Source organism: uncultured Brevundimonas sp., assembly GCF_963974615.1.
Taxonomy (GTDB): Bacteria; Pseudomonadota; Alphaproteobacteria; order Caulobacterales; family Caulobacteraceae; genus Brevundimonas.
On record NZ_CAXBDH010000003.1, the window covers coordinates 1 to 113,839 of the forward strand.

109 protein-coding genes and 2 tRNA genes are annotated in these 113,839 nt (G+C 65.5%); 59 read left to right on the forward strand and 52 right to left on the reverse strand.

Translation table 11 applies throughout. The annotated features are described in order from the left end of the window. Positions 1–47: 47 nt before the first annotated feature. Positions 48–896, reverse strand: a complete 849-nt coding sequence (locus tag AAC050_RS02345) for an NlpC/P60 family protein (protein WP_339913444.1) — start codon at positions 894–896, stop codon at positions 48–50. Positions 897–950: 54 nt separating this feature from the next. Further along, the gene (locus AAC050_RS02350; RefSeq protein WP_339913445.1) at positions 951–2,342 is read right to left on the reverse strand and encodes a leucyl aminopeptidase family protein; all 1,392 of its coding nucleotides are present in this window, start codon (positions 2,340–2,342) and stop codon (positions 951–953) included. Positions 2,343–2,440: 98 nt separating this feature from the next. Here AAC050_RS02350 and AAC050_RS02355 point away from each other — a divergent pair, with 98 nt between their 5' ends. The 4 genes from AAC050_RS02355 to thrS are packed head-to-tail and all read left to right on the forward strand — an operon-like array spanning position 2,441 to position 5,962. Further along, complete coding sequence (locus AAC050_RS02355; RefSeq protein ID WP_339913446.1) at positions 2,441–3,259, forward strand: tetratricopeptide repeat protein; 819 nt, start codon at positions 2,441–2,443, stop codon at positions 3,257–3,259. Between the two features lie 18 nt (positions 3,260–3,277). Then, positions 3,278–3,748 (forward strand): iron-sulfur cluster assembly scaffold protein, encoded by a 471-nt coding sequence (locus AAC050_RS02360; RefSeq protein ID WP_339913447.1) that lies wholly within the window; start codon positions 3,278–3,280, stop codon positions 3,746–3,748. Positions 3,749–3,793: 45 nt separating this feature from the next. Then, on the forward strand, positions 3,794–4,036 hold the full coding sequence (gene yidD / locus AAC050_RS02365) for a membrane protein insertion efficiency factor YidD (protein ID WP_339913448.1): 243 nt from the start codon (positions 3,794–3,796) through the stop codon (positions 4,034–4,036). A gap of 3 nt (positions 4,037–4,039) precedes the next feature. Then, positions 4,040–5,962 carry a threonine--tRNA ligase gene (thrS, locus tag AAC050_RS02370; protein ID WP_339913449.1) on the forward strand — a complete coding sequence of 641 codons (1,923 nt, stop codon included), beginning with the start codon at positions 4,040–4,042 and terminating at the stop codon, positions 5,960–5,962. 726 nt (positions 5,963–6,688) lie between these two features. Here the strand turns inward: thrS and AAC050_RS02375 are convergent. From AAC050_RS02375 to AAC050_RS02385, 3 genes are all read right to left on the reverse strand, one after another. Then, on the reverse strand, positions 6,689–7,810 hold the full coding sequence (locus tag AAC050_RS02375; RefSeq protein ID WP_339913450.1) for an acyl-CoA dehydrogenase: 1,122 nt from the start codon (positions 7,808–7,810) through the stop codon (positions 6,689–6,691). 198 nt (positions 7,811–8,008) lie between these two features. Beyond that, a complete protein-coding gene (locus AAC050_RS02380) occupies positions 8,009–9,193 on the reverse strand; it encodes an acyl-CoA dehydrogenase family protein (protein ID WP_339913451.1) in 1,185 nt (394 codons plus the stop codon). Between the two features lie 230 nt (positions 9,194–9,423). Next, positions 9,424–9,684: an Lrp/AsnC ligand binding domain-containing protein gene (locus AAC050_RS02385; protein ID WP_339913452.1), complete on the reverse strand. Its 261-nt coding sequence runs from the start codon at positions 9,682–9,684 to the stop codon at positions 9,424–9,426. A 142-nt stretch (positions 9,685–9,826) separates the two neighbouring features. Here AAC050_RS02385 and AAC050_RS02390 point away from each other — a divergent pair, with 142 nt between their 5' ends. Further along, complete coding sequence (locus tag AAC050_RS02390) at positions 9,827–10,639, forward strand: alpha/beta hydrolase (protein WP_339913453.1); 813 nt, start codon at positions 9,827–9,829, stop codon at positions 10,637–10,639. Positions 10,640–10,753: 114 nt separating this feature from the next. On the opposite strand, the gene AAC050_RS02395 is transcribed toward AAC050_RS02390, so the two are convergent. Next, the gene (locus AAC050_RS02395; protein ID WP_339913454.1) at positions 10,754–12,802 is read right to left on the reverse strand and encodes an ATP-binding protein; all 2,049 of its coding nucleotides are present in this window, start codon (positions 12,800–12,802) and stop codon (positions 10,754–10,756) included. A gap of 163 nt (positions 12,803–12,965) precedes the next feature. Here AAC050_RS02395 and AAC050_RS02400 point away from each other — a divergent pair, with 163 nt between their 5' ends. Continuing rightward, on the forward strand, positions 12,966–13,637 hold the full coding sequence (locus tag AAC050_RS02400) for a bifunctional 4-hydroxy-2-oxoglutarate aldolase/2-dehydro-3-deoxy-phosphogluconate aldolase (RefSeq protein ID WP_339913455.1): 672 nt from the start codon (positions 12,966–12,968) through the stop codon (positions 13,635–13,637). 102 nt (positions 13,638–13,739) lie between these two features. After that, entirely contained in the window at positions 13,740–14,951 is a 1,212-nt protein-coding gene (locus AAC050_RS02405; RefSeq protein ID WP_339913456.1) for a hypothetical protein, read from the forward strand. A gap of 22 nt (positions 14,952–14,973) precedes the next feature. Here AAC050_RS02405 and AAC050_RS02410 read toward each other — a convergent pair whose 3' ends face one another. Next, positions 14,974–15,729 (reverse strand): NYN domain-containing protein, encoded by a 756-nt coding sequence (locus AAC050_RS02410; protein WP_339913457.1) that lies wholly within the window; start codon positions 15,727–15,729, stop codon positions 14,974–14,976. An 83-nt stretch (positions 15,730–15,812) separates the two neighbouring features. Beyond that, entirely contained in the window at positions 15,813–16,442 is a 630-nt protein-coding gene (locus tag AAC050_RS02415; RefSeq protein WP_339913458.1) for a hypothetical protein, read from the reverse strand. Positions 16,443–16,633: 191 nt separating this feature from the next. Between AAC050_RS02415 and AAC050_RS02420 the strand changes: the two genes are divergently transcribed. Next, on the forward strand, positions 16,634–17,131 hold the full coding sequence (locus AAC050_RS02420) for a DUF1993 domain-containing protein (protein WP_339913459.1): 498 nt from the start codon (positions 16,634–16,636) through the stop codon (positions 17,129–17,131). Between the two features lie 16 nt (positions 17,132–17,147). Here AAC050_RS02420 and AAC050_RS02425 read toward each other — a convergent pair whose 3' ends face one another. The 7 genes from AAC050_RS02425 to AAC050_RS02455 all read right to left on the reverse strand — a co-directional run bounded on the left by AAC050_RS02425 (position 17,148) and on the right by AAC050_RS02455 (position 23,310). Next, on the reverse strand, positions 17,148–17,390 hold the full coding sequence (locus AAC050_RS02425) for a hypothetical protein (RefSeq protein ID WP_339913460.1): 243 nt from the start codon (positions 17,388–17,390) through the stop codon (positions 17,148–17,150). A gap of 43 nt (positions 17,391–17,433) precedes the next feature. Further along, positions 17,434–18,660 carry a type II restriction endonuclease gene (locus AAC050_RS02430; RefSeq protein ID WP_339913461.1) on the reverse strand — a complete coding sequence of 409 codons (1,227 nt, stop codon included), beginning with the start codon at positions 18,658–18,660 and terminating at the stop codon, positions 17,434–17,436. Next, positions 18,657–19,112: a very short patch repair endonuclease gene (locus AAC050_RS02435; protein WP_339913462.1), complete on the reverse strand. Its 456-nt coding sequence runs from the start codon at positions 19,110–19,112 to the stop codon at positions 18,657–18,659. The genes AAC050_RS02430 and AAC050_RS02435 overlap by 4 nt, the downstream gene beginning before the upstream one ends. After that, positions 19,105–20,439 carry a DNA (cytosine-5-)-methyltransferase gene (dcm, locus tag AAC050_RS02440; RefSeq protein WP_339913463.1) on the reverse strand — a complete coding sequence of 445 codons (1,335 nt, stop codon included), beginning with the start codon at positions 20,437–20,439 and terminating at the stop codon, positions 19,105–19,107. The genes AAC050_RS02435 and dcm overlap by 8 nt, the downstream gene beginning before the upstream one ends. A gap of 19 nt (positions 20,440–20,458) precedes the next feature. Then, positions 20,459–22,300 carry a hypothetical protein gene (locus AAC050_RS02445; protein WP_339913464.1) on the reverse strand — a complete coding sequence of 614 codons (1,842 nt, stop codon included), beginning with the start codon at positions 22,298–22,300 and terminating at the stop codon, positions 20,459–20,461. 22 nt (positions 22,301–22,322) lie between these two features. After that, positions 22,323–22,994, reverse strand: coding sequence for a DUF305 domain-containing protein (locus AAC050_RS02450; RefSeq protein ID WP_339913465.1), 672 nt, complete (start codon positions 22,992–22,994; stop codon positions 22,323–22,325). Between the two features lie 190 nt (positions 22,995–23,184). Continuing rightward, positions 23,185–23,310, reverse strand: coding sequence for a hypothetical protein (locus AAC050_RS02455; protein ID WP_339913466.1), 126 nt, complete (start codon positions 23,308–23,310; stop codon positions 23,185–23,187). 351 nt (positions 23,311–23,661) lie between these two features. On the opposite strand from AAC050_RS02455, the gene AAC050_RS02460 reads away from it, so the two are divergent. Further along, positions 23,662–23,877, forward strand: coding sequence for a hypothetical protein (locus AAC050_RS02460; RefSeq protein ID WP_339913467.1), 216 nt, complete (start codon positions 23,662–23,664; stop codon positions 23,875–23,877). Positions 23,878–23,921: 44 nt separating this feature from the next. On the opposite strand, the gene lepA is transcribed toward AAC050_RS02460, so the two are convergent. Beyond that, positions 23,922–25,730, reverse strand: coding sequence for a translation elongation factor 4 (lepA, locus tag AAC050_RS02465; protein WP_339913468.1), 1,809 nt, complete (start codon positions 25,728–25,730; stop codon positions 23,922–23,924). A 238-nt stretch (positions 25,731–25,968) separates the two neighbouring features. Between lepA and AAC050_RS02470 the strand changes: the two genes are divergently transcribed. Together AAC050_RS02470 and AAC050_RS02475 are read left to right on the forward strand one after the other, a co-directional pair. Then, entirely contained in the window at positions 25,969–27,096 is a 1,128-nt protein-coding gene (locus AAC050_RS02470; RefSeq protein WP_339913469.1) for an efflux RND transporter periplasmic adaptor subunit, read from the forward strand. A gap of 10 nt (positions 27,097–27,106) precedes the next feature. Then, on the forward strand, positions 27,107–30,223 hold the full coding sequence (locus AAC050_RS02475; RefSeq protein WP_339913470.1) for an efflux RND transporter permease subunit: 3,117 nt from the start codon (positions 27,107–27,109) through the stop codon (positions 30,221–30,223). A gap of 376 nt (positions 30,224–30,599) precedes the next feature. Here the strand turns inward: AAC050_RS02475 and AAC050_RS02480 are convergent, their stop codons facing one another. Next, a complete protein-coding gene (locus AAC050_RS02480; protein ID WP_339913471.1) occupies positions 30,600–33,206 on the reverse strand; it encodes a TonB-dependent receptor in 2,607 nt (868 codons plus the stop codon). 470 nt (positions 33,207–33,676) lie between these two features. Here AAC050_RS02480 and AAC050_RS02485 point away from each other — a divergent pair, with 470 nt between their 5' ends. Next, entirely contained in the window at positions 33,677–35,041 is a 1,365-nt protein-coding gene (locus AAC050_RS02485) for a hypothetical protein (RefSeq protein ID WP_339913472.1), read from the forward strand. Positions 35,042–35,054: 13 nt separating this feature from the next. Here the strand turns inward: AAC050_RS02485 and nhaA are convergent, their stop codons facing one another. Next, positions 35,055–36,257, reverse strand: a complete 1,203-nt coding sequence (nhaA, locus tag AAC050_RS02490; RefSeq protein WP_339913473.1) for a Na+/H+ antiporter NhaA — start codon at positions 36,255–36,257, stop codon at positions 35,055–35,057. A 197-nt stretch (positions 36,258–36,454) separates the two neighbouring features. Here nhaA and AAC050_RS02495 point away from each other — a divergent pair, with 197 nt between their 5' ends. The 13 genes from AAC050_RS02495 to AAC050_RS02555 all read left to right on the forward strand — a co-directional run bounded on the left by AAC050_RS02495 (position 36,455) and on the right by AAC050_RS02555 (position 49,378). Continuing rightward, on the forward strand, positions 36,455–37,918 hold the full coding sequence (locus AAC050_RS02495) for a YdiU family protein (protein ID WP_339913474.1): 1,464 nt from the start codon (positions 36,455–36,457) through the stop codon (positions 37,916–37,918). Positions 37,919–38,101: 183 nt separating this feature from the next. After that, positions 38,102–38,527, forward strand: a complete 426-nt coding sequence (locus tag AAC050_RS02500; protein ID WP_339913475.1) for a DoxX family protein — start codon at positions 38,102–38,104, stop codon at positions 38,525–38,527. A 68-nt stretch (positions 38,528–38,595) separates the two neighbouring features. Then, complete coding sequence (locus tag AAC050_RS02505; RefSeq protein WP_339913476.1) at positions 38,596–39,096, forward strand: MerR family DNA-binding transcriptional regulator; 501 nt, start codon at positions 38,596–38,598, stop codon at positions 39,094–39,096. Positions 39,097–39,100: 4 nt separating this feature from the next. Further along, positions 39,101–40,885, forward strand: a complete 1,785-nt coding sequence (locus AAC050_RS02510; protein WP_339913477.1) for an acyl-CoA dehydrogenase C-terminal domain-containing protein — start codon at positions 39,101–39,103, stop codon at positions 40,883–40,885. Between the two features lie 158 nt (positions 40,886–41,043). Further along, positions 41,044–42,207 (forward strand): acyl-CoA dehydrogenase family protein, encoded by a 1,164-nt coding sequence (locus AAC050_RS02515; RefSeq protein WP_339913478.1) that lies wholly within the window; start codon positions 41,044–41,046, stop codon positions 42,205–42,207. Positions 42,208–42,220: 13 nt separating this feature from the next. Next, positions 42,221–42,613, forward strand: coding sequence for a hypothetical protein (locus AAC050_RS02520; RefSeq protein WP_339913479.1), 393 nt, complete (start codon positions 42,221–42,223; stop codon positions 42,611–42,613). Positions 42,614–42,622: 9 nt separating this feature from the next. Then, positions 42,623–43,345, forward strand: coding sequence for a 16S rRNA (uracil(1498)-N(3))-methyltransferase (locus tag AAC050_RS02525; RefSeq protein WP_339913480.1), 723 nt, complete (start codon positions 42,623–42,625; stop codon positions 43,343–43,345). 124 nt (positions 43,346–43,469) lie between these two features. Then, a complete protein-coding gene (locus tag AAC050_RS02530) occupies positions 43,470–44,831 on the forward strand; it encodes a glutamate--cysteine ligase (RefSeq protein ID WP_339913481.1) in 1,362 nt (453 codons plus the stop codon). A gap of 7 nt (positions 44,832–44,838) precedes the next feature. Further along, positions 44,839–45,345 (forward strand): hypothetical protein, encoded by a 507-nt coding sequence (locus AAC050_RS02535; protein WP_339913482.1) that lies wholly within the window; start codon positions 44,839–44,841, stop codon positions 45,343–45,345. 27 nt (positions 45,346–45,372) lie between these two features. Continuing rightward, positions 45,373–46,137, forward strand: coding sequence for a DUF72 domain-containing protein (locus tag AAC050_RS02540; protein ID WP_339913483.1), 765 nt, complete (start codon positions 45,373–45,375; stop codon positions 46,135–46,137). A gap of 489 nt (positions 46,138–46,626) precedes the next feature. Then, complete coding sequence (locus AAC050_RS02545; RefSeq protein WP_339913484.1) at positions 46,627–47,685, forward strand: NAD(P)-dependent alcohol dehydrogenase; 1,059 nt, start codon at positions 46,627–46,629, stop codon at positions 47,683–47,685. A 132-nt stretch (positions 47,686–47,817) separates the two neighbouring features. Next, positions 47,818–48,543, forward strand: a complete 726-nt coding sequence (gene phbB / locus AAC050_RS02550) for an acetoacetyl-CoA reductase (RefSeq protein ID WP_339913485.1) — start codon at positions 47,818–47,820, stop codon at positions 48,541–48,543. A 49-nt stretch (positions 48,544–48,592) separates the two neighbouring features. Next, positions 48,593–49,378, forward strand: coding sequence for a DUF4908 domain-containing protein (locus AAC050_RS02555; RefSeq protein WP_339913486.1), 786 nt, complete (start codon positions 48,593–48,595; stop codon positions 49,376–49,378). A 2-nt stretch (positions 49,379–49,380) separates the two neighbouring features. Here AAC050_RS02555 and gloB read toward each other — a convergent pair whose 3' ends face one another. Then, positions 49,381–50,109: a hydroxyacylglutathione hydrolase gene (gene gloB / locus AAC050_RS02560; RefSeq protein ID WP_339913487.1), complete on the reverse strand. Its 729-nt coding sequence runs from the start codon at positions 50,107–50,109 to the stop codon at positions 49,381–49,383. Positions 50,110–50,167: 58 nt separating this feature from the next. Here gloB and AAC050_RS02565 point away from each other — a divergent pair, with 58 nt between their 5' ends. The 5 genes from AAC050_RS02565 to AAC050_RS02585 are packed head-to-tail and all read left to right on the forward strand — an operon-like array spanning position 50,168 to position 54,852. Continuing rightward, positions 50,168–50,938 carry a methyltransferase domain-containing protein gene (locus AAC050_RS02565; protein WP_339913488.1) on the forward strand — a complete coding sequence of 257 codons (771 nt, stop codon included), beginning with the start codon at positions 50,168–50,170 and terminating at the stop codon, positions 50,936–50,938. A gap of 9 nt (positions 50,939–50,947) precedes the next feature. Further along, the gene (locus AAC050_RS02570; RefSeq protein ID WP_339913489.1) at positions 50,948–51,454 is read left to right on the forward strand and encodes a histidine phosphatase family protein; all 507 of its coding nucleotides are present in this window, start codon (positions 50,948–50,950) and stop codon (positions 51,452–51,454) included. Next, positions 51,451–51,810, forward strand: a complete 360-nt coding sequence (locus tag AAC050_RS02575; RefSeq protein ID WP_339913490.1) for a DUF952 domain-containing protein — start codon at positions 51,451–51,453, stop codon at positions 51,808–51,810. Before AAC050_RS02570 ends, AAC050_RS02575 begins: the two co-directional genes overlap by 4 nt. Next, positions 51,810–52,859 carry a quinone-dependent dihydroorotate dehydrogenase gene (locus tag AAC050_RS02580; protein WP_339913491.1) on the forward strand — a complete coding sequence of 350 codons (1,050 nt, stop codon included), beginning with the start codon at positions 51,810–51,812 and terminating at the stop codon, positions 52,857–52,859. The genes AAC050_RS02575 and AAC050_RS02580 overlap by 1 nt, the downstream gene beginning before the upstream one ends. Positions 52,860–52,911: 52 nt before the next feature. Further along, complete coding sequence (locus tag AAC050_RS02585) at positions 52,912–54,852, forward strand: ATP-binding protein (RefSeq protein ID WP_339913492.1); 1,941 nt, start codon at positions 52,912–52,914, stop codon at positions 54,850–54,852. A 75-nt stretch (positions 54,853–54,927) separates the two neighbouring features. Here AAC050_RS02585 and AAC050_RS02590 read toward each other — a convergent pair whose 3' ends face one another. Beyond that, positions 54,928–55,413 carry a peroxiredoxin gene (locus tag AAC050_RS02590; protein ID WP_339913493.1) on the reverse strand — a complete coding sequence of 162 codons (486 nt, stop codon included), beginning with the start codon at positions 55,411–55,413 and terminating at the stop codon, positions 54,928–54,930. A 137-nt stretch (positions 55,414–55,550) separates the two neighbouring features. Between AAC050_RS02590 and AAC050_RS02595 the strand changes: the two genes are divergently transcribed. Next, on the forward strand, positions 55,551–56,120 hold the full coding sequence (locus AAC050_RS02595) for a YqgE/AlgH family protein (RefSeq protein WP_339913494.1): 570 nt from the start codon (positions 55,551–55,553) through the stop codon (positions 56,118–56,120). Positions 56,121–56,255: 135 nt separating this feature from the next. Here AAC050_RS02595 and AAC050_RS02600 read toward each other — a convergent pair whose 3' ends face one another. The 11 genes from AAC050_RS02600 to coxB form a co-directional block, all read right to left on the reverse strand. Next, entirely contained in the window at positions 56,256–57,923 is a 1,668-nt protein-coding gene (locus AAC050_RS02600) for a bifunctional diguanylate cyclase/phosphodiesterase (protein ID WP_339913495.1), read from the reverse strand. A 19-nt stretch (positions 57,924–57,942) separates the two neighbouring features. Then, positions 57,943–58,548 carry a GNAT family protein gene (locus tag AAC050_RS02605; protein WP_339913496.1) on the reverse strand — a complete coding sequence of 202 codons (606 nt, stop codon included), beginning with the start codon at positions 58,546–58,548 and terminating at the stop codon, positions 57,943–57,945. Between the two features lie 24 nt (positions 58,549–58,572). After that, positions 58,573–59,784, reverse strand: coding sequence for a pitrilysin family protein (locus AAC050_RS02610; RefSeq protein ID WP_339913626.1), 1,212 nt, complete (start codon positions 59,782–59,784; stop codon positions 58,573–58,575). A gap of 58 nt (positions 59,785–59,842) precedes the next feature. Then, complete coding sequence (locus AAC050_RS02615) at positions 59,843–60,580, reverse strand: SURF1 family protein (protein WP_339913497.1); 738 nt, start codon at positions 60,578–60,580, stop codon at positions 59,843–59,845. Continuing rightward, positions 60,567–60,920, reverse strand: coding sequence for a DUF983 domain-containing protein (locus tag AAC050_RS02620; RefSeq protein ID WP_339913627.1), 354 nt, complete (start codon positions 60,918–60,920; stop codon positions 60,567–60,569). The genes AAC050_RS02615 and AAC050_RS02620 overlap by 14 nt, the downstream gene beginning before the upstream one ends. A 38-nt stretch (positions 60,921–60,958) precedes the next feature. Then, a complete protein-coding gene (locus tag AAC050_RS02625; RefSeq protein WP_339913498.1) occupies positions 60,959–61,867 on the reverse strand; it encodes a cytochrome c oxidase subunit 3 in 909 nt (302 codons plus the stop codon). A gap of 48 nt (positions 61,868–61,915) precedes the next feature. Continuing rightward, entirely contained in the window at positions 61,916–62,476 is a 561-nt protein-coding gene (locus AAC050_RS02630) for a cytochrome c oxidase assembly protein (protein WP_339913499.1), read from the reverse strand. Next, positions 62,473–62,643, reverse strand: coding sequence for a hypothetical protein (locus tag AAC050_RS02635; RefSeq protein ID WP_339913500.1), 171 nt, complete (start codon positions 62,641–62,643; stop codon positions 62,473–62,475). The genes AAC050_RS02630 and AAC050_RS02635 overlap by 4 nt, the downstream gene beginning before the upstream one ends. Before the next feature lie 3 nt (positions 62,644–62,646). After that, entirely contained in the window at positions 62,647–63,612 is a 966-nt protein-coding gene (locus AAC050_RS02640; protein ID WP_339913501.1) for a heme o synthase, read from the reverse strand. Between the two features lie 75 nt (positions 63,613–63,687). Continuing rightward, on the reverse strand, positions 63,688–65,352 hold the full coding sequence (ctaD, locus tag AAC050_RS02645) for a cytochrome c oxidase subunit I (RefSeq protein ID WP_339913502.1): 1,665 nt from the start codon (positions 65,350–65,352) through the stop codon (positions 63,688–63,690). Between the two features lie 24 nt (positions 65,353–65,376). Continuing rightward, positions 65,377–66,276: a cytochrome c oxidase subunit II gene (coxB, locus tag AAC050_RS02650; RefSeq protein ID WP_339913503.1), complete on the reverse strand. Its 900-nt coding sequence runs from the start codon at positions 66,274–66,276 to the stop codon at positions 65,377–65,379. 287 nt (positions 66,277–66,563) lie between these two features. Between coxB and AAC050_RS02655 the strand changes: the two genes are divergently transcribed. The 6 genes from AAC050_RS02655 to AAC050_RS02680 all read left to right on the forward strand — a co-directional run bounded on the left by AAC050_RS02655 (position 66,564) and on the right by AAC050_RS02680 (position 74,261). Then, positions 66,564–66,935, forward strand: coding sequence for a PadR family transcriptional regulator (locus AAC050_RS02655; protein WP_339913504.1), 372 nt, complete (start codon positions 66,564–66,566; stop codon positions 66,933–66,935). Further along, on the forward strand, positions 66,932–67,522 hold the full coding sequence (locus AAC050_RS02660) for a DUF1700 domain-containing protein (RefSeq protein WP_339913505.1): 591 nt from the start codon (positions 66,932–66,934) through the stop codon (positions 67,520–67,522). The genes AAC050_RS02655 and AAC050_RS02660 overlap by 4 nt, the downstream gene beginning before the upstream one ends. Then, positions 67,519–68,286 (forward strand): DUF2807 domain-containing protein, encoded by a 768-nt coding sequence (locus AAC050_RS02665; RefSeq protein WP_339913506.1) that lies wholly within the window; start codon positions 67,519–67,521, stop codon positions 68,284–68,286. The genes AAC050_RS02660 and AAC050_RS02665 overlap by 4 nt, the downstream gene beginning before the upstream one ends. Positions 68,287–68,404: 118 nt before the next feature. Beyond that, positions 68,405–69,835, forward strand: coding sequence for a metalloprotease TldD (gene tldD / locus AAC050_RS02670; RefSeq protein ID WP_339913507.1), 1,431 nt, complete (start codon positions 68,405–68,407; stop codon positions 69,833–69,835). Between the two features lie 225 nt (positions 69,836–70,060). Beyond that, positions 70,061–72,112: a TonB-dependent receptor gene (locus AAC050_RS02675; protein ID WP_339913508.1), complete on the forward strand. Its 2,052-nt coding sequence runs from the start codon at positions 70,061–70,063 to the stop codon at positions 72,110–72,112. Positions 72,113–72,197: 85 nt separating this feature from the next. Continuing rightward, the gene (locus tag AAC050_RS02680) at positions 72,198–74,261 is read left to right on the forward strand and encodes a TonB-dependent receptor (protein WP_339913509.1); all 2,064 of its coding nucleotides are present in this window, start codon (positions 72,198–72,200) and stop codon (positions 74,259–74,261) included. A gap of 72 nt (positions 74,262–74,333) precedes the next feature. Here AAC050_RS02680 and AAC050_RS02685 read toward each other — a convergent pair whose 3' ends face one another. The 5 genes from AAC050_RS02685 to aroA form a co-directional block, all read right to left on the reverse strand. Continuing rightward, on the reverse strand, positions 74,334–76,355 hold the full coding sequence (locus AAC050_RS02685; protein WP_339913510.1) for an MFS transporter: 2,022 nt from the start codon (positions 76,353–76,355) through the stop codon (positions 74,334–74,336). 328 nt (positions 76,356–76,683) lie between these two features. Beyond that, a complete protein-coding gene (locus AAC050_RS02690; protein ID WP_339913511.1) occupies positions 76,684–76,974 on the reverse strand; it encodes an integration host factor subunit beta in 291 nt (96 codons plus the stop codon). A gap of 249 nt (positions 76,975–77,223) precedes the next feature. Beyond that, a complete protein-coding gene (gene rpsA, locus AAC050_RS02695; protein ID WP_339913512.1) occupies positions 77,224–78,933 on the reverse strand; it encodes a 30S ribosomal protein S1 in 1,710 nt (569 codons plus the stop codon). A 154-nt stretch (positions 78,934–79,087) separates the two neighbouring features. Beyond that, positions 79,088–79,738, reverse strand: a complete 651-nt coding sequence (gene cmk / locus AAC050_RS02700) for a (d)CMP kinase (protein ID WP_339913513.1) — start codon at positions 79,736–79,738, stop codon at positions 79,088–79,090. Continuing rightward, a complete protein-coding gene (gene aroA / locus AAC050_RS02705) occupies positions 79,735–81,033 on the reverse strand; it encodes a 3-phosphoshikimate 1-carboxyvinyltransferase (RefSeq protein ID WP_339913628.1) in 1,299 nt (432 codons plus the stop codon). The genes cmk and aroA overlap by 4 nt, the downstream gene beginning before the upstream one ends. A 143-nt stretch (positions 81,034–81,176) precedes the next feature. Here aroA and AAC050_RS02710 point away from each other — a divergent pair, with 143 nt between their 5' ends. From AAC050_RS02710 to AAC050_RS02725, 4 genes are all read left to right on the forward strand, one after another. Beyond that, positions 81,177–81,647, forward strand: coding sequence for a TIGR02300 family protein (locus AAC050_RS02710; RefSeq protein WP_339913514.1), 471 nt, complete (start codon positions 81,177–81,179; stop codon positions 81,645–81,647). Positions 81,648–81,798: 151 nt separating this feature from the next. Beyond that, positions 81,799–81,874: transfer RNA gene (locus AAC050_RS02715), tRNA-Ala, on the forward strand. 149 nt (positions 81,875–82,023) lie between these two features. Further along, positions 82,024–82,443, forward strand: a complete 420-nt coding sequence (locus tag AAC050_RS02720; protein WP_339913515.1) for an Hsp20 family protein — start codon at positions 82,024–82,026, stop codon at positions 82,441–82,443. A 79-nt stretch (positions 82,444–82,522) separates the two neighbouring features. Next, complete coding sequence (locus AAC050_RS02725; RefSeq protein WP_339913516.1) at positions 82,523–82,780, forward strand: DUF1150 family protein; 258 nt, start codon at positions 82,523–82,525, stop codon at positions 82,778–82,780. A 32-nt stretch (positions 82,781–82,812) separates the two neighbouring features. On the opposite strand, the gene AAC050_RS02730 is transcribed toward AAC050_RS02725, so the two are convergent. From AAC050_RS02730 to AAC050_RS02765, 8 genes are all read right to left on the reverse strand, one after another. Then, a complete protein-coding gene (locus AAC050_RS02730; RefSeq protein WP_339913517.1) occupies positions 82,813–83,277 on the reverse strand; it encodes a PTS sugar transporter subunit IIA in 465 nt (154 codons plus the stop codon). A 76-nt stretch (positions 83,278–83,353) separates the two neighbouring features. Next, on the reverse strand, positions 83,354–84,013 hold the full coding sequence (gene raiA, locus AAC050_RS02735; protein WP_339913518.1) for a ribosome-associated translation inhibitor RaiA: 660 nt from the start codon (positions 84,011–84,013) through the stop codon (positions 83,354–83,356). Between the two features lie 73 nt (positions 84,014–84,086). After that, complete coding sequence (gene rpoN / locus AAC050_RS02740) at positions 84,087–85,589, reverse strand: RNA polymerase factor sigma-54 (RefSeq protein WP_339913519.1); 1,503 nt, start codon at positions 85,587–85,589, stop codon at positions 84,087–84,089. Between the two features lie 98 nt (positions 85,590–85,687). Beyond that, positions 85,688–86,482 (reverse strand): LPS export ABC transporter ATP-binding protein, encoded by a 795-nt coding sequence (gene lptB / locus AAC050_RS02745; protein WP_339913520.1) that lies wholly within the window; start codon positions 86,480–86,482, stop codon positions 85,688–85,690. 26 nt (positions 86,483–86,508) lie between these two features. Continuing rightward, on the reverse strand, positions 86,509–87,009 hold the full coding sequence (locus tag AAC050_RS02750) for an LptA/OstA family protein (RefSeq protein WP_339913521.1): 501 nt from the start codon (positions 87,007–87,009) through the stop codon (positions 86,509–86,511). Then, entirely contained in the window at positions 87,006–87,680 is a 675-nt protein-coding gene (gene lptC, locus AAC050_RS02755; protein ID WP_339913522.1) for an LPS export ABC transporter periplasmic protein LptC, read from the reverse strand. The genes AAC050_RS02750 and lptC overlap by 4 nt, the downstream gene beginning before the upstream one ends. Positions 87,681–87,685: 5 nt before the next feature. After that, on the reverse strand, positions 87,686–88,300 hold the full coding sequence (locus AAC050_RS02760; protein WP_339913523.1) for a ribonuclease D: 615 nt from the start codon (positions 88,298–88,300) through the stop codon (positions 87,686–87,688). Between the two features lie 159 nt (positions 88,301–88,459). After that, positions 88,460–88,546 (reverse strand) — tRNA-Leu (locus tag AAC050_RS02765). Positions 88,547–88,706: 160 nt separating this feature from the next. Between AAC050_RS02765 and AAC050_RS02770 the strand changes: the two genes are divergently transcribed. Then, entirely contained in the window at positions 88,707–89,675 is a 969-nt protein-coding gene (locus AAC050_RS02770) for a complex I NDUFA9 subunit family protein (RefSeq protein ID WP_339913524.1), read from the forward strand. A gap of 13 nt (positions 89,676–89,688) precedes the next feature. Here AAC050_RS02770 and AAC050_RS02775 read toward each other — a convergent pair whose 3' ends face one another. Then, the gene (locus AAC050_RS02775) at positions 89,689–90,495 is read right to left on the reverse strand and encodes an undecaprenyl-diphosphate phosphatase (RefSeq protein WP_339913525.1); all 807 of its coding nucleotides are present in this window, start codon (positions 90,493–90,495) and stop codon (positions 89,689–89,691) included. A 26-nt stretch (positions 90,496–90,521) separates the two neighbouring features. Further along, on the reverse strand, positions 90,522–91,691 hold the full coding sequence (locus tag AAC050_RS02780; protein WP_339913526.1) for a citrate/2-methylcitrate synthase: 1,170 nt from the start codon (positions 91,689–91,691) through the stop codon (positions 90,522–90,524). Positions 91,692–91,837: 146 nt separating this feature from the next. On the opposite strand from AAC050_RS02780, the gene AAC050_RS02785 reads away from it, so the two are divergent. From AAC050_RS02785 to queG, 3 genes are all read left to right on the forward strand, one after another. Further along, positions 91,838–92,833 carry a cation diffusion facilitator family transporter gene (locus AAC050_RS02785; RefSeq protein ID WP_339913527.1) on the forward strand — a complete coding sequence of 332 codons (996 nt, stop codon included), beginning with the start codon at positions 91,838–91,840 and terminating at the stop codon, positions 92,831–92,833. Between the two features lie 61 nt (positions 92,834–92,894). Then, on the forward strand, positions 92,895–93,578 hold the full coding sequence (locus AAC050_RS02790; RefSeq protein ID WP_339913528.1) for a glutathione S-transferase family protein: 684 nt from the start codon (positions 92,895–92,897) through the stop codon (positions 93,576–93,578). A gap of 24 nt (positions 93,579–93,602) precedes the next feature. After that, the gene (queG, locus tag AAC050_RS02795) at positions 93,603–94,724 is read left to right on the forward strand and encodes a tRNA epoxyqueuosine(34) reductase QueG (RefSeq protein WP_339913529.1); all 1,122 of its coding nucleotides are present in this window, start codon (positions 93,603–93,605) and stop codon (positions 94,722–94,724) included. Between the two features lie 6 nt (positions 94,725–94,730). On the opposite strand, the gene AAC050_RS02800 is transcribed toward queG, so the two are convergent. Together AAC050_RS02800 and AAC050_RS02805 are read right to left on the reverse strand one after the other, a co-directional pair. Then, on the reverse strand, positions 94,731–95,258 hold the full coding sequence (locus tag AAC050_RS02800) for an FKBP-type peptidyl-prolyl cis-trans isomerase (RefSeq protein ID WP_339913530.1): 528 nt from the start codon (positions 95,256–95,258) through the stop codon (positions 94,731–94,733). Beyond that, positions 95,239–96,441 (reverse strand): threonine ammonia-lyase, encoded by a 1,203-nt coding sequence (locus AAC050_RS02805; protein WP_339913531.1) that lies wholly within the window; start codon positions 96,439–96,441, stop codon positions 95,239–95,241. Before AAC050_RS02805 ends, AAC050_RS02800 begins: the two co-directional genes overlap by 20 nt. Positions 96,442–96,593: 152 nt before the next feature. Between AAC050_RS02805 and AAC050_RS02810 the strand changes: the two genes are divergently transcribed. From AAC050_RS02810 to AAC050_RS02820, 3 genes are all read left to right on the forward strand, one after another. Beyond that, complete coding sequence (locus AAC050_RS02810) at positions 96,594–97,106, forward strand: hypothetical protein (protein WP_339913532.1); 513 nt, start codon at positions 96,594–96,596, stop codon at positions 97,104–97,106. A gap of 58 nt (positions 97,107–97,164) precedes the next feature. Then, entirely contained in the window at positions 97,165–97,722 is a 558-nt protein-coding gene (locus AAC050_RS02815; protein WP_339913533.1) for a BA14K family protein, read from the forward strand. Positions 97,723–97,867: 145 nt separating this feature from the next. Then, positions 97,868–98,062: a hypothetical protein gene (locus tag AAC050_RS02820; RefSeq protein ID WP_339913534.1), complete on the forward strand. Its 195-nt coding sequence runs from the start codon at positions 97,868–97,870 to the stop codon at positions 98,060–98,062. Positions 98,063–98,069: 7 nt separating this feature from the next. Here AAC050_RS02820 and AAC050_RS02825 read toward each other — a convergent pair whose 3' ends face one another. From AAC050_RS02825 to rplU, 3 genes are all read right to left on the reverse strand, one after another. Beyond that, entirely contained in the window at positions 98,070–98,603 is a 534-nt protein-coding gene (locus AAC050_RS02825) for a GNAT family N-acetyltransferase (protein WP_339913535.1), read from the reverse strand. Positions 98,604–98,774: 171 nt separating this feature from the next. Next, positions 98,775–99,056: a 50S ribosomal protein L27 gene (gene rpmA / locus AAC050_RS02830; RefSeq protein WP_339913536.1), complete on the reverse strand. Its 282-nt coding sequence runs from the start codon at positions 99,054–99,056 to the stop codon at positions 98,775–98,777. Between the two features lie 72 nt (positions 99,057–99,128). Beyond that, positions 99,129–99,710, reverse strand: a complete 582-nt coding sequence (gene rplU / locus AAC050_RS02835; protein ID WP_339913537.1) for a 50S ribosomal protein L21 — start codon at positions 99,708–99,710, stop codon at positions 99,129–99,131. Positions 99,711–99,915: 205 nt separating this feature from the next. Here rplU and AAC050_RS02840 point away from each other — a divergent pair, with 205 nt between their 5' ends. The 10 genes from AAC050_RS02840 (at position 99,916) to AAC050_RS02885 (ending at position 111,832) form a co-directional block, all read left to right on the forward strand. Continuing rightward, positions 99,916–101,229, forward strand: coding sequence for a cyclopropane-fatty-acyl-phospholipid synthase family protein (locus AAC050_RS02840; protein ID WP_339913538.1), 1,314 nt, complete (start codon positions 99,916–99,918; stop codon positions 101,227–101,229). Positions 101,230–101,276: 47 nt separating this feature from the next. After that, positions 101,277–101,939, forward strand: a complete 663-nt coding sequence (locus AAC050_RS02845; RefSeq protein ID WP_339913539.1) for a hypothetical protein — start codon at positions 101,277–101,279, stop codon at positions 101,937–101,939. A gap of 10 nt (positions 101,940–101,949) precedes the next feature. Beyond that, positions 101,950–102,888 carry a cation diffusion facilitator family transporter gene (locus AAC050_RS02850; RefSeq protein WP_339913540.1) on the forward strand — a complete coding sequence of 313 codons (939 nt, stop codon included), beginning with the start codon at positions 101,950–101,952 and terminating at the stop codon, positions 102,886–102,888. Positions 102,889–102,928: 40 nt separating this feature from the next. Then, a complete protein-coding gene (locus AAC050_RS02855; protein ID WP_339913541.1) occupies positions 102,929–103,990 on the forward strand; it encodes a GTP-binding protein in 1,062 nt (353 codons plus the stop codon). After that, a complete protein-coding gene (locus AAC050_RS02860; protein ID WP_339913542.1) occupies positions 103,987–104,442 on the forward strand; it encodes a DUF1330 domain-containing protein in 456 nt (151 codons plus the stop codon). Before AAC050_RS02855 ends, AAC050_RS02860 begins: the two co-directional genes overlap by 4 nt. After that, the gene (locus tag AAC050_RS02865; RefSeq protein ID WP_339913543.1) at positions 104,442–105,404 is read left to right on the forward strand and encodes a WD40 repeat domain-containing protein; all 963 of its coding nucleotides are present in this window, start codon (positions 104,442–104,444) and stop codon (positions 105,402–105,404) included. The genes AAC050_RS02860 and AAC050_RS02865 overlap by 1 nt, the downstream gene beginning before the upstream one ends. Before the next feature lie 39 nt (positions 105,405–105,443). Next, positions 105,444–106,139: a monofunctional biosynthetic peptidoglycan transglycosylase gene (gene mtgA, locus AAC050_RS02870; protein WP_339913629.1), complete on the forward strand. Its 696-nt coding sequence runs from the start codon at positions 105,444–105,446 to the stop codon at positions 106,137–106,139. Positions 106,140–106,230: 91 nt separating this feature from the next. Then, the gene (locus AAC050_RS02875; RefSeq protein ID WP_339913544.1) at positions 106,231–108,093 is read left to right on the forward strand and encodes a M2 family metallopeptidase; all 1,863 of its coding nucleotides are present in this window, start codon (positions 106,231–106,233) and stop codon (positions 108,091–108,093) included. 156 nt (positions 108,094–108,249) lie between these two features. Then, positions 108,250–109,830, forward strand: a complete 1,581-nt coding sequence (locus tag AAC050_RS02880; RefSeq protein ID WP_339913545.1) for a pilus assembly protein — start codon at positions 108,250–108,252, stop codon at positions 109,828–109,830. Positions 109,831–109,957: 127 nt separating this feature from the next. Further along, entirely contained in the window at positions 109,958–111,832 is a 1,875-nt protein-coding gene (locus AAC050_RS02885) for a ubiquitin-activating E1 FCCH domain-containing protein (RefSeq protein ID WP_339913546.1), read from the forward strand. A gap of 6 nt (positions 111,833–111,838) precedes the next feature. Here AAC050_RS02885 and AAC050_RS02890 read toward each other — a convergent pair whose 3' ends face one another. After that, positions 111,839–112,750: a 2-oxoglutarate and iron-dependent oxygenase domain-containing protein gene (locus AAC050_RS02890; protein WP_339913630.1), complete on the reverse strand. Its 912-nt coding sequence runs from the start codon at positions 112,748–112,750 to the stop codon at positions 111,839–111,841. A 230-nt stretch (positions 112,751–112,980) separates the two neighbouring features. Here AAC050_RS02890 and AAC050_RS02895 point away from each other — a divergent pair, with 230 nt between their 5' ends. Continuing rightward, entirely contained in the window at positions 112,981–113,655 is a 675-nt protein-coding gene (locus AAC050_RS02895) for an OmpA family protein (protein ID WP_339913547.1), read from the forward strand. Positions 113,656–113,839 lie beyond the last annotated feature (184 nt).

Genomic DNA, 113,839 nt, shown 5'->3' on the forward strand with positions numbered 1-113,839 from the left:
AGCTTCCCCGGCCTGGACCGGATGGACAACCTATTGAGAGCTCACACCTAGAGCGTGACGCGCCGGAATACCGGGGCTTCGGATCCGCCGGCCCGTTCGCGCTCATCGGCCTCGCCGAGGGCTTCCACGGCGACAGCGCCGTGATGGCTGCTGGCATGCACGACCCGTTCGGCGTCCAGCATGACGCCCGTATGATCGTTCCAGACCACCAGATCGCCGCGACGAACCGATTCGCTGCGGATCCCCCTGCCGAGGGCGGACTGTTCGTCACAGAATCGCGGGCCGCCCAGACCGCAGGCATAAAGCGCCTGCTGCACCAGTCCGGTGCAATTGGTGCCCAGCGCCGTGCGCCCCCCGGCCTGAAAGGGAACCCCGACGAATCGTTCGGCGGTTTCACCCGGGTCGGCATCGAACTGGTCCAGCGCCGCCAGATGTTCGACATCGACCCAACCCGCCCCGCCGACAAAGGCCCGGCCGTTCTCAAGGTCGCCGGCACTGACCAGGGCGTTCAGGGTCAACGTCATCACCACATTGGCTGAGGTCGCCGAGGCGTGGGCCGGCGCGCTCAGAACCGACACGCGGTGGGTCGGGGGCGTCACCGTCGCGGCCAGCGATTCGCTGGCGACCCAGCCGACGACGCCGTCGCGACGGGCCCGGCCCCAGACCTGACCGGCCCGCCGGTCCAGCACGTCAAAGCCTTCACCGAACACCAGCTGGTCGGTCTGTTCACTGACCGAATCCGGCCGAATCCGTATCGACGCGACCGGGGTCACGCACTGCATCGCAGTCACCTCGCGATAGACCTCGGCCCGCACGAGCCCTTCCAGCGCCTGCTCGGCGAGGTCGGGCCGGGCGAGGGTGGTGCGGGGATCGAAGGCGGCGGCAGTATGAGTCAAATCAGGGCCCGGACTGTTGAGCCGCCAGTTTCGCGCGCGAAGCCGAAAGTCCCGTTAACGCGCGACCGGAAAACGCGCCGCCAGCATCGCAAAACACGCCCTTATCGCCTGGGCCTCGCCGCCCTCGGGCCAGCCCGGCCGCGCCCGCGGGTTCCAGGCGAAGATATCCATATGGGCCCAGACCCCGGTTTCGGGAGCGAAGCGCTGCAGGAACAGGGCGGCGGTCACCGATCCGGCTTGGGCCCAGGCCGCCGAATCGTTGCGCACATCGGCCAGTTCGCTGTCGATCGCGGCGCGATAACCGGGCCACAGTGGCATGCGCCACAGCGGATCGGCGACCGCCCGGCCCGCCTCCAGCAAATCCGCCGCCAGGGCGTCATCGTCGGTGTAGAGCGGCGGCAGCTCCGGCCCCAGGGCGACCCGCGCCGCGCCGGTCAGGGTGGCGAAATCCAGGGTCAGGTCGGGCGTGTGCTCGCCGGCCCGGCACAGGGCGTCGGCCAGCACCAGTCGGCCTTCGGCGTCGGTATTGCCGATTTCGATGGTCAGGCCCTTGCGGCTGTTCAGCACATCCCCGGGCCGGAAGGCGTCGGCGGAGATGGCATTCTCGACCGCCGCCACCAGCACCACCAGCCGCACCGGCAGGTTCGACTGCATCACCAGCCGCCCCAGGGCCAGGGCATGGGCCGCCCCGCCCATGTCCTTCTTCATATTGCGCATACCGGCCCCGCCCTTGATGTTGAGGCCACCGGAATCGAACACCACACCCTTGCCGACCAGGGCCACCAGCGGCAGGTCGGTGCGGTCCAGCTGCCAGCCGATCTCGATGATCCGCGGCTGGCGCGCCGGCGCGGCGGCCCGGCCGACCGCGTGGATAGCCGGATAGTTGGCGTCCAGCAGGGCCTCGCCCTCGGTCACGGCGATGGTCGCCCTGCTCTCGCTGGCGATCTCGCGGGCGATGGTCTCGATCTGCAGCGGCCCCATGTCGGCGGCCGGGGTGTCGACCATTTCCCGCGCCAGCTCACAGGCCGCGACGATCCGCAGTGTCCCGGCGACATCCATCCCGTCCGGCGCGATCAGGCGCGGTCGAGCGGTATCGGACCGGGTCCGGTAACGGTCGAAACGGTACGCCCCCAGGGCGAAGGCCAGAGCCGCCGCCCCGGCTTCCGCAACGGGCAGACCCTCCAGCCGCCAGACCCCGGCGGGCAGGCGGGCGGCCAGTCCCCGGGCGCTGCCCGGATCGAAACTGTCCCCGGCCCCGAACAGGGCTCCGGCCAGCGTCCCTTTCGGGTCCGGCAGCACCAGCAACTGACCGGCCTTGCCGGTGAAATCATGAGCCCGGGCCCAGACCGCGACCGCCGGATCCAGCACTCCATCCTTGAGGATGACATGGACCGGCAGGGCCTGATCGGCACCGGCACTGAGCAGATCGGGATGAAGCACGGACATCAATGACGCCTTTCCGGCCGATCTTCGGGCCGATTAACCAAAGGTTGACGCGGACGCGCGACCCTTGCGGATTGCCGAATAGTCCCACGGATGACTCCATGTCGCCCACCCTCGCCAAGGCCGCAACCGTCTCCGCCGTTCTGGCGCTCCTGCTGGTCGCCGCACCGGCCGCCGCCGGTGACCCCGTGACCGCCGCCGCACCCGCCGCACCCGCCGTCCGCGTGCCCGCCACGGCCGAGGTCCGCGCCGCCTATGAGCGGATGGCCCCGCTGGCCCGGTCGCTGTTCTGGACCGGCGAGATGGAGATCAACCCGGCCGATCCCGTGGCCGGTCCCAGCGCCGCCCGGGCCCTGCGCGAACTGGGTCGCTATGACCAGGCCGCCGAGACCGCCGGCAAGACGCTGGTGGCCCAGCCGAACAATTATGAGGCCCTGCTGGAATTCGGCCGGGCCCATATCGCCCGCGGACAGGCCTTCTACGGCATCGCCGCCCTGGAACGGGCCCGCGCCGCCCGGCCCGACGACTGGCGGCCGCTGTCGTTGCTGGGGACCGCCTACCAGCAGGTGCGACGCCCCGACGATGCCCGCGCCGCCTGGAACGATGGCCTGCGTCTGGCACCGGACAATCCCGACATCCTCAACAATGTCGCCATCGGCTATCTGGCCGCGGGCGACGCCGCCGCCGCCGAAACCCTGTTGCGTCGCGCCGCCGCCCAGCCCGGAGCCAATCTCCAGGTCCGGCTGAATCTGGCCATGGCCTTGGGACTGCAGGGCAAGTCGGCCGAAGCCGAACAGATGTTGCGCCGCGATCTGCCGCCGGAACAGGCCGACAGCAACATCGAATGGCTGCGCAGCCGCAGCGGTGCCGACGGCCCGTCGGCCGGGGCCCGCACCTGGACCTCGCTCCAGGGCTCCTGATCGCCTATATTCGATCGCATGATCGACGAGCTCTACAGCGCCCACATCCTCAGGCTGGCGGCCAACCTGCCCCACGCCGGACGTTTGCCTGCGCCCGAGGGCACCGGTGAGCGGGTCGCCAAACTGTGCGGTTCGAAGGCCATCGTCGACGTGGTGCTGGACGATCAGGACCGGATCGCCGCCTTCGCCCAGGACATCAAGGCCTGCGCCCTCGGCCAGGCCGCAGCCGGGGTGCTGGGGGAATCGGTGATCGGGGCCACGGCCGCCGAGATCGAAACCGCCCGCGACGCCACGCTGGCCATGCTCAAGACCGGCGGCGAGGGCCCAAGCGGCCGGTTCGAGGGCCTGCGCGCCCTGAAACAGGTGGCCGGTTACCCGGCCCGACACGCCTCGACCCTGGTGGCGATCGAGGCCACGCTGGAGGCGGTTCACGCCGCCCTGACCCGCAAGGCCCTCGGCACCCGAACTCGTCGCGCCGGTGCGGCCTGACTCCCGGTTGCCCCATCCCCCCGCGCGGGGGATAAGCAGTCCGACATGGCCCCCGGCAGAACCCTTTACGAACGCGGCGTCCGCGCGGCCCATCGGGGCTACAAGCTGACGCTGTCCCCGCTGATCGGGCAATCCTGCCGCTTCATGCCGACCTGTTCGGACTATGCGGCCCAGGCCCTGATTGAACACGGACCTGCACGCGGCGGCTGGCTGACCGTCAAACGCCTGTGCAAATGCCACCCCTTCGGAAAGTCGGGTTACGACCCGGTTCCGCCTGTTAAAGACTGACCCATGATCGATCTGAAATTCCCCGACGGCGCCGTGCGCCAGTATCCCGACGACGCCACGGGCCGCGACGTCGCCACCTCGATTTCGCCGTCGCTGGCCAAGAAGGCCGCGCTGATCGAGCTGGACGGCAAATTGCTGGACCTCGACGCCCCGGTCGGCAAGTCCGGCGCGCTGCGCATCATCATGCGCGACGATCCGGCCGCGCTGGACACCCTGCGCCATGACGCCAGCCATGTGATGGCCGAGGCGGTCCAGGCCCTGTTCCCCGGCACCCAGGTCACTATCGGCCCGGCCATCGAGGACGGCTTCTATTACGACTTCGCCCGCGACGAGCCCTTCTCGACCGACGATTTCGCGCGGATCGAGAAAAAAATGGCCGAGATCGTCGACCGCGATCAGAAGATCCGCCGCGAGGTCTGGCCGCGCGACGAGGCGATCCAGCATTTCGAGTCGATCGGCGAGACCTACAAGGCCGAGATCATCCGCGACCTGCCCGAGGGCGAGGACATCAGCGTCTATTTCCAGGGCGACTGGAAGGACCTGTGTCGCGGGCCGCATTTCCCCTCGACCAAATTCGTCGGCAAGGCCTTCAAACTGACCAAGCTGGCCGGGGCCTACTGGCGCGGCGACCACCGCAATGCCCAGCTGCAGCGCATCTATGCGACGGCCTGGGCCTCGAAGGACGATCTCGACGCCTATCTGCTGCGCATCGAGGAGGCCGAAAAGCGCGATCACCGCAAGATCGGCCGGCAGATGGAACTGTTCCACATGCAGGAAGAGGGCCGCGGCATGGTGTTCTGGCATCCCAAGGGCTGGGTGCTGTGGCGGGTGCTTGAGGACTATATGCGCCGCCGTCTCGACGCCGCCGGCTATGTCGAGGTCAAGACGCCCCAGGTGCTGGACCGGACCTTCTGGGAGAAGTCGGGCCACTGGGAGAAATACCGGCCCAATATGTTCGTGTGCGAGACGGTCGAGGGCGAGACCCTGAGCCTGAAGCCGATGAACTGCCCGGGCCACGTGCAGATCTTCGACCAGGGCCAGCGGTCCTATCGCGAGCTGCCTCTGCGGATGGCCGAGTTCGGGGCCTGCCATCGCTATGAGCCGTCGGGGGCCCTGCACGGTCTGATGCGGGTGCGCGGCTTCACCCAGGACGACGCCCACATCTTCTGCCGCGAGGACCAGATCGTCGACGAGACGAAACGGTTCATCGATCTGGCCCGCTCGGTCCATTCGGACCTCGGCATGGAGACGGCCTACATCAGCCTGGGTACGCGGCCCGAGGTTCGCGCGGGGTCCGACGAATTCTGGGACAAGGCCGAGGCGCTGATGGCCGAGGCCGCCCGCGCCGCCGGGACCGAACCGGTCGTCACCGAAGGCGACGGGGCCTTCTACGCGCCCAAGCTCGACTTCGTGGTCAAGGACGCCATCGGTCGCGAATGGACCTGCGGCACCATCCAGCTGGACTATGTCCTGCCCGAACGTCTGGGCGCGGAATATATCGGCGAGGACGGCCAGAAGCACCGGCCGGTCATGCTGCACCGGGCCATCCTGGGGTCGTTCGAGCGCTTCATCGGCATCATGATCGAGAACTATGCCGGAGCCTTCCCGCTGTGGATCGCCCCGGTCCAGGCCGTGGTTGCCACCATCACCTCGGACGCTGACGACTATGCCCGCGAGGTCACCGCCAAATTCCGGGCGGCCGGTCTGCGCGTCGAGTCTGACCTGCGCAACGAGAAGGTCGGCTACAAGGTGCGCGAACATTCGGTCGGCAAGGTCCCGGTCATCGCCGTGGTCGGTCGCAACGAGGCCGAGGCCGGTCAGGTCGCCATCCGCCGCCTCGGCTCCCAGGCCCAGACCGTGGTCCCGGTCGAGGAGGCCATTCGCCTGCTGACCGAAGAGGCGACCCCGCCGGATCTGCGGGGGTAGGGTGGTCCTTCTCCCCTTGCGGGAGAAGGAATATGAACACGCGTCATCGTCCGCACGCTTTCGCTGCGATTATGGAAGGGCAGGCGGAGCGCCGGACCTTCGCCCGGTGTTCTGATGGATTACCGTTTCGACGAAGACCGACGCTCCGCGTGAGGATTTTCGACGAGCGTGCGGTCGGCAACGGTCTTACCGCCTAGCCGCACCGATCGCCGCGGGCGGGGCCGGGCCTGTGACCCGGTCCCGGAGCGGCCGGGGTATCCTCGCCCGACCCTGACCCCGCTCCCCCACTCCCGCCACACACCAGGTCGCAGGCCAGGCGGCCCTTCCTTGCGACGGGACCGGGGCAGGATGGCATGCGGCTGGAGGGGGGCGGGAGATTGGGCTGGAGAAACGGGCAAGGTGGTGCGGGGCAAGGGATTGGGGGGAGGAATTCGGATGGTTTTTCGCAAACACCGCGCATCCCTCTCCCGGCGGGAGAGGCCTTGAGCGCACGACGGCGACCGCCGTCGTTCTGGCGCGACCCGAAGGGCGGCGCGAAGCGTCAAAGGGTGAGGGGTTATGGTGCGATCATGGGGACACCGTACCCCCTCTCCCCAACCCCTCTCCCCACGGGAGAGGGGCTTGAAGCCGGGACCCTGCCTGAACAGATCGCGCTTCGCGCGCCGCTGGGTCCCGGGCTTCGCTGCGCGCCCCCGGGATGACGACAGCTTTGGGGGGCAGAAGGCGTTAGTACCCCTGGGCCCGGGCCAGGCGGTCGGCGTGGAAGCCGGCGTCGCCGAGCAGTTCGTTGAGGACCCGCACCCGCTTCATGAACAGGCCGACGTCGTATTCGTCGGTCATGCCGACGCCGCCGTGCATCTGCACCGCCTCCTGCACCGCCAGTTCGGCGACCTTGCCGGCCTTGGCCTTGGCCACCGAGACGGCGAGACCCGCATCCTCACGCCCGGCGTCGAGGCGTTGCAACGCCCCCATCACCGCGGCCCGGGCCAGTTCGATCTCGGTGAACAGATGGGCCGAGCGGTGCTGCAGGGCCTGGAACTCGCCGATCGCCTTGCCGAACTGTTTGCGGGTTTTCAGATAGGCCAGCGTGGTCTGGAAGGCCTGGTCCCCGGCCCCGGTCAGCGACGCCGCGGCACAGGCCCGGCCCAGATTCATTGCGCCCTCCAGCAGGGCCTCACCGCCGTCGACGGCCCCGATCACCGCATCGGCGTCGACCGCGACATCGGTCAGGGTGATCCGGGCGGCATTATGGGCGTCGACCATGACGGTGCGCTCGATCTCGACGCCCGCCGTCTTCGGATCGACCAGGAACAGGGTCAGGCCGTTTTCGGTCAGGGCGGCGACAATCAGGGCGTCGGCGACATGGCCGTCCAGCACGAAGCCCTTGGCCCCGTTCAGCTTGAAGCCATTGCCCGAACGTTGGGCCGTGGTCGTCCATTTCGACGGCGCGTGTTTGGCCCCCTCGTCGATCGCCAGCGCCAGCATGGCCTCGCCCGCGGCGATGCGCGGCAGCCATGCGGATTGCTGCTCGGCCGAGCCGCCGTCGATCAGCACCCGGGCCGACAGCACGCCCGATCCCATGAACGGCGACGGGGTCAGGGTCCGGCCCAGGGCCTCGGCCACCACCCCGGCCTCGACCGCGCCGAGGCCCGAGCCGCCGTGTTCCTCGGGGATGATGACGCCGGCAAAGCCCATCTCGCCAAAGGCCCGCCACAGGTCGCGCGACACGCCGTCGGCATCCTTCGAATCCCGCAGCTTGCGCAGATGGGCGATCGGCGCGTGTTCACTGAGGAAGCCGTCGGCGGCGTCCTTCAGCATGGTCTGCTCTTCGGTCAGGATCAGCGGCATTTTGTCTCCAATCTCCTTCCCCCCTTGCGGGGGAAGGTGGCGCGCGGCGCGCGACGGATGGGGGTGTTTGCAGGGTTGAAGAGGTCGGCGGCGCTCGCATTCCATCGGGAGGGGGCGGTCATCCAGCACCCCCATCCGACCGGCTCCGCCGGCACCTTCCCCCGTAAAGGGGGAAGGAAGGCGCGAGCGCCCCCGTCATCACGCCCCCGGCAGGTGCAGCAGGTGTTTGGCGATGATGTTGAGCTGCACCTCGCTGGTGCCGCCCTCGATGGAATTGGCCTTGGTGCGCAGCCAGTCGCGCGCCGCCTTGCCGTCCTTCGACCGCTCCCCCTCCCATTCCAGGGCGTCCGAACCGCCGGCGGCCATGGCCAGTTCGTGGCGGCGCTTGTTCAGTTCGGAGCCGTAGTATTTCAGCATCGAGGCGATGGCCGGGCTAACCTGTTTGGCCTTCACCTGATCCCCGACCCGCTCCATCGACAGATGGAAGGCGGCCAGATCGACCTCCAGCTCGGCGATGCGCGCGCGCAGCATCGGATCGTCCAGCCGACCCTCGTCGTCGGCCCCGATCGAGTCCGCCGCCACCTGACCCATCGGCCGGCCGCCGCCGATCGAGCCCATGGCCCCGATCATGGTCCGCTCATGCGCCAGCAGATGTTTGGCCACGTCCCAGCCGCGGTTCAGCGTGCCGACGAGGTTTTCCTTCTCGACCCGCACGTCGTCGAGGAAGGTCTCGCAGAAGGGGCTCTTGCCGCTGATCAATGTGATGGGTTTGGTCGAGACGCCCGGGGTGGCCATGTCGAACAGGACGAAGCTGATGCCCAGATGTTTGGGGGCCTCGGGGTCGGTGCGCACCAGACAGAAGATCCAGTCGGCCTTGTCGGCATAGGAGGTCCAGACCTTCTGGCCGTTGACGATCCAGTGGTCACCCTGATCCACGGCCCGGGCCTGCAGCCCGGCCAGGTCGGAGCCCGCGCCCGGCTCGGAATAGCCCTGGCACCAGCGAATCTCGCCGCGCACGATCTCGGGCAGGAAGCGCTTCTTCTGGGCCTCGGTGCCGAACTGCAGCAGGGCCGGGCCCAGCATCCAGACGCCGAAACTGGTCAGGGGCATCTGGGCGTCGATGCGGCGCATCTCCGAGGCCAGCACCTTGGCCTGTTCGCGCGACAGTCCGCCGCCGCCGTATTCGGCCGGCCATTCCGGCGCGGTCCAGCCACGCGCGCCCATCCGCTCCATCCAGAGCTTGTGCGCCGGGGTGCGGAAGACGGGGTTGCGGCCGCCCCAGACCCGGTCCTCGTCGCTCTCGACCGGCCCGCGGCATTCGGCCGGGCAGTTGGCCTCCAGCCAGACCCGCGTCTCGGCGCGGAAGGTCTCAAGATCGGTCATGCACTGTCTCCGGTTCGCGCAGCGACGTTAGCAGCGATTCACGGGTGACGCTGCGTCAGCCAACACGCCCTTCCCCCCTTGCGGGGGAAGGTGGCCCGCGGAGCGGGTCGGATGGGGGGCGAGGGTACCAGCCCGACCGGGCCTGGTTGGCACACCTCAACCGTCCAGCGACGTCAGCGCCCCCATCCGTCAGGCTCCGCCTGACACCTTCCCCCGTGAAGGGGGAAGGATCACTGTCCGCCCGTTGGCAAAAACGGCGAAAACGTAATGACGGTGAAGGTGTCGCGGATGTGGGGCCGGGTCTGCACCACCCTGGTGACGAAGGTGCCGATGTCCTCGTCCTTGTGCAGGTTGAACTTGGCCAGCAGGTCGTACTGGCCCGAGGTCGAATAGACCTCCGAGACCTTGGCGACATTGTCGACGATGTCGGCCGCCACGTCGTTGGCGTGGCCCAGCTCGCATTTGATGAAGACGAAGATGGCGGTCATCATGGCGGGGGCTCCGAAGGGGTAGGAAGTAGGGCTTAGGTCTTAGGGCTTAGTCCGCTCTCCGGCCAGAGGCCAAGCCCAACCCTGCTTCCTAAGCCCCAAGCCCTACTCACTACGCCCTGCTCACCAGCCCCAAAGCCCCACGATGTCCCTCGAAGCCCAGTACAACAATCGCGCGCTCGTCCCCGACCATCCGGCGGTGATGGCGCGCTGGCGCGAGTCCGCCGGGGCCGCGCGCGCCGCCACCCCGCCGCAAAAGATCGCCTACGGTCCGGGCGACCGCGAATATTTCGACCTGTTCGAGGCGGGGTCTGATGCGCTGGTCGTCGTCTTCCTGCACGGCGGCTACTGGCAGGCGCTGGACCCCGGCTGGTTTTCCGGCATCGCCCCGGCCTTTCTGGCCCACGGCGTCAGCCTGGCCATCCCGTCCTATGACCTGTGCCCGGACGTACGTCTGGGCCAGATCCTGCGTCAGGTCCGCGCCGCGGTCGAGGCGGTGCGTGAGCGCAGCGGCCGTCGCCCGGTGGTCTTCGGCCATTCGGCCGGCGGGCATATGGCCGCCTGTATGCTCAGCGAGGGCCGGGCCGGGGCCGCCGTGGCCATCTCGGGGGTGTTCGACCTGGCCCCCCTGATCCCGACCTCACTGAACGACGCCCTGCGGCTGGACGCGGCCGAGGCTGCCGCCCTGTCGCCGATCCACTGGCCGGTGCCCGACGGCTCGACCCCCGGCGGCACGGTGCTGGACTGTGTGGTGGGCGGCGAGGAGAGCGCGGAATTCCTGCGCCAGAGCCGGATGATGGCCGACCTGTGGGGCGGCAAGGGCGTGGAGACCCGCTACGACCCCCTGCCCGGTCTCAACCACTTCACCGTGCTGGACCCGCTGTTCGATACGGACAGTGCGTTGGTGAAGCGGATTATCGGGCTGGCCGGGGATCGTTCCCGGTCACACGCGGCCTAGACCATTTTTGTTTCAGGTCGACTCGACCTGAATCCAAAAAATGGTCCAGATTCAAACTGGAGCGAAATCTGAGCCGAGTTGGACTGCGTCCAACTCAACCGATTTCGCTCTAGATCACCCGGCGTCGGCATCTTCCGCCACGGTGACCGGGCCCGTCCACCGACTGATCTTGGCCGACAGATCCTCGGCGAAAACCGGTTTGGCGACCCGGTCGTCGAACAGGCTGGCCCAGCCCAGCTTGCCGCCGGCGTTCTCGGGTTCCGCCGTGAAGGCCAGAATCGGAATCGCGCCGTTCGGGCCGTCGCCCTCGCGGATCGCCCGTGTCGCCGTGGGACCGTCCAGGTCCGGCATGCGGATATCCATCAGGATCAGGTCGAAGGGCGTGGTCGCGGCCAGATCGATCGCCTCCTGACCCGAGCCGGCGTCGGTGACCTTGACCCCGTAGGGGGCCAGCATCAGGGCGACAATCTCCCGGTTCATGGCACTGTCGTCCACGACCAGCAGACGCACCCCCTCCAGACCGCTGACATCGCCGGCCGGGCGCTGGGGGCGCGGCGCGGCGGTACCGATGTCGCAGGGCAGGTCGAACCAGAAGGTACTGCCGTCGCCGGGCTGGCTGGTGGCCCCGATCTCGCCGCCCATGGCCTCGATCAATCCCTTGGAAATGGCCAGGCCCAGCCCCGTCCCGCCGTGATCGCGGGTGGTGGAGGCGTCGACCTGGGAAAATCGCTTGAACAGCCGGTCGAGCCGGTCGGGGGGGATACCGGGGCCGGTGTCGGTGACCTCACAGCGAAGCCGCGACGTCTGCCGATCATAGCGGGCCGTCAGGGTGACGGCTCCGGCAGGCGTGAATTTCACGGCATTGCCGATCAGGTTCAGCAGCACCTGCCGCACCCGCTCCGCATCCACCAGCAACGTCCCCGGAAGACGCGTCGTCTCGGCGAAGTGCAGGGATACGGACTTCTGGGCGGCCTGGGGTTCGAACAGACCCAGGGCTCCCTCCAGCAGGTTGTGCATATCGGCCGGGCGAACCTCGATCTCGACCTGGCCGGCCTCCAATTTGGTGAAGTCCAGAATGTCGTTGACGATAGTCAGCAGGGCCTGACTCGAACCGGCGATGCGGTCGACGGAACGCCGGGCCGCCGCCGACAGATCCGGTTCCTCGTCCAGCAGGGACGAAAAGCCGAGAATACTGGTCAGCGGCGTCCGCAGTTCGTGACTCATATTGGACAGGAATTCGGCCTTCACCACCGTCGCCGCCTCGGCCTCGGCCTTGGCCTCGGTCAGCCGCGCCTGGGCTTCATGCTGTTCGGTGATGTCCTGGAACACGCCGAACAGGGCGGTAATGCGCCCCTGTTCGTCACACATGCTCTCGACCTTGGCCGAGGTCTGTCGCACCGCCCCGTCCGGCCGACAGATCCGCATCCGGCATTCATAGCCTTCCCCGGTGATCAGGGCCGCTTCCAGAAGGGCGGTCAGATGGGCGCGATCGTCCTCATGGTAGAGCTTTCGCGCCTCGGCGAAGACCGGAGGCGGGTCGGTGATCGGCAGGCCGTGGATGCGAAACACCTCGTCCGACCATTCGACCCGGGCGCTGGCCACGTCATAACGCCAGTGGCCCACTCCTGACAGGATCTGCGCCATGTCCAGCAGGCGATGCTGTTCCGCCATGTTCTGCCGGGCCCGACCCAGCTCCAGCTGGTCGACGACCAGCTTGGCCAGCACCTTAAGGTGGTCGAAATCGGCCTCGGTCGCCTCGGGTCGAGCCACCGTGTCGATCACGCACAACGTACCCAGGTTGAAGCCCTGCGACGTCGTCAGTACGGCCCCGGCATAGAAGCGGATATGGGGTGGACCGGTGACGAGCGGATTGTTCTCGAACAACGGGTGGACGCTGGCGTCCCTGACCAGAAACACCGCGTCCTCGCCCAGCCGGATGGCATGGTCGCAGAACGCCAGTTCCCGCGGGGTCTCGCTGACATCGAGGCCGATACAGGATTTGAACCACTGGCGGTCGGTGTCGATCAGGGACACCAGGGCGATCGGCACCTGGAAATGGGTGGCTGCCATGGCCGTGATCCGGTCGAAGCGGATCTCGGGTGCGGTGTCCAGCACATGCTGCGCGCGCAAGGCCTGTATGCGCGCCTGTTCGGTATCTTGCACAGTGGTCTCCATGGCCGGACCGCACCTTCCATCGTAAACGAAAAATTCCTGTTACCAATGATATCTGTCCGGCGAACACCGCATGGGACACACGGATTGAACGTAGGTCCCTTGACGCCCCCGCCGTCCCGGTTGAATCAGGACGACGTTCACGGAGACCACCATGCGCCACGACCGCCTCACCGTCCTGACCGCTCTGCAAGCCCAGGGCGTGGTTCCGGTCTTCTATCATCCGGATCCCGAGGTCTGCCTCAACGTCATCCGCGCCTGCGCCCGCGGCGGGGCTCCGGCGGTGGAATTCACCAATCGCGGCGACTTCGCCTTTCAGCTGTTCACCGACCTGTCGCGCGAGTTCGCCGCCTCTGACCCCGACATCATCCTCGGCGTCGGCTCGATCGTCGACGCTCCGACCGCCGCCCTGTTCATCGCCTCGGCCGCCCGCTTCATCGTCAGCCCGACCCTGAACCCCGAGATCGCCCGGCTGTGCAACCGGCGCATGGTCCCCTATTCGCCCGGCTGCGGCTCGGTCACCGAGATCTCGACGGCCCAGGAACTGGGCTGTGAGATCGTCAAATTGTTCCCCGGGACCTCGGTCGGCGGTGCCGATTTCGTCAAGGCGGTGCTGGGGCCGATGCCGTGGAGCAAGATCATGCCGACCGGCGGCGTCGACCCGGACGAGGCCAGTATCGCCAAATGGTTCGGCAGCGGCATCGTCGCCGCCGGCATGGGCTCGAAACTGATCACCGAGGCGGCCATCAAGGCGAAGGACTGGGCCGGGATCGAGGCCCGGGTGCGCCAGACCGTCAACATCATCGCCGCCGTTCGGGCCGGTTAGAACCCGACACCACCCTGCAACATAATCCGGGCCCGGCCGTTGCGGTAAAGCTGGCGGCCCCGGACGGTTCCTGCCTCCCCCCTGCACGTGAGAGACGGACTGATGAACCTGACCAATGTCGCCCTGATCCTGGCGCTGATCGCCGGGGCGGCCTTCCTGTTCCGTCCCCGCCTGGTGGGGTCGGAAACCTGGCAGGCGACGGTCACACCGCTGGCCTCGATCATCGGCTCGGGCTTTCTGGTCGCAGGCCCCCTGCTGGCCGGACTGGCCGGCAACTGGGCCATCGCCGCCATGATGGTCCTGTGCGGCACCGGCTATCTGTTCGGGTCGGCGATCCGTCACAACATCATGCATGTCGAGCCCGAGATCGAGGCCGGGGCCTCGCGGACGGTGCGGATCATCGAACGGGCGTCGGAACTGGCGCTGGCCCTCGCCTACTTTGTCTCCGTTGCCTACTACCTCCATCTGTTCGCCGCCTTCGGCCTGCGCTTTGCGGGAGTCACGGACACTCTCTGGATTCGCATCGCCGCCACCGCCGTGATCGCCTCGGTCGGGGCGATCGGCGCGACCGGGGGGCTCGACGCGCTGGAGCGGGTGGCGGTCAATGCCGTCGGTCTCAAACTGACGCTGATCCTCGGCCTTCTGGCGGCCCTGCTCATCGCGGGCGGGGTGGCGATGGTCCGGGGCACGTTCGGCTGGGACGCGCCGGTGCCCGACTTTCAGATGCACGACGGCCGCGTGCTGCTGGGTCTGGTCATTCTGGTGCAGGGGTTCGAGACCTCGCGCTTTCTCGGGGCCGCCTACGACCGCGAGACCCGGGTCCGGACCATGCGCTATGCCCAGTGGATCGCGACCGCCGTCTATCTGCTCTTCTTCCTGTTCATCACCAGCTATTTCACCGGCGCGCCGATCGCCCACAGCGACGAGACCGCCATCATCGACCTGCTGCGTCCGGTGGGGGTGATGGTCGCGCCGGTCATCATCCTGACAGCGCTGGCGTCGCAGCTGTCGGCGGCGGTCGCCGACATGAACGGGGCGGGCGGCCTGCTGGCGGAATCCTCGGGCAAACGCATCAACGTCAAGCTCGGCAACCTCGCCACGGCGCTGGCGGCGATCGCCATCATCTGGGCCACCGACATCTTCGGCATCATCACCTGGGCGTCGCGGGCCTTCGTGGTCTTCTACGCGCTGCAGTCGTTGCAGGCCGCCCTGTCGGCATGGCGCGCGGACCAGCCGGCGCGGGCGGCGCTGTACGCCTTTGCCGTCCTGCTGGCCCTGGCCGTGATCGTGTTCGCCATCCCCGCCGCCGTCTGAGCCCCCGCGGTCAGGCCCCGTATCAGGCCTTGTCGCGGACCCGCATGGCCCCGCCGGCTCCGGGCTGGATCTCGAACCGGCCGGTGGCGCGGATCAGGTCCGACAGCTTGGCGCAGCCGTAGGTGCGCTGGTCGAAGTCGGGATAGGCGTTGCGCAGCCGGTTGCCGATGCCGCCGATCGACACCCAGCCGTCGCCGTCCTCGTCCATGTCGGCAAGGACCGAGGCGATCATCCGCGAGGCCTCGGACGGCTTGCGCTTGCCCGCCGCCGGGGCCGCCGCTGCCCGTCCGCCCGTGGTCGTCGCGGCCTCGCTGACGGGAACGTTCAGGTTCTCGGTATAGATGAAGCGGGTGCAGGCCTGACGGAAGCTCTCGGGCGTCTTCTGTTCGCCGAAGCCGTAGACGTCGACCCCCTCCTCGCGGATGCGCGACGCCAGCCGGGTGAAGTCGGCGTCCGACGACACGAGACAGAAACCGTCGAACCGGCCCGAATGCAGCAGGTCCATCGCATCGATAACCAGGGCGATGTCGCCCGAATTCTTGCCCTTGGTATTGGCGAAATTCTGCTGCGGCTGGATCGCATAGCGGGCCAGTACCTTGGTCCAGCCCTGGATCTGGGCGCTGGCGAAATCGCCATAGATGCGCCGGGCCGAAGCCTCGCCCAGGGTGGCGATCTCGGCGAACAGCGACTCGGCGATCCGGGACGAGGCGTTCTCGGCGTCGATCAGGACGGCCAGACGGGGGGCCTTCGCGTTCAGAAAGGCGGCATCGACGGACATGGGCGGGCTTTCGGACAGTTGCGGTGGCCAGACTCGGCCTGCCCGGCCACCGGGTCAACCGCCGTCAGCACGCCTGTGGCGCATCAGTGTCCGTGGTGGTCTCCAGACGCCTCGACATGGGCCGCACAGCTGACCGCCGGGTTGAACGGGCTGAACATGCCGTTCGGATTGGCACGATACAGCCAGACGTGCCGGTCATAGTGGGGCGCGAACATATGGGCCTCGTCGACCGGGGTGGCCGGATCGTCCGCCATCCGGTCGAAGGGCACGCCCTGAAAGCTGGGCGGGGCTGTATGGCCGGCGGCTTCCCAGGCGGCGATGAACACCAGATTCTCGACCGCGACCAGCTCCATCGCCCCGCCCGCCTGCGGCTCATAGATCAGCACGGCTGGGGTGTTGAAATCAGTGTGGGTGCCGTTGCCGTCCACCCGCGGGTTGGGCGGGGCGGTCACGCCCAGCAGATCCGGGCGGAAATAGTGCACCCCCATGGCCCCGTCGGCGGCGGGCAGACCCATCATCGCCGCGGTCTCGCAGCTGTTCATCGGGTCGCGGATATAGCCCTCGGCCAGGGCCACATTGACGTCGCGAAAGCGGTCGGTCGCGGCGCGGACGGCGTCCAGCGACGGGTCTTCGGCCAGCGCGGTCCCGGCGACCGTCAGGGCGGCCAGCCCCACGGCACCGGACAGAAGGGTATGGAAAAATGGGCGTTGCATCGTCAACTCTCCGTGCAATTTCAATCGGATATTGAGGCGGAGCCGCACAGACCCCCCCGTGACGGGCAAAACCATGCACTCACAGAACGGTGTTTTCAAATTCCGCCGCGCCGCGAAACGCGCCTGACGGAGTCATCGGTCGCCGCGCCGTCCCCCTCGACGCCGGTAGTGCGGGGGGCTAGACCGCTGCCATGGCCACAGAACTGTACGACCTCACCGTCCCCCTGTTCAGCAAACGGCTGGAAGCCCTGTCGGCCCTGCTGGACAAGGCGCGCGACCACGCCGGCCAGGACGCCGACGCCTTGCTGGAGCACCGGCTGATCGCCGACATGCATCCGCTGACACGGCAGGTGCAGATGGCCGCCGACAGCGCCAAGCTGTGCGTCGCCCGCCTGTCCGGACGCGATGCCCCGGTGATGGAAGACACCGAGACCACGATCGACCAGCTGCAGGCCCGTATCCGCGCCACCCTCGACTATCTGGCCTCGGTGCCGCGCGAGAGCGTCGACGGTCAGGAAGACCGGGAGGTGGTGCTGACCTTCCCCTCGGGCGAGATGCGCTTCATCGGCCGCGACTATGCGATCGGCTTCGCCCAGCCGAATTTCTATTTCCACCTGACCACCGCCTACGCTCTGTTACGGGCCCGGGGCGTGCCGATCGGCAAGCGCGACTTCTTCGGCGGAATGTAGGGGCGGGCGCCGCCCCTCAGTCGAACATTTCGGGCAGCTGCCCGGATTTGAAGAGGATGGTCGGGCGCTCGTCATAGTCGCCCAGTTCGGTGTCGGCCGAGACCGAAAACGCCACCACCCCCAGCCGCAGCGGGGCCAGCCGCTCGGCCTTGCGCCGCGCCTCTTCGGCATCCTTGCACCCGACCTGCGGCTCGGCCTTCAACGCCCCGCCCGGTCCGGCCACATAGGTCTGCAGGATATAGACGGTTTCACTGGCCATACGCCGGAGTGCGGCTGATGGGGGGCGGGGTCAAGGGGGGATGCTACGCCGCCCGGGCCTTGGTCATAGCCAGCAGGTCGGCAAGAGACATAAGCCAGGATAATTGTTCCGGCCGGTAGCTGGAATGAAGAGGGCCAGGCACAATCAGCTGCAGTCCAGCCGCCTGCATTTCATCAGTTTGGTTCACCGAAATCCCGGGCTCCAGGGTGACCAGATGCTTTTGGGGAACCCGCTCCCCTTCAGACAGGACCTGCCGCCAACGGTCCTTACAGCTCGACTTCGCTCCGAGAAGGGTAAGTGCGTTCACGGGAAAGGTGGGGTCGAGGTAGGCGCCCGTTCCGGGAAAGAGGAAGTCCGGCCTCTTGTTTCCTTCCGTCCTTCCGCCCCGATCGAAATCGAGTTTATGCGCCTCAAAAACGCTGGCGAGGTGATGCTCCAGCGAATGACCAGCCCTGGATTTTCTGCGATTCTGCACGCTCAGGGAAAACGACACGAAGCCGTCGACGTCCGCCTCGCCTTCGACCAGAAATCCGGCCCGAAGCCTTTGATCAACGATGTGCCGTTCGAGCGTGTAGAACAGCAACTCCTCCATCTCGAGCCATCGCAACAAGGTCCCGTCAGGGTCACCGATCACGTCAACACCTGCTGCTGTTGTTCGGGCGAAAGCAGAAAACACGGCGGTAGTCGGAAATTTGTTGCCAAATTTTCGCGTCAACCTGGCCAGCCAATCATCGTCTTCAATTCGGGCGTCGATGCCGATGAGGCCGAGGATATATCTTGCCGAGAGGCCGAGCTCGACATCCGCGCCGCCCCGAAAATCCTTCTCAACAATGTCCCCACCGCCGACCTGCAACCCGAACAGCCACAACAACTGCTTCTCGATCGTGGTGCCGACGCCGCAGAACAGGAAGGTGATCGTCTCGTCGCGACCGAGGCAGACAAACAGGGTGTCGCCGGGCTTTGCCCTGTAGACGATCGGCTCTGAAGCCTTGGGATAGTAGAGCCGCGGCTCAGGGACCCGATCGACCTTGCCTTTTCGGCTGTCGTACCAAGTGACGTCACCCTCGAAGGTCAGGGGATCTTCGTCGTCAGACAGCCAAAAATACCGGGCCTGAATGCGGCGCTTATCTACCGGCACTCCGAGAAACGCCTGAATAGCGTCCACGCCCTGAAGCTCGTGTCCTCGAGACACCGTCGGGTCAATTTCAGTCGCCGACAGGGACTTTACTCCCACGCCAGCGAAGTAGGTCGAAAGAGAACCGCGCTTCATCCCTGCCCCCGCATATCCAGTCGCGCCACATTCGACATAAGCCATTCAGACAATCGCCCGGAAACGACGTCGAGGCCAATTTCCTCCCGGCCCTTCAGTGCGCACTCCCAGACGATGGCCACACGCCAACCGTTTGCTTCCAGGAGACCAGTCGCCCTCTGATCCACCTCCCGGTTCCGCCCGATCTTCTCGCGCCAGAACTCCGGTCGCGTTTGCGGCCATTTGAACAGGTGGCACTCGTGGCCGTGCCAGAAACAGCCGTGAACGAAGATCACCGCGCGATGTTTGGGAAAGCACAGGTCCGGCTTTCCGGGCAGGTCCTTGCAGTGCAGCCGATAACGAAAACCGCGCGCGTGCAGCCCGCGGCGGATCAGCATTTCAGGCCTGGTATCCTTGCCCCGGATACCGGACATCATCCGGCTGCGGGTCGCCGGATCGACGACGTCAGCCAAGCTTGGCCTTCGGCCGTTTTCCGAGGGCAGCAAACAGGTGCGGCTTCATATGTTCGGCAACGGCTTTCACGGCCGGCACCACAACAGAGTTTCCGAACTGACGATAGGCCTGGGTGTCCGAGACCGGGATGATGAAGTCGCCGCCCCGGGGCGAGTCGAACCCCATCAAGCGGGCGCATTCCCGGGGCGTCAGCCGCCGGGGGCCCTTGCCCTCCTGCTTCACCAGGATTTCCGAACCGTCCTTGTGATAGCGCGCCGACAGGGTGCGGGCGACATCCTCAGGGCCCACAAGACCGAACCCAAAGCCATTGCCGGCGGCGCGGTGCTTTTCCTTGTAGCGCTGGAGATAGGCCCAGAGATTGTCGGTCAGGGTGTATTTATCGGCCACCCGGCCCGAGTTTCCGACGGTGAACCGCTGGTCAGGAATCTCGGACTCATCACCTTCACGATGCAGGATTTCCACCAGCTTCGGCGCGGCATCCGGCAGCTTCATGTCATCAAAACAGAATCCCTGGTCCTCACGGAAGCCAACGATGAAAATCCGCTCACGATGCTGGGGCGTCCAGTGTCGTCCATCGATGATCCGGCAGTCGATTTTGTAGCCCAGCTCCTGCTCCAGGACGTCCTTGATCGTCTGGAAAGTCTTGCCCTTGTCGTGACCGACCAGGTTGCGGACGTTTTCCAGCAGGAAGGCTGCCGGACGATGGTGGGCGATGATCCGCGCCACATCAAAAAACAGGGTGCCCTGGGTCTTGTCCTCAAAGCCGTGCGCGCGTCCGAGCGCGTTCTTCTTGGACACGCCGGCGATGGAGAAGGGCTGGCACGGGAACCCCGCCAGCAGCACATCGTGCGCAGGGATGTCCGCGGCCTCGACGGCACGGATGTCGCCGTTAATCTCATGATCGTCGTTCGGGAAATTCGCCCGATAGGTCTGCTGGCTGAACTTGTCCCATTCGCTGGTGAAGACACAGCAACCACCGATCGACTCAAACCCGCGACGCAGGCCACCGATGCCTGCGAACAGGTCGATAAAGGTGAAGGTCGACGCGTCCTTGCCGCCCTGGCCCTCAATAACCTTCAGCTTCGGCTGCACTGCCGCGGGCCTTGCAGGCGCATCGATATAACCAAGGTCAACAGCGCTATCCGCCGCCGCCTGGCCCGCCTGCTTCACCATCAGGGCATACTCCGACTCGCCCGACTCACCCGGACGCTTGTCAGGAGAGACTGCCAGGAACCTGCCAGCAGAACAAGCCGGGAACGGCAGTGTCGGCTGCAAGGGCGTTTCCATCCCCCCAGCCTGCATCGTCCGGGAAAATGCAGCTACCAACCCAAGGTAGGCTCGCCCCCTACCCCGCCCGGCGCTGGAACAATCCGGCGAGCGCCGTCAGCCGCGCGGCGTCGGTGCCGCGGGTCTTGCCGGCGGCGGCGCTCAGGCTTCCGGCCAGGACTCGCGATCCGCGGGCGTCGCTGCCTCCGGCGCGCCACTGGTCGATGGCGGTGTGCACCTGTGCGGCCAGGGCCGCCTCGACGCTGCCCGACCGGGTCAGCTGGTCCAGATAGGCCTGGGCCACGTCGGGGCTGTCGGCCCAGACGACGCGGGTCTGGGTCTGGGGGTTGATCACGTCGACCATGACGCTCTCGGCAGCGGCGATCTCGGCGGCCGACAGCTGGTCACCGGGCACCAGTTTCAGCACGTCGAGGCCGCGGGCGATCTCGCTGGAATAGATGCGGCCGTTGAACCAGTAGGCCGACCAGGCCCCGCCGACCAGCAGACGTTCGGCCTCGATCGGGCCGCGGTCGAAGTAGGCGATCTCGACCGGGTGGTCGGGGTCGGTGAAGTCCATGACCGACACCCCGCCCTGGTACCAGGCCTGGGCCATCAGGTCGCGGCCCGGGACCGGGATGATCGAGCCGTTGTGGGCGACGCAGTTCTCGAATTTCGACTGGGCGCTGGGCAGTTTGTGGAAGCTGCGCCCGCGCAGGCGACCGTTCTCGATCGAGACGACCATGTCGGCACCCCAGTTGGCCGGGTCCTCGGCCGTGCAGCGCGCGCCGATACCGCCGCCCCACTCATCGGTGAAGACGATCTTGTCACCGGCATTGTTGAAGGTGGCCGAGTGCCAGTAGGCCATGTCGGGATCGAACAGCTCGGAGATCCGCGCCGGGTTCTGCGGGTCGGAGATGTCGAGCAGGATGCCGTTGCCGGCACAAGCCCCGGCGGCGAGGTTCATCTCGGGATAGACGGTGATGTCGTGGCACTGGTTGGTCTGGGCCGCGTCCTGGCTGGCGATGCCGACGCTGCCGCCGCGCCACAGGCCGTTGATCACCCCGGTGTCGCGGTCGGCGAAGATGCGCGGGCGGTTGACGATGGCCGCGTCCTGCGGGTGATCCAGCGGCACCTTGATCACATCGATCGAATACAGGGCCGTCTCCGGATTGGCGTCCGGCTCGCCGTCGCTGCAGATCGACAGTTCATCGGTCTTGCGCACGCCCGCGGTGCCCGAGTTGTAGATGTAGAGGACGTTCGGATCATCGGCGTCCGGCACCTGGGTATGAGTGTGCGAGCCGCGGCAGGTCTGGACCGCCGCGATCTGGCGCGGCGCGGCCAGGTCGCTGATGTCGAAGATGCGGATGCCGCGGAAGCGTTCGGCATTGACGTCGCCCTCGGCGTCCGCCGTGCCGCAGTCGGTGCGGGCCCGGGTCTGTTCGACCGACATGAACAACAGGTCGCCGTGGATCGACAGATCGCCCTGCCCCCCGGGGCAGACCACCGACAGGATCAGTTTCGGCGCACCCTCACCGGTCACGTCATAGGCGTTGAAGCCGTTGAAATTGCCGACGAACAGGCGGCCATGCGCCATGGCCATATCGCTGTTGGACAGGGCCAGCGGGCTGAATTTCGGCTTAACCGCCGGCTCGGCGTGGGTCTCGGCGGGAGCGGCCTCACCCCGGGGCCGGCGCGGCGTCGGCGCGAACAGGGCCTCGGGATCGAAGAAGCCCGGGGCCGGGGCGACAGAATATTCCAGCCTCAGGTTGGAGGCCGCCTGACCGGCGTCGTGCAGACCCGGTGACAGGGCGCTGCGGGCGTCGGGCGTGATGACCTGACCGGCCTGGGCCGCGGCGGCGGTGGCGCTGAGCCCCACGGCGAGGGCGGCGACGGAGGACAGCAGCAGGTTGCGAACGGTCATGATCGCTCCTTCGGAAAAAGGGTCAGAGGTCTGACAGGATGGATTGCATACGCAGGATCTCCGTCGACTGATCGGCGACGACGGAGTTGGTGAAATCGGACAGCAGGGGATCCTCGGCCGCACCGGGCACGGCCAGCAGCTCGTCGACCATGCCCAGTGCGCCCTGATGGTGCTGGATCATCCCTTGCAGGAACAGGCGGTCGAAGGCCGGGCCGCGGGCGGCGGCCAAGGTCTGCATCTGGGCCGGCGACAGCATGCCCGGCATGATCGGGGTGTCGGACGGCGGCATCGTCATGCCGGCATGGGCCGAGTGATCCATCCCGGGCATGGCCGGCATCTCCGTCGACTGGTCGCGCGTCGTCAGCCAGTCGCGCATCAGCGCCATCTCGGCCGCCTGGCTCAAGGCGATGCGCCGCCCCAGCAGCTGCACCCGCGGGTCCGCACCATGGGCCTGCAACAGGTCGACCATCTCCACCGCCTGGGCGTGGTGGACGATCATATGCTGCATGAAGGCGGCGTCGGCGGGAATGAAGGTGCTGCGGCTCAGCGCGACGGCCTCGGCCGGGGTGATGACCCGCGCCGCCGTCCCCGGCGCGCCGGGCTGGAAGATCGGCGGTGACGCGGGCACGGTCTGCGCTGCGGCCTGCGGGGCCAGCGGGGCCGCGATCAGTCCGGCGAAAAGTATCCCAGCCAAGCCCTGCACGCGTTTTACCGACCCCGTCCCGCCGCGCCCCCCGGCGACAGACACAAGACTAGGCCCCCCGCTTCAACCGGGGCAAGTCGTAAGTTACATCGAAAGCCGCCTGTGCGGCCGCAACGCGCGGTGCCCCTCCCAGGCCAGAACACCGCAACCAGCCACAGATGCAGCGTCGATTCCGGCCGGTCTAGCCCCAGAAAAACAGCCCGACCCCAACGACGAATGCGCCCAGGACGACGCCCGTGGCGAACTCCAGGGTTTTTAGCCGGTCTGCTTTTGCCCAGTCCGGTTCAGGCTTGATGATCAATCGCATTTGCAGCCTCCCGAAACCCTTTGGGCCTGTTTCATGATGGGCCCGTCGCGGCGGCATCGCCATCATCCAGAAGTTGAAGTGGGCGACCCAACCACCACAAAGGATTGCGGTGAGGCCGCGCCCTGTCAAGCGGAATCGCGGCGCGGATTGCGGCTTTGGGGCCGTGACAACATGTGTCCGGACAGCGTCGAACCGGCCCGCTCGGCGACAAATCCGGCTTGACGCCGTCAATCGCCACGCACAGACTCGAAGTTGTGCTCATGGGTCGGGGCATCCCATAGCGGCCCCTCCAGGTCGTAGAAGTCCCGGACGTCGTTATGCTCGCTCACGCAGGGACCAAGGTTCAGAACCATGACCGGTACAGTAGGCCGCAACCGTTGGACGACCCCCCGCCTCAGTGGCCTGCTGACGGCGACGGTTCTCTTGCTGGGCATAACGGCCTGGTGGGTGTTTTCCCTCCAAGGCGACAGTCGTTACGAGGCCTGGGTGACCGGGGGCTGGACAACCACCGTCATGTTCTGGACGTTCTATTTCATTCAGCTGCGCCGTCGCCGTCAGAAGACATAGCCTGGGCGAAACCGTCTTCGCGGGATTAACCCGGTAAGACAGCCTCAATCGTCGTCCATCTTCAGCGCCGCGATGAAGGCTTCCTGCGGGATCTCGACCTTGCCGAACTGGCGCATGCGCTTCTTGCCGGCCTTCTGCTTCTCGAGCAGCTTCTTCTTGCGGGTGGCGTCGCCGCCGTAACATTTGCTCGTCACGTCCTTGCGCAGGGCGCGCACGGTTTCGCGGGCGATGATCTTGCCGCCGATGGCCGCCTGGATCGGGATCACGAACAGATGCGGCGGGATCAGCTCCTTCATCTTCTCGACCATGGAGCGACCACGCATCTCGGCCCGGCCGCGATGCACCAGCATCGACAGGGCGTCGACCGGCTCGGCGTTGACGAGGATGTTCATCTTGACCAGATCGCCCTCGCGATAGTCGCTCAGCTCATAGTCGAAGCTGGCATAGCCCTTGGAGATGGATTTCAGCCGGTCGTAGAAGTCGAACACCACCTCGTTCAGCGGCAGCTCGTAGATGACCAGGGCGCGGGCCCCGACATAGGACAGTTCGACCTGCTGGCCGCGGCGGTCCTGACACAGCTTGATGACCCCGCCGAGATAGTCGTCCGGGGTCAGGATGGTGGCCTTGATCCACGGCTCGCTGATGGTCTCGATCTGCATCACATCGGGCAGGTCGGCCGGGTTGTGCAGCTCGATCTCGGAGCCGTCACGCAGGCCGATCTTGTAGACCACTGACGGGGCGGTCGCGATCAGGTCGAGGTTGAACTCGCGGCTGAGCCGTTCCTGGATGATCTCGAGGTGCAGCAGGCCGAGGAAGCCGCAGCGGAAGCCGAAGCCGAGGGCGGCGCTGGATTCCATCTCATAGGTGAAGGAGGCGTCGTTGAGCCGCAGCCGGCCGATGGCGGCGCGCAGGTCCTCGAAATCGGCGGCGTCGACCGGGAACAGGCCGCAGAACACCACCGACTGCACGTCCTTGAACCCCTTGAGGGGTTCGGCCGTGGGCTTCTTCTCGTCGGTGATGGTGTCGCCGACGGCGGCGTCGGCCACCTCCTTGATCTGGCCGGTGATGAAGCCGATCTCGCCCGGGCCGAGGCTTTCGACCGGGGTATTCCTGGGCGTGAAGACGCCGACCCGGTCGACCAGATGGGTCGAGCCGTGCTGCATCATCTTGACCCGCTGGCCGGCGCGCAATGTGCCGTCGAACACGCGGACGAGGACCACCACGCCCAGATAAGGGTCGTACCAGGCGTCGACCAGCAGGGCCTTCAGCGGCGCATTGGGGTCGCCCTTCGGGGCCGGCAGGCGGGTGACGATGGCCTCAAGCACCTCCTCGATGCCGATGCCCGACTTGGCGGAACACAGCACGGCGTCGGAGGCGTCGAGACCGATGACATCCTCGATCTGCTGGCGCACCCGCTCGGGCTCGGCCGCGGGCAGGTCGATCTTGTTCAGGACCGGAACGATCTCGTGGTTGTTGTCGATGGCCTGGTAGACATTGGCCAGGGTCTGGGCCTCGACCCCCTGGGAGGCGTCGACCACCAGCAGCGAACCCTCACAGGCGGCCAGCGAGCGCGAGACCTCATAGGCGAAGTCGACGTGGCCCGGCGTGTCCATCAGGTTGAGGACGTAGTCGAGGCCGTCCTTCGCCTTGTAGTTGAGGCGCACGGTCTGCGCCTTGATGGTGATGCCGCGCTCCTTCTCGATGTCCATGTTGTCGAGAACCTGGGCGCTCATTTCGCGCGCGGTCAGGCCGCCGGTGACCTGGATCAGCCGGTCCGACAGCGTCGACTTGCCATGGTCGATATGGGCCACCACGGAAAAGTTCCGGATGCGTTCGATGGGAGGGGTCGTCATGGCCGCGCCGGTAGCACGGCGGGCCGCAAACGCCAATCCGGGCCGTAATATACCCAGGGTCCCAGGGGGGGGTAAATCCTCACATTACATTGCTGTTAGAGAGGCCTTCGGCGTTTGAGAACGAGGCGCGAACACGCTAAACATCGGGCGTGGGGCGAGAACATTAAGGCGAGTCGACCATCGTGCAGGTCACAGGCTCGCGGGTTTCCCTGCCCGATCGCGACAGAGGGTAATCATCTTGACACCGTCAACTCCGGTTCTCCGCACAGGCCTGGCCCTGGCAGCAACCCTTGCCCTGGCGGCGTGCGGCGGCGGGGAGAAGAAAGCTGAAGGGCCTGCTGCCGGCCAGAGCAAAGCCAGCCGTCAGGCCGTCACCGCCGTCATCGCGTCCATCCAGAACATCGATCGCGTGGTCACCGCCGCCGGTACAATCTCGGCATGGGAAGAGGTGCCGGTCGGGGCCGAAACCGGTGGACTGGTCGCCACCGGCGTCTACGTCGACGAAGGAAGCTGGGTCCGCCAGGGTCAGCCCCTTGTGCAGTTGAATGATGCCCTGCTACGCGCCCAGCTCAACCGGCAGTTGGCGGCGGTACAGACCGCCCAGGCCAATGCTTCACGTGACCAGGCCGCGCTTGACCGGGCTCTGGAGCTCAAGGAACGCGGCTTCCTCAGCCAGGCATCACTGGACACGGCCCTGGCCAATCAGCGCGCGTCTGATGCCAATCTGGCTGCCGCCCGGGCGTCATTGTCCGAGACCCGGGTCCGGCTCGCGCAGGCCACGATCCGGGCACCGGTCGCAGGTCAGGTGATCAGCCGCAGCGTGACCCGGGGCCAGATCGTCGGTGCCGGAACCGAACTGTTCCGCATTGTCCGCGACGGTCGGCTGGAGCTGGACGCCCAGATACCTGAAACCGAACTGGCCCTGGTTCGCCCGGGCCAGACCGCCGTCATCTCGTCCGATCAGGTCAGCGAAACAACCGGACGCGTCCGCATCGTGACCCCGGAAGTCAATCCCGATAACCGGCTTGGCGTGGCCCGGATCACCCTTGTCGGCGGGGGGTTCCACACTGGCATGTTCGCCCGCGCCCGCATCCAGGTCGGAGATCAGGCGGCTGTTACCGTACCGACAGCGTCAGTCCTGTACCGTGGGAACCGCGCCGGCGTCTTCATCCTGCGGGACGGCAACCAGACCCATTTTCAACCGGTGACGGTGCTGTCGCGAACGGCGGAGCTGTCCGCTGTCGACGGTCTGCAGGCCGGGGCCAGGGTGGTGGTAGCCGGTGCCGGATTCCTCAGCGAGGGTGACCGCGTGACCATTACCGGGGCAACCACAGCGCCGACTCCCGCCGCTCCGGCCGGCGAATAGGGGCCGGCCGGTGAAAAACCTATCGTCCTGGTCGATCAAGAACCCGATCCCGATCATTCTGATGTTCATCCTGTTGACGCTGGCCGGCATCAACGCCTTCGCCGGGATGCGCATCAACAACAACCCGGACATCGACTTCCCGCTGGTCAATGTTTTCGCGGGCCGTCCCGGAGCCGCTCCGGCCGAGATGGAGGTCCAGGTCACCCGGCTGATCGAGGACTCCCTGTCCGGCCTGTCCGGCGTTCGCCACATCAATTCGCAGATCACCGACGGATCGTCGTCGACGACGATCGAGTTCGAGCTCGGCACGGACACCGAGCGCGCGACCAACGACGTCCGCAACGCAATGAGCGGTTTGCGCGCCAGCCTGCCGCAGGACATGCAGGAACCCAGTGTCCAGCGCATCGACATCACCGGATCCAACCTGATCACCTGGGTGGTCCGCTCCCCCACAATGACCCCGGAGGAAATCAGCTGGTTCATCGACAATGACATCAGTCGCGACCTTCTGGCGATCCGTGGGGTCGGCGAGGTCAATCGGTCCGGTGGCGTGGATCGTGAAATCAGCGTCGAGCTTGATCCTGACCATCTGGCTGCCCGCGGCGTTACCGCCGCAGCCGTCAGCCAGACCCTGACCGGCGTCAACAGCGATTTGCCGGGCGGGCGGGTGACGATTTCAGGCTCGGAACGTTCGATCCGCACCCTTGGCGCGGCAGGCTCGATCGACCAGCTGCGTGAAACACTGATCCCGCTGGCCGGCGGTCGCACCGTGCGTCTCGGCGATCTCGGAGCGGTCAGAGATCACTGGGGCGAGCCCCGTCGCCTGGCCCGCTACAATGGTCAGGAGGCCGTAACCTTCAACATTTTCCGGTCCCGCTCGGCCAGCGAGGTCACGGTCGCCGAAAAGGCGCGCAAACGTGTCGCCGAGATCGATGCCGCTCATCCCGAACTGACCATCGAACAGGTCTACGCCAACGTCGAATTCACCGAGGAAAGCTATCTGGCTTCAGTGGAAGCCCTGCTTCTGGGGGCGGTGCTCGCCGTCGTGGTCGTCTTTATCTTCCTGCGTGACTGGCGCGCCACCTTCATCACCGCCACAGCCATGCCGCTTTCGCTGATCCCGGCCTTCGCCGTCCTTGGACCGCTGGACCAGTCGCTGAACGGCGTCACCCTGCTGGCCCTGTCACTGACGGTCGGCATCCTGGTCGATGACGCCATCGTGGAAATCGAAAACATCGTCCGACACATGCGCGATGGCAAAACGCCCTACGACGCCTCGATGGAGGCCGCTGACGAAATCGGCCTGGCCGTCGTGGCCACCACAGCAACCATCATCGCCGTGTTCGCGCCGGTCGGATTCATGCCCGGCATCGTCGGTCAGTTCTTCAAGGCCTTCGCCCTGGCGGCCTGCGTCTCCGTGGCCTTCTCGCTGGTCGTGGCGCGCACCCTGACACCGCTGATGGCAGCCTATCTGCTGAAGCATCAGAAGCATGAGGATGCCGATCCGTTCTGGATGGCCACCTATCTGAAGTCGCTGAAGTGGAGCCTGATGAACCGCTGGAAGGTGTTCGGCCTCGGCACCCTCTTCGTCATTGCCTCGGTCGGCGTCGTCGTGGGGGGTCTCGTGCCGTTCGAGTTTATGGCATCCGGTGATCAGTCGCGCGCCAGCTTCTCGGTCGAACTGCCGCCAGGATCGACCCTCGGCCAGACTGATGCTGTGGTTCAACGCCTGACCCGCGACCTGCGCCGTCGCCCCGAGGTCACCTCCGTCTTCGCGGCTGTCGGTGGCCAGAACGTGGGCCAGGCCAACATCTATGCCGACCTTGTCGGCAAGGGCGAACGCGCGCTCAGCCAACAGGATTTTCAGCGCGTAATGGTCGACGGTTGGCAGGGGGTTCCCGGCGTCCGTATCGGCTCGGGCACAGCCCAGCAGGGCGGTGGCCCATCCGACGGCACCCGCTACACCTTTGCCATTCTCGGCAATGACGGGCGGGCCCTTGAAGCGGCCGCGCGCGCCATCGAGGCCGAAATGCGGACCGTCCCGGGACTGGCCAATGTGGTCAACACCGCCTCGATCGCGCGCCCGGAAATCCTGGTCACACCCAAGCCGGATCAGGCCGCCCTGATGGGCGTATCCACTCGCGACATCTCCCAGACCATTCGCGTCGCCACGATCGGCGACGTCGCCCAGAACCTGCCGAAATACAATCTCGGCGACCGCCAGATCCCGATCCGGCTCCAGCTCACGTCCGAAGCGCGTGAGGATCTGTCGGTGTTGGAGACCCTGCGTGTCCCGACCAGTAGCGGGACGGCTGTGCCATTGAGCGCTGTCGCCGACATCCAATTCGGGGCCGGCCCCTCCCAGATCCTTCGTCAGGACAGGGCCCGCATTGCCTCCATCACCGCCGAACTGGACGGAATTCGCTCGGGCGACGCCGCCAAGCGCGTGCAGGCCCTGCCCTCGGTCAACTCACTGCCGGAGGGTGTGCGCCAGGTTCCGGCCGGCGACACCGAGTTCATCATGGAGATGGTGATGGGCTTCGCCGTCGCCTTCGCGACCGGCATCATGCTGATGTACGCGGTTCTCGTGCTGCTGTTCCGCAGCTTCGCCTTCCCGGTCACCATCATGGCCTCCCTGCCGCTCGCGGTCGGCGGGGCCCTGATGGCGTTGATGGTCGCCAGATCCAGCTTCTCGATTTCCTCGCTGATTGGCGTGCTGATGCTGATGGGGATCGCGGCCAAGAATTCGATTCTGCTGGTCGACTATATCGTCATGTCAGAGAAGGACGGTCTGCCCCGTTTCGAGGCCATCATGGACGCCGCTCACAAACGCGCCCGACCGATCTTGATGACCACCTTCGCCATGGGAGCCGGCATGATGCCTGTGGCCATCGGTTGGGGTGCCGACGTCGAGTTCCGCCAGCCCATGGCCATCGCCGTGGTCGGTGGCCTGATCTCGTCCACCTTCCTGTCGCTGCTGTTCATCCCGCCCATTTTCACCATCGTCGACGACTTCCCGGGCTTTATTCGCCACGCGCCGCGCAATGTGGCGCGGGGTTTCATGTGGGTCGTCAACAAGCTGCGCGGCCGCCGTGCGGCTGACTTTGGCGGCACCCGCGGCCACTAGGTCCGGGTGCGGCGGGACCGGGTAACCCATGACTGGCGACGGCTGATTGGCACCGCTCGCTGGAGCCAAACGTCGACGGCAGGCTAGCCTTCGTCCGACCGGCATGCCTCAGGGTTCACAGGATGAGGGGATAGTGACCGGCCGCCGATGATTGCGGCCGTGCACCCGGTCAGCCCTCCGGGGGCAGGCTGGAGACATTCACCCTTCCACCTGGCTCAGAGCCCGCCTCACGGGAGCCAGGCTCTGAGCCAGGGCGGGATCATATCCAGACCGGTATCGCTCCGGCCCCGGCCACAGCCCGGGTCAGCCCAAAACAAAACCGGCCGGGGCTACCCCCGGCCGGCTCTGGTTCGACCCGCCTTGCGGCGAGGCGGTTCTAGTATTTGAAGCGCAGGGTCGCGCCGAAGGTGCGCGGCTGACCCAGGAAAGCATCGTAGGTCTGGGTGTCCAGAGCAGGGTTGAAATAGGTGCCGTTGGGCTGGACCGTCTTCTGGAAGGCCGAGCCTTGCAGCGGAGCATTGTACGCGACCTGGATATATTCCTCGTCGGTCAGGTTCTGGGCCCAGATCTCGAAGGTCCAGTGCTCGTCCTCCGAACCCAGGGTGACACGACCGTTCAGGATCGTCATGGCGTCCTGCTGCTTGTAGGGCAGAAGATCCGAACCGGTGTTGTAGTCGGTCGAGTATTTGGCCGCCAGGCTCATGCCGAAGCGCAAGCCGTTACCCACCGAACGGTCGAAATTGACCGCTCCCGTCGCCGACCATTCCGGCGCGAACGAGGCGCGCGCACCCGGCAGCAGGGACAGCTGCGGGAAATTGCCCGGAGATGTCAGGTCCGCCGCGGTGAAGTTGCCGTATTGCGCGTCGGTATAGGTGACACCGCCCTGGAAGCTCAGGCCCTCGATCGGGGTGAACCACAGGAAGTCGGCATCCACACCACGCGAGGTCAGCTCGGGGATCGACTCCACCACGAAGGCGGTGCCGAGGAAGGTGTTGAGCTGGAAGTCCTTGAAGACCTGGTCGAAATAGGTGGCGTTCAGCAGGACCGTGCGGTTGAACAGGGTGGTCTTGATACCGGCTTCATAGCTATCGACCACTTCGGACGGGAACAGCAGCGAAGCCGACGGGGTGATGCCCGACTGCACCCGGTCGAGGTTGTAACCGAAGCTCTTGTAGCCGCGGGCGTACGAACCATAGACCATGACCTCGTCGCTGAGACGGTACGAAGCCTTGATTGTGCCGCTCAACTCACTGTCATCGAACGATTCCGAGATATTGCGATTGTTGAAGGCGCTGTTGGCCCACGGCAGGCAGACGGTACCGATGATGGTCGAAGCGCCTGAAGCACCGAGCACACCTGCGATAGCCGCAGCATTCGCCTGCGTAGCGGAGCAGGTATTGCCGTTGCCATTGATGTTGCGCTGCTGCCCATCAAGGCTCTTGTCATCCATCGTGTAGCGCAGGCCCAGCGTGATATCGAACGCGTCGGTCACGTGCCAGCTGTTGTTGGTGAAGATGGCGTAGGAGGTCGAGCCCTGCGCATAGGTGTCGCGATAGCCCTGGCCGACCGTGAAGCCGATGCCGCCGCCGCTGGCCGTGCCACCTGTGGTCAGGCAGGCCCCGAGGCCCGGAGCCGTCTGGGCAACGCGAGTATAGCAGCCGATAGTGCCGGGGCTGATCGGGAACGGGGCCCCACCGGCGGCAAGGCCGGCGCTCAGCAGGAACGACATGTAGGGCGTGTAGTCGGCCCCGTAATACCAGCTGTCGTTGCGGTCGATGTCTTCCTTGGTCGCGAACAGGCCGACCAGCCAGTCGACACGATCCGTGGCTCCGGCCAGACGGAACTCCTGGGTCAGGTTTTTGACCTTGTAGCCGTACTCACCGTCATTCACGCGATAGACGATGTCGGCCCCGGTGTAGTCGATGTCCTGTCCGAGCGAGGAAGACCAGTCACGGGCCGAGGTCACCGACGTCAGGGTCGCGCCACCAAAGCCGGCCATATCCACGTTGATCTCGAGCGAAACGCCCTTGTCTTCAACTTCCTGGCCGGTGGAGCGGTTGGCATAGGCTGTGCGCGAGAACGGCAGAGCACCGAAGCCGGCCGCCGGCGGAGCCTGGCCGGTGCCGTTCGAGAGACCATCAATGAACGGATAGGTCGGGCCGGTGCGCAGCTGAACGCCGACGCAGCAATATTCGTCCCGCTTGGAGTAGTCAGCGATCAGGCGCATCGAGGTGTTGTCGTTGGGCAGCCACAGCAACTGACCGCGAACGGTGCCGAAGTCCTGGTTGGCGTCGTCGGTGTTCGTGCGCGGACCATCCCCGAGATCGACGTCATAAAAACCGTCGCGCAAACGGCGGGCGGCGTACAGGCGCATTGCCAGGTTGTCGGTGATCGGACCGGTGACCGAGCCGGCCACGCCCCTCTGGTCGTAGTTGCCGAACGTCAGCTCGGCGTTAAAGCCCGGGGTAAACGAAGGGGCTTCAGTGAGGATGTTGATGACGCCGGCCGAGGTGTTCTTGCCGAACAGGGTTCCTTGCGGGCCCTTCAGCACCTCAATGCGCGACAGCTCGCCCAGATCGCCGAAGCCGACCGAGTTGCGCGAGCGGTAGACACCGTCGATCACCACGCCGACCGAGCTTTCCAGGCCGGGATTGTCGCCGACCGTGCCGACGCCGCGGATGCGGACGGTGGTCGAGGCTTCCGACGAGGTCGAGGTGACCGTCATACCCGGCGTCAGGATCTGCAGGTCCTTGATGTCGTGGACACCAGCCCCTTCAAGCGTTTCCTGCGACAGGGTCGTGACCACGATCGGCACGTCCTGGAGGTTCTGTTCACGCTTCTGGGCCGTGACGATGATGTCGTCGACCGTGGTCGGCGCGGCCTGGGGCGTCGACTGGGCGGAGGCTGCGCCGGCGAAACCGAAGGCGACGGCACCGACGACTGCGGCAGATGCCGTGCAACGAAGAAGATTATGAAGGCGCATGGACGGCTCCCGACTGTGAGGCCGGACCGGTTCACACGGTCGCGGCGTTTCCTGATCCCTGAACCGCGTCTTTCTTGCGAGACGCGGGTGTTCAGTTGATTCGGTAGTCCAACCCCGGGGAAGCGACAAGGAGCGTCGGTGTTAAGGGCCTGAATTCAGCCATTCCGTCGCCCCAACTGTGACGTGAAAGCGACAAAACGGGATGACGTAAGGTCAAGGTTCGCGAAATGGGTTTCCCGTCACAATATTAGTTGCAGGTGTGCAATATTCGCGCGCCATAACGAACCGCCTATTGGTGTCAGCGTCTGTGTCGCCGCCCCAACGAACCGGGACCCCGCATACCGTCCACCGGGCATCGAACCGATTTCAAGCCGCAAACCGGCACTACCCTTGCCCCGGGACCGCAATTTTTGCAGTTTGCGGGCAAGCGCGGCGTGCGGAACATGGCCGTTGGTCCGGGAATTGAACTTATGAATTCATTGGTCGAGGGCATCGTCGCCCTCCCGAGCATGCTCGCAAACACCCCGGTGGAGTTCTACATCTTCGGGGTCACCCTGCTGGGCGTTGCCCTGTTCCACAACAGAACCCTGACCGTGGCCGTAACCGGCCTTCTCGCGACCATCACCTACAAGCTGTTCGTATCCGGATTCGCCCAGGGCACCGGGCTCGCCGGATTGCTGGCCCATGGCCAGCACGAATGGGTGATCCTGAGCAATCTGCTGCTGTTGCTGCTCGGCTTCGCCATCCTGGCCAACCAGTTCGAGCGCAGCAATATTCCTGAAGCCATGCCCGCCGTTCTGCCCGACGACTGGAAGGGGGGGCTCGTCCTTCTGGTGCTCATTTTCGTGATGTCGGCATTTCTCGACAATATCGCGGCAACGATCATCGGCGGCGTCGTCGCGCGGCACGTCTATCACAACAAGGTCAGCATCGGCTTCCTGGCCAGTATCGTCGCCGCCGCCAATGCCGGTGGGGCCGGCAGCGTGATCGGCGACACGACCACCACCATGATGTGGATCAGCGGCGTTTCACCACTGGCGGTCCTGCACGCCTTTATCGCCGCAATCGTGGCCTTCGCCGTGTTCGGGATTCTCGGGGCCCGACAGCAGCAACGCTATGCGCCGATCCAGGCCCATATCGCGGCCGACGCGCCCCCGATCAAACCCAGCCGGGCCATTATCGTCGGCATCATCCTGGCGACCCTTCTGGCCGTGAATTTCGCCGGCAACGCCTGGTATCCTGAACAACAGGAAGTCGCGCCGTGGCTGGGACTGGGCCTGTGGCTGGCGATCCTGCTGACGGCGCTGATCCGCGCGCCGCAGTGGAACGTTCTGCCGGGCGCGGCCCGCGGAGCCCTTTTCCTGGTCTGTCTGGTGGCCACCGCCTCCATGATGCCGGTCGATCACCTGCCCGATGCCTCCTGGCAAACCGCCTTCGGCCTGGGGGCCCTGTCGGCGGTGTTCGACAATATCCCGCTGACGGCGCTGGCCCTGAAACAAGGCGGCTACGACTGGGGTGTTCTGGCCTTTGCAGTCGGCTTTGGCGGCTCGATGATGTGGTTCGGCTCCTCGGCCGGCGTCGCCCTGTCGAACCTGTATCCGCAGATGCGTTCGGTCCGGGCCTGGCTGGTTCACGGCTGGTACCTGCCGATCGCCTATGTCGCCGGCTTCGCCGCCCTCGTCTCGCTGTGGGGCTGGTTCCCGACCCACACCCGCGCCACCGCCCCGGCCGGCAGCCAGAGCCATGCCGAAGCCCCCGCCCCGGTGGCGGCCGTGGTCGATGGTAGTGTCCACCTGTGGCGTCTGGTCTTCGACCGCGACGCAGCGGGAACCTGATCCAGCAGCCGGGTCAGGTCGACGGGCGAAGGGCCCGGGCGAGACGCCTGCGCCGACTGGCAAGGTGCAGGGCCCCCCAGCCGACGGCCGCGGACAGGGCCGATCCACTCAGCACGCCCAGCTTGATCTGGGTCTGGTCCACGGAGTCACCCGCGCCGGGAAAGGCCAGGGCCCCGATGAACAGGCTGATGGTGAAACCGACGCCGCACAGGACGCTGACGCCATAGACCTCCAGCCAGGTCGCGCCGGTCGGCTTGCGGCCGATCTTCAGCACCGCAGCCAGCCAGGCCGCGCCGAAGACGCCGATCTGTTTGCCGAAGAACAGGCCCGCGGCCACGCCGACGACCAGCGGGGTCACGGCCTGGGCCATGGAGAGGCCGGCGATCGCCACCCCGGCCTTGGCGAAGGCAAACAGCGGCAGCACCAGGAAGGCGACATAGGGGTGCAGGTCATGCATCGCCTCCTTCAACGGACTCTGCCCGTCCTCGCGACGCTCGCCGACCGGCACGATGACGGCGAAGGCCACGGCCGTCAGGGCCGTCGACAGGCCGGACAGCACCGTCAGGTACCAGACCAGGCCGAAGCCCAGCACCCAGAAGGGAGCGGGAATGCCGCCGCGCCGCGCCATGACCGCCCCGACCGCCAGAAGACCGGCGATCCAGAGGACCGGAACCCAATGGACGTTGCTGGAGAACAGCACGGCGATCAGGCCGATGGCGGCGAGGTCATCGACAATGGCCAGCGTCAGCAGAAAGACCCGCAATGACGAGGGCAGCCCCCGGGCGGCGACGCCGAATATGGCGAGGGCGAAGGCGATGTCGGTGGCCAGCGGAATGGGCCAGCCGCCCTGCGGTCCGCCACTCACACCGGCAATGGCCAGATAGACCAGGGCGGGACCGACCATGCCCCCCACCGCCGCCAGTACCGGCATGGCCAGCTTGCGCGGATTGCGCAGCTCGCCCCGTACGATCTCGAATTTGATCTCCAGCCCGACCACGAGGAAGAAGACCGCCATCAGGCCTTCCTTGATCCATTCGGTGATGGTCAGTTGCAGCACCAGCGGCCCGACCTGGAGCACATGTTCGCTCTTCAGCCAGCTGAAATAGATGTCGGACAGCGGCGAGTTGGCGATGACCAACGCCGCGAGGGCGGCGAGGCCCAGCACAAGGCCGGAGGCTGCCTCGGTCTTGAGGAAGTCGAGCGTAATCTTGCGCATGGAAATAGCCCTGGGTCTGAATCGTATCTGTCGTGGCGTCCGGTTGTCGACGAACGCCGGACCGGGTTCGTCCGCACGGGCGGGCACCGGCCTGACCGGGCAAACCCGGCCCGAGGGCTGCAGACAACATAGAGGCACCGGACCGACATTCAACCGGTGCAGTTGCGCCGGAGCGCACGAAGTCGCATCTGCGGCCCATGCCCGTGTCCCCCGCCTATCGCCCCGATCCCCGCTTTCCTGATCTGGGCGGCGACTTCAGTGATCCCGTCGACTCCGCCGTCTTTCCGCAGACGACCCTGCGCTTTCGCAACGATCGCGCCGCGGCCGAGGTCGGGCTGGAAGGGCTGACCGATGCCGAATGGGTCGCCCATTTCGGCCGGTTCGAGCTCCTGCCCGGCCAGCCGGGGCCGCTGGCCATGCGCTATCACGGCCATCAATTCCGCAGCTACAACGCCGACATCGGTGACGGCCGGGGTTTTCTGGCGGCACAGCTGCGGGAGTGCCCTCAAGCCGCGAGCGCCCGCAGCGCGAGCGATGGGCCCAACAATGACGGACGGTTGCTGGATCTCGGGACCAAGGGGTCGGGCACCACGCCCTGGTCGCGCGGCGGCGACGGGCGGCTGACGCTGAAGGGCGGGATGCGCGAGGTCCTGGCCGCGACCCTGCTGGAAACCCTCGGTGTCCCGACCAGTCGCGCCTTCAGCCTGATCGAAACCGGCGAGGCGCTGCAGCGGGGCGACGAACCGTCACCGACCCGCTCGGCCGTGCTGGTGCGGTTGAGCCACAGCCATGTGCGTTTCGGCACCTTCCAGCGCGCGGCCTGGCTCGGTCGGGCCGACATGATCGAGACCCTGGTCGAGCATGTGCGCAGCCTCTACCACCCGGAGGTGGCGGCCGGAGACGCGCCCGGCCTGTTGCGGGCCGTCGTCGCGGCCTCGGCCCGACTGAGCGCGCGCTGGATCGCCGCCGGCTTCGTCCACGGCGTGCTCAATACCGACAACCTCAACGTCACGGGCGAGAGCTTTGACTACGGACCGTGGCGTTTCCTGCCCCATTACGAACCCGGCTTCACCGCCGCCTATTTCGACCAGTTCGGCCTCTATGCCTTCGCCCGCCAGCCCGAGGCCGTGTTCTGGAACCTGACCCAGCTGGCCGGCTGCCTGAAGCTGGTCGCCGACGCGGGCCCCCTGACCGAGGCCCTGAACGGGTTCGGCCCGGCCTATATCCGCGAACTGCGCGTCGCCTTCCTGATGCGGCTGGGCGTCCTCAGCGCGGGTGAGGCGGCGGACCAACAGTTGCTCGATGCGACCCTGGCCTTGCTGCGCGAGGGCGGCGAGGCCCTGCGATGGGAGCCGCTGTTCTTCGACTGGTTCGGCGGCTTCGCCTCCTCGGCGCGGGCACTGCAGGGACCGCGCGCGGGACTCTATCAGGGCGCGACGTTCGAAGCCTTCCGCGCCGCCCTGTTCGCCCATGAAACCGATCGACCCGAGCGGCTGGAACACCCGGTCTTTGCCCGGCCGGAACCGGAAGAAATGCTGATCGATGAGGTCGAGGCGATCTGGCAAGCCATCGACACGGTAGACGACTGGACTCCGTTCACGACCAAGCTGGCCGGGCTGGAGGGAGCGCGCCTGGCCTATGGCTTTGCGCATCAAGCGTGACCGTTAACGAGATCGAGATGACGAAGTCGTAGATATGGGGTCCTGCCTGTGTCCTTCCGTCGGGGCACCGGTGATCACAGATGGTTACGGCCGCGCCCCTTGCATCTTGCGGTATCGGCCCGGCGATCTGATGTAGCGTCTGTTACAGTTCAGTTTGTCTCCAACCCCTCCTTCTGTGCGGCCATGAATACCCAGACCCAGACCCTGACTCCCCAAAGGCGCGCCCGCGCTGATTATCTGAATTTGACCCTGTGGACCCTGCAGGGCTGGCTGACGATGTTCTTCGCGGCCGCCGGCTATGCCAAGATGACCGAGCCGATGGACAACCTCGTCAGCCTGCTGGCCTGGCCGGCCCGGGTCAGCGAGAATCTGGTGCGTGGCGTCGGTCTGGCCGAAATCATCCTTGCCGTGCTGATCCTTGCGCCGCTGGTATCGTGGCGGATCGGTCGCCCGCTGCTGCTCACTGCGTCCGTCGGTCTGGCCGGGCTGGAGGCCATCATGCTGGTCGTCCACATCAGTGGGGCCCAGGCCGGTCTCGCCGTCATCAACTTCCTGCTGCTGGCGATTACCCTGCCGATCATCTGGTTCAGATTTCGCCCGCTACTCTGACCGGCGGGTCCGCACCCGGCACCGCGAAAAACCTTCCCTTTACGTGCGCGTCAAGTTATGACTTGGCCATGGCGACCGCAGACGATCACCGCACCTATTCGATCCGGCAGCTGTGCCGCGAGTTCGGCGCAACGGCGCGGGCCCTGCGTTTCTATGAGGACAAGGGTCTGCTGACACCGGCCCGCAAGGGCCAGACCCGGGTCTATGACGCCCGCGACCGGGCCCGTCTGAAGCTGATCCTGCGCGGCCGGCGCATCGGCTTTTCGTTGCTCGAGATCCAGGAGATGCTGGATCTGTACGACCACGACAATCACAACGCCCATCAGATGGCCGTGGCCCTGCGCCGCCACCGCGCCCAGATCACCGCCCTGAAACAACAGCGCGAAGACCTCGATGCGGCCATCGAGACGGCCGAGGAAGCCTGCGCCGTGATGGAGCGCAAACTGGGTGAACATCGCCCGGACCTGCTGCCCGGGGCCGACGAATACGCCAACCTGCTCAAGGCCCGGCTCAACCCCGATCACGGCCCCGGCCACTCCCTAGTCCAGCCCTTCAAAGCGAGAGCGTAATCCCATGGCCTACAAGGCGCCCGTCCGCGACCTGACCTTCATCCTGAACGACGTTCTGGAGATCGACCGCTACGCCAACCAGCCGGGCTTCGAGGACGTGTCCGCCGATCTGGTCGGGCAGATCCTCGAGGAAGGCGCCAAATTTTCCGAGGAAGTCATCGCCCCGTTGAACCGGGTCGGTGATCTGGAAGGCTGCAAATGGGACAACGGCAAGGTCACGGGTCCGACCGGCTGGAAGGAAGCCTACCATCAGATGGTCGCCGCCGGCTGGCCGGCCCTGTCGGCCCTGCCCGAGCACGGCGGCCAGGGCATGCCCGCGGTCGTGGCCATGGCCTTCGGCCAGATGACCGCCGCCGCCAGCGCCGCCTTCTCCATGTATCCGGGCCTGACGGCCGGGGCCTACTGGGGGCTGAACGCCAACGGCACCGACGAACAGAAGGCCATGTATCTGCCGAAGATGGCGACGGGCGAATGGGGCGGGACCATGAACCTGACCGAGCCGCAGTGCGGCACGGACCTGGGCCTGATCCGTACCAAGGCCGTGCCCAACGGCGACGGCAGCTACAACATCACCGGCCAGAAGATCTGGATCAGCTCGGGCGAGCACGACTTCACCGACAACATCATCCATCTGGTGCTGGCCCGCATCGACGGCGCACCGGCCGGGATCAAGGGCATCAGCCTGTTCGTCGTGCCCAAGGTGTTCGTCAACGCGGACGGGTCACTGGGCGAGCGCAACACCGGCGCGGGCTGCGGCGGGCTCGAGCACAAGATGGGCATCCACGGCAACGCCACCTGCGTGATGGACTACGACAACGCCAAAGGCTGGCTGGTCGGGACCGAGAACAAGGGCATGGCCGCCATGTTCGTGATGATGAACGAGGCCCGCCTCGGCACCGGTCTGCAGGGCCTGTCGATCGGCACCGCCGCCTATCAGGCCGCCGTCGAGTTCGCGCATGACCGCCTGCAGGGCCGCAGCCTGACCGGACCGAAGAGCCCGGACCAGCCGGCCGACTCGATCATGGTCCACCCGGACGTGCGCCGCATGCTGCTGGAGGCCAAGGCGTTTGTCGAAGGTGGGCAGGCCTTCCTGCTGTGGACCGCGCTGCAGGCCGACCTGCAGCATTCGGACGACGAGGCGACGGCCCAGAAGGCCAACGACTACATGGGTCTGGTGACCCCGGTGCTGAAAGCCTATCTGACCGACAAGGGTTTCCATGTCGCCAGCCTCGCCATGCAGGTTCACGGCGGCAGCGGCTATACCGAGCATTTCCCGGCCAGCCAGTATCTGCGCGATGCCCGCATCACCATGATCTATGAGGGGGCCAACGGCATCCAGGCGCTGGACCTGGTCGGTCGCAAGCTGCCGTCCAAGGGCGGTCGCGCGATCATGAGCTGGTTCGCCGACATCGACGCCTTCGTCGGCGAAAACGACGGTGACGGCCCGATCAAGCCCTTCATCGCCGGCCTGGCCGACGTGAAGAAGAAGCTGCAGGACGGCACCATGTGGCTGATGCAGAACGGCATGGCCAACCCCGACAACGCCGGGGCCGCCTCGACCGACTATCTGCATCTGTTCGGCCTGACCGCCCTGGCCTATCTCTGGGCCCAGATGGCCAAGGCCGCCCAGGCGAAGATCGACGCCGGCGATACCGATCCCTTCTATGTCACCAAGCTGCAGACCGGCCGCTATTTCGTCGAACGCATCCTGCCCGACGCCGAGGCCCATCTGGTCAAGATGAAGACCGGGGCCGAGGTGCTGATGGAGATGCCGGCGGAGGCGTTCTGATTTCTTCTCCCTTCCCCCTTGATGGGGGAAGGGCCGGGGTTGGGGGTGACAGTGCATCCGGTTGAGGTGCGGTCGACACCGCCTGCTCCAGCCGGTTTCACCCCCATCCCAACCCTTCCCCCATCAAGGGGGAAGGGCTTTGATCGCGGAGCCAATCGATGAACGTCCTTCAGACCCCCGAACCCGATTTCATGCAGGAAGAGGAGATCACCCTCTTCTCCGACAGCGTCGGCAAATGGATCGACGAACATGCGCCGCCCGAGGCGGTGCAGGACTGGATCGCCAACTCGTCCGTCCCGCGCGAGCTATGGACGCAGTCGGGCGAGGCGGGCCTGCTGGGTCTGTCCATGCCCGAGGAAGACGGCGGCATGGGCGGCGACTACCGGCATGAGGTGGTGCTGATGCGCCAGCTGGGCTGGAGGGGCGCGGACCATTTCGGCATCTCGCTGCACAATGCGATCGTCATGCCCTACATCTGGCACTACGGCACCGAGGAGCAGAAGGCGCGCTGGCTGCCGAAGCTGGCCTCGGGCGAGCTGGTCGGGGCCATCGCCATGACCGAGCCGGGCGCGGGCAGCGACCTGCAGGGCGTCAAGACGACGGCGCTCAAGAGCGGCAACCAGTATGTGGTCAACGGCTCCAAGACCTTCATCACCAACGGCCAGCTGGCCAATTTCATCATTGTCGTGGCCAAGACCGACCCGAGCCAGGGGGCCAAGGGCACCAGTCTGATCGTGGTCGAAACGGACGGCGCGGAAGGCTTCGAGCGCGGCCGCAACCTGCACAAGATCGGCATGGAGGGGAACGACACCTCCGAGCTGTTCTTCAACGATGTGAAGATTCCCGGCGAGAATGTCATCGGCGGCGTCGAGGGTCAGGGGTTCGTCCAGCTGATGCAGCAGCTGCCACAGGAACGGCTGAACATCGCCGTGCAGGGCGTGGCCGCGGCCGAGCGCGGGCTTCAGGAAACGCTGGCCTACGTTAAGGAGCGCAAGGCGTTCGGCAAGCGGGTCATCGACTTCCAGAACACCCAGTTCAAACTGGCCGAGGTGAAGACCAAGCTGACCGTCGCCAAGGTCTTCGTCGACCACTGCATCGGCCTGCACCTGCAGGGCAAGCTGGACGCCGTCACCGCCTCGATGGCCAAATACTGGGTCAGCGACATCCAGGGCGAGACGATTGACGAGATGCTGCAACTGCATGGCGGCTACGGCTATATGAACGAATATCCGATCGCCCAGTTGTACAAGGACGCCCGCGTCCAGCGCATCTACGGCGGCACCAACGAGATCATGAAGCTGCTGATCGCCCGGTCGCTTTAAGGGGAAATCCTCCGTGCGCAAGACGGCAAAGCAACGACTGGCGGAACGCGAGGCGCGAGCCCGGTCCGAGCTGCTGGACAGTCTGTTCGATCCGTGGATCGGCGGGGCGGACAGTGCCGCCACCCTCGAACGGCTCGGCGCGGTCGATCCGCTGGATGCGGCCCAGGTCACCAAAGCCCTGCGCACCGACATCGTGCCGGCCATGGCCGAGGTGACCCGCGAGACCCAGACCCGCATCCGCGCCGCCCTGACGGTGCTGGCCCACAGTGACGGCGCGGAATTCCGGGACTACTGGCTGGACCTGCGCGCGCCGTTCGGCACCACCGGAGCCGAGGCCGACGCCATCTTCCCGGTGCTGGCGAAATCCCTCGGCGTGCGACTCCCCGAGACGTCGACCGAGGGCTAGGGTCAGATCATGATCCGTCTGTACGTCCGCGCCGACCTCGCCCCCGGCACCACCCTGACCCCCACGCCCGAGCAGGCCCGGTATCTGACCGGGGTGATGCGACTGTTTCTCGGCAGCGAACTGCTGCTGTTCAACGGTCGTGACGGCGAGTGGCGCGCCACCATCGCCGAGCGGCTGAAGCGCGGCGTGGTGCTGCGCGCCGAAGAGCAGGTCCGGCCCCAGAGCGCCGGGCCCGACCTCGAACTGATCGTGGCCCTGGTCAAGAAATCGCGCGTCGAAACCATCGTCGAAAAGGCCGCCGAACTAGGCGTGCGCCGGGTGCGTCCGGTCATCACCCGCCGCACCAATGTCGAGAAGGTGCGGCTGGATCGCCTCGACGCCATCGCCGAAGAAGCGGCCGAACAGACAGGGCGGCTCGATGTTCCGGGGGTCGATGATCCGGTCAAGCTGGACGCCGTCCTCGACGACTGGGACGCCGACCGGCGGCTGATGTTCTGCGACGAGACCGGCGGAGAGCCGGCAACGACGGCCCTGACCACGGCGGGTCCGGGCCCGTGGGCCATATTGATCGGCCCCGAGGGTGGCTTCGCCCCGGAAGAACGCGACCGGCTGCGCGCCCTGCCCTTCACCACCGCCGTGTCGCTTGGGCCCCGTGTCCTGCGCGCCGACACCGCCGCCATCGCCGCCATGACCCTGTGGCAGGCGGCCGTGGGCGACTGGGACCGCCGGTAGGGCGTCGCACCCGTCCAGAGAAAACGCTTCGCGCGGTGGAACCGTACCCCTTGAGCCGGGCTGCATTCTCACCCATCTAGCCGAAACAGGTCGTGCGCTCTTCGCCACGGACGGGGGATGCACAATGGTCGATCAGGAACCGCTCTCGTTCGCACAGCTGACGGCGGTCATGTCCGATGGGGCCAAGCCGAAGAGCCAGTGGCGCATCGGGGCCGAGCACGAGAAATTCGGCTTCGACCGCACGACGCTGCGTCGCCCGGCCTATGAGGGCGACAACGGTATCCGGGCCATGCTGGACGGCCTGACCCGCTTCGGCTGGAGCCCGGTCGAGGAAGCCGGTCATGTCATCGCCCTCGAACGGAAAAACAGCGAGGGCTTTTCGGCCTCAATCAGTCTGGAACCGGGTGGTCAGTTCGAACTGTCGGGCGCACCGCTGAAGGACATTCACGACATCTGCAACGAGACCGGCCAGCACCTGATGGAGGTGAAGATGGTCGCCGACGAGATCGGCCTCGGTTTCCTCGGGGCCGGGTTCGACCCGCTGTGGACCCGTGAGGACATCCCGGTCATGCCCAAGGGCCGCTACGAGATCATGCGCGCCTACATGCCCAAGAAGGGCGGACTGGGCCTCGACATGATGCTGCGCACCTGCACCATCCAGGCCAATCTGGACTTCGACTCCGAGGCCGACATGGTGGCCAAATTCCGCACCAGTCTGGCCCTGCAGCCGATCGCCACCGCCCTGTTCGCCTGTTCGCCCTTCACCGAGGGCAAGCCCAACGGTTTCCTGTCGGCACGGGCCAATGTCTGGACCGACACCGACCCCGACCGCACCGGCATGCTGGACTTCGTCTTCGCCGAGGGCTTCGGCTACGAGACCTATGCCAACTACGCCCTCGACACGCCGATGTATTTCGCCAAGCGCGGCGAGCGCTATGTCGACGCCTCGGGCCAGTCGTTCCGCGATTTCCTCGAAGGCAAGCTGCCCGCCCTGCCGGGCGAGCTGCCGACGCTGAAGGACTGGGGCGATCATCTGACCACCCTGTTCCCCGAGGTGCGGCTGAAATCCTATCTGGAGATGCGCGGGGCCGACGGCGGGCCGTGGAGCCGAATCTGCGGCCTGCCCGCCCTGTGGGCCGGCATCCTGTATGATGCGCCTTCGCTCGCCGCCGCCTGGGACCTGTGCAAGCACTGGGACATCGCCGACCACGAGCGCCTGCGCCGCGACGTCACCCGACTGGGTCTGAAAGCCGAGGTCGCCGGTCGTTCGGTACGCGACATCGCCGTCGATATGGTGGCCATCGCCCGCCAGGGCCTGAAGAACCGCGCCCGTTTCAGCGGCGGCATGGTCGACGAGCGCGGCTATCTGTCCGAGCTGGAAGACATCGCCGACAGCGGCATAACCCCGGCCGACCGGTTGCTGTCGCTCTACCATGGCGAATGGCAGGGTGACGTCACGCGGATGTACGCGGACTTCGCCTACTAGGACCGTCATGCCGACCGAGAACGAGCGCAAATACGTCCTCGACGATGCCGCTGCGGTGCTGGCGTTGTGGCCGCGCGCGGACTGGAGCGATATCCGTCAGGGCTATCTGCCCGGCGATGCCCGTATCCGGCGGCAGACCCGGGGCGAGCACCGGATCGACAGCTTCACCTACAAGATCACGGCGGCGGGACGTTTGGTCGAGATCGAGACGGCCCTCGAGGCGCGCGATTTCGACGACCTGTGGCCCCGGACCACGCGCCGGGTGCACAAGCTGCGCCATACGGTGACGGACCCGCACGGTCTGCGCTGGGACATCGACCTGCTGCTGGACAATGACGGGGCCTTCTACTGGGCCATGGCCGAGTGCGAGATGCCCGAGGCCATGGACGCCCCGCCCGACATTCTCGCGGCCCTCCGACCCCACGTCGTCTATGCGGTGCCGCATGAGCGCCAGGCCGAATTCAGCAATGTCCGCCTGTCCGACCCCGCCCATGCGGCGGCCCTGATATACTGAACCCGACCCGGACAGAAGAGGCGCGCCATGACCCACCCCATTCACATCGGCATCGGCGGCTGGACCTTTGAGCCGTGGCGCGGCGTCTTTTATCCGCCCGGTCTGGTGCAGAAGCGCGAGCTGGAGTTCGCGTCGCGGGCGCTGACGTCGATCGAGATCAACGGCACCTATTATTCGACCTTCAAGCCCGACAGCTGGATGAAATGGCGCGACGAAACGCCGGATGACTTCGTATTCGCGGTCAAGGCCAGCCGCTACTGCACCAACCGCAAGGTGCTGGCGGGTATGGGCGAGTCGATGGGGCGGTTCCTCGACCAGGGGCTGACGGCGCTGGGCGACAAGCTGGGGCCGGTCAACTGGCAGTTCATGGGCACCAAGAAGTTCGACCCCGAGGATTTCGAGTCCTTCCTGAAGCTGTTGCCGCAGGAGCAGGACGGGGTGCGACTGCGCCACGCTCTGGAGGTACGGCATCCCAGCTTCGACACGCAGCAATTCTATGATCTGGCGGCGAAATACGGGGCCGCCATCGTCTATGCCGTCGATGATGAGTCGCCCGACTGGCCGCGCATCGACCAGCCGACCGCCGACTTTACCTATGCCCGGCTGATGTCCAGCCGCGACGATGAGCCGACCGGCCTGACCGCGGCCGAGCTGGAGACCGTCGCCGTTCGGACCCGGACCTGGGCCGAACGCGGCGCGGTGTTCGCCTATTTCATCTCGGGGGCCAAGGTGCGCAATCCGGCGGCGGCACAGGCGCTGATCGCGAGGCTGGGATCGATTCCCGCAGACTGAACGACTGGATCCGGCGATGGCCCCGGACATCTGACGTCACCGGGCCATCGCTCAGATCGAACCGGGTGCGTCAGGGGAAAGGTCCCCCACCACACTTCTGATCAATGCAGGACCAGGTGCAGAGATCCTGCATGGCCTGATTACCCGGGTAGAGCCCAATGCAGCGAATGCGACATTGTTCGTGGCAGGTTTGATAGATGGCTGTCCCGGAGCTGGCCGGGGCTGCGGCTCCCATGGCCAAGGTCATGGCAGCCGCAGCAGCGAAGGCGGTGATCTTCATCAGTCCCTCCATTCATAGGCCCGGCCTTGAGGTCGAGCACACACACCCTAAGATAGTTGTGATAAAATATACAACTTGTTTGCGTTCACATCCCGGTGTTGCCGCAGTGCGGAATGGCGACGAGAGACCGATCTGTATGTCCTCCACCCCTTGCGATGACGGAGCCCGGTGCGCACCTGATCATCACACCCGAGACCAAGGACCCGCCCATGCCCATCGCCACCCGCGCCTTCGCCGCGACCGCCGCCCATACGCCGCTGTCGCCCTACAGTTTCGACCGGCGCGATCCCGGTCCGGACGATGTGGCCATCGACATCCAGTTCTGCGGCGTCTGCCATTCAGACCTGCACGTGGCCAACAACGACCTGGGCAATACCCGCTACCCGATCGTGCCGGGCCATGAGATCGCCGGCGTCGTTGCGGCGGTCGGATCGGATGTGACCCGTTTCAAGGTCGGCGACCGGGTCGGGGTCGGCTGTATGGTCGACAGCTGCCGCACCTGCGCCGCCTGCCAAGAGGGTGAGGAACAGTATTGCGTGCCGGGCATGACCCAGACCTATGGCTCGGCCGATCCCAAGGGGGCCGCCGTCGGCCAGGCCGTGACCCAGGGCGGCTATTCGGACCACATCACCGTCGACCAGAACTATGTGCTGTCGATCCCGGATTCGATCCCGCTGGACGCCGCCGCCCCGCTGCTGTGCGCCGGCATCACCACCTATTCGCCACTGAGGGAATGGAAGGTCGGCCCCGGCTCCAAGGTCGCGGTGATCGGCCTGGGCGGACTGGGGCATATGGCGGTCAAACAGGCTGCGGCCATGGGGGCCGAGGTCACCGTGCTGTCGACCTCGGACCGCAAGAAGGCCGATGCCGAGCGGATGGGGGCCAAACATTTCCTGATCAATTCCGACAAGGCTGCGATGAAGGCCGCCGGCGAGAAATTCGACCTGATCATCAATACGGTCTCGGCCACGCATGAGATCGCCAGCCACATCAACCTGCTGGCCCGCGACGGCACCATGGTCATGCTGGGCCTGTCGACCGAAGGCATGCCGGTCTACGCCCTGCCCCTGCTGTGGCGTCGCCGCCGCATCGCCGGTTCGCTGATCGGCGGCATCCGCGAGACCCAGGAGATGCTGGATTTCTGTGCCGAGCACGGCATCGCCTGCGAGGTCGAGGTCATCGCCCCTGACCGGATCAATGAGGCCTACACGCGGATGGAGAAGTCCGACGTCCGCTATCGCTTCGTGCTGGACATGGCGAAGCTCTAGCGGCTTCGTCCGTGCGCTTCGGTCCCGGCCGGAACGCACGGCACCGGGGTTCTCCCGCCCCCGGCAACCGTCTAGGATGACCCGGAACAAGGCCCCGCGTCAGACGGGGCCGTCAGGGACAAGGAAACGCACATGGCTCGAGTGGCTCTGGTCACGGGTGGCACCCGCGGTATCGGCAAGGCAATCGTTCAACGCCTGAAGGAAGACGGCATGGCCGTCGCCGCCGGTTTTTCCGGCAATGTCGAGGCGGCCGAGGCCACGGCGAAGGAATTGGGCGTCACCATCGTCAAGGGCAATGTCGGCTCGTTCGATGACTGCGCCCGGGCGGTGAAGGAAATCGAGGACCAGCTCGGCCCCATCGATGTCCTGGTCAACAATGCCGGCATCACTCGCGACGGCTTCTTTCACAAGATGAGCGCCGACCAGTGGTCCGACGTCATTCGCGTCAATATGGACAGTGTCTTCAACATGACGCGTCAGGTCATCGTCGGCATGCGGGACCGCGGCTTCGGTCGCATCGTCAACATCTCGTCGATCAACGGCCAGAAGGGTCAGATCGGCCAGACCAACTATTCCGCCGCCAAGGCCGGGATGATCGGCTTCACCAAGGCGCTGGCGCTTGAGAACGCCCGCAAGGGCGTGACGGTCAACTGTATCGCGCCCGGCTATATCGACACGGAAATGGTCGGAGCCATGGACGAGAAGGTGCTGGCCGGAATCATCGCCCAGATCCCCGTCGGAAGGCTCGGAAAAGGCGAGGAAATCGCCGACATGGTGTCCTGGCTGTCGGGTGAGCGTGCCGGATATGTCACAGGCTGCACCCTGTCACTGAACGGCGGTCAGTATCTGGTGGGCTGACACTGGTCCTGCCTAAAATCCGCCGGGGTGCGGGCCCAGGATCGGGTCCATGATATTCACGGTTCCGGCCAGAGCGGTATCAATACCGACCCTGACCACGATGGCGTTCGCCGTCGTGGCTGCCGGACTGAGCCCGGCCACGACCGTTCAGGCCCAGGTGCGTGGCAATGCCCAGGCCGAACAGAGCCAGGCCCTGCGGGGCCGTGGGCCTACGGATATCCTGCCACCGGCCGGTCGCTATGTTTCGGAAGGCGGCGAGGCCTTCCTGCTGGACAGTTCCGGCCACAACGCCCTGCTGCGCTTCGAGCGGCGGGACGAGACCTGGGTCTTGCGTCCGACTCCGGCCCCGCGCGGCGACGTCGTCTATCGCAATGACGCCGGTGAACAGGTGCTGCGGGTGACGCCGGACGGCGGCATGACCGTATTCACGCCTGCGGCCCAGGGGGGATCACCGGTATCCTTCTCGGGACCCGGGCAGGGTCTGACTCCCCCGACCCTGGGGCCGGTACAGCTGTTCAGCCTGATGGCCCGGCGCAGCGGCATGATCAGCCAGGCGGTCGGCCGGACCGTCGTGATCAACCTGAGCGGCGAGCGCTCCGAGGCCCTGTGCGTGGAAGCCCTGATCGTGACCACGGACGCTGTGTTCCGGATCGCCCGTTCACCGTCCGCCCGTCAGTATCTGAGCCAGCTCAGAACGATCACCATTGTCGAGGGCGACCGTTCAACGGTCACCTATGCCGGTGGCCAGCTGACGGTGGTGGTCGATCCGGACGAAGGGCTGGCAGGACGGCCGTCATCGGCCCGGGTCATTCGCGCCCTGATGCCGCAAAACTGAGATCAGCCGCCGAAACTGTCCTTGGCGGCCCTCCGGGCCCCGAAATCATCAGCATCGACCGCGCGCAGGAACGGATTGAACGCCTTTTCCACGCCGATGGTCGTCGGCACCGTGGCCTCCCCACGCTCCCGCGCGGCGAAGACTGCGGCGGCATGGGCCTGCATCGCCGGTCGGTCATCCAGCGACAGGGCAAAACGGGCATTGGCGGCCGTATATTCATGGGCGCACCAGATCCGGGTCTCGTCCGGCCAGGCCGCGAGGCGCTGCAGGCTGGCCCACATCTGAGCGGCAGTTCCCTCGAACAGCCGGCCGCAGCCGAGGGCGAACAGCGTGTCTCCGACGAAGGCCATCGCGTCCGCCTCCGATCGGTAAACGATATGACCCAGTGTGTGGCCGGGTGTGGCCGTCACTGTCAGTATCGTCTCGCCCAGAGAGACCTGATCGCCGTCGCTGACGGTCCGGTCCAGGGGCGCGATCCTCAAGACCTCGGCCGGGCCGACGATTTCGCAGCCCGTCGCGGCTTTCAACGCCGCGTTTCCGCCAGCATGATCCGGGTGCCAATGGGTATTGAGGATCAGGTCCAGCCGGTTCCAGCCAAGGCGTTTCAACTCGGCCTGAATGGCATCGGCATCGGGCGTGTCGATCGTCGCCACCACTCCGCTGGCCTCGTCGCGCACCAGCAGGCCGTAGTTGTCGTTGAGACAGGGAAATTGATGAACGCTGAGGGTCATGCACGCATTCTAGCAGCGACGGGTCGCCCCAGCCTAGTCGGCCACCTATAGTCCGGTCATGCGCTACAGCATCGAAGACATTCGCGCCTTCTACAGCGATCCCGCCGGGAACCTGGTGCGACGCCTTCTCGCCCGACGAATCGAGCACGCCTGGGGCGAGGCAGCGAACTGTGACGTCCTGGGATTCGGCTATGCGACGCCCTGGCTGGACACCTTCGTCGGGGCGCGCCGGGTGATCGCCGCCATGCCGGGGGGGCAGGGAGCCGAGCAATGGCCCTCGGTGGGCCGGAACCGGTCCCTGCTGGTCGATGACCGACAGCTGCCCTTCGCCGCCGGAACCTTTGATCGCATCCTTCTGGTACACGCCCTGGAAGAGGCTGACGATGCCCGCGCCATGCTGGCCGAAGCGGTGCGGGTTATGGCCCCGGCGGGGCGGGTCATCCTGGTCGCGGCGGCACGGGGCGGCCTGTGGTCGCGCGCGGAATCCTCACCGTTCGGACATGGTCGGCCCTTCACCCGGGGCCAGCTCGAACGACTGGTTCAGGAAGCCGGACTGGAACCGACCGCCTGGTCCCAAACCCTCTATATGCCACCATGGAAGCCGCTGCTGCCGTTCGCCGAAGGCTTCGAGCAGGTCGGACGTCGGCTGGTGCCGGGGGCGGCAGGCGTGATCCTGCTGGAAGCGACACGGAAGGCCTATGCACAGGTCCGGACCAATGGTCAGACCCGGTTGGTGCAAGAGCGGACGCCGGCTCTTGCACCGCAGCCTGCCACCCGAACGCCAAGATCTGCACTGGGTGATCTGGATGGAACGGCCGAACGGTCCTAAAGGGCGCTGATGCACCGATTGATCCTGATGCGCCATGCAAGGGCCGAACCCTCCGCAGGCTCGGGCCGCGACCGCGACCGCCCCCTGTCGGCCGCCGGGCGTGCCGAGGCGGCTGGCGTGGGACGAATTCTGGCCGCGCGCGGTCTCAGACCTGATCGGGCCCTGATCTCGTCCGCCCTGCGCACGAGCGAAACCTGGGATCTGATTCACGACGCGCTGGGCGATGTCGAAGTCCGGCACGAGACCGCATTATACAATGCCGGATCGGATATTCTGCGGCGCTTCGTCGAGGCGTCCGAAGATGAGGTCGGCTGTCTGCTGGTGCTGGCGCACAATCCGGGGATTCATGTACTGGCGGTCGAATATCTAATCGAGAGCGCCGCCTCACCGGCCATTCTGGAGCGGCTGAGTGGCGGATTCGAGCCCGGTTCCGTCGCCGTGTTCGCGGTCGATCCCGCCGGTCGCTGCGCGCTGGAGGGGTTGATCGACCCGCCGACCCGGGAACCGGCCGAATGAGCGCCCCGCCCACGATCGCCTTCAAGCTGATCGACCGGGACGAATGGTCCGGGGCCCTGGCCGAGGGGCGGTACCACGGCTCCGCGGTCGATCTCGCCGACGGCTATATCCATATGTCGAGTGCGGAGCAGCTGGCCGAAACAGCGCGACGGCACTATGCGGGTCGGCGCGACCTGGTGTTGCTGACGGTAGAGCTGGAAGCCCTGGACGAGGCCCTGGTGTGGGAAGCCTCCCGGGGAGGCGACCTGTTTCCCCATCTGTACGGTTCCCTCCCGATCGGGACCGTGAGCCGGGCGCGTGATCTGATCGTGGATGATGACGGAGCCCTGTATTTCGACGACGGCGGGACGGTCTGATGGGGGGCTTCGATCCCGGCACCTGGGCCCTGCGTCGGCTCGATCCGGAGGTGGCCCACCGGCTGGCGATCCTTGGCCTGACGCACGTCCCCCTGCCCGTGCCGCCTGCCGACGACCCCATCCTGAGAACGACCGTCGCCGGTCTCGACCTGCCCAACCCGATCGGGCTGGCCGCCGGTCTCGACAAGAATGCAGAGGCGCTGCGGGGCCTGTCGCGACTCGGGTTCGGCTTCGTCGAATGCGGCTCGGTGACTCCCCGCCCCCAGCCCGGCAACCCCAAACCGCGCCTGTTTCGTCTGGCTGAAGACCGGGCCATCATCAATCGAATGGGCTTCAACAATGCGGGGCTGGAAGCGTTCGCCGCTCGCCTTGCTGTTCGACCGGCCAACGCCGTGGTCGGGGCCAATCTGGGAGCCAACAAGGACAGCGAGGACAAGGCGGCCGACTATGTCGCCGGACTGAAGCGGCTGGCCGGACTGGCCGATTATTTCACCATCAACATCTCGTCGCCGAACACGCCGGGCCTGCGGGCCCTTCAGGGCCGCGACGCACTCGACGATCTGCTTGGCCGGGTCGCCGAAGCCCGGGCACCGGGCGGCGGGCCGGTGTTCCTGAAAATCGCGCCGGACCTGACCGCAGCCGAGATCGCCATGATCGTCGACGCGAGCCTGACCAACAGGATCGACGGCCTGATCGTGTCCAACACCACGCTGGAGCGTCCTGAAACCCTGAAATCGAGCTGGCGTTCACAGGCCGGAGGGCTGTCGGGTGCGCCCCTGAAAACCGGGGCCATAGTCGCGCTCAAGGCAGCGGCCGAGGCCGCCGCCGGGCGGTTACCCCTGATCGCCGTGGGCGGTATCGACTCCGGAGCCGAGGCCTATGCCCGAATTCGAGCCGGGGCCTGTGCCGTGCAGGTCTATTCCGCCTTGATATACGAGGGTCCGGGCCTGGTCGGCCGGATCAAACGCGACCTGGCCGGACGGCTTCGAGCGGATGGTTTTCCCACCCTTTCAGACGCGATTTCAGCGGGGCCGTTGACGTCACGTTAGGGCGATGGGGGCATCATGCGGGGACGGGCGAGCATGTCCGCCGAGGAGTCCCATGCCAGAAGCCTACGCCGACACATCGGTTGATTGGGTGGAAGCCATCCGCCAGCGCCGCAAGGCGCTGTTGCAGAGGCTCGGCATGGGCAGCGCCAGCGCCCTGGTGTTCGGTCCCGTGGTCGGCTGGGAGTTCGCCGCCTTATGGGTGATCGGGTATTTCCTGATCCAGCTTCTCGATCTGTGGGTCTTTGAACCGATCAACAGCGGCCGGATGACCCGGTTAAACGGGTTTCACCTCGTCGCCGGGGGGGGAGTACTGTTTCTTAATGCCGCCTATTTCGGCAGCCTTTCGGTGGCGCTCTGGTTGATGGGCGGCGTGATGGGCGGCGTCTGCGCCGGCATGTTGCTGACGGCCGGTGCCATCTACAGCGTCATAAATTCACCGCGCTCCAAGGTCGTTCTGGGCCTGACGATCGCACCGCACCTTATGTATCTGGTGGCAACGCCATTCTTCATGGCCAGCTACGGCGCATCCGTGGCCTTCACGACTGCAGCCACAGTCTCCGTAGGTGTGTTCGCCACCTACTGTTTCTCCACCTGGCAACGCATGAACGCGGCGCGAACGGCGGAAACCCAGGCGCGCATTGAGGCCAACACAAAGTGCATTGAGGCGGAGCGCATCATGGCGGGCCGCGAAGCCTTCCTGTCGGCCATCGGTCACGACCTGCGCACACCGATCAGCGCCATTCTCACGGGGGCCAGCGAGCTGGAACGCGGAGCCGTCGACGGAAACGGCCGGTCCCAGGCCCGGCTTATCATCGACGCCGGGGTGATGATGCAGGCCCTGCTGGACGATCTGCTTGATCACGCCAAGCTCAATGCCGGGCATATGACCGTCGAGATCAGCGACTTCAATCTTCGCGCCTTGCTGTCCCAGACCGTACTTCTGTGGCGAGGCTCCGCCCGTGCCAAAGGGCTGAAGCTGCGGATCGAAGGCGCAGCAACCATGCCCACGATGGTGCGCGGTGATCCCATGCGACTGCGCCAGGTTCTGAACAACCTGATCTCAAATGCAATGAAGTTCACGGATGAGGGGGCGATTACCCTGAAATTCAGTGGCTGGGACGATGAAGTGTCCAGCCACGCCCTCCTGATCGAGGTCAGCGATACCGGTCCGGGCATGACGCGGGAACAGGTGCGACGCTTGTTCACACCCTTTGACCAGATCTCCACCGGCATCGTCAGTCGCCACGGCGGCACGGGTCTGGGTCTGGCGATCAGCCGCCAACTGGCTGAATTGATGGGCGGTCAGTTGACAGCACGCAGCGCCCCCGGCCAGGGAGCCAAATTCACCCTGTCGCTAAACCTCGGCGCAAGCACGGTGAAGCCGACCCCGACGATCATGCTCGACCTTGACAGCCGTGAGGTGGTCGCCCGCACATTACGCCCGCAGCCGGTCCCGGCCCGGGTCGCCGCGCCCGCGCCCGAGCCCGCGCCCGAGCCCGCGCCCGCGCCCGAGCCCTCTAGCGAGTCGATTGTCACTCTCGAGCCTCAGGACGTTCCCGAGGACGGTGAGGATCGTCCCCTGCGTGTACTGGTGGTCGATGACCATGACATCAACCGACGGGCCATCCAGTTGATTCTTCAACCGCTCGGCTGTGAGACCGCCACCGCGGCCGACGGCCTGGTGGCGCTCAAGATCTGCGAAGCCTCCGCCTTCGACATCATCTTTATGGATATAAGAATGCCCGAGCTCGACGGTCGCGAAACGACCCGTCGTCTGCGCTCGGGGAACGGCCCCAATGCGGGGACTCCGGTCATCGCCGTCACGGCCGACACCTCACCGGACGACATCGCCGCCTGTATGGCGGCGGGTATGGACTATTTCGTGCCCAAACCAATCACGCCCGCCCTGTTGTTGAACGCGATCTCGCAAACCCTGGCCGCAGCGGCAGCTCAATCAGACACCGACAGCGGTAAAATGGTAGACGTGGCCTGACGCCGACCCCGGTCCTGCCGGTGAACCCCGGCAAACGGCACCGCCCCCGGAAAGGTGACGGTGCCGGTATCGGGTCTAGACCTGGGCCAGCAGGTGTTCTGCCGAAGACACCTTGAACTCGCCGCCCTGTTCGATGTTCAGCTGATCCACGACCCCGTCCTTGACCAGCATGGAATACCGCTGCGAGCGTTCACCCATGCCGAACCCCTTGGCGTCGAGCGCGAGGCCAACCGCGCGGGTGAAATCACCGTTGCCGTCCGCCAGCATGACAATGTCGTCTGAACCAATCCCCTGGCTGTCAGCCCAGGCCCCCATGACGAAGGCGTCATTCACCGAAATACAGGCGACGGTGTCGACGCCCTTGGCGGCCAGGTCGGCGCGATGATCCTTGAAGCCCGGCAGATGGCGGGCCGAACAGGTCGGCGTAAAGGCCCCCGGGACTGCGAACAGGGCCACGGTCTTGCCTTTGAACAGGGTGTCCGTGGTGATCGGCGCGGGCCCATCCGGAGTCATGGTGCTGAGGGTCGCCGAAGGAATGCGGTCGCCGATCTGGATGGTCATCGCGGGATTTCCTGAACTGTGGGTCAATGTGTCCTTCGTCAGATAGAGATGACCGGGTCCATCGCCAAGGGGACGTCTCCAGACTGTTCACGAGGCCTTGCCTTGCGCCGGACGTCGACGCTGCCGATGATAAGGATATGAACGACTTCGAATCCCTCGCCGGCCGGCTGCTGATCGCCATGCCCGGCATCGGCGATCCACGTTTCGAGCATGCGGTAATCCTGCTCTGCACCCACGAACCGGATCATGCGATGGGGCTGAGGCTGGATCACCCGGCTCCCGGAATCGATCTGAAAGCTGTTCTGGTAAAACTGGATGCCGCCGCTCCGGCAATGACCGAGGGCCTGCCGGTGCTGATCGGTGGCCCCGTCGAGCGTGAACGCGGCTTTGTGCTGCACACCGATGACTGGCTGACGCACGACGCCAGCCTGTCGTTTGGCCGGGGACTGGCCATGACGGGCACCAAGGAGGCCCTGGTGGCGATGACCGATCCGGTCGCCGGTCCGAAACGCTCCACCCTCCTGCTCGGCTATGCCGGATGGGGCGAGGGTCAACTGGAGGAGGAGCTCGGCGAAAACGTCTGGCTGACCGCCGAGGCCGAAGCCGATCTGATCTTCGATACCGACCACGAAACCAAATGGAGTCGGGCCCTGGCCGGTCTTGGTGTGGAGCCGGGACAGCTGTCCGGACAGTCCGGGCGCGCCTGAGCCCGCCCCGGAGCAATTCCGCCTAGGGCGAAATCGGTTGAGTTGGACGCAGTCCAGCTCGGCTCAGATTTCGCTCCAGTTTGAATCTGGACCATTTTTTGGATTCAGGTCGATTCGACCTGAAACAAAAATGGTCTAGGCTGATCGCGCCTTGATCGGTGCCATGCCGTCAGCCAGGGACTCGTTGAGATAGACCTCGGCTTCCTGGGCCGGCAGGGCGGGGGCATAACCGAACCCCTGGCCGTAGTGACACTGGGCTTCCAGCAACAGGTGGGCCAGTCCGGCGTTCTCGACCCCTTCGGCCACGACCTCCAGTGACAGATCCCGTCCCAGATTGACCACTGATTTGACGATCTTGGCCGAGCCTTCGTCCTTGTCCATGGTCAGAACGAAATACCGGTCAATCTTCAGCGTATCGAACGGCAATTTGGCCAGCCAGGTCAGCGATGAGAACCCGGTCCCGAAATCATCCAGCGCCAGTGAGGCTCCAGCCGCCTTCAGACGACTCAATACCTCGGCGGCCTGGGCCGTATCGCGCATGATGTCGCCTTCGGTGACCTCGAGCTTCAGCGCTCCCCTGGGCAGCCCGGACTCAGCGATGATGCGGGTCACGTCCTCAACCAGGTTGGCACGTTCGATTTCACCGACCGACAGATTGACGCTGCAGAACAATTTGCCCGCCCCCGGGTGTCGCTGAAGCCACTCGGCGAGCTGACGGGAGGCCCGGGTCATCATCAGCAGACCCAGCTCGTTCATCAGACCCATCTCTTCGGCCTGGGTCAGGAAGTCGTCCGGTGGGACCAGACCGCGCTTGGGGTGCCGCCAGCGGGCCAGGGCCTCAAAGCCGGCGACAGCCCCGGTGTTGAGATTCACAATGGGTTGATAGAAGGGCTCGATTTCGCCGCGCAGGAAGGCGTTCCGCAGATCAGCCTCCAGACCCAGACGTGACAGGCTGTCACTTTCCAACGCCCGACCGTAGGCAGCCCCGCCGCCGCGCCCGGCGGTCTTGGCCCGCTCGACGGCCAATTCGGCCCGCCGCAGCAGTTCAGCAACATCCGGCGCGTCGGGGCCCCCTTCGGCCGAAACCACACCGATCGCGACCGTCGGATAGATGTCGAAACCGGCGATCCGCAACGGCTGTTCGACGGCCTCGCGCAGCCGTGTGGAGGGGTTTCCTGCGCCACGCGGCAGCAGAACAGCGAACTCGTCCTCCCCGACACGGGCGAGGGAATCGTCCTGGGAGAAGGCTGCCGCCATGCGCGAGCCCACGGCCGCCAGAACCATGTCGGCCCGCTCGTGTCCCAAGGCCTCATTCAGACGACGCAAGCGATCCACGTCGGCCACGACCAGATCATAATCGCCCGGCCGGGTCAGGGTCTCGGCGGCACGGGTCAGGAAGGTTCGACGGTCCAGCAAACCGGTCAGAACATCCCGGTTGGTGCCGGCGAATTTCGTCTCGAGAGCGACAACCCCTGCCGCCCGCAAACCATCTTCAAGCCAGACTCCGCGCCACAGACAGATCTCGGCGTCGCGCATGCGCATGCGGATAGCGACTTCCGAGCCTTCCGCCTGGGGCTTCAGAACACGTTCGGCCAGGGCCCGGTCCTGGGGAACGGCCACAGCGGTGAAGGCCGCGCCTGAACATTCCGGGGCCAGGGGACCCAGACCCAGAGCCCGTGTGGCCCCGGTAAACCGCATCCGGTCCTCGGACGGCGTCCAGATCCAGAGCGCCGTATCTGCCGCGGCCAACGCCTCGATGGCAGTCGTCGCGTCCCAAGCCAGAGATCCAGACCGAGTATTCAAAACGTCTATATGGTCCTTGTCATGACAACGGGCGGGTATCGGAACGGTCGACTTCGTCATTCACGCAGCCGAACAGAAGATGATCTGCCCATACGCCGTTAATTTTAAGATAAGCCCGGGCCATACCCTCGTGAACAAAGCCCGCCTTTTCGAGAACCCGGCGGGAAGCGAGATTGTCGGGAACACAGGCCGCCTCGACCCGATGCAGGTTGAGCGGCCCGAAAGCAAAGGCAAGCATGGCCCGGGTCGCGGCGGTCCCGTAACCCTGTCCGGCAGCCCGTTCACCGATCCAGTAGCCCAGGGTCCCGACCTCGGCGACACCGCGACGGACGTTGGACAGGGTGATGGCCCCCAGCAAGGTGTCACCGTCGGCGTCAAAGATAAAAAACGGCCAGGCGTTACCCTGCTCCATTTCGCGCCCGTAGATCGCCATGCGCCGGCGAAAGGCGAGACGACTGAGGTCATCCTCCGGCCAGGCCGGCTCCCAGGGCTGCAGATAGGCGCGCGAGGCGTCGCGCAGGTTCGCCCAGGCAACGTAGTCGGTGTAGCGGGGCGGGCGCAGGATCACGCCCTCCCCCTCAACTACCGTTCCGGTAGACTCGGCCATCCAGTCGAACAGTGCCATGCCTGCAGACTAGCCCCAGTCGGCTCAGGCGAACAGGGCGTCGCGGAACACCGCTCCGGCCCGTGCGGCGGTGCGGGGGCCCAGCACCGCACTGGCGCAACGTCCGGGCCCGAGCAGCCCCTGTGCCACCGCGCGGACATCCTCCACGGTTCGGGCCAATACCCGGTCAGCCATGACCTGGGATGGGATCGGCGCACCAAAGATCAGGGTCTGGGCGGCCAGACGCCCGGCACGGCTGGCCGGGCTCTCGTCGGACATCCACAGTCCGGCGTTCAACACGGCCTTGGCACGGGACAGCTCGGCCGGAGTCGGCCCGGTCGCGGCCAGGGTGCGAATCTCGGCAGCGCAGACACCGGCCAGCTCCTCGGCCCGGTCTCCCGCCGCTCCAGCGTAGATGCCCATCACGCCGCCGGCCTCATAGGGCTCATGGTAGGCGTCGATGGCATAGGCGAGGCCCCGCTCTTCACGGGCGCTCTGGAACAGGCGCGAGGCCATGCCGCCGCCGAGGATCTCGGTCATCAGTCGCATGGCGGCATAGGCCGGGTCCGAAGCGCCGGGGGCCGGCAACTGAAAGACCAGATTGGCCTGTTCGATGCGCCGGGTCAGTTTCGCCTCACCGCCGGTGAAGATCGCGGGTGCGGGCGAATCGGCGGGTTCGGCCTTCACTTCACCGAACCAGCGCTCGGCCAGGGCCAGGAATTCGGCCTCATCAACGGCTCCGGACACAGTCACCACCATGCGGTCCGGCGAATAAAGGCGGGTGCGCCATTCCCCGATACTGGCACGGGTCACCGGAGCCAGACTGGCGATTGAACCGAGGATGGGACGTCCCAGCGGCTGGCCGGTGAAAGCCCGGGTCTGGGCCATTTCAAAGACATGGTCGTCCGGCGTGTCGAAGGCCTCGGCGATTTCCTGGGCCACCACGTCCTTCTCACGTTCGATTTCGACCGGATCGAGGGTGGGATTGAAAACCAGATCGGACAGGATTTGCATCGCGAGCGGCAGGGAGCCGTGCAGGGCCCGAATCTCGAAACTGGTGCGTTCATAGCCGGTCGAGGCGTTGATCGATCCACCCTCGGCCTCGATCCGCTCGACGATGTCCCGCGCCGTCATCTCGCCCGCGCCCTTAAAGACCAGATGTTCGAGAAGATGGGACCAGCCGGAACGGGTCTCGATCTCCCAGCCGGCTCCGCCGCGCACCGCCACGGTCAGGGCCAGGGTTCGCAAACCGGGCATGGGGTCACAGACGATGCGGACGCCGTTCGACAGGGTATGCAGGGTCGGGCTCAGACCGTTATCCTCCACGCATGCGCCGGCGCAGAAGCACGACGTAGAAGGCGATCAACGCCCCGGCCAGACCGAACCAGGTCAGGGCATAGCCCAGATGATTGTTGGCGAAGGCGACGGGCGGGGCGGAAGGCTGCAGCGTCGCCATGTCGGGATTGCTGGACGTCGTGGCGAACAGGGTTTCGGCCGAGACCAGGGTGCTGACTCCGAGCGCCGCGGCCATGGCCGCATTATCCCGGGCGTAGAAGCTGTTGCCTGAAGGCGGCAGGGCCATCAGCCCCGGTGCGGGGGCCGTCCGGACCACAGCTATAATCCTGACGGGACGCGAATCCCGGCCCACCGAAGGCCGGGCGGAGACCTCTGCGGACATGAAGCCACGATCCACCAGATAGACGCCGGGTGTCGGCTGGCCCGGTCCGGCCTCCACCGGGCAAGCCGAGATCAGACGCACGCCGGCCTCGCCGTCGCGAATCGACTGCAGCTCGACGAAGGGGGCCGTGGCCAGCCCGGGACAGTCGACGATCACCTGCCGGAACTGCCGGTCCGGGCCGGGCTCGATTTGCTGGATCGGCACCGGCGGCAAGCCGGCGGCCAGATCGGCCTGGGCGATCAGTCCCTGTTTCCACTGCAGGCGCTGCACCTGCCAGACTCCCAGGGCCAGCAACAGCACCAGGACCAGGCCGGACAAAACCGTCAGCCCCCAGGGGAAGCCCGGCGACGCGGCGCGGGAATCAGAAGTCGTCATTGTGAATCTGGGAGGCCCGGTTGCGCATCTGCAAGGCGACCATCACCCCCTTGGCCGGTCGCATGAGACCGAGGGCCAGAACGATGACCAGTGGCGGCCACAGGATCAGATGCAGCCACATGGGGGGATGATAGGCCAGCTCGGTAAACAGGGCCCCAAACACCACGGTACCGCCGGCGATCTGCATGACGAAGACCGCCGCCCCGTCGCCGGTGTTCAGCCGCGTGAAGTCAAAGCCGCAGACGGCGCAACGGTCGATGACCTTGAGGAAGCTGGTGAACAGCGGCCCCTGCCCGCAATTCGGGCAGCGGCAAAGAAGACCGGCGCGGACCGACTCGATCCGCGCCGGCGAATTATCCTGACCTGCCGGCCCTTCGATCACCCGAAGGTGACGTAGACAAAGGCAAACAGGAACAGCCAGACGACGTCAACGAAATGCCAGTACCAGGCGGCCGCCTCGAATCCGAAATGCTTCTGCGGCGTCATCTGGCCGGCCAGCAGGCGCAACAGGCAGACCGCCAGGAAGATGGTGCCGATCAGGACGTGGAAACCGTGGAAGCCGGTGGCCATAAAGAAGATCGAGCCGTAGAGGCCGGCATTGGCCGCTTCGGCGTTAAAGAAGAGGTTCTCGTGGATGATGTGGCCGTACTCATAGGCCTGAACGCCGGTGAACAGGATGCCGAGGGCCACGGTGATGAGCAGGCCGAGCTTGGCGGCGCTGCGGTCACCGACCTGAAGGGCATGGTGTGCCCAGGTCACCGTCGTGCCCGACAGTAGCAGGATCACGGTATTCAGCAGCGGCAGTTGCCAGGCATCGAGGGTTTCAACACCCTTGGGCGGCCACGTCGCCCAGTCCTTGGCCGTATCCGCCCAGTTGCCGATCTCCGGAATCTGGGTCCGTGATTCATTGAACACGGCCATGTCGAAGAACATCCAGAAGAAGGCCGCAAAGAACATGATCTCGGAGGCGATGAACAACATCATGCCGTAGCGCAGGCCGATCGAAACGACCGGCGTATGGTCACCACCGCGGCTTTCCTTGATGACGTCGGCCCACCAGCCAAAACTCGCAAGCAGCACGCCGGCGAAACCAGCGAAAAAGAGCGCGGCCTTGCCGTCGCTCAACAGGGCGGTTGCGACCGGACCGGCATCAGCCGGAGCGAGCCCCTTCATCCAGACTACGGCCCCGATCATCATGGTCGTGACGGCGATCGACGCCACCAGCGGCCAGGGGCTGGGGTTGACCAGGTGATAGTCGTGATGCGGTGCGGCGTGTGCGTCGGCCATGAAGGTCTCTTGAAACGTCGAGGGTCGATGTGTCGGCTATAGCGTCCGCTACCCGGCAACGCCAGTGGTAGAAGGCGAAGAGGGGTCGTTCGCGCCCTTGGTCGGGTAGAAGGTGTAGCTGAGCGTGATTTCGCGCACGCCGCGGCTCTCGTGATCGGTGGCGATCTCGGGCGCGACGAAATACTGCACCGGGAATTTTTTCGACTCACCGGGCGCGATCGTCTGGCTGTCGAAACAGAAGCACTGCAGCTTCTGGAAATAGGGTCCGGCGCGCTCGGGCACGACATTGTAGGCGGCGGTGGCGTGGATCGGCTGGTCCGAAGTGTTGGTCACATCGAAGAAGGCCATCCCGGTCTCGCCGATCCGAACCCGCTGGCTGACCTGTTCAGGACGGAAGGTCATCGGCAGGTCGCGCACATTGGTGTCAAAACGGATCAGCAGGGTCTGATCCAGTACCTTCGTCGGTGCCAGGTCGGCCCGGCTTACCGTGCCGTTGAACCCGGTAACCTGGCAGAACATCCGGTAGAGCGGCACAGCCGCAAAGGCCGCCCCGGTCATGGCCATCACCGTCAGAACACAAACGATGGCGATCAGGTTCTTCCCGCTCATTGCTGTGCCTCGGCCGCCGCGCCGGCCAACGCCGCGCGGGCGTCCATATTGCGCTTCAGGTTCAGCATGGTGACGGTGAAGATCAGCACGATAAAGGCCACCAGCGCACCGGCGATGGCCAGGTTGCGCTTGTTGCGGGCAGCGAGTTCCTCGGGCGTCAGGCGCATGGCTTACAGTCCCAGACCAGGCAGTTGCTCAACCAGAAGGGCCGCAAACAGGGCCATCAGATAGAGAATTGAAAAGGCAAACAGATTGCGGGCCGGTTTGGCCTCCGCGCGCACATCATACAATGCGGCTTCTCGCCCCACCGCCTCGGCCTTGTCCGGCTGATCGCCTGCACGGGAGCGCCACAGGCGGATCGCCAGCCCCAGGAAGCCGAGACCGCCGACGCCGGACACCACGAGATACAGCGTCCCGCCCAGACCCAGCAGGCCGGGAGCGATGGCCACCGGCACGAACACCAGGCTGTAGATCAGGATCTGCAGGCGGGTGGATTTGGCCCCGCGCGCCACCGGCATCATCGGGATCCCCGCCTTGGCGTAGTCTCCCGCTGAATACAGGGCCAGGGCCCAGCTGTGCGGCGGGGTCCACAGGAAGATGATCAGGAACAGCAGCCAGGCCTGCCACGGAGCCTGCCCCGTCGCCGCGGCCCAGCCGATCACCGGTGGGAAGGCCCCGGCGGCCCCGCCGATGACGATGTTCTGGGGCGTCCGGCGCTTCAGCAGCAGGGTGTAGAAGCCGGCATAATAGACGATGGTCATCAACAGCAGGCCGCCGGCCAGCCAGTTGGTGGTCATGCCCAGCAGCATGACCGAGAAGATCGACAGGATGACGCCGAAGCTCATGGCGTCGCTGCGACTGATCCGCCCGGCCGCGACCGGACGGCCGCGCGTGCGCCGCATCAGGGCGTCGGTCTGGCCTTCCAGGGCCATGTTCAGCGCGCCGGCCGCGCCTGCGCCCACGGCGATGCACAGGATGGCGATGGCGGCGAGAACCGGATCGAGGTCGCCGCCGGCCGCGACCAGTCCGGTGACGGCGGTAAACACCACCAGCGACATGACGCGCGGCTTCAGCAGCTGGAAGAAATCTTCCGGCTGGGCGGTCGAGACGGCGGGACTGGCACTACGGGTGGTCATGGTCAGGTCTTCAAAAGGCAAGGGCCGCCCTTCCGGTATCGAAAGAGCGGCCCCTGGGTCTGGTATCCGGTTGGATCAGTGCTCGTCCGACTTCACCACCGGCAGTTCGTTGAACTGGTGATGCGGCGGCGGCGAGGACAGGGTCCACTCCAGGGTGGTGGCCCCTTCGCCCCAGGGATTGGCCACGCCCGGACGACGACGGATCGCCGCTTCGGCCAGCATGATCAGGAACACGCCGACGCCGGCGATGGTGATCAGATAGCCGACCGACGACACCTGGTTCCACAGGGTGAAGGCCTCAGCATAGTCGACGATACGGCGCGGCATGCCCTGCAGACCGAGGAAATGCTGCGGGAAGAACACCAGGTTCACCCCGATAAACATGATCCAGAAATGCGCGGCCCCGAGAGCCTCGTTGTACTTCACGCCGAACATCTTTTCGAACCAGTAGTAGAAGCCCGCGAAGATGGCGAAGACGGCCCCGAGTGACAGCACATAGTGGAAGTGGGCCACGACGTAATAGGTGTCATGCAGGCTGTAATCGATGCCGGCATTGGCCAGGACCACCCCGGTGACACCACCGATGGTGAACAGGAAGATGAAGCCCATCGCCCACAGCATCGGCGTCTTGAAGCTGATGGAGCCGCCCCACATGGTGGCGATCCAGCTGAAGATCTTCACCCCTGTCGGCACCGCGATGATCATGGTCGCGGCGATGAAATAGGCGCGCAGGTTCACGCCCATGCCGACCGTGAACATATGGTGAGCCCAGACCAGGAAGCCGACGAAGCCGATGGCGACCATGGCATAGGCCATGGCGAGGTAACCGAAGATCGGCTTCTTCGAGAAGGTCGAGACGATGTGGCTGATGATGCCGAAGCCCGGCAGGATCAGGATGTAGACCTCCGGGTGACCGAAGAACCAGAACAGGTGCTGGAACATCACCGGATCACCGCCACCGGCGGGATCGAAGAAGCTGGTGCCGAAATTGCGGTCCGCCAGCAGCATGGTGATGGCCCCGGCCAGAACCGGCAGGGACAGCAGCAGCAGGAAGGCCGTGACCAGAACTGACCAGGCGAACAGCGGCATCCGGTGCAGGGTCATGCCCGGCGCACGCATGTTGAAGATGGTGGTGATGAAGTTGATGGCCCCCAGGATCGAGGACGCACCGGCGACGTGCAGCGAGAAGATCGCCAGGTCCATGGCCGGACCGGTATGGCCCGTGGTCGAGAGTGGCGGATAGATCGTCCAGCCGCCGCCGAAGCCCTTGCCCGGACCGCCGTCGACGAACATCGACAGGCACAGTAGCACCCAGGCCGCGACCAGCAGCCAGAACGAGACATTGTTCATGCGCGGGAAGGCCATGTCGGGCGCGCCGATCATGATCGGCACGAACCAGTTGCCGAAACCGCCGATCATCGCCGGCATGACCATGAAGAAGATCATGATCAGGGCGTGGGCGGTGACGGTGACGTTGTAGCCGTGCTTGGAGGCCTCGATGAGACCCAGCTGCTGGATAAGACCACCCTCGACGAACACCTGGATGCCCGGCTCGGCCAGTTCCCAGCGAATCAGGCCGGACAGGGCTCCACCGACCAGGCCCGCCATAATGGCGAACAACAGGTACAGGGTGCCGATGTCCTTGTGGTTGGTCGACAGGAACCAGCGGGTGAAGAAACCCGGCTTGTGATCATGGTCGTCGTGACCGTGAGTGTCGGGAGCGGAGATTGCGGTGGCCATGGTCTTTGGGGCTCTCGCGTAGCGTTACTGGGCGGCCGGCGCGGCGGGAGCCGGCGCAGCAGCGGAGGCGGCCGCCGGAGCGGTCGTGGCGGGTGCGGCGATCGTCGTCACGGCCGGTGTTGCCGCGGCCGGTGTCATGGAGCCGCCTTTGGAGGCGACCCAGGTCGCGAACTCGGCTTCGGTGACGACATTGATCTGGATCGGCATAAAGGCGTGGTCGACGCCACACAGTTCCGAACACTGGCCGTAGAAGGAGCCGGTACGCTCGGCCTTGAACCAGGTCTCATTGACCCGGCCGGGCACGGCGTCCGTCTTCAGGCCGAAGGCGGGCAGGCCGAAGGAGTGGATCACGTCGGCGGCGGTGACCAGCACACGCACGGTCTTGCCGACCGGGACGACCATGGGCTGATCAGCGGCGAGGCGGTAGAGCTGCGGGGGAGCCTCGCCCTCGGGCAACATGTTCGAGATGTACTCGGGCACGCCCTGATCGGGATATTCGTAGGCCCAGTTCCACTGGTTGCCGGTGACCTTAACCGTCAGGTCCGGGTCGGGCATGTCTTCATAGGCGAACAGCAGCCGGAAGGAGAACAGCGAGATGATCACCAGGATGAACACCGGCAGGACGGTCCAGATTATCTCGATCGCGGTGTTGTGGCTCCAGCGCGCGGGCACCGGATTGGACTTCTTGTTGTAGCGCACGACGATCCAGATGATCAGACCCAGCACCAGCAGGGTGATAAAGGTGATCACCGGCATCAGGATCACATTGTGAAACCAGATTGCTTCATGCTTCAGCGGTGACGCCGCCGGTTGCAGGTCGATACCGCCCGGCGTGGGCTGGCCCATACGATCCTGCGCCCAGGCCGGCGACGCGGCGAATACGGCCAGGGTCATGGAGGCGAATGCGCCTCCGACCAGGGTCATGAACGACCCTCTGGCTCGCGTGCCCTTCCCCATTCGAGACTTCCTCATCAATTCGCTCTGCAGCAGACTCCTGCGAGTAAATCGCAGGTGAAGGCCCGGACGGATCGTCCGTGACGGTTTCAAGGCCGGTCCATATCGGCTCACCTTCGACTTGCCAAGCGATTGACACGCCCATGACGCCGCACCGCCCAAACATCGGGACGATTAATTCGCTGTCATGTTTCACCAGCTACCTTGTGATACACACTACCTTGCGATAGACAATCGACATCGAAGGAGACACTGATGTGACTGAAACGATCGAAATACAGCTCAAAAAGGGGGTGCTCAGCCTGTGTGTGCTGGCCCTCCTCGCCCGGGCGGACAGCTACGCCTACGAGATCGCCAGCCGGCTCGCCGACGCCATCGATATGGGTGAAGGCACGATCTACCCGCTGATGCGCCGCATGCAGTCCGATGGACTGGTCGAGACCTATCTGGTCGAATCACCCAGCGGCCCGTCGCGGAAATACTATCGACTCACCCCTGCCGGCACCGACGCCCTGGCGGCCCAGAGCGACGAATGGCGCGCCTTCGTCCGGGCCGTTGACGACGTCCTTGCCGACACGACCCCGGCCACGGCCGGCCCCACCCCTACAGAGACCGGAGACGCCCAATGACCCGCGCCGATTTCATGGCCCGGCTGAAAAGCGGGCTGGTTGGCCTGCCGACCTCCACAGCCGCCGAAATTCTCAGCGACTATGACGCTCATTTCGATGACGGAATCGCTGCAGGCCGCAGCGAGGCTGAAGTGGCCGCCGCGCTCGGCGACCCCGAACGACTGGCCCGCGAGCTGAAGGCCGAGGCCGGAATCCGGCGCTGGCGACAGGAGAAGAATCCGTCCGCCGCCGCCGCCGCCGTGTTCGCGGTCCTGGGACTGGGGGCGGTGGACATAATCTTCCTTCTGCCCCTGCTGATGGGGATCATCGGCACCCTGTTCGGCCTGTTCGTCGCCGTCGTCGCCATGGTCGTTGCCGGTGGTGTGATCATGGTGGCCGGTCCGTTCGGCGGCTTCCCCGGCGGGACCATGGCCGCAATGCTCGCAGGCCTGGGGCTGATGGCCTGTGCGACGGCGATGGGGGCCCTGACGGCCATCGTCACCGTCTGGCTGGTCAACGGCCTCGTCTGGTTTGCCCGCCTGCACTACCGGCTGCTGAAGCCGGCGCTTGATCCGCAACCTGCCTATGTTCCGGGAGAATCGGCATGATCCGCACCCTTTTCATCATCGCCGGGGCTGCCCTGGTCCTGGCCATCGCCAGCCTGTCCGGCGCGGCCGGGCTGGTGGCCCGGGACATCGACCGCAACGGCGGCAGCTGGGTCATAAACGACGGGGACGATCAAATCCGCATCGAGACCGTCAGCGGCAAGCGCGCGCCCGACGTGTCCCGGACCCTGGCCTGGTCGGACGGCAACCGGCTGGACATCGATCTGCCCGCGACCGTGACCTACATCCAGGGCCCCGAAGCCGGCGTGGTCGTCACCGGATCGCAATCGATCGTCGATCGGGTCCGGGTCGAAAACGGCCGCCTTTATCTGGCCCGGGGGACCGACGAGATCACCCTGCACTGGTGGGCCGGCGGCCTGTCGGCCCGGAGCGACCGCGACAATCTGAAGATCGTCGTCACCGCCCCCTCTGTGACCCGCTTCGATCTTGCCGGTTCCCGGACCCTGACCATCCGGGACTATGACCAGCCGACACTGTTGATCGACATTTCCGGCAGCGGCGATGTCACCGCCACCGGCAAGACCACGACCCTGGACCTCGACATCGCCGGCTCCGGCGAGGCCGATCTTTCGGACCTGGTCACCACCGACGCCACCGTCGACATCTCGGGGTCCGGCGAGGCCCGGGTCGCGCCTACCGGCACGGCACGGCTGTCGATCGCCGGGTCGGGCGACATCACCCTGACCACCCGCCCGGCCAAGCTGGAGAGCAACGTCTCGGGCTCGGGCGACATCCACGAACGCTGACCCTGGTCAGCATCGCTGGAACGACAGCTGAGGCGGCGACCGGTTCCACGGTCGCCGCCTTTTCCGGATCATCAGACCGGCGATTAGACGAGAGCGGCGCCAGTCCCTACTTAGGGGCATGACCGTATCCGTTTCCCCGCCCCCCATTCTCGAGTCCGCCGGCGTCGCCACGGATGAAGCCCTGACCGTCCTGCAGGACGCCCTGCGCGGGGCCGACGACGGGGAACTGTTCCTGGAACGGTCCGAGAGCGAATCACTGGTGTTCGACGACGGTCGACTGAAGGCCGCCACCTATGATGCGACCGAAGGATTCGGCCTGAGAGTCGTGGCCGGGGAAACCGCCGGCTACGCCCACGCCAATGAAATCAGCGCCGCCGCGATCCGGCGCGCCGCCGACAGCGCGGCCCTGGCCAAGCACGGTCATGCCGGCACGGTCGCCGAGGGGCCGCGCGCGACCAATCAGAAACTCTATGGCGACCTCGACCCGCTGGCTTCGCCGGCCTTCTCCGACAAGATCGCCCTGCTCGGCGAAATCGACGCCTGGGCCCGGTCCCGGGATCCCCGCATCGTCCAGGTCTCCGCCTCACTCGTCGGCGAACGACGCGCGATCGAAATCCTGCGCGCCGACGGGCGACTGGTGCAGGACGTGCGACCGCTGGTCCGTCTCAATGTCTCGGTCACCGTGGAACGGAACGGCGTGCGGGAAAGCGCCTCATCCGGAGCCGGTGGCCGGGCCGGATTCGAGACCTGGATCGTTCCTGCCCATTGGCAGGGTCAGGTGGACGAGGCCCTGCGTCAGGCCCTGATCAATCTCGACGCCGTCGACTGCCCGGCAGGTGAGATGGATGTGGTGCTGGGGGCCGGCTGGCCCGGCGTGCTGCTGCACGAGGCCGTCGGCCACGGCTTCGAGGGTGACTTCCACCGCAAGGGTTCGTCCGTGTTCAGCGGCAAGATGGGTCAGCGCGTCGCCGCCCCGGGCGTGACCGTGGTCGACGACGGCTCCATCACCGGGCGTCGCGGGTCCCTGTCGGTCGACGACGAAGGCACCCCGACCTCGCGCACCGTACTGATCGAGGACGGCATCATGGTCGGTCTGATGCACGACCGGCTCAGTGCCCGCCAGCTGGGCCAGAACGCCACCGGCAACGGACGGCGCCAGTCGTTCGCCCATATGCCGATGCCGCGCATGACCAATACCTTCATGGAGGGCGGCACAGCCAAACAGGCCGACATGATCGCCTCGACGAAACGCGGCCTCTATGCCGCCAATTTCGGCGGCGGCCAGGTCGACATCACCAATGGCAAATTCGTCTTCCAGTGCACCGAGGCCTATCTGATCGAGGACGGGAAGATCACCGCCCCTGTGCGCGGTGCCACCCTGATCGGCGACGGGGCCACGGCCCTGACCAACATCACCATGATCGGGGACGACTTCGCCTTCGATCCCGGCGTCGGCGTCTGCGGCAAGGGCGGTCAGGGTGTCCCCGTCGGCATCGGCCAGCCCAGCCTCAAGATCGGCGGGCTGACCGTCGGCGGGACGGCGGTCTAGACACCAAGACCCGAGAGACGGACCCGACAAAACAACGGTGGGCAGAAATTCAATATCGCGGCCCGTCTATTGGCATTGTGTCGAAACATTGTTCGCCATTACTGTCAGGTAACATGACCGCTCTGTAATCATGTCACCGATTTAATCCACCTTTCTGCCTTGTAACTGGAAACCATCGCGACACGGCGTCACACCTCGCACTACAAACCGAGGGGACTTCTACCAATGACCAAATCCTTGCTGCTGGCGACGACGGCGATTCTGTTCAGCGCGGGCGCGGCCCTGGCCCAGACTCCGGCCGGAACCGAGGCCCCCGGCGCGACCCCGTCGACCGAAGCGGCGGCCCGGTCCGGCGTTCTGGTCTTCACCCCCGACTTCTTCGCCGAGCAGCAACCCAATACGGCGCTGGACATGGTCAACCGGGTACCCGGTTTCTCGGTCGATGACGGCTCGGGCAGTCGCGGGTTCGAAGGCGCGGTCGGCAATGTGCTGATCAACGGCGCACGCCCGGCCTCCAAGAACGATACCGGCTCCAACGTCCTGTCCCGCACTACGGCCAGTCAGGTCGAACGCATCGAACTGATCCGCGGCGGCACGCCCGGCATCGACATGCAGGGCTATTCGGTCGTCGCCAATGTGATCCTCAAGTCCGAGAGTTCGCGGCAACATATCCTGACAACCTCCGCCAGCCTGTACGACGGTGGCCACGACCTGTTCGGGGCCAACTACCAGTTCAGCGCCAGCGAAGGCGACCGCAGCTGGGGCCTGACCCTCAGCGACGGTATCTCGTCCAGCGATTCGAACGGGACCGGCCGGGTGCTGCGCACCGACGGCAACGGCGGGGTGCTCCGCGACGAGAGCATCTTCACAGACGGCTACGGCGGCAGTGACTCGATCCGCGGCAACTATTCGGGTCCGCTGGTCGGCGGCAAGGTCGACCTGACGGCCCGCTACGGCATCAATGACTGGCACGGCCAGCAGCTGCAGACCTCGGCGGTGGCGCGCCGCGAAAGCCTCAACAACGAGGACGGCGACAGCGGCGAGTTCGGCGTCGTCTACACCCGGCCGCTCAGCGAGCGCTGGAAGCTCGAAACCCGTTTCATCCACCAGTTCCGGAGTTTCAGCGGCACGTCATCCCGTCGCCAGACCCTGAACGGCGTCGACCGTCCCGAACAGATCTTCGGCTATGACGGGAATACCTCTGAAACCATCCTGCGCGGCCTGGTCCGTTTCGAACGTTCGCCCCGACTGACCCTCGAGACGGGCGGAGAGCTGGCCTACAATATGCTGGAGATCGACCAGGCCTTCACCGTCGGCGGCGTGGCCGTCCCGCTACCCTCAGCCTCGGTCACGGTCGAGGAAACGCGCGGCGAGGCCTTCGGCAAGGCGACGTTCCGCCTCAACCCCAAATTGACGTTGGAGGGGGGTCTGCGTCTGGAGGGGTCAACCATCAGCCAGTCCGGCGACGCCAACCAGGAGAAGAGCCTGTTCTTCGCCAAACCCCGCTTCCTCGCCACCTGGACGCCGATGGAGAACAATCAGGTCCGCTTCCGCTTTGAACGCGAACTCGGCCAGCTCGACTTCAGCGATTTCGCCGCCTCTGCCGATCTGAACAACGGCAATGTTTTCGGCGGCAACGTCGATCTGGAGCCCGAACAACGCTGGATCAGCGAACTGACCTGGGAGCGCCGCTTCTGGGAGGAGGGCATCGTCAGTGTCGGCCTCAGGCACGACGAGATCATCGACGTGCTCGACAGCATACCCCTGCCGGGTGGACTGTCCGCCACCGGCAATATCGGTAACGGGACGCTGGACCAGTTGTCGATCTCGGCCACCATCCCGACCACAAAACTGGGCCTGTCCGGCGGTGTGTTCACCGTGTCGAATACCTGGAACCACACCGAGGTGATCGACCCCACCACCGGCCGGACCCGGCCGATTTCGCGCGTCCGACCCAGCCAGATCGTGCTCGGCTTCCGCCAGGATATCACCCACCTGAAGGCCCAGTGGGGTTTCAACTTCCTGCCGGCATTCGACCAGCCCACCTACGACCCTGACCAGACACGCACCTTCTATCTGCGCGACTATTTCGAGGCCTGGGCCGAGTACAAGCCGACCGCCGACCTGTCGATCCGGGCCCAGGTCAACATCTGGAACGATTCGACCTTCGAACAGATTGTCTATGCGGACCGCACCACCCGCGCAGTTGCCTACGTGGATCGCCAGCTGATCGACCCGCGCACTTTCTTCCAGATCCGGGTGCGCAAGACCTTCTAGGGACGAACCAGTGGCTATTTTTTCGTCTTGTAACCGGTGATTGACGGTTCGGGCGGTATGGGTGGTCGCGTCCAGGGGAGGCGACATGAGAACCACTGTCTGGCTGACGGGCGCGGTCACGAGCGCCCTCTGCCTGGGGCTGACCACACCCGTTGTGGCCCAGAACAATGGCCCGGGAGCCGACATCGTGGCTCGCCAGGATCCGGAACGTCCCGGGGTGCTGCTCTTTGATCCCGCCTTCTTTGCCGACCTTCGCCCGCGGACAGCGCTGGACATGATCCGGCGCCTGCCCGGCTTCGTCCTGAACAGCGGCAACTCGGACACGCGGGGCCTGGCCGGGACGTCCGGCAATGTCCTGATCGACGGACGTCACCCCTCCACCAAGAGCGAGGGGCTGGACAACCTGCTCGAGAGGATTGCGGTCGATAGCGTCGAACGCATCGAACTGATCCAGGGCAGTGCCCCGGGCATCGACATGCAGGGACGGTCGGTCGTCGCCAATGTGGTGCTGAAGACCAGTGTCACGGTCGAACGGGTTCTGGCCCTGGATACCTACGTCTATGAGGACGGCTATGTCGGACCGATCGTCCGGGCCGAATATTCGCGCCGTGCGGGCGACAACCAGATCGAGGGGGCCGTCAGCGCCACGGTTGATCGCACGGACGGCACGAGCCAGGGCCGCCGCCAACGGTTCGATCCGTCCGGGCTCCTTGTCCAGGACGCCGGGGTCGACGCCTGGGACCGGATCAGAAATGTACGGGCATCGGGCGCGCTCCAACGTCCGCAGGGCGGCGGTCTGCTGCGGCTGACGGCTGTCGCATCCTTCTTCAAGAACGACAGGGAACAGGACGTGACCATCCTGTCGGGTGCAGGCGACGACGATCAAAGTCAGTCGGCCCACGAGTCCCTGAAAGGTGAGTTCGGCGCGCGCTGGACCCGGTCGCTGGGACCGGACACCGAGCTGGAGCTGAACGGTCTGCAGCGTCTGGAGAGCGGTTCGGTCGAATCCGGCTTTGCCCGCACGGGACGGACGGGACTGTTCACGAGCGACTCCACCTCGGGCGAGACGATCGGAAGGGGCGTCGTTCGGTACCGGCGCAATGATCGCTGGTCCTACGAGGGGGGGGGTGAAATCGCCTACAACTTCCTCGACACGGAAAGCGCCTATGAGGAAAACGGCGTGCCCGTCGCCCTGCCCGGAGCCTCCGTGCTGGTAGAGGAGCTGCGGGGAGAGGCTTTTAGCCAGACCACCTGGCACCCAACGCCGAAGCTGACGGTCGAAGGGAGTCTGCGGGTCGAGGTCTCGGAGATTCGCCAGTCGGGTGACACCGACACGGCCAAGTCCTTTGTCTATCCCAAGCCGCGCCTTCTGGTGACCTGGATCCCCGCACCGCAGCATCAGTTCCGCTTTCGCATCGAACGCGAGGTGGGGCAGCTGGACTTTGGCGACTTTGCCGCGTCGGCAGAGGTCGATCTGGGGCAGGTCGAGGCCGGAAATGTCGCTCTGGAGCCCGACAAGACCACCTATTACGAAGGCATCTATGAACGCCGGTTCTGGGACGAAGGGGCGTTCAGTGCGCGGCTGACCCATGCCGAGATCGAGGACTATATCGACATCATTCCTCTGATCGGGGGGTTCGAGGCCCTCGGCAATATCGGCACCGGCACCCAGACCGAGTTCGAGGTCCGCCTGACCCTGCCGGTCGACCGGATCGGCGTGCCCGGCGGGCGTCTGGTGGCGAGGGTCGCTGTTCGGGAAACCAGCATTGTAGACCCGCTGACCGGTGAGTCCCGACGCTTCTCGGGCGACGATGGTTTCGGCTGCGGTGTGACCTTCACCCAGGACCTGTACGGGGGGCGATGGGCGTGGGGCATGAACCACGGATGCGATCTGGACGCCGGCACCAGCTATCGCGTGCGGGAGCTGCGATTCAGGGAATCGGAACCCAGGTTCAATGCCTTCATCCAGTGGAAGCCCTCGGACGACCTGAGCCTCCGTCTGGACGTCAACAATCTGACCGATGCCGAGACCCGGCGTCAGCGGGACATCTATTCCGGACCGCGCAACAGCACGCCGCTGGCCTATCGTGAGACCGATGTGCGGTCTCGAGGATCGTGGCTGTTCCTGCAGATTCGCAAATCGCTCTGACAGCGTGATCCACCCACAAAAAAGGGGCGGAGCCGTTCGGCTCCGCCCCCTTCTCTTGTCAGAGGCCTGACGTCAGGCCTGTTCAGGCCTGGCGATGTTCGCATCTTCCTGACCGCGATCGGTCAGACTCGGCCCGGGATGGTTGTCTGCGTCATTGACCCCATTGGCCCAGCCCTTGATCAGGAAGCTGAGGACGATAAAGCCAACACCGATACCGACACCCCAGAGGCCCAACTGGTTGAAGACCCCCAGCGAGGTCTGCAAGGCTCCAGCCGGATCCAGAACCTGGCCCCCGACCGTTTCGGTCCCGGCGAGGCCCGAGATGACGCCGCCGACATACTGGGCGATCGAACTGGCCAGGAACCAGACGGCCATCATGAAGCTGACCACCGAGGCCACCGACAGCTTGGTGATTTCCGACAGACCCACAGGCGACAGGAAAAGCTCGCCGGTGGTGTGGAACAGATACAGTAGCCCCAGGGTGATGAGCGGCACCTTGAAGGCACTGTCCACCATGCCCGCACCGGCAGCCCAGACCACGATCAGGAAGCCGAGGCCGACCTGAATGATCCCGAGACCGAATTTCATGGTCGGGTTCGGGTCCATCTTGCGACTGGCCAAGAAGGCCCAGAGGGCCGCCAGGATCGGCGCGAAGATCAGGATGAAGCCCGAGTTGAACGACTGGGTCTGGGACGCCGTAATGGTGGCGTCGATCCAGAAGCCGGACGGAGTGATCCCCGCAGCGGCGATCTGGGCCGGCGTGCCGACAGTGATCCCAAACAGCTGGAAGGCGGCCGGGGTCAGGGTCAGGTCGACGTTGCGGTCGGCAAACAGGTTCAGCGAGGTGCCGGCCTGTTCGAACAGGGTGAAGAACACCACCGCCCCAACGATCAGCACCATGGCCAACTGCATCCGCTCGCGCTGGATCTTGTCGCATTTGGTGGCCAGGAACCAAATGATATAGCCCACTGAGGCCACGGTCGCGGCCAGCAGCAGGGCCCCGATGACATTGAGGAATTCGACCGCCTTAACAGCGAAGGAGACCTCGCCGCCCATGGCGGCCACCGTCGACACCGTCTCGGCGACCCAGACCCGCACTGCGGCGTCCGCCACAAACAGCAGGACGATCGGGATCACGCCCAGGACACCGAACAGATAGATCGTCCATTCGCGGTTAAGCGGACCGAAGGTCTTCTCGCGCAGCAGCGCCGGATTCGGTGGCTCGCCCTTGCCTTCCAGCAGGGGTTTGCCGAGCATGAAGACGACCCAGCCTAGTGCCATGCCGACCCCGGCCAGACCGAAGCCCGCCCACCAACCGACGGTCTGCCCCAAAAGGCCACACAAAATCGCGGCCCAGAAAGCCCCCAGATTGATGCCGTAATAGTAGAGGGTGAAGCCCGAATCCCGTCGCGGATCACCCTGCGGATACAGTTGACCGACGATAGTCGAGATGTTCGGTTTCAGGAAACCAACCCCCATGATGATCAGGGAGATCGCCAGATAGAAGACATTGACGCCCAACGGATCGCGCGTCTGTTTCATCTCATAGGATTTTTCGGCCAAGACGGCCGGCAGCGAGGCCCCCGCCGGCAGGTCGGCGATGGCGATGCCGCCGCCGTCGGCCGGACCGAATTTGTATTTAGCGCCGTCTACGACAATCGCGACCTCACGGTTGGCTCCCCGCCCTTCGGCGGCGATCTCATAAGCGGTGCCGGCATAGGTCAGGGTCTCGGTAGCGGGCCGGCCTTCAACGGCCATCATGCCGTGACCGGCGACCAGCAGAAGGGCCCCGAAGGCGATGGCCTTGCGGGTGCCCAGGAATCGGTCGGCCATGATGCCGCCGAGCAGCGGCAGCAGATAGACCAGAGAGGTATAGGAGCCGTAGGTTGAGCCCGAGCGCGCATCATCGAACAGGAAGTGCTGGGTCAGGAAGAAGATCAGGATGCCGCGCATCCCGTAGTAGGAGAACCGCTCCCACATTTCCGCGAAGAACAGGATGATCAGCCCGCGCGGGTGGTTTTTGAGGATCTGGATCAGCACGGGCACGCCCGTGAGCAGGGTGATGATCAGACCCAGGATGATGACGATATTCATGCCTAGCCTTTGGATATGGGGCCAGCGGCCCAATTGTCTTCCGGATTGGGCGCGCGAACAGCTCGCAACCCCGCCCCCCAGCGAAGCGATGATAGGACCACCAGGATCGATGCTTTACAAGCGGTAACCCTTCGTGAGCTCGTCGACGACGGTCATCCGACTCCGTCATACAGGGACTTTGTGGAAGCGCCGGTCGGACAGGATCGCAAAGGGCGGTCAGGAATCAGTCCCAAGACTGTGCCTTCAACTGATCGCGAGGCCGACAACACGATGCTTAGTGCCGAACGTCCGGCATTCGTTCAGCATTCCAGCAGAGCTACATTCCTGGTCAGGCGTCGCCCGACGCATTCAGGCGTTCACGGAGTTCCTTGCCGCTCTTGAAAAAGGGCACGGCTTTCGCGGGCACGTCGACGGCTTCCCCGGTTCGGGGGTTGCGACCGGCACGGGCAGGCCGGCTGCGAACAGAAAACGCGCCGAAGCCACGGATCTCGACCCGACCGCCATCGCCCAGGGAGTCGATCATCTGTCCCAGCACGATGTTCACGACCCGTTCGACCTCGGCGTGGGTAAGGTGAGGGTTTTCTACCGCCAGCTTCTCGATCAGCTCGGATTTGATCATCGTCAGCTCCCCGCCCTGTTCCATCGTCCCGGATACACTGTGTCCCGGCCCGGCCCGCTTGCCGGAACACCCTAGTCTTCGCCCGCCAGCTGAAAAAGAGCCTCGGAAAGGATTCAAGGCAATTCGTCCGTCGAACGCTCGCATCCGTACACATATCGCCCGGCCTGACCATAGACTGAGGGCGATTGCGCATGAAAAAGGGCGACCGGATCGCTCCGGTCGCCCCATTCATCTGGTCGAAGGCAGAAACTATTCCTTCGTGCTGGCCTTTTCGCGCAGGGCGGCTCCGAGGATATCGCCCAGCGACGCGCCGGAATCCGACGAACCGAACTGTTCGATAGCCGAAGCCTCGTCCTTCATCTCCAGCGCCTTGATCGACACCGAGACGCGGCGCGTGGCCTTGTCGATGCCGGTGATCATGGCGTCGACGCGGTCACCCACGGCGTAGCGCTCGGGGCGCTGTTCGGCCCGGTCGCGCGACAGGTCGGACTTGCGAACGAAGGCCGAGACCGGCGCGTCGTCTTCACCGAATTTGACTTCGATGCCGCCGGTTTCGATCGCCGTGACGGTGACGGTGACCTGCTGGTTCTTCTTGTAGGGGTCGCCTTCCATCGGATCGCCGCCGAGCTGCTTGATGCCCAACGAGACGCGTTCCTTCTCGACGTCGACGTCCAGAACCTTGGCCTTGACCGTCTCACCCTTGCGATAGCGCTGGATGGCTTCTTCGCCCGAGACGTTCCAGTCGAGGTCCGACAGGTGGACCATGCCGTCGATGTCGTTGTCGAGACCGATGAACAGACCGAACTCGGTGGCGTTCTTGACCTCGCCCTCGACGGTCGAGCCGATCGGGTTGGCGGCCACAAAGGCATCCCACGGATTGTCCTGGGCCTGCTTCAGGCCCAGCGAGATGCGGCGCTTGGAGGCGTCGACATCCAGAACCACGACGTCGACTTCCTGCGAGGTCGAGACGATCTTGCCGGGGTGGACGTTCTTCTTGGTCCAGGACATTTCCGAGACGTGGACCAGACCTTCAACGCCGGCTTCCAGCTCAACGAATGCGCCGTAGTCGGTGATGTTGGTGATACGGCCGGTATATTTGGCACCGACCGGGTATTTGGCTTCAACGCCATCCCACGGGTCCGACTGCAGCTGCTTCATGCCGAGGCTGATGCGCTGGGTGTCCGGGTTGATCTTGACGATCTGGACCTTGACGGTGTCGCCCACGGCCAGGACCTGGCTCGGATGCGAGACGCGCTTCCACGACATGTCGGTGACGTGCAGCAGGCCGTCGATGCCGCCCAGATCCACGAACGCGCCGTAGTCGGTGATGTTCTTGACCACGCCTTCGCGGACTTCACCCTCTTGCAGCTGGCCAACCAGCTCGGTGCGCTGTTCGGCGCGGGCTTCTTCCAGGATGGCGCGACGCGAGACGACGATGTTGCCGCGCGGACGGTCCATTTTCAGGATGGCGAAGGGCTGTTCCTTGCCCATCAGCGGAGCGACGTCGCGCACAGGGCGGATGTCGACCTGCGAACCCGGCAGGAAGGCGGATGCGCCGCCGAGGTCGACGGTGAAGCCACCCTTCACGCGGCCGACGATGGCCCCCATGACCGGCTGCTCTTCGGCGAAGACCAGTTCCAGACGGGTCCAGGCTTCCTCGCGACGCGCCTTGTCGCGGCTGATGACAGCTTCACCCAGGGCGTTCTCGACGCGCTCCAGATAGACCTCGACGTTGTCGCCGACCTTGGGCAGGGCCGCGCCGTCGCCCTGGCCGAATTCGCGCATGGCGATGCGACCTTCGGTCTTGAGGCCGACGTCGATGATGACGACGTCTTTTTCGATGCCGACGACGAGGCCGTGAATGACCTGGCCTTCGCCGAGGTCGCGGCCCTGCAGTTGTTCGTCGAGCAGCGCGGCGAAATCGTCACGCGAGGGGGTGAAGGATTGTGTGTCAGTCATGAAGCTATGGGGTTTCTGAATGGGTTGTGGCGCGTGACCGAACGGCCCCGCGCGAGGTGAAGATAAATGGGAATCAAGTCGTAGCGACGCGAGGCCATATTGAGCCAGAACACCCGCGGAAGCCGAGAATGACGCGTTGGATTTGTCCTGGATCTTACAGACCGTGTCGGACGCGCGCCGCCTCGACGATACGGCGGGCCGCATCGAAGGCCGTCTCTATACCCATTTCAGTCGTATCCAGCAAGACGGCGTCGCCTGCCTGGATCATCGGGGCCGCGCCCCGCCCGGCGTCCCGCTCGTCGCGACGGATAATGTCGGCCAGCATGTCCTCAAACGGGATGTCCTCGCCGCGGGCCGTCAGTTGCAGCCAGCGGCGCCGGGCGCGGACCTCGGGAGTGGCCATGACGAACAGCTTGGCCGCCGCATCCGGGGCAATCACCGTGCCGATATCCCGTCCGTCCAGCACAGCCCCGCCCGCCTGCCGGGCAAATGCCTGCTGCAGGTCCAGCAAGGCATCCCGTACGCCCGGGTGACCGGCGACCCGGCTGGCGGCCTCGCCGGCACCACGGTCAGTCAATCGTTCGACGTCGTGCAGGCCGTCGACCTTCAGGGCCCGGGCCACAGCCTCGGCCGCGACCGCGTCATCGAGGGACAGGTTCGCGTCCTGAAGACTCAGGCCGACCGCACGATAGAGAAGACCCGTATCCAGGTACGGCAGGCCATAATGGTGCGCCAGCCGGGCGGCGATCGTGCCCTTGCCTGAGGCGGCGGGGCCGTCGACGGCGATGATCAGGGGACGTGTCATTCAACAGTGGCGATATCGGCCCCGAGGCCGCGCATCAACTCCACAAAGCCCGGAAAGCTGGTGGCAATCATGCCGGGCTCGTCGACAGTAACGGCATTTTGGGCGGCGAGGCCGAGCACCAGATGGCTCATGGCGATGCGATGGTCACCGTGGGTGGTCACGGTCGCGCCGCCCCGCACCGGGCCGCCGGTGACGATGAAGCCTTCCGGCTCCTCCTCGACCGTGACGCCGCAGGCGGTCAGACCAGCGACCATCAGGGCGATGCGGTCACTCTCCTTGAGCCGCATCTCGCCGATGCCGCGCATGACGGTGCGCCCCTCGGCGAAGGCGGCGGTCGCGGCCAGGATCGGGTATTCGTCGATCATCGACGCCGCCCGTTCAGGCGGCACGATCACACCCGTCAGGGCCGAGTACCGGGCGGTGACATCCCCGACCTCCTCGCCGCCGGCCATGCGGCGGTTGGTGACGGTCAGATCCGCGCCCATCTCGATCCAGGTGTCGAACAGGCCGGTACGCAGCGGGTTCAGCATCACCCCCTCGACGGTGACCTCCGAGCCGGGCACGATCAGGCCGGCGGCCAGCGGGAAGGCGGCCGAGGACGGGTCGCCCGGCACAGCGACGGCGGTGCCCGTCAGGGTCTGGCCGCCCTGCAGCCGGATGCACCAGCCGTCACCGGACGGCTCAACCTCCACGGTCGCACCAAAGGCGCGCAGCATCCGTTCAGTATGGTCGCGGCTCTTTACCGGCTCGGTCACCGAGGTAACTCCATCGGCATTGAGGGCCGCCAGCAGGATCGCCGACTTCACCTGGGCCGAAGCGACGGTCTGGACATGGTCGATCGGCTGCAGATGCCCGCCCCCCTGTTCGAACGGCAGGTGACTCGCGTCAAAATTGGCCCCCATCGCCTGCAGCGGTTCGCTGACCCGCTGCATCGGCCGTTTCCGCAGGCTGGCGTCACCATCGAAGGTCACGATGATCGGATAGCCCGCAGCGGCCCCCATCAGCAGCCGCACACCGGTACCGGCATTGCCGCAGTCGATGACGCCGGCCGGCGTTTTGAACCCGCCCCGGCCCGTGACGCGCCATCTGCCGTCACCGAGCCGCTGGACCCCCGCACCGAAGGCCTCGACGGCGCGCGCGGTCGCCAGAATGTCCTCCCCCTCCAGCAAACCCTCGATTTCGGTCACGCCGGTGGCCATTGCGCCGAGGATCAGGGCGCGGTGTGAAATTGACTTGTCGCCCGGCGCACGAACGACACCTGCCAGCGGCGGGCTCGGTCGGGCGGTCAATTTCAAGGGCGTGGGCACCCGCAGCGCTCTCTGATGGTGGAAGGACGACCATGGCCCGAAGCCGGCGGCGCGAAGATGGCTTTTGACAGCGGGCCCGCAGGGTGGCAAGGGACGCGCCCGAATTCCAACCCCCTGCCAGAGGTACAACCGTGGCCAATCCCGAACTGGGTACCAAGCAGGTCTGCCCGAACTGCCAAGCCAAATTCTATGATCTGGGCCGGCGTCCGGCACACTGCCCCAAATGCGCCAACGAATTCGACCCCGAGGAGGCGCTGAAGCTGCGCAGCCGTCGCGGCCGTCCTGGCGGTTATCCGGCCGACGACGAAACCGAGACCGAAGAGGTCGTCACCAAAAAACCGGCGTCCGACGACGACGACGACGAGGAAGAAACGGTCGCGACGCCGGAAATCGATCAGGAAGGCCACGAACCGATCGTGACCCCTGACGACGACGACGATACCGCCGCCGACGCTTCCGAAGAGTCGGGCATGGGCTCGACGGACGGCGACGACGATGTTCTCGACGACGATGACGACGACGATTCCGTCCCCTTCATCGAAGACGAGGACGACGACGCCTTCGACGGCAGCGTGTCAAAACCGGCCAAGGACGAGGACTGATCCGGGGCCGTTCAGCCCGTCTGATGGCGGTTTGAACGGGGGTGAAAATAAATGGCGGAACCGGGCTTGATCACCGCAAGACCCTGACATAGGTTCCGCCGCCTCGCCGCACCCCTCCTCCGGAGTGTTCAGCGATCCGACCGAAAGGTTCGGGGCTTTAGCTCAGCTGGTAGAGCGCTTGCATGGCATGCAAGAGGTCAGCGGTTCGACTCCGCTAAGCTCCACCATCGAAGGCCCTGCGGGAAACCGCGGGGCCTTCGTCCTTTCGGGCCCGCTTGAACTCGGGAACAGGCCGCACCATTTACAATCTGAAGCCGCCGCCTTGCCGATTTCCGGGAGGCGCAAAGGCTTGGGTCGCTTCCGCAAGGACCTCAGAATGACGACGCGCACCATCCTGTTCGACAGCCCCTTTTTACTGGGTTTTGATCATACCCGCGCCCTGATTGACCGGGCCGCACGCGCCGCCGCGGAAAGCTATCCCCCGTACAATGTTGAACAATGCGACGAAGCGTCCGTCCGCATCAGCTTGGCCGTAGCCGGCTTTTCGCCGGACGACCTGGCCATCACCCTCGAAGGTCGACAGTTGACCATCACCGGCAAGCGCGAGGAACCGGCCAAGGCCGAACAGGCCTTCCTGCATCGCGGCATCGCCGGACGCGGTTTTGTCCGCAGTTTCGTCCTGGCGGACGGGCTGGAGGTCGAGGCGGCCCGGCTGGAGCACGGGTTGCTGCATGTCGACCTGCGCCGCCCCGACGATGCCGTAACGATTCAGAGAATCCCCATCACAGCCGGGTAGGCTTTCGTCAGCCTCTCGCCGGAGCGCTTCGATCGCCGATTTCCCTCATGCAAGCAGGGCCGAAAACAGAAGGGCTCAAATGACCCCCATCAAGATGACCCAAGAAGATTTCGCCGGGCTCGGTGCGCCGGCTCTCGTCTATGTGCGGGCCATCAAGGCCGCAGAGGTCCTTGCTGACACACCGGACATGACCGTCAGGGAACTCGAGATCCGGCCGGACCAGATCCTGTTTGCGGTGCACGGTGCCGATGGGCAGCGGCTGGCGGTGCTGATGGACCGCGAAGCCGCCTTCGCTGCCGCCGAGGCCAACGAACTGGAGCCCGTTTCAGTCCACTGAGGCGCGTTGTCAGCCAGTATGACCCGACGTCGTCAGGCGGCTGTTGCCGTAGCCTCGCGTACGAACAGGGCATGGATCGCATCGCTCGTGTGCGCCTGACGCAGATGCTCTCGCAGCGCCGGAGACCGAAGCGCACGTGATGCGGCCGCCAGGGCCCGGAGGTGGTCGGCACCGTCGCGCGGCGGCGCGAACAGGGCGAACATGAGATCGACCGGACGATCATCCACCGCACCATAGGCAACCGGCGTGTCCAGACGCACGAACACCGCCGAAACACGATCGATTCCTTCAATCCGGGCATGGGGAACCGCGACGCCCGAACCCAGCCCGGTCGAGCCCAACGCCTCACGTTCAAGCAGCGCCTCCAGAACCCGGGCCTCAGGGAGGCCGAGGGTGGCGGCCGCAGCTTCAGCGACAACATGCAGAGCCTGTCGCTTCGACGACGCTCCGCTGCGCAGGACAACGCCGTCCTGGCTGAGCAATTCACCGATGTCCATACTATCCCCGACTCTTACTCAATCATTCCCGGAGGGGTGGGCGCCGTCTAGACGCTTCGGCCCGTCAGGGAAAGCACTATGACCCGGAACCGTTTACAGAACGGTGTCCACTGACCGCCTTGGTGCGTTCAGGATCAATCCACCCGATATTGCCGTCCGGGCGGCGGTAGACCACGGATAGCCCGCCATGAGCGGCATTGCGGAACAGCACCACCGGATAGCCGGTCATATCCAGCTCCATCACAGCGCGCCCGACCGTCAGGGTTCGAATTTCGGCCTCGGTTTCGGCGATGACCATGCCGACCGACGATTGTTCGTCGACCGCGCCCGCATCCCCGAGATCCTCTTCATCCCCATCGGAACTGTGAAACACCGTCATCGAGGCCACTTCACGGGCCGCGTTCTCGGTTTTCTCGGGGGACAGTCCCCGCGGGCCCGCATGGTGGTTCTTGAGTCGGCGCTTGTAGCGTCGCACCCGTTTCTCAAGTTTATCCAGGCCGTCGGTGAAGGCTCCCTGGGCGTCACCGCCCTGTCCGGTGGTGACGATCACCTCACCGGAAGCAAGTCGGACCCAGCAGTCGACCTTGAAGCCGTACCCGTCCTTGGACACCACGACCTCGGCCTTTGAGCCGCCGCGTTCGAAATATTTTCCGATGCTTTCCTGGAGTTCCTGGGAGATGCGCGAGCCTAACGCTTCGCCGACATCCATATGCTTACCGCTGACTTGCACCTGCATGGAAATACAACGCAGCCGCCCGCGTTTGGTGTCAACGGGGATCACCGAATTGTGGTCGCCAACCGGGGATAATTCAGCCGCTTCTCAGCATCCGCTTGCGCTCGACCGACGACGGAATTCGCAGGGCTTCGCGATATTTCGCCACCGTGCGCCGGGCGATGTCGATTCCCGCTTCCCGCAGGATCTCAACAATGCGGTCGTCGGACAGGATATCACCGTCGCGAGCTTCGCTCTCGATCATGGCGCGGATGCGATGCCGGACCGCTTCCGCAGAATGCAGGGCCCCGCCGTCGGAGGACTGGATGGCTGCGGTAAAGAAGAATTTCAGCTCGAACACGCCGCGCGGCGTTGAAACATATTTGTTTGAAGTCACCCGGCTGACGGTCGATTCGTGCATGCCGATGGCCTCGGCCACCGTCTTGAGGTTCAGGGGACGCAGGAATTCGACACCGAAGGCCAGAAAGGCGTCTTGCTGGCGCACGATTTCGGACGAGACCTTGAGAATGGTTCTGGCCCGCTGGTCCAGCGACTTGACCAGCCAGCTGGCCTGGGCGGCGCAGTCGGCGACAAAGGCCTTTTCGGTTTCCGACCTGGCTCCGGCGGCAACGACACCATGATAGCGCTTGTCCATCAGCAGGCGTGGCAGGCTGTCGGCGTTTAATTCCACCCGCCAGCCTCCGGCCGGATCGGCCCGGACATGGACATCGGGAATCACGGTCTGGGCCGGATCGCCACCAAAGCCGGACCCGGGACGGGGTGTCAGCGCCTTCAGCTCGGCGATCATCTCGGCCATATCCTCGGCGTCAACGCCGCAGGCCTTGCGCAGGGCCGACAGATCGTGACGGGCCAGAAGCTGGAGGTTGTCGAGCAGGGCGGCCATGGCCGGGTCGAAACGGTTGCGCTCGACCAGTTGCAGCTTCAGGCACTCGGGAACGGAACGGGCCATGACTCCGGTCGGCTCGAAGCCCTGGCACAGGACGAGAACGGCCTCGATGCGATCGGGCGCGCAGCCCAGTCGATCGGCGATCTCGTCAAGTTCGGCGCGCAGATAGCCGCCCTCGTCGACCCCGTCGATCAGGGCGAGGGCAATGGCATGGTCCGTGGTGTCGAAGCCCGCCGATGAAGCCTGGGCCTGCAGGTGCTCCCACAGGGTCAGCTCACGGCGATCCGGACGTTCCCCGCCCTCGCCGTCGGCGATGGAACCGCCCTTGCCGGCCCGGGACCAGTCGGACAGGCCCGGCTGGGCCTCGTCGGCCATACGGTCGGTGGCGCGCTCGCCCTGGGTGGCGTCGCCGTAGACATCGTCCTCACGGGCATCGAGCGTGCGCTCCCCGTCCCGGGCGCGACCGTCCTCAAAGCTCAGTTCGGCGCTGTCAGCAGACACGGTCTCAACAGGGCTGTCCGGCGCATCGCCCTCGACTTCTTCACGTTGCAGCAGCGGATTGCGCTCGATCTCGGCCTCGACGAAGGCGTCGAGTTCCTGGTTCGACAGCTGCAGCAGCTTGATCGCCTGCTGCAGCTGGGGCGTGATGACCAGTCCCTGGCCCTGCCGTACCTCAAGCCTCTGACCGATCACTTCGGATTGCCCCCACAGCCTCGTCGCCGGGCGTGGCCCGAAACTTGCTACAGGCAGAATGCCGGGAAGCGGTTAACGAGCGGCGAACGCCGACAAGCTCAGCCGTACATGTCGCCGAGATAGACCCGGCGGACCTCCGGATCACGGATGATGTCCTGGGCCGCACCAGCGAACAGCACCGCACCACCCGAAATGATCGTCGCATGGTCGATGATGTCGAGGGTTTCGCGAACATTGTGATCGGTGATCAGCACCCCGATGCCCTGACTGGACAGATAACCGATGACCTGACGGATGTCGGCGATGGCCAGGGGGTCAATACCGGCGAAGGGCTCGTCCAGCAGCATGAAGGACGGTCGGCCGGCCAGGGCCCGGGCGATCTCGCAGCGCCGCCGCTCGCCGCCGGACAGGCCGGCCGCCGGAGCGTGGCGCAGGTGGTCGATGCGCAATTCCTCGAGCAGACGCGTGGTTTCTTCCGCGACGGCGGCGGCCCCCGACTGGTGCAGCTCGGCCACGGCGCGGATGTTCTGCTCGACCGTCATGCCCCGAAAGATCGAGGGCTCCTGGGCCAGATAGCCCAGCCCCATGCGCGCGCGCTGGTACATCGGTTGGGCCGTGATATCCTCGCCGTCCAGCCATATCCTGCCGGAGTCTGGCGGGATCAGGCCGGTGATCATGTAGAAACAGGTGGTCTTGCCCGCACCGTTGGGCCCCAGCAGGCCGGCGACCTCGCCGCGCTGCACCGTCAGGGAGACGTCGCGCACAACCTGACGGGCCCCGAATGAACGGGCGAGGTGTTCGACACGGAGGCCCGTAGCGCGCGACGGTTCGACCGGTACATCGGCGACCGGGGCTTCATCCAGATTGAGTGCGGAAAGTTCCTTGCGCGCCACGGTTCAGATCCAGCCGGCCCGGGGGCTCAGCCGCCGCTCTTTTGCGGATAGAACACGCCCTGGATACGCTGCCCCGCGCCGCCGTCGGAGGAGCCTTCCATGCGCGCGGTTCCCGTATCGATATTGTAGGTCAGTCGCCGGCCCGTCAGCACGTTGCGCCCCTGGGTCAGGATCACCTCGCCGGTTATCACGATGTTGGCCGTAGCCACCGTATAGACGGCGCGGTCACCACGGATCGTCTCGGTCGGGGTGACATAGTAGACATTGCCCGAAGCCGTGACCTGGCTGATGCCGCCCGAGTCGCCGCCGACGCCCTGGATTCCGTCAGCGCGCAGGCGATTGTCGCCCTGAAGCACCTCGGCACGGCCACTCAGGGAAAAGCCGGTTGGGGTGCGCTCAGCGCGGTCAGCCCCGATCATGATCGGCTGATTGCTGGGATTCACAGGGGACTGGGCCGTCGCCGCGCCGGCCGCAGCGGCCAGAACGAGGCCGAGCGCCGCGGCACCTGCAAGAATTGATCTGATCATCGGTCTTCTCTTCCACCCGATCGCGTGGTGTTGAACACACCGTGGACCTTATTCTCACCAGAGCCGCTGAACACCACCCGTTCGCCCTGATCATAGATCGCATAGGACGAAGCGGAGATGGTTCCAAGGGGCCCCTGCCCGTCAACACCCTTTGAACCGGTCACAATACCCGTCGCCGTGTCGACCACGGCCTCGGGCGTGGTCAGGACGAAACCGGAGCCGCCATCGCTGATTTTCACATTGGGCCCGATCGTCACTGTGCGTGCCGCTTCGTTGTAGAGGCCGCCGTCGGCGGTCATTTCCGTGACCTTGCGCCCCCCCAGATTCAGCCGCAACACCGGCCCGATCAAACGAAACTGCCCGGTGTCAGTGTCACGAACCGCGCCCTGGGCCCCGATCACAAACGATCGCCCCTGGGCGTCCTGACCATGAAACATCGGATTATCGAGACGAATCTCCTGATTCTGGCCCGCCTTGCGCTCGACATTGGACATCACGCTGCGAAAGACCATCCAGGTCACCGTTCCGCCCGCCAGCACCAGAATCAGGATCGGCAGGATCCTTCGCAGCAGATGCACCCGCCTGGAATGAACCCGCCAGCGCTCACCCGCCGCGGCCACCCGGGCCTCGTCAGCGCGTATTCGCTCCTCTGGCCGCTCCTGGTCGGTCATCGGGGTCAGCTATGGGCGAAGATGTCGACTTCGTCCCAGCCGGCGAGGTCGAGGCGGGCCCGGACCGGCAGGAAGTCGAAACAGGCCCGGGCCAGTTCGGTTCGCCCCTCGCGCTCCAGCATCATGTCGAGTTTGGCCTTGATGGCGTGCAGATACAGCACGTCGGAAGCGGCATATTCCAGCTGGGCCGGGCTCAGCTCGGCCGCACCCCAGTCGGAGCTCTGCTGGGCCTTGGACAGATCGATGCCCGCCAGTTCGCGCGCAACATCCTTGAGCCCGTGGCGATCGGTGTAGGTCCGGGCCAGCCTGGAGGCGATCTTGGTGCAGTAGACCGGACGGGTCTCGACCCCGAGGTGCAGCTGCACCATGCCAATGTCGAACCGGCCGAAATGAAAGATTTTGAGCACCTTCGGATCGGCCATCAGCCGCTTCAGGTTCGGGCAGTCATAGGCCGGGCGGTTCAGCCGCACCACATGGGCGTCGCCGTCGCCGGACGACAGCTGAACCACGCACAGGGGGTCACGCCCCAGGCGCAATCCCATGGTTTCGGAATCGATCGCGACCTCGGGACCGAGGTCGAGATCATCGGGCAGGTCGCCTTCGTGCAGATGGACGGTCATGAGTTCAGGGCTTTCATCACACCGATACTAGAACATTATCGGTCAGAAATGCGCCCCCGGTGACGACGCCCCCTGTGGCACGGCGTCCGCGGAGGCGGTCGAGGTTCGGGTGATAAACGAACGGCGCCGCATCGCAAGGATGCAGCGCCGCCGAAAATATGGTGCCCAGGAGAGGACTCGAACCTCCACGACATTTCTATCACTGGCACCTGAAGCCAGCGCGTCTACCAATTCCGCCACCTGGGCCCAGACGTTTCCGTCCGGAAGGCGCGGACCCTTAAGGCAGCGTACCGGGCGGGTCAACAATCCTTTTCCCGTCTTTGCGTTGCGGGGCGGAAAAGCATCGTCTATCCCGCCCCGGTCAGCCCGTGTTCCGGGCTGCGCAGACTTTCTTCTGGAGCACGTCATGAGTGAGTTGAGCCCGGGCCTGGTCACTGTCTTCGGCGGCTCCGGCTTCGTCGGTGCCCAGGTGGTTCGTGCGCTGGCCAGACGCGGCTGGCGCGTGCGGGTCGCCGTGCGGCAGCCCGGCTTGGCCTATGACCTGAAGCCATTAGGTGATGTCGGCCAGATCCAGCCCGTGCTCTGCGACATCACCAACGAAGCCGACGTCGCCGCCGCCCTCAGGGGCGCGACGGCCGCGGTCAATCTGGTCGGCATCCTGTACGAAACACCGTCCCGCAGATTCCAGGCCCTGCACGTCGATGGCGCGCGTCTGATCGCCGAGGCCTGTGCCGCCGGAGGGGTGGATCGACTGGTGCAGATCTCCGCCATTGGAGCCAATCCCGAGAGCGGTGCCGCCTATGCCCGCTCCAAGGCCGAGGGCGAAACCGCCGTTCGAAACGCCAGGCCGGACGCCGTGATCGTGCGGCCCTCGATCGTGTTCGGTGCCGGTGACGACTTCCTGAACCGGTTTGCGGCCATGGCGACCATGGCCCCGGCCCTGCCGCTGATCGGTGGCGGCCGGACCCGGTTCCAGCCGGTTTATGTCGGCGACGTCGCTGAAGCCATTGCCCGGGCCGTGGTGCGTTCTGATGCCGCCGGTCGCACCTTCGAGCTGGGCGGGCCGGCAGTCCTGACCTTCGAGGATGTGCTGAAACTGGTTCTGCGTGAAACCAACCGTCAGCGCCCGCTGGTGCCCCTGCCCTTCTTCGTCGCCCGCATGATCGGTGGCCTGGCCCAGCTGACCGCCCTGGTCGGTCTCGCGCCTGCGCTGACCACGGATCAGGTGAAGATGCTGGAGACCGACAACGTTGTCAGCCCGGACGCGGAAGGCCTGGCCGCGCTCGGCATTGAACCGACCGGCCTCGACGCCATCGCACCGTCCTATCTATGGCGCTACCGTCGCGGCGGCCAATTTGCGGAAAACCCGGCCTGAAGGCCCGGTCGCGTCAGGCGACTCCGGCCCAGACCAGTCCCAGGCCGATAACGCCGATGACGATCCGCCACCAGGCGAAGGGCGCAAAGCCATGGCGGGCGACGAAATCGACCATCGCCTTGACCACGACCCAGCCGCTCACAAACGACACGACAAAGCCGATGGCGATGATTTCGCCGAAACTCCAGTCAATCGCGGCCCCGCTCTGAACAATGTCCCAGGTCGAGGCCGCAACCATGGTCGGGATGGCCAGAAAGAAGGAAAATTCAGCGGCCGCGCGCTTGTCGAGACCCAGCGTCAGGCCGCCGGCAATGGTGGCCCCTGAGCGGGACACGCCCGGGATCACCGCCAGACATTGAAACAGACCGACCCCCAGGGAGCGTTTCCAGGACAGGGTCATGGCGTCGGCCGCACTCGGTGCCGGAGCAATTCTTTCCAGGATCAGCAGGCCGAACCCGCCCAGGATCAGGGACACGCAGATCACGGTCACACTGTCGAACAACACGAGCTTGATGAAGTCGTACAAAAGCAGGCCGACCAGCACGGACGGCAGAAAGGCGATCAGCACGCTGATGGCGAAATGACGCGCTTTCGGATCTGTCGGCAGCCCGATCAGCACCTTCCACAGCCGGGCAAAATACAGGGCCACGACCGCGAGTATGGCCCCCATCTGGATCAGCACGATAAATGAGGTCCAGCGCGGATCCGTCAGGCCGAGAAGCTTCTGGGTCAGAAGCAGGTGACCTGTTGAGGACACCGGAATGAATTCCGTCAGCCCCTCAACCAGGCCAAGAACGATCGCCGCCAGCCAGTCCGCCATGAACGCTCCGATAGGGTTCGGCGGGATCAGTTCGCGCCGGGTTCTGGACCCACATAGCGCAGTCGTGCCCGGATTGGCGAGCCGTTCATCACCTGGTCCACAGCATGGCCCAGAAGACCGGTCAGCCGCCCCAGCAGGAACATGTCCGCCGCGGCCTCACGGGGCAATTCCAGCCGCCGCGCGACAATGGCCAGCGCCATGGTGAAGGTCGCCCGCCCGCCGGTCGCCGCCTCCCCTTCGGATATCACCGCCGCAAGGTCGGCGGGCAGGTCGGCCGCGGCCAGCAAGGCCATCGCCCGTGCATCCCCCTCGGAAGACTCCGAAAATCCCGGCAGATTACCGGTCTCCTGAAAGCGTCGCTGCGTCGCCCCGGCCGGATCACGCCGCGCCTCCACGGCCCAGGCCGAAACCTCGATGAAATCGCGCATAAGCGCCGAACCGACCACGGTGGTGATGCCCGCCAATGCCGCACCGGCGATCGGTGCCCCCGCGCCGGCGGCAGACCGGACCGCCAGAACCGCGGGATCCTGTCCTTCGTCTGCGGCCAGAACCAGGGCACGGCGGATCAAATGGGAGTCGCGGTCGAGTGTCTTCCAGCCCCGGGCCAGTCGCTGGTGGAAATGAAGCCGCGGACCGGGTCCGGCCGCGGCGTCTATGACCTCGTTCAGGATCGAGGCCGCCTGCCCCCGCAGCAGTTCGCCGTCGCAATCCAGTGACGTGACGTCCTCTTCCGCCCGGCGGGCCAGGCTCGCGAACAGACGCGCCCGGATCGACATGCCGATGACCCCGTCCACGCGCGGCTTGAGCCCTGTGAAAAGACCGGCGTCACGCCCGCCCCACAGGCGGCAGGCCACCTCCTCCAGCGTCGCCTGTTGCGCCAGCTGGGCTGCGTCCAGTCCACGATAGAACAACCGGTTGTCTGCCACCACGCTCAGCGATGAAGCTATGTCCGCCTCGCCCCGGGGGGCGGATCGTTCCGGAGCCGTGACGGCACCGGCGGGCGGAATCTCCCCGCGCTGGAGACGTTCGATGGCCTCGGCGTCATACAGACTGCGTCGTGAATCGGCGGGGTCTGGCCGGGCCACAACCCGGCCACGACTGACGTAGGCATACAGGGTCTGGGTCTTGATCCCCAGTCGCTCCAGCGCCTCATTACGCCGGATCCAGCGCCCAGCGACCTCACCGATGACCTGCACACTGCCTCCCGGATTGATCCCGCGTCCCGACACCAGACATTGGCGAAGCCCTTCAGCGACGACAACCCTTACAGAACATTAACCGCATTGCCGACTCGATACCGCTTGCCATTGGCAAGGCGGCCTCTATCGGCGACAAGGCGGGGATGACCCGCACCGGATACCCGCCCCCGGGCACGCCCGCTGACGCCCAACTCGCCACCCACAACGTGACCCGACTCTCCGTCGGGGTTGCGATTGTGCTGATTGCACTCAAGGCCTTTGCACTGGGAGCCTCGGGGTCGGTGTCGATCCTGGCCTCCCTGCTGGATTCCACGCTCGACCTGGTGGCGTCCCTGGTGACCTTCGTCGCCGTACGCTGGGCCGCGGGCCCGGCGGATGAGCGGCATCGCTTCGGGCGCGGCAAGGGCGAAGCCCTGGCGGCGCTGATCCAGTCGGGACTGATCTTCGCCTCAGCTGTATTCGTTGGCTGGGAAGCCCTGCAACGCATCCTGGACCCTCGCCCGATCACGGCCGGAGTCTGGGGGGTGTCGGTGATCCTGATCTCGATCGTCCTGACGCTCGGACTGGTGTGGATGCAGACCCGCGCCATCAAGCGCAGCCAGTCGATGGCCGTCACCGCGGACCGCGCCCACTATACCGCCGATCTGGCTGCCAGCGTCGTCGTACTGATCGGCGTGGCCTCGGGAGCCTTTCTGCAGGCCCCCGGACTGGACGCGGCCGCCGGGCTGGTGGTGTCCGTCTGGCTGTTCTGGGGCGCGCTGGGTCTGGTGAGAACCGCGGCTGACCATCTTCTGGACCGGGCCGTGTCCGACGCCGATCGCATCACCATCACAACTGCTGTCCTGTCCGACCCGAGAATTTCCGGCGTGCATCAGCTTCGCACCCGAATGGCCGGCCCGGTCCTGATGATCCAGATGCATATCGATATGGACCCAGGCCTGACCCTCAAGGCCGCCCACGACATCATCGTCGAGGCCGAAAACCGTTTGCTGGTCGCCTTTCCCGCCGCCGACATCCTGATCCACCCCGACCCGAGAGGTCAGGCCGGGGCCGTTGATACCTGCGCGGCGGACGGCGATGCCGAACCGGAACCGGATCCGGAACTCACGCAAAAGGGGGCCGCGGGCCCCTGGTCGTAACCGACCCGCTGCCGAGACGTCACTAACGAGCGATTAAGGCCCGCGAGCGCATGGATAATCCATGTCGGCCTGCGTTCTGTTTCATTTCCCTTTCGATCCGGGTTCGCGCACGGCGCGCCTCGCCCTGGGTGAATCCCGCACGGACTGGTCTGAAGTCCTGGTTCGACCATGGGAACCGGGCTGCCCGCTTGAGGATCTGAACCCTTCCGGGATGCCCCCCGTTGTGCAGACCACCGAGGCCGGAGCCCCCCTGACGCTGCTTGAGGCCGGAGCTATCCTCGGATGGCTGGAAGATCGGGCAAAGGGTCCTTTTCTGCTGCCGGCCGATCCCGTCGAACGGGCCGAACACCGCCGGCTGGTGGCATGGTTCGACCGCCGCTTTACCGACGAGGTCAATGCCGTCCTCCTGCACGAGCGAATGGAAAAACCATTGCTGCGTCTGGGACCGCCTGAAGCACGCGCGCTACGGGAAGGCCGCAATGCACTGAAAACCCATCTGGCCATGATGGAGGCTCTGGCGACGCAACGCGACTGGCTGGCCGGACGCCGTCTCGGCCAGGCGGATCTGGTTGCCGCCGCCCATCTGTCGGTACTCGATTATTTCGGCGAGATCGCCTGGGGCACCTATCCGGCGCTGAAGACCTGGTACATGAAATTGAAATCGCGGCCCTGCTTCCGGCCCCTGCTGACCGACCGCTTCCAGGGCCTTCAGCCGGCTCCGCACTACGCTGACCTCGACTTCTAGTCCCGGGAGCGTCAAACGACGCCCATGGCCTCCGACCTTCGGCAATCCATCAGAGACAGTGCGACCGCACTGGGTTTCGACGCCTGTCGTTTCGCCTCGGCCGATGCGCCGTGGAGCGCGGGCGAGCGGCTGGCGCATTTCGTCGAACAGGGCCGCCACGGAGAGATGGGATGGATGGAGACGACGCTGGCGCGCCGCGCCCATCCCACCGCCATGTGGAGCGAAGCCAGGACCGCCATCGTCCTCGGCCTTAACTATGGTCCCGACCACAACCCCCTGCCCGAACTGGACGACCGATCGGCCGGCTATGTTTCAGTCTATGCCCGGGGCGACGACTACCACGAGCTGATCAAGGGGCGGCTGAAGACCCTGGCCGGGCAGATCGCGGCCCGGACCGGCGAGGACGTCAAGGTTTTCGTCGACACCGCTCCGCTGATGGAGAAGCCGCTGGCCCAGCGCGCCGGGCTCGGCTGGCAAGGCAAACACACCAACCTGCTGTCTCGCGAACAGGGCAACTGGCTGTTCCTGGGCGTCATCCTCAGCGCCGCCGACCTACCCGCCGACGCCCCGGGAGACGAACATTGCGGCAGCTGCACCGCCTGTCTCGACGTCTGTCCGACCCGGGCCTTTCCGGCCCCGTTCCAGCTGGATGCGCGACGGTGCCTGTCCTATCTGACCATCGAATTCCCCGGCCCCTGGCCACTGGAGTTCCGGACGGCGACCGGCAGCCGCATCTATGGTTGCGACGACTGTCTGGCGGTCTGTCCGTGGAACAAATTCGCGGCGGCCTCCCGCGAGTCGCGGCTTCAGGCGCGCGACGGTCTGACGACTCCGCAGCTGTCGGAACTGGTGGCGCTGGACGACGCCGGATTCCGGACCCTGTTTTCAAAGAGCCCGGTCAAGCGCATCGGCCGGGACCGGTTCGTGCGCAATGTTCTGTATGCGATCGGCAACAGCGCCGACGCGGCCCTGATCCCGCCCACACAACGTCTGCTGGACGACCCGGCACCACTGGTGCGCGGCGCGTCGGTCTGGGCCCTGTCGCGCCTGCTTGAGGCGGACGCCTTCGCATCCCTGACCGCGGCCCGACTGGACGTGGAACAGGACGCCGACGTGCTGGCCGAATGGCGGGGTGAGGTCCGCTAGATGGCCTCAGCCCATCGCCTGTCCCACGCCGGTGCCGCCGCCGGGCGTATGAGCCACATCCAGAAGCTTGAGACGGAACACCAGCACGGCATTGCCCGGGATCTTAGGCGGGCCACCGCGTTCGCCATACCCCAGTTCCGGCGGGATATAGAGGATCCATTCGTCCCCGACCTTCATCCGCTGCAGGGCCTCGGTCCAGCCGGGCACCACATCCGCCGGCGTGGTGACATAGGGCGTGCCCCGGGCGAAGGAGCTGTCGAATACCGTGCCGTCGGTCAGTGCGCCCTCATAGTCGACACGGACCAGATCGTTGCCGTCCGGGCTCTGCCCGTTCGCCGGACCCGATACGATCACCTTGTACTGCAGACCGGACGGCAGGGTCTGGACGCCATCGACACGGGCGTTGTTCTTCAAAAAGAAATCGGCCGCCCTGGCATTGGCAGCCAGATCAGCATCCGGAGCGGCCTCGCCGCCGCAGGCTGCGGTCAGGAGACCCAGTGAAAGGGCCGCAGCCCTACCCCATCCGAAGCGCATAACCCTTATCCTTCAAGGCCTGACCGATCGCGTCGGCATGGGCGCTATCGCGCGTTTCGACCATGATGTCGAACTCCGCCCCCTTGGCCGGAACATCGAGCGCGAGGCGGTTGTGAACGACGTCGATGATATTACCCCCGACATCGCCGATCACCGCCGCCATCGTCGACAGGATGCCGGGCCGATCGTCACTGAGAATCCGGAATACGACCAGACGCCGTTCACGAACCATTTCCCGGTTCAGAACTACCGCCAGCATGCGGGCGTCGATATTACCGCCGCAAAGCACCAGGCCGATCTTCATGCCCCTGAAGCGGTCGGGATAGGCCAGAAGGGCGGCCAGACCCCCGGCACCGGCCCCTTCGGCAACCGTCTTTTCGAGGGTCGCATAGAAGGCAACGGCCTTTTCGAAATGTTCCTCCTCACAGACCAGCACGTCCTCGACCAGCGGGTCGGCCAGGGCGAACGGAATCTCGCCGACGGCCTTGACCGCGATACCTTCTGCGATGGTCGCGCCGCCGCATTTCGGAGTCTCGCCCCGACGCCGGGCCAGAAAGGACGGATACATGGCGGCCTCGACACCGAAGATGCGGATGTCAGGCTTGATCGCCTTTGCCGCGATCGAACATCCGGCAATCAGGCCGCCGCCGCCGATCGGAATGATCAGCGCGTCGAGATCCGGAGCATCCTCAAGAAATTCGACGGCGCAAACGCCCTGACCGGCGATGATGCCTTCGTCATCAAAAGCGGAAATGAAGACATAGCCGTGGGCCTGTTGAAGCCGTCGGGCCTCTTCGGTCGCGCCGCTGAAATCCGCGCCCTCGATCACGACCGTCGCTCCGTGGGCCCGGGTACCGTCGACCTTCACGAACGGTGTCCCGACCGGCATGACAATGGTGACCGGAACGCCCAGCCGACCACCGTGATAGGCCAGAGCCTGGGCGTGATTCCCGGCCGAGGCCGCGATCACCCCGCGCTTGCGCTCGTCCGGCGTCAGCTGGCTCAGCCGGTTCAGGGCTCCCCGCTCCTTGAACGAGCCGGTAAAGTGAAGATTGTCGTATTTAACCCAGACCTCGGCACCGGTCAGCTGGGACAGGCGGCGGGAATGGCGCACGGGCGTTCGATCGACCTGTCCGGCGATACATTGCTGCGCGGCCTGAATGTCGGCAAATGTCACGGTCATAGGGGGTCCTGAAAGCGCTTCCGGAGCCGGATTTGAACCCGGTCGTTTGCGCGCTTGTGGCCCACAGGCTCATGTGTCGCAACCTTGACCTTGGCCGCGGCGTTAAGCGTGGTATCGAAGTCGCCTGCCAGACGAAAACCCGGAGAGCCCCCATGTCGGTCCGTCCGCCCCTCGCCCTTGTTCTCACCGCCGTCGCCGTTCTCGGATCGGCCTGCGCATCGACTCCCGGGCCTGTTCGAATCGGGCCGCCACCGTCTGCGGCATTCAACACCAATGATTTCGCCTGGTCGGCGCGATCAGGCCGCGCCGTCATCCAGGGACGGGTCGACTACCGTCAGGACGGCCAGATCTATGAGTGCACCGGCTCGGTGGCCCTGACGCCGGACACGCCCTACACCCGGGCCCGTTTCTACACCCTGTACGGGTCGATCGATCGCGCGGCTGTGCCGGAAGCCATCGTGCGCAGCCGGACCGTGTCTGATCCCAATGCCGACTATCGATCCTTCGTGCGGTCAACAACCTGCGACAATGATCGTTTCACCTTCACGGACCTGCCCGACGGCGGCTGGTTCATCATCACACCGGTCAGCGCGGGAGGCGATCGCATCGTGTTGATGCGCCGCGTCGTAACCCGTGGTGGCCGCACAGTCAGCGTCACCCTGTAACCCTGCCCTGCGTCCAACCGGCCCCACCCAACGGGTCGGTCATTCCCGGGAGTCTGCCATGCATCGCCCCGCCCCGTTCTTCGCTGTCCTGATCACCGGCGGCCTGTTCCTGGCTGCCAGCCCGGCCGCCGCACAACACTATGTCTCGCGGGTCCCGGTCTACGAGCCTGCGCACCAGAGTCGGAACTGGGCCCCATCGGCCTTTGACTGGCGTAGCCAACTGGACCGGCCCGGCGACTATCGGTGTGACGCCTATTGGGATGCCGGACGAAGCGACTGCGGGGCCGACTGGCGTGACCAGCGGCATCACGTCCGCTCCACCCCCAGCTACAATTATGGCCGCTTCGGTTATGACCGGGCCCACAACCGTTATCCGGTTCATGGGGGCCGACAGGACCATGCGTCCTACCGGACGCGCGGTTACGAGAACGGAACGGCCTGGTACGGGGCCTATGGTCGCCCAGACCTGATCTATCCGGACGATGGTGGTCGTGCCGGACACTACGGGAATCGCGATGCGCGACGGATCGATTGGTGCCGCGCCAGCTACCGTTCCTATGATCCGGTCAGTGGCTACTACCGGGCCTACAGCGGTCGGCTGATTTTCTGCGGCTAGGCGCACAGTCCCCAAAAAAGACCCTGATCGCCCGTTCCGGCGATCACGTATCGGTTGATGACCGGCGTTCGCCATCCTTTGGCCCTATCGCGCCCGCTTTGCTCTGCGTGCGCCCAGGGGGGCAAGTTCACCGGAAAGACAGTCGATGTCCCAGCACAACATTTCGGGATCCGAAGCCTTTGACCGGGCCCCGTTCGTCATCATCCGCTCGGTTCGCACGGGCGGACTTAGGCGCCGACAGATGCGCACCGCCGGGGCCTTCATCGCCGGAGCCATCGCCGCCTTCATCGGCGGAGCCGTCGCCATCGCGGCCGTGTTCGGACCAACCCTGTTCGGCTAGAGCCCCGTCAGGCGAGCCAGACCATCCGACGCGTGTCCGTCATTGCATTGCGCGAACGGCTGAAGGCACGCCGCGTCTCGCCGGTGTAGAGGAAACCCGCTTTTTCCAGCACGCGCCCCGACGCCGGATTATCCGCAAAATGGCCGGCCACGAGGGCACGCCGCTTCCACTGACGACTGGCCCAGACCAGAGCGCCTTCCAGGGCCTCGGTGGCGAAACCGCGTCCCCAGAACGGACGGCCGATCCAGTAGCCGGTTTCAGGCATCGGATCCCCGTCCTCGAACAGACCGATCACGCCAACTGGGCCGAGGTCTTCGTGTTCGATCAGGAAGGTGGCACTGCGTCGCGGATCCTGGACCTGAACATTGTGCAGGAAGGCTTCGGCGTCGGTCACCGCATAGGGATGCGGCATCCGCAGGGTCATGCGGGCGATATCGGCGTCATTGGCCAGGGCTGCCAGGCGCTCAAGGTCGCTCATACCGGGGGCCCGCAGCACCAGTCGCCGCGTCTCGATGACGGGAGTGGGTTCGATCACGCACATGATGTCGCCTCAGACTTTGCACCACCGTCCTTGAATCAGGGCTCGGGCGGGCTTCGAGGCGGGGAAACGCAAACGGGGAGCCTGGTTGATCCAGACTCCCCGCGGAAATATTCCCTGGTCCGGATCGCAGCTCTTCGAGCCTTGCGCGATCCGGGAGATATCCGTTTCGCGTTACTCGGCGGCCATCGCCACAGTGTCGTTGGCCGGCATGATCGACACGTAACAACGGCCGCCACGCTTGGTGGTGAATTTCACCGCGCCGTGGATAAGAGCGAAAAGGGTGTGATCGCGACCAAGGCCGACGTTGTCACCCGGATGGAAGGTGGTGCCGCGCTGGCGCACGAGAATGTTGCCGGCCAGCACGCGCTCGCCGCCGAATTTCTTCACGCCGAGGCGTTTCGACTCGGAGTCGCGACCGTTACGCGACGAACCACCGGATTTTTTGTGAGCCATAGGTCTGCTCCGTCACTCTTTAGGTTTGCGCTTGCGCGCATCGCACCGTCTGAGGCGCGGGTTGAACTCTGATTAAGCGTCGTCGCCGGCCTTGTCCGCCTTCTTGGCGGGGGCCTTCTTGGCGGGAGCGGCTTTGGTTTCCGATTTTGCAGCCTTGGGAGCCGCAGCCTTCTTGGCCGGGGCAGCCTTGGGCGCAGCGGCCTTCTTGGCCGGAGCAGCCTTGGCGACCTTGGCCGGCTTGGCTTCAGTCTCGTCGACGCGCGGGGCCAGGCCACGGGCGCGGAGGTTCATCTCGGCCTTGGTCATCATACCGACCGTGCCGTCCCATTTGGCGGTCTCGCCGGCACCGGCGATGCCGGTGATGCGCAGGACCGATTCCATCTGACGATGGCCGTTGGTGCGGCGATAGCCCTGACGACGGGTCTTCTTGAAGATCTTGATCTTCTCACCCTTGCGGGTCTCGACCAGGGTCGCGGCGACCGAAGCGCCGGAGATCATGGGCGCGCCGAGGGTCACACCCTTGTCGCCGCCCAGCATGAGCACGTCGCCGAACGACATCTCGGCACCCGCATCACCGTCCAGCTTTTCGACGACGATAACGTCGCCCGGTTGGACCCGGTACTGCTTGCCGCCGGTCTTGATCACCGCGTACATCTTGAAGCCTCAGCGTAAACGCAAAAAAGAATGGCCCGCCGGGCAAACCCCGCGGGCGAAGAGCGGCGACATATACGGACAGGGCTCGCGGAGTCAACGTGAAACGGGGCGGAAACACCCTGCGATCCGCGAATTCAGTGCCCGGCCTAGCCGCTTTTCCGTCCGCGTGCCAAATCTGGATACGAACCGAGGATTGTTGCGACCCATGACGGACGGAGCGGATCGCCGCATTCAGGCCGCGCGCCGCATCATCGTCCATGTCGCCGAGTGGCTGCAGGCGGACCTGTCGATCCGGCTGTGGAACGGAGAGGTGTTGCCGCTGGGTCCCGGCGCGCGCGACGATATCTGCATCGTCGTGGCCCGGCCGTCCGCCCTGCGGCGACTGTTGTTCAGACCCCGGCTGATGACCCTGTTCGAACTGTTCGCCGGTGGCGACCTGGCCATAGAAGGCGGCAGTCCACTCGAGGCCGCGGATCGCTGGGAGCACGGACGGGCGGTGCATCTGGCCCGCCGCGTGGACAAGGGCCTGCTGGCCCGGCTGGCCCTGCCCTTCCTGTTTGACGGCCGCGACCCTGTGGCGGTCCTGCCGGCATGGGACGCCAGCGGTGATGATGGCGTGGGCCGGGTCCGGGCCGCGCGGCGCGACCGGGATTTCATCGGTTTCCACTATGATGTCGGCAATGATTTCTACGACCTCTTTCTCGATCCGGAGATGGTCTATTCCAGCGCCGTCTTCCCCGAGACCGACAGCACACTGGACCAGGCCCAGACGCACAAGCTGGACCTGATCTGCCGCAAGCTGAACCTGAAGCCGGGACAGCACCTGCTCGATGTCGGGTGTGGCTGGGGCGGTCTGGCCTGCCACGCGGCGCAACACTACGGGGTGACCGTTCATGGTGTGACCCTGTCCCGGGCCCAGCTGGAGTTCGCACGCGACAAGGTCAGCCGGCTGGGTCTCGAAGACCGGGTGTCCCTGGAGCTGCGCGATTATCGAGAGGTCGACGGGGCGGAGGCCTACGACGCCATCGCCCAGGTCGAGATGTTCGAACACGCCGGCTTCGCCAACCACGACCGTCACTTCGAGCAGATGCGACACCTGCTGAAGCCGGGCGGGCTCTACTTCCACCAGGCCTCGGTGCGGCGCGGTGGCAAGGGGCCGTTGCGGCCGACGGCGACCACCCGCGTGATCACCCGCTTTATCTTTCCCGGCGGTGAGCTGGATACGCTGGGCATGACAGTGACCAACCTGGGTCGCCACGGGTTCGAGGTGCTGGACGTCGAGGACCTGCGCGAACATTTCGCCCTGACCCTGCGCCACTGGGCCGCCCGCCTGTATGCGAACCGCGACCGGGCCGAGGCCATGGCCGGGGCTGAACGGACACGTCTGTGGCAGATCTATTTTGCCCTGTTCGCTAAAGGCTTCGAACGCGGCGCGGTGCTGGTCTACCAGACCGTGGCCCGCAAGCGGCGGCCCGGCTCCTCCGGTCTGCCGCTGGATCGCGGGCGGCTCTACCGCTAACGTCAGAATTTCTCTCGACCGTTATAAAGTAACACGCTATTGAGCGGATGATGTCACCGCCCGACCTTCAACACCCCGTTCTGCTCTCCCTGCTGGGCGGCGGGTTCGCGGCGGCCTTCCTGCATGCCGCCCTGCCGACCCACTGGCTGCCCTTCGTGCTGATCGGACGGGCCCAGCGCTGGAGTTCACAACAGACCCTGGGGGCCGTCGCCGCCGCAGGCCTGTCCCACATCATCTCCACCGCCCTCGTCGGCGTCCTGATCGTCGGCGCAGCCCTGGCGCTGGATCAATGGGTCCGGGGCCTGCTGCCGCACCTGTCGGCGGGCCTGCTGCTGATGTTCGGCCTGTTTTACCTGATCCGCGCCCTGCTGGTGGCACCGGACCCCGGGGATGAGGCGGCGCTGGAACAGCCCCGGCCCGCCGTGTCGGACCGGACCGCCCTTTTGGGCCTGATCACCATGATGGCGCTGTCGCCGGGCGAGGTTCTGCTGCCCCTGTATCTGCGCTCGGCCACGGCCGGACTGCCGACTCTGGCGCTGCTGACGCTGATGTTTCTGCTGGGCACCATCTCCGGCATGGCTGTGTTCACGGCCATGGCCCACGCCGGAGCCTCGATTCTGCGCCTCGAACGCTGGGCACGGTACGAGGGAGCGATCCTCGGCCTGATCCTGATCGTTCTGGCCCTTCTCGTTATCCTCTACCGTCACTAGAGTCGGTCGTATGGGCGCTTCGCACGATCATCACGGCCACAACCACGCTCATGGACATAGCCACGGGCATGGCGGCCACAACCACGGACCGGTCGACACCGGCGACTGGCGCTATGGACTGGGCCTGCTGGTCAACCTGGCCTTCGTCGGCGTGGAATTCGGCGCCGGCCTGTGGAGCGGCTCGACCGCTCTGATGGCCGATGCGGGCCATAATCTGTCCGATGTGCTGGGGCTGGCCATGGCCGGAGGCGCGGCGGTGCTGGCGCGGCGGGCGGCGGGCTCACGCCTGACCTACGGTTTCGGCAAGGCGACGGTGCTGGCAGCGCTGGCCAATGCCCTGCTGCTGATCTTCGCCTGCGGGGCTATCGCTTTCGAGGCCGTACAGCGGCTGGCCGACCCGGCTCCGCTGATGTCCGGTGTCATCATGATCGTGGCCGGCATCGGCTTCGTCATCAATCTGGGCACGGCCCTGCTGTTCATGCGCGACCAGCACACCGACCTGAACGCCCGCGGGGCCTATCTGCACATGATGGCTGACGCCGGCATCTCGATCGGCGTGGTGATCGCCGGAGCCGTCATCATGGTCACCGGATGGTCGATCCTCGATGCCCTGGTCAGTCTGGCGATCGTGGCTGTGATCCTGATCGGCACCTGGAGCCTGCTCAAGGACTCGATCCACCTGGCGCTGGACGCCGCACCGCGTAACGTCGACATGACGAAATTGCGCGCCGCCCTGCTGAACCTGACGGGCGTGCGTGAAGTGCACGACCTTCACGTCTGGGGCCTGTCGACGACCGAAGCGGCCCTGACCGCCCATCTGGTGCACGACCGGGCCGACGCGTCCGTTTTGCTGGCCGAGGCCCAGACCCTGGCCCGCCGCGATTTCGGCATCGGTCACACGACCGTGCAGCTGGAAACCGACACCCTTCCCGACTGTCCGGCCTGCTGACGTCTTCACAAGGCCACTGTGAGCCGCCATCTAGCCCGGCATGACCTCTCCGAACGCAGACAAGATCCCCGTCACCGTCCTGACCGGCTACCTCGGGGCCGGCAAGACCACCCTGCTGAACCGCATCCTCACCGGGGATCACGGCAAGCGCTATGCCGTCATCGTCAATGAGTTCGGCGAGATCGGCATCGACAACGATCTGGTGGTCGGGGCCGACGAGGACGTGTTCGAGATGAACAACGGCTGCGTCTGCTGCACGGTGCGCGGCGACCTGATCCGCGTCGTCGCCGGCCTGATGAAGCGCCAGCGCCCGGGCCAGCCCGCTTTCGATGCCATTATCGTCGAGACCACCGGCCTGGCCGACCCGGGCCCGGTGGCCCAGACCTTCTTCGTCGACGAGGACGTCAAGGCGAAGACGCAGCTGGACAGTGTCACCTGCCTGGTCGACGCCAAACACGTGATGGCCCGGCTGGACGACTCGAAGGAGGCTCGCGAACAGGTCGCCTTCGCCGACCGCATCATCCTCAACAAGGTCGATCTGGCCAGCGAGGCGGAACTGGCCGTCGTCGAGGCCCGGCTGAGAAAACTGAACCCGCTGGCTCCGATCACCCGGGCCGAGCGGGCCGATGTGCCGCTGGATCAAATCCTCGGCCTCGGCGGCTTCGACCTGGAGCGTATCCTCGACATCAATCCCGAGTTCGCAAATCCGGCCCATGGCGAGGCCGGTCATGTGCACGACGAACACTGTGGTCACGACCATCATGACCATGGGCACGGGCACGGGGCCCGCGGCCATGCCCATGAGGACGACATCAAGGGCATCTCCCTATCGGTCGACGGCCCGATGAACGGCGCGAAATTCACCGCCTGGCTGGACCGTCTGCTGGGCGAGCAGGGTCAGAACATCCTGCGCGCCAAGGGTATCATCGACGTCGAGGGCGAGGACCGGCGGCTGGTGTTCCAGGCCGTGCACATGATCCTCGAGGGAGACCTGCAACGCGAATGGGGCCCCGACGAACGGCGCTGGAGCCGCGCCGTCTTCATCGGTCGCGATCTGGACGAGGCGGCGCTGAAGGCCGGGTTCGAGGCCTGCGCCGCATGACCGGCTTCATCGATCCGACCCGCGAGGCCATGGCGGCCTTCCGCGACCTGCCCGCCGACCAGCCGATCGCCATGATCAATCTGGTACGGTTTCTCGAGACCGCCACCTATCCCACTGACCACCCCGACCATGCCGCGGCCCGGACCGGGGCCGAGGCCTATGCTGCCTATGGCCGCGCCGCGGCCGCGCCCTTCGCCCGGTCGGGTGGCAGCCAGATCTGGCTGGGTCGCCCCGAACTGACCCTGATCGGTCCCGCCGACGAGGCCTGGGATCTGGCCTTCATCGTCCGCTACGAGACCGCCGAAAGCTTCATCGCCATGGTCCGCGATCCGGAATATCAGCTGGCCGTCGTCCATCGGCAGGCGGCCGTGGCCGACTCACGGCTGATCCGCTGCCAGCCGCGCGTCGCCGGCTCCGGCTTCGGCTTCGGCGAGGGTCAGGGGACCCACTGATGAAATTCACATTCGATGCCCAGGTTACCGCCGCCCTGTTCGACGGCACCGGCGCGGTCTTCGCTTTGGGCGATGGCTCGGTGCGGTTCGCCAGTGGCGAGCGCCTCGACGCCCACGACGGCGTCATCCTTTGTGCTGCCGGGCACCCGTCCGGCGACGGTGTCATCACCGGCGGCGATGATGGCCGACTGGTCTGGAGCCGCCGCGACGCGGTGACCGAACTGGCCGCCGCCAGGGGACAGTGGATCGACGCCGTCGACGCCTCGCCCACCTCGGGGCTGATCGCCTTCTCGGCCGGACGGACCCTGTCGGTGATCGACAGCGCCGCCCCCAAATTCCGTCGCGACTTCCAGCACGAACGGACGGTGTCCGGCGTGGCCTTCGAGCCGAAGGGCCGCCGTATCGCCACCTCGACCTATGGCGGCGCGGCCCTGTGGCTGGCGCGGATCGCCGACCAGAAGCCGACCCTGCTCAAATGGGCCGGCTCTCATACCGGTGTCGCCTATTCACCTGACGGGGCCTTTGTCGTCACCACCATGCAGGACAACCAGATGCACGGCTGGCGACTGAAGGACGCCAAGAACCTGCGCATGGGCGGCTATCCGTCCAAGGTCCGGTCGATGGCCTTCCTGTCGAACGGCCAGCTCCTGGCCACGGCCGGAGCCCAGGGCGCGGTACTGTGGCCCTTCATCGGCAGCAACGGACCGATGGGCCGCGAGGCGACCGAGATCGGCTATGACGAGTCCAGCCTGGTCACCGTCGTGGCCGCCCGGAGCGACCTGGGACTGCTGGCGGCGGGCCTGAACGACGGGCGGGTCTGGCGGGCCGATCCTGCCGGGCAGGGGCTTGATTTCATCAAATCTGAAAAGGGCAGCGCCATAACGGCCCTGGCCATGCGCTCAGACGGCGCTGCGGTCGCCTGGGCCGATGAAGACGGTCAGGCCGGCATCAGCGGAACCTGACGCCTTGCGTCCTTGCGCAGGATCACGAACATGGACCCCATGGCGGGGGCCTCTGGCATCATGAAACTCAAACAGTCGATTCTGCTCACTGTGCTGATCCTGGCGCTGTTGCCGATCGGCGGTGTGCTGGTCCACGCGCTCGTCCCGCCACCGACGACGTTTCTGATGGTTCGGCAGGCGATAGCCGGGTCCGGGCTCGACTACCGCTGGCGCGCGCTCGACAGGATCTCGCCCCGTCTGGTCGAGGCCGTGATCGCCTCGGAGGACGCGCGCTTCTGTGCCCACGACGGATTCGATTTCAAGGCGATCGAGAAGGCGATGGACAGTAACGCCCGGGGTCGCCGGGTGCGCGGTGCCTCGACCATCAGCCAGCAGACAGCCAAGAACGTCTTCCTGTGGCCGGGACGCAGCTGGGTCCGCAAGGGCCTTGAGGCCGGCTATACGGTGCTGATCGAGACCGTCTGGTCCAAGCGCCGGATCATGGAAGTCTATCTCAATGTCGCTGAGTGGGCCCCGGGGGTCTATGGAGCCGAGGCGGCCGCCCACCACTGGTATGGCAAGGGGGCCGATCAACTGACCGCCGGGGAGGCCGCCCGGCTGGCCGCCATCCTGCCCAGTCCCCGACGCTACAAGGCCAGCCCACCGGGACCCTACGTCCGCCGCCGGGCCTCCCGGGTCCAGGCGGCGATGGGCACCGTGCGTAATGAGGGACTGGCCGCCTGCGTCCTGCACTGAGCGGTCACGCTTGACGCGGCGGATGCACTTGCGTCCCATGTCGCTTCAATCCAGCCGGGGATCGAAACCCCGGCGAACCGGAGGACACCCCATGAAGCGCCAGTTGATGACGGCCGCCGCCGCCTGCACCCTTGTTTTTGCCGCGGCGGGTTGCGCGGGCATGACCGGCGCGACGACTCCGGCGACCGGTTCGCAGGAGACCGCCCCCGCCGCCGAGACCTTCCCCGTCACCGCCGCCGGGGCGACAGCCTTCGTCGCCGATGCCGAGGCAAAACTGGACGAGCTGTTCGAATATGCCGCCCGGGTCCAGTGGGTGCGCGCCACCAACATCACCTTTGACACCATGTGGCTGGAGTCGCGGGCCAATGCCCAGGTCACCGAACTGCAGGTTCAGCTGGCCGGCGAAGCCGCCCGCTTCAACAATGTCCAGGTCGCCGACGACGTGCGACGCAAGCTGAACCTGCTGCGCCTCGGCATCGTCCTGCCGGCCCCTAACCGTCCGGGGGCCGCAGCCGAACTGGCCGAGATCACCACCCGGCTGGACTCGACCTATGCCACCGGAAAATTCACCTACAAGGGCCAACAGATCACGCTCGACGATGCGTCGGACATATTGGCCGAGAGTCGTGATCCGGCCGAGACCAAGGCTCTGTACGAGGGTTGGCGCACCATTTCACCCGTCATGCGCGACGACTACGTCCGTATGGTCGAGATTGCCAATGAAGGGTCGCGCGACCTGGGTTTTGCCGACACAGGCGCAATGTGGCGCTCGGGCTACGATATGGAACCGGACGCCTTTGCGGCCGAGACTGATCGTCTCTGGGATCAGGTCAAACCCTTCTATGAGAACCTGCACTGCTATGTCCGCGCCCGGCTGAATGCGAAATACGGCGACGCCGTTCAGCCGGCGACCGGACCGATCCGGGCTGATCTACTGGGCAATATGTGGTCGCAGCAGTGGGGTAATATCTACGACGTCGTGGCCCCGACGACCGGGGGTACCTCCAGCTATGACATGACGCAGCTGCTGACCCGGGCCGGCTATGATGCGACGAAGATGGTTCGTACCGGTGAGGGCTTCTACACCTCGCTGGGCCTGGCTCCGCTGCCGGAGACCTTCTGGGAACGCAGCCAGATCACCCGTCCCCGCGACCGCGAGGTCGTCTGCCACGCCTCGGCCTGGGACGTCGACAACCTCGACGATATCCGCATCAAGATGTGTACCCAGGTGAATGCCGACGACTTCTACACCGTCCACCACGAGCTGGGGCACAACTACTACCAGCGCGCCTACAAGGATCAGCCCTTCCTGTTCAGGAACGGGGCAAACGACGGCTTCCACGAGGCCATCGGTGACTTCATCGGCCTGTCCGCCCTGACCCCGACCTATCTGCACCAGATCGGCCTGCTCGAGACCGTGCCCGGCGCGGAAGAGGACATCCCCTTCCTGCTGAAGATGGCGCTCGACAAGATCGCCTTCCTGCCGTTCGGCCTGATGGTCGACCGCTGGCGCTGGGACGTGTTCAGCGGCAAGACCGACCCGGCCCACTACAATGCGGCCTGGTCGGCCGACATGCTGAAATACCAGGGCCTGGTGCCGCCGGGACCGCGACCAGCCAACGCCTTTGATCCGGGCGCGAAATATCACATCCCCGGCAACACGCCCTACACCCGCTACTTCCTGGCCCACATCTATCAGTTCCAGTTCCAGCGGGCCGCCTGCAAACAGGCCGGCTGGACGGGACCGCTGCACCGGTGTTCGACCTATGGCAACGAAGCCGTCGGACGGCGCTTCAATGCGATGATGGAGATGGGTCAGTCCCGGCCGTGGCCCGAAGCCATGGCGGCCTTCACCGGCGAAACCGGCAATGATGCCTCAGCGGTGACCGAATATTTTGCCCCGCTGAACACCTGGCTGATCCAGCAGAACCGGGGCCAGCACTGCGGCTGGTAGTCGGTCCACACTACCTCTGAGGGGGCCCGGAAAGCCGACTCCGGGCCCTTTCCGGGCCATTAACCTCACCTGCTGCGGGTTCATTTACCCCGCCACCTCATAATCCCGACGAATGGCGGACCAGTGGTCGGTCGTGGTTACAGAGGAATTGGCAGGATGACCGCGCGCTATCGCGTCTCCAAAATCTGCAGGAAGGCGTTGCGGTTCCGGCGCGCCGAGGCCGGTGGCGTGGCGCTGATGTTCGCACTCGCCATGCCTGCGGTAAGCGTGATGGCCCTGGCCAGCGTGGACCTTCACCGCGCCTCGACGGTTCGCATGAATCTGCAGGACGCGCTGGACAGCGCCACCCTGGCCGCCGCGCGTTCGGCCTACAATGACGACATCCACCTCACCGAAATTGGACTCGCCACCCTGCGCGCCAACATGCAGGCCTATCCCAACACGAGCCTGGTCGAGAACCAGGTCAGCTTCACGCTCAATACCAACGGCGCTGTGGTTTCCTCCGCCAAGGCCCGGGTCGACACCATCGCCGCCAACATGTTCCTCGGCCGGGATATCGACGTTGGAGCCGGAGCCGAAGTCATGCGCTCGAATTCGCGCATTGAACTGGCCATGGTCATCGATAATACCGGCTCGATGCGCTGGGACGGCAAACTGCGCGCCGCCCAGGACGCCGCCAGCAATCTGGTGCGTCGTCTCGCGGCAGCCGCCGCTCGCAGCTCAGAACCCGACGCCGTACGCATTTCCGTAGTACCGTTCTCCCAGACGGTCCGTATCGGTACCCAATACCAGAACGCTACATGGATGGACGGCAGCGCCCAGGCCGAGGGCAACGACTATATGTTCCAGGGCGGAGCCAACCGTCTGGCCCTGTTCAACCGACTGCGCACGAGCTGGGCCGGCTGCGTCGAGAGCCGTCCCTATCCTTACGACACACTCGATACCGCACCGACCAGCAGCAATCGCCCGACCAAATTCGTCCACTATTTCGCGCCCGACGAACCGGATGTCGGCGACTGGTGGCGCTCCGGCGACTATTCGGACTGGGACCGAAATTACCGGGTCGACAACAATTACCTTGACGACGGTCTGGCCGCGACCAACGCCAACAAGGACTGGGACAAGCGCTCACGCCGGACCCAGAAATATGACAATAGCGCCGATTTCAGTGGTGGTCGGGGTCCCAATCGCGGCTGCACCATCGAACCGGTAAGCCGGCTGACCACGGACTATAACGCCCTGTTGCGCTCGATCGACAATATGGTCGCCGACGGCAACACCAACATCCCCATGGGTCTGGTCTGGGGCTGGCACACCCTGTCGCCCAACACCCCGTTCGGCGACGGCCTGCCCTATGGCGAACCACGCCTGAAGAAGATCGCCATTCTCATGACCGACGGCGAGAACGTGAACGACGTCTATCCCAACCCCAACCGCGCCCGCTACGCCGGGGTCGGCTACATCGGCGAGCAACGCCTCGGCGTCGGGACCGCCTCCTCGGGTCAACAGCGTCGCGACGCCATGGACAGTCGTCTGGCTGAAACCTGCCGCAATATGCAGGCGCGCGACATCACCATCTACACGGTGGGCGTCGGCGTCGATACGCGCACCCAGGACCTGCTGCGCAGCTGCGCCACCGGCCAGGGCAAATTCTTCAACGTCAGCGGAGCCAGCGGTATTGCTGACGCCTTCGACAGCATCGCCGGGTCGATCGAGACCCTGCGCATTTCACGCTGACACTGGCACCAGCGCCCGGAGCGATCTGTCCGCCGTTAACCTTCGCGGTATCCGATCCCTTAACCGAACCCTGCCATCTTCAGCGGGATGCGGGTCGACCTGTGCCCGTTTACAATGTGGCTAGACCATGGGCGTCGTGACCTGGATCAGAACCTGCGGCAGGATCGCCCGGGACTTTGCCGCCCGTTTCCATCGCGAAGCGACAGGCAATGTCGCGATGATCTTCGCCCTCAGCCTGCCCGCCCTGGTGCTGATGACGGTCGGCGGCGTCGACATTCATCGCGCCTCGACCGTGCGCATCAACCTTCAGGACGCCCTGGACGCGGCGACTCTTGCTGCCGCGCGCTCGCCGTACACCAGCGACGTGGACCTGACCCGGGTCGGCGTATCAGCGCTGCGAGCCAACCTGCAGGCCTATCCCGACATTATCCTGCGGGAGGACCTGACCACCTTCACACTAAACGCCAACAGCGTGGTGATCGCCCAATCCAAGGTCGATGTGAAAACCCTGGTCGCCAACATCATTCTGCCGCCCTACGGCAAATTCATGAACGACTATCTGCCCGTCGGGGCCCATTCCGAGGTGGACCGGTCGTCGAAAAACATCGAGGTCAGCCTGGTCCTCGACATCACCGGGTCGATGTCCGGCAGCAAGATCCAGGACCTTAAGGTCGCCGCCAACGAACTGGTCGATATCGTCGTCCAGAATGTGCAGACGCCCTATTATACGCGCATGGCCATCGTGCCCTATTCGATCGGGGTCAATCTCGGCGGCTATGCCAATGGGGCCCGGGGAACGCCGATCGGGGCGACCAACATCAGCAATGCCGCCTGGACGATCGGCTCGTCCAAATCAATCAGCAACATCACCCGCGCCAATCCGGGTGTGGTCAGCGCCAGCAGCCACGGCTTTGCCAGCGGGGACTTCATCTGGATCAATGGCGTCAGCGGCATGTCGCAGATCAACGACCGCGCCTATCGGGTAAAATACATCAGCGCGAATTCGTTCTCGCTGGAAACCTGGAACGGATCCTTCTGGAACAGCCTGAGCACGTCGTCCGGCTACAGCAGCTATTCATCCGGCGGCACGATCCGCAAATGCCTCGTCTCGGACTGCTCGGTGGTCGTCACATCGAACGGCCACAACCTCCAGAACGGCGACGGCGTCTATATCACGGGCGTCAAGGGTATGACCCAGATCAATGGCTCGCCCTATATCGTCGGCAACAGCACCAGCAACACCTTTTCCATCGGCGTGAACGGGGTCAACTGGGGAACCTATTCGTCCAGCGGCTCCGCCTGGTGCGGAAATGACGGATGTCAGTGGCGCGTTTATTACAATCCCTATGGATCACTGCGTGCGCTGGAGATCAGCTCCTGCGCCAGTGAACGCACAGGCCCCCAGCGCTATACGGACGCCTCACCGGCGACATCCCGGGTCGGAACCAACTACCCGTCCAGCCAGTGCCCTGCGGCCGTCGTCCGCCCCCTGTCGAGCGACAAGAGCAGCATTAAATCCCTGATCAACAGCCTGAGTGTTACCGGGGCCACCGCAGGCCAGATCGGGATCGGCTGGGGCTGGTATACGGTGTCGCCCAACTTCAACGGCTTGTGGCCCAGTCAGCCCGCCGGACCTTACGCACCGTCCCAAACCCTCAAGGCCGTCATCATCATGACCGACGGTGAGTTCAACACCGCCTATAGTACAGGTGTGATCGCCCAGGACATGGGCCTGGGCAGCGCTTCCAACCTGATCAATCAGAATGCCACCAACGGTGATCCATTCCTTCAGGGCGAGTCTCTGTGTACGGCCATGAAGGCGCAGGGGGTCGTGGTCTACACGGTAGGCTTCCAGATCACCGCGGGTGGTAACGCTGAAAAGATGCTGGGTCGGTGCGCCACCAGCCCCGCACACGTCTTCCTGCCGGCCAGCGGTGGCGATCTGTCCCAGGCCTTCGCCGCCATCGGCCGCGACATCACCCGGTTGCGTATTTCAAGATAGCTGCGGTCAGATCAGCCGGATCTCGCGCAACCGCTCCATCAGATAATCCTCGGCCATGATCGCCTTGCCGACATAGCGATCCGGATTTCCGGGCGTCACCATGCCCGGCAGGGTCTCGATGACGAAGTCCGGGTTGAAATGCAGGAAGAAGGGCGTCGAATAGCGGGCGAAGCCGCGGCGCTCAGGGGCCGGATTGACCACCCGATGCGTCGTTGACGGCAGGACATGGTTGGTCAGCCGCTGCAGCATGTCACCGATATTGACGACCAGCGCCCCCGGTGGCGGCGCGATATCCAGCCACTCCCCATCGGCATCCTTCAGCTGGAGCCCGGCCTCTTCTGCCCCGAGCAGCAAGGTGATGACATTGATGTCCTCATGGGCCCCGGCCCTCACGCCCGGCGCATCAGCCGGAACCGGCGGATAGTGCAGCATCCGCAACACGCTGTTGCCGAGCTGAACCTTGTCCTCAAAAAAGTCGTCGCCGAGTTCCAGATAGCGGGCGATCGCCTTCAGGATCTTGCGACCCAGCTGGTCCATGGCGTCGAACATGCCGTACAAATGGGACTGAAAGCCCTCGATCTCGGTGGGCCACAGATTGTCCCGCATATATTTGCGATAGGGGTGACCCTCGGGCAGCTCACGGCCGACGTGCCAGAACTCCTTAAGGTCGACGGCGCTGGCATCCTTGGCCGCCTCGACCCCGAACGGGGTCAGTCCGCGGGCACCGCCGGTACCGGACATATGGTAGGTGCGTTTCACCTCCTCGGGCAGGGCGAAAAAGGCCTTTGAATCGGCGATAGCCGCATCAATGGTCGCTTCATCGAGACCATGGTCCGAAAGCACGGCAAAGCCATAGCGTTTGAACGAGGCTCCCAGGGCATCAGCGAATTGCTGGAAATCTGTATCGTACAGCGCCATCGAAACCGGTTCGATCGAACGGGCCTTGGCAGGGGCTGTTTGGGAAGCCGTCACGGGGATGCTCACAATAGTGACCTTGGATATCAACGGGACAGCTTTCATACGCCTGAACGATAGAAATTGGCAAAGCCGTGCGTCGACGGACCGTTCATGCTCCGTACAGATTGGAACCTTCACCGTGAACTGGCGTTTTCGCGGCTGAACATTCCAGCAAGTCAAGGAACACCATCATGCGCACCAAGCTTATTCTGACCGGCGCCAGCATCGCCATTCTGCTCGGCGGCGCAGCCTGCACCACCGTCGATCCCTACCGCTCAGCACCGGTTCGCAATAACACTGCGACCGGAGCCATCACCGGTGCTTTGGGCGGGGCCCTGCTCGGCTATCTGACCAACACCTCCAACAGCGAACAGGGTCGCAAGAACGCCCTGATCGGTGCCGGCATCGGGGCCCTGGGTGGCGCTGCCGTCGGGGCCTATATGGATCGCCAGCAGCGCGAGCTGGAAGCCGAGCTTTCGGGCTCCGGCGTCGGCGTCGCCCGCCAGGGCGACAACCTCGTCCTGCGCATGCCGTCGGACGTGACGTTCGCGTCGAACCAGTCCGCCGTGACCCCCCGGTTCTATGCCACGCTCGACGATGTGGCCGGCGTCCTGAACCGGTATGACCAGTCGACCATCGACATCATCGGTCATGCCGATTCCGACGGGGCCGACGACTATAACCTCGACCTGTCACGTCGTCGGGCATCCGCCGTTGCCCAGTATCTGGTCAGCCACAATGTTCTGGCCGACCGGCTTTACGTCGATGGCCGCGGTGAAAGCGAACCCGTCGCCACCAACGCAACGGCCGAAGGCAAGGCGTTGAACCGTCGCGTTGAAATCGTGATCCGTCCGTTCCGCGGCTAAAGGCTTCGGCATCTACAGATTCAGGGGACGGGCGGTGCAACAGCACCGCCCGTTTCTTGTATCAGGGGAATTTTTCGACCGCACACGGTTCTGTCACTTGCGGATCCGTACACCCCATGCTCCCTAAGGGCAGGGATTCGAGCCGGGGAATCATGGTGCGGTCAGACTATCGGGAATTCACTGA

Excerpts from the sequence above, each read along its gene's own strand:
- AAC050_RS02610 (WP_339913626.1), bottom strand. The coding sequence starts at position 59,784 with ATGCCCGGTTTGCGAACCCTGGCCCTGACCGTGGCGGTGCGCGGCGGA.
- AAC050_RS02510 (WP_339913477.1), top strand. The coding sequence starts at position 39,101 with ATGGCCTACAAGGCGCCCGTCCGCGACCTGACCTTCATCCTGAACGAC.
- AAC050_RS02690 (WP_339913511.1), bottom strand. The coding sequence starts at position 76,974 with ATGATCAAATCCGAGCTGATCGAGAAGCTGGCGGTAGAAAACCCTCAC.
- lptC (WP_339913522.1), bottom strand. The coding sequence starts at position 87,680 with ATGACCGACCAGGAGCGGCCAGAGGAGCGAATACGCGCTGACGAGGCC.
- AAC050_RS02805 (WP_339913531.1), bottom strand. The coding sequence starts at position 96,441 with ATGACCGTGACATTTGCCGACATTCAGGCCGCGCAGCAATGTATCGCC.
- mtgA (WP_339913629.1), top strand. The coding sequence starts at position 105,444 with ATGGCGGGGGCCTCTGGCATCATGAAACTCAAACAGTCGATTCTGCTC.
- AAC050_RS02570 (WP_339913489.1), top strand. The coding sequence starts at position 50,948 with ATGCACCGATTGATCCTGATGCGCCATGCAAGGGCCGAACCCTCCGCA.
- nhaA (WP_339913473.1), bottom strand. The coding sequence starts at position 36,257 with ATGCGCAAGATTACGCTCGACTTCCTCAAGACCGAGGCAGCCTCCGGC.
- phbB (WP_339913485.1), top strand. The coding sequence starts at position 47,818 with ATGGCTCGAGTGGCTCTGGTCACGGGTGGCACCCGCGGTATCGGCAAG.
- AAC050_RS02575 (WP_339913490.1), top strand. The coding sequence starts at position 51,451 with ATGAGCGCCCCGCCCACGATCGCCTTCAAGCTGATCGACCGGGACGAA.
- AAC050_RS02545 (WP_339913484.1), top strand. The coding sequence starts at position 46,627 with ATGCCCATCGCCACCCGCGCCTTCGCCGCGACCGCCGCCCATACGCCG.
- rpmA (WP_339913536.1), bottom strand. The coding sequence starts at position 99,056 with ATGGCTCACAAAAAATCCGGTGGTTCGTCGCGTAACGGTCGCGACTCC.
- AAC050_RS02595 (WP_339913494.1), top strand. The coding sequence starts at position 55,551 with ATGAACGACTTCGAATCCCTCGCCGGCCGGCTGCTGATCGCCATGCCC.
- AAC050_RS02840 (WP_339913538.1), top strand. The coding sequence starts at position 99,916 with ATGACGGACGGAGCGGATCGCCGCATTCAGGCCGCGCGCCGCATCATC.
- AAC050_RS02775 (WP_339913525.1), bottom strand. The coding sequence starts at position 90,495 with ATGGCGGACTGGCTGGCGGCGATCGTTCTTGGCCTGGTTGAGGGGCTG.
- AAC050_RS02540 (WP_339913483.1), top strand. The coding sequence starts at position 45,373 with ATGACCCACCCCATTCACATCGGCATCGGCGGCTGGACCTTTGAGCCG.
- AAC050_RS02820 (WP_339913534.1), top strand. The coding sequence starts at position 97,868 with ATGTCCCAGCACAACATTTCGGGATCCGAAGCCTTTGACCGGGCCCCG.
- tldD (WP_339913507.1), top strand. The coding sequence starts at position 68,405 with ATGACCGTATCCGTTTCCCCGCCCCCCATTCTCGAGTCCGCCGGCGTC.
- AAC050_RS02525 (WP_339913480.1), top strand. The coding sequence starts at position 42,623 with ATGATCCGTCTGTACGTCCGCGCCGACCTCGCCCCCGGCACCACCCTG.
- AAC050_RS02375 (WP_339913450.1), bottom strand. The coding sequence starts at position 7,810 with ATGCCGCTGATCCTGACCGAAGAGCAGACCATGCTGAAGGACGCCGCC.
- AAC050_RS02860 (WP_339913542.1), top strand. The coding sequence starts at position 103,987 with ATGACCGGCTTCATCGATCCGACCCGCGAGGCCATGGCGGCCTTCCGC.
- AAC050_RS02625 (WP_339913498.1), bottom strand. The coding sequence starts at position 61,867 with ATGGCCGACGCACACGCCGCACCGCATCACGACTATCACCTGGTCAAC.
- AAC050_RS02890 (WP_339913630.1), bottom strand. The coding sequence starts at position 112,750 with ATGGCGCTGTACGATACAGATTTCCAGCAATTCGCTGATGCCCTGGGA.
- yidD (WP_339913448.1), top strand. The coding sequence starts at position 3,794 with ATGGCCCCCGGCAGAACCCTTTACGAACGCGGCGTCCGCGCGGCCCAT.
- AAC050_RS02460 (WP_339913467.1), top strand. The coding sequence starts at position 23,662 with ATGACCGGTACAGTAGGCCGCAACCGTTGGACGACCCCCCGCCTCAGT.
- AAC050_RS02500 (WP_339913475.1), top strand. The coding sequence starts at position 38,102 with ATGAATACCCAGACCCAGACCCTGACTCCCCAAAGGCGCGCCCGCGCT.
- AAC050_RS02530 (WP_339913481.1), top strand. The coding sequence starts at position 43,470 with ATGGTCGATCAGGAACCGCTCTCGTTCGCACAGCTGACGGCGGTCATG.
- AAC050_RS02810 (WP_339913532.1), top strand. The coding sequence starts at position 96,594 with ATGTCGGTCCGTCCGCCCCTCGCCCTTGTTCTCACCGCCGTCGCCGTT.
- AAC050_RS02350 (WP_339913445.1), bottom strand. The coding sequence starts at position 2,342 with ATGTCCGTGCTTCATCCCGATCTGCTCAGTGCCGGTGCCGATCAGGCC.
- AAC050_RS02580 (WP_339913491.1), top strand. The coding sequence starts at position 51,810 with ATGGGGGGCTTCGATCCCGGCACCTGGGCCCTGCGTCGGCTCGATCCG.
- AAC050_RS02725 (WP_339913516.1), top strand. The coding sequence starts at position 82,523 with ATGACCCCCATCAAGATGACCCAAGAAGATTTCGCCGGGCTCGGTGCG.
- AAC050_RS02825 (WP_339913535.1), bottom strand. The coding sequence starts at position 98,603 with ATGTGCGTGATCGAACCCACTCCCGTCATCGAGACGCGGCGACTGGTG.
- AAC050_RS02680 (WP_339913509.1), top strand. The coding sequence starts at position 72,198 with ATGAGAACCACTGTCTGGCTGACGGGCGCGGTCACGAGCGCCCTCTGC.
- thrS (WP_339913449.1), top strand. The coding sequence starts at position 4,040 with ATGATCGATCTGAAATTCCCCGACGGCGCCGTGCGCCAGTATCCCGAC.
- AAC050_RS02505 (WP_339913476.1), top strand. The coding sequence starts at position 38,596 with ATGGCGACCGCAGACGATCACCGCACCTATTCGATCCGGCAGCTGTGC.
- AAC050_RS02430 (WP_339913461.1), bottom strand. The coding sequence starts at position 18,660 with ATGAAGCGCGGTTCTCTTTCGACCTACTTCGCTGGCGTGGGAGTAAAG.
- AAC050_RS02855 (WP_339913541.1), top strand. The coding sequence starts at position 102,929 with ATGACCTCTCCGAACGCAGACAAGATCCCCGTCACCGTCCTGACCGGC.
- AAC050_RS02390 (WP_339913453.1), top strand. The coding sequence starts at position 9,827 with ATGTCCCTCGAAGCCCAGTACAACAATCGCGCGCTCGTCCCCGACCAT.
- AAC050_RS02590 (WP_339913493.1), bottom strand. The coding sequence starts at position 55,413 with ATGACCATCCAGATCGGCGACCGCATTCCTTCGGCGACCCTCAGCACC.
- AAC050_RS02615 (WP_339913497.1), bottom strand. The coding sequence starts at position 60,580 with ATGACGACTTCTGATTCCCGCGCCGCGTCGCCGGGCTTCCCCTGGGGG.
- AAC050_RS02455 (WP_339913466.1), bottom strand. The coding sequence starts at position 23,310 with ATGCGATTGATCATCAAGCCTGAACCGGACTGGGCAAAAGCAGACCGG.
- AAC050_RS02485 (WP_339913472.1), top strand. The coding sequence starts at position 33,677 with ATGAATTCATTGGTCGAGGGCATCGTCGCCCTCCCGAGCATGCTCGCA.
- AAC050_RS02730 (WP_339913517.1), bottom strand. The coding sequence starts at position 83,277 with ATGGACATCGGTGAATTGCTCAGCCAGGACGGCGTTGTCCTGCGCAGC.
- AAC050_RS02415 (WP_339913458.1), bottom strand. The coding sequence starts at position 16,442 with ATGCAACGCCCATTTTTCCATACCCTTCTGTCCGGTGCCGTGGGGCTG.
- AAC050_RS02845 (WP_339913539.1), top strand. The coding sequence starts at position 101,277 with ATGATGTCACCGCCCGACCTTCAACACCCCGTTCTGCTCTCCCTGCTG.
- AAC050_RS02640 (WP_339913501.1), bottom strand. The coding sequence starts at position 63,612 with ATGACCACCCGTAGTGCCAGTCCCGCCGTCTCGACCGCCCAGCCGGAA.
- queG (WP_339913529.1), top strand. The coding sequence starts at position 93,603 with ATGGCCTCCGACCTTCGGCAATCCATCAGAGACAGTGCGACCGCACTG.
- AAC050_RS02410 (WP_339913457.1), bottom strand. The coding sequence starts at position 15,729 with ATGTCCGTCGATGCCGCCTTTCTGAACGCGAAGGCCCCCCGTCTGGCC.
- AAC050_RS02630 (WP_339913499.1), bottom strand. The coding sequence starts at position 62,476 with ATGAGCGGGAAGAACCTGATCGCCATCGTTTGTGTTCTGACGGTGATG.
- AAC050_RS02770 (WP_339913524.1), top strand. The coding sequence starts at position 88,707 with ATGAGTGAGTTGAGCCCGGGCCTGGTCACTGTCTTCGGCGGCTCCGGC.
- AAC050_RS02605 (WP_339913496.1), bottom strand. The coding sequence starts at position 58,548 with ATGGCACTGTTCGACTGGATGGCCGAGTCTACCGGAACGGTAGTTGAG.
- rpsA (WP_339913512.1), bottom strand. The coding sequence starts at position 78,933 with ATGACTGACACACAATCCTTCACCCCCTCGCGTGACGATTTCGCCGCG.
- AAC050_RS02885 (WP_339913546.1), top strand. The coding sequence starts at position 109,958 with ATGGGCGTCGTGACCTGGATCAGAACCTGCGGCAGGATCGCCCGGGAC.
- AAC050_RS02480 (WP_339913471.1), bottom strand. The coding sequence starts at position 33,206 with ATGCGCCTTCATAATCTTCTTCGTTGCACGGCATCTGCCGCAGTCGTC.
- cmk (WP_339913513.1), bottom strand. The coding sequence starts at position 79,738 with ATGACACGTCCCCTGATCATCGCCGTCGACGGCCCCGCCGCCTCAGGC.
- AAC050_RS02895 (WP_339913547.1), top strand. The coding sequence starts at position 112,981 with ATGCGCACCAAGCTTATTCTGACCGGCGCCAGCATCGCCATTCTGCTC.
- AAC050_RS02385 (WP_339913452.1), bottom strand. The coding sequence starts at position 9,684 with ATGATGACCGCCATCTTCGTCTTCATCAAATGCGAGCTGGGCCACGCC.
- AAC050_RS02665 (WP_339913506.1), top strand. The coding sequence starts at position 67,519 with ATGATCCGCACCCTTTTCATCATCGCCGGGGCTGCCCTGGTCCTGGCC.
- ctaD (WP_339913502.1), bottom strand. The coding sequence starts at position 65,352 with ATGGCCACCGCAATCTCCGCTCCCGACACTCACGGTCACGACGACCAT.
- AAC050_RS02565 (WP_339913488.1), top strand. The coding sequence starts at position 50,168 with ATGCGCTACAGCATCGAAGACATTCGCGCCTTCTACAGCGATCCCGCC.
- AAC050_RS02555 (WP_339913486.1), top strand. The coding sequence starts at position 48,593 with ATGATATTCACGGTTCCGGCCAGAGCGGTATCAATACCGACCCTGACC.
- AAC050_RS02495 (WP_339913474.1), top strand. The coding sequence starts at position 36,455 with ATGCCCGTGTCCCCCGCCTATCGCCCCGATCCCCGCTTTCCTGATCTG.
- raiA (WP_339913518.1), bottom strand. The coding sequence starts at position 84,013 with ATGCAGGTGCAAGTCAGCGGTAAGCATATGGATGTCGGCGAAGCGTTA.
- AAC050_RS02535 (WP_339913482.1), top strand. The coding sequence starts at position 44,839 with ATGCCGACCGAGAACGAGCGCAAATACGTCCTCGACGATGCCGCTGCG.
- AAC050_RS02790 (WP_339913528.1), top strand. The coding sequence starts at position 92,895 with ATGTCGGCCTGCGTTCTGTTTCATTTCCCTTTCGATCCGGGTTCGCGC.
- AAC050_RS02875 (WP_339913544.1), top strand. The coding sequence starts at position 106,231 with ATGAAGCGCCAGTTGATGACGGCCGCCGCCGCCTGCACCCTTGTTTTT.
- AAC050_RS02785 (WP_339913527.1), top strand. The coding sequence starts at position 91,838 with ATGACCCGCACCGGATACCCGCCCCCGGGCACGCCCGCTGACGCCCAA.
- AAC050_RS02675 (WP_339913508.1), top strand. The coding sequence starts at position 70,061 with ATGACCAAATCCTTGCTGCTGGCGACGACGGCGATTCTGTTCAGCGCG.
- AAC050_RS02800 (WP_339913530.1), bottom strand. The coding sequence starts at position 95,258 with ATGCGCTTCGGATGGGGTAGGGCTGCGGCCCTTTCACTGGGTCTCCTG.
- AAC050_RS02850 (WP_339913540.1), top strand. The coding sequence starts at position 101,950 with ATGGGCGCTTCGCACGATCATCACGGCCACAACCACGCTCATGGACAT.
- AAC050_RS02635 (WP_339913500.1), bottom strand. The coding sequence starts at position 62,643 with ATGCGCCTGACGCCCGAGGAACTCGCTGCCCGCAACAAGCGCAACCTG.
- gloB (WP_339913487.1), bottom strand. The coding sequence starts at position 50,109 with ATGACCCTCAGCGTTCATCAATTTCCCTGTCTCAACGACAACTACGGC.
- AAC050_RS02400 (WP_339913455.1), top strand. The coding sequence starts at position 12,966 with ATGCGCCACGACCGCCTCACCGTCCTGACCGCTCTGCAAGCCCAGGGC.
- AAC050_RS02720 (WP_339913515.1), top strand. The coding sequence starts at position 82,024 with ATGACGACGCGCACCATCCTGTTCGACAGCCCCTTTTTACTGGGTTTT.
- AAC050_RS02425 (WP_339913460.1), bottom strand. The coding sequence starts at position 17,390 with ATGGCCAGTGAAACCGTCTATATCCTGCAGACCTATGTGGCCGGACCG.
- AAC050_RS02750 (WP_339913521.1), bottom strand. The coding sequence starts at position 87,009 with ATGATCAGATCAATTCTTGCAGGTGCCGCGGCGCTCGGCCTCGTTCTG.
- AAC050_RS02355 (WP_339913446.1), top strand. The coding sequence starts at position 2,441 with ATGTCGCCCACCCTCGCCAAGGCCGCAACCGTCTCCGCCGTTCTGGCG.
- coxB (WP_339913503.1), bottom strand. The coding sequence starts at position 66,276 with ATGACCCTGGTCGGAGGCGCATTCGCCTCCATGACCCTGGCCGTATTC.
- AAC050_RS02865 (WP_339913543.1), top strand. The coding sequence starts at position 104,442 with ATGAAATTCACATTCGATGCCCAGGTTACCGCCGCCCTGTTCGACGGC.
- AAC050_RS02380 (WP_339913451.1), bottom strand. The coding sequence starts at position 9,193 with ATGACCGATCTTGAGACCTTCCGCGCCGAGACGCGGGTCTGGCTGGAG.
- AAC050_RS02880 (WP_339913545.1), top strand. The coding sequence starts at position 108,250 with ATGACCGCGCGCTATCGCGTCTCCAAAATCTGCAGGAAGGCGTTGCGG.
- AAC050_RS02660 (WP_339913505.1), top strand. The coding sequence starts at position 66,932 with ATGACCCGCGCCGATTTCATGGCCCGGCTGAAAAGCGGGCTGGTTGGC.
- AAC050_RS02360 (WP_339913447.1), top strand. The coding sequence starts at position 3,278 with ATGATCGACGAGCTCTACAGCGCCCACATCCTCAGGCTGGCGGCCAAC.
- AAC050_RS02760 (WP_339913523.1), bottom strand. The coding sequence starts at position 88,300 with ATGACCGTCCATCTGCACGAAGGCGACCTGCCCGATGATCTCGACCTC.
- AAC050_RS02405 (WP_339913456.1), top strand. The coding sequence starts at position 13,740 with ATGAACCTGACCAATGTCGCCCTGATCCTGGCGCTGATCGCCGGGGCG.
- AAC050_RS02515 (WP_339913478.1), top strand. The coding sequence starts at position 41,044 with ATGAACGTCCTTCAGACCCCCGAACCCGATTTCATGCAGGAAGAGGAG.
- AAC050_RS02815 (WP_339913533.1), top strand. The coding sequence starts at position 97,165 with ATGCATCGCCCCGCCCCGTTCTTCGCTGTCCTGATCACCGGCGGCCTG.
- AAC050_RS02445 (WP_339913464.1), bottom strand. The coding sequence starts at position 22,300 with ATGACCGTTCGCAACCTGCTGCTGTCCTCCGTCGCCGCCCTCGCCGTG.
- AAC050_RS02420 (WP_339913459.1), top strand. The coding sequence starts at position 16,634 with ATGGCCACAGAACTGTACGACCTCACCGTCCCCCTGTTCAGCAAACGG.
- AAC050_RS02685 (WP_339913510.1), bottom strand. The coding sequence starts at position 76,355 with ATGAATATCGTCATCATCCTGGGTCTGATCATCACCCTGCTCACGGGC.
- AAC050_RS02585 (WP_339913492.1), top strand. The coding sequence starts at position 52,912 with ATGCCAGAAGCCTACGCCGACACATCGGTTGATTGGGTGGAAGCCATC.
- lepA (WP_339913468.1), bottom strand. The coding sequence starts at position 25,730 with ATGACGACCCCTCCCATCGAACGCATCCGGAACTTTTCCGTGGTGGCC.
- rplU (WP_339913537.1), bottom strand. The coding sequence starts at position 99,710 with ATGTACGCGGTGATCAAGACCGGCGGCAAGCAGTACCGGGTCCAACCG.